The sequence below is a fragment of the Streptomyces sp. NPDC045967 genome (genome assembly GCF_056430495.1).
This window is the reverse complement of the sequence record NZ_JBWKLE010000024.1, coordinates 1-89403: the sequence shown is the minus strand read 5'-3', so window position 1 is coordinate 89403 and position 89403 is coordinate 1. Positions and strand designations below refer to the sequence as shown.

Here is an 89403-nt window from a genome sequence, read left to right as displayed (position 1 = left end):
GGCGCGTACGAGCCCTACCCCTGCCAGCGGCCCGGCGGCTCCCGCTTTCCCCCCCCCCCCCCCCCCTCCCCCCTCCCCCCCCCCCCTCCCCCCCCCCCCCCCCCCCCCCCCCCCCCCACCCCCCCCCCCCCCCCCCCCCCCCCCCCCCCCCCCCCCCCCCCCACCGCCGTACGCGGTTTCAGTGGGCCGGGACCGGTTCCGGGACGGCCGCCCCGCGCCGGGCGCCGAGGTGGTTGAAGCCGAGGTTGAGCAGGATGGCCACCACGCAGCCGGTGCTGATGCCGGAGTCCAGGACGACCAGGAGGTCCTTCGGGAAGGCGTGGTAGAAGCCCGGGGCGGCGATGGGGATGAGGCCGATGCCGACGGAGGCCGCGACGATCAGGGCGTTCTCGCCCTTCTCCATGGCCGCGCCGGCCAGGGTCTGGATGCCGCTGGCCGCGACCGAGCCGAAGAGCACGATCCCGGCGCCGCCGAGGACGGGCAGCGGGACCACGCCGATGACGGAGGCGGCCATGGGGCACAGGCCGAGCAGGATCAGGATGCCGCCGCCGGCGGCGACCACGAACCGGCTGCGCACCTTGGTCATGGCCACCAGCCCGATGTTCTGGGCGAAGGCGCTGCACATGAAGCCGTTGAACAGCGGGCTGATCGCGCTGCCCAGGGTGTCGGCCCGCAGGCCGCCCTCGATGGTCTTCTCGTCCGCCGGACGGCCGACGATCTTGCCCAGGGCGAGGATGTCGGCGGTCGACTCGGTCATGCAGACGAGCATGACGATGCACATCGAGATGATCGCGGCGACCTGGAAGTGCGGGGCGCCGAAGTGGAAGGGGGTCGGGAAGCCGACCACCGAGGCGTCCTTGACGGCGTCGAAACTGGTCATGCCGAGCGGCAGGGCGATCAGTGTGCCGGCGACGAGACCGAGCAGGATGGCGATCTGCTGGAGGAAGCCGCGCAGGAACTTGCGCATCAGCAGCACGATGATCAGGGTGGCGGCGGCCATGCCGATGTTCTTCATCGAGCCGTAGTCGGCGGCGGTGCTGTTCCCGCCCTGCGACCAGTTGAAGGCGACGGGCAGGAGGGAGACGCCGATCAGGGTGATGACCGTGCCCGTCACGACCGGCGGGAAGAAGCGGACGAGCTTGCCGAAGTAGGGGGCGGCGAAGAAGCCGAGGACTCCGGCGACGATGATCGCGCCGAAGATGATCGGTATCGCGTCGTCCCCCTCCCCCTTGCCGATCGCGATCATCGGGGTCACACCGGCGAAGGAGACGCCGTTGACGAAGGGGAGTTTGGCGCCGATCTTCCAGAACCCGAGGGTCTGGAGAAGGGTCGCGAGGCCCGCTGTGAACAGCGAGGCACCCATCAGAAAGGCGGTCTCGGTGGCCGACAGGCCGACAGCCGGGCCGACGATCATGGGCGGGGCCACGACACCCGCGTACATGGCGGCCACGTGCTGGAGACCGCTGGTGAACATCTTCAGGGGCGGCAGGGTCTCGTCGACGGGGTGTTTCTCCCCGGAGGAGACCTGCGGTACTGCGACTGCGTCTTTGCGAAACCTGGGCGACTGGGCCACGGCTTCCTCCGGTCGGGTAACACGTCGGCAGGGACGTGGGTGTCTTGGAGGTGGTGCGAAAGCGGTGCGAGTCGAGCCTGTTTGGAGTTGTGGGTGGTGCGCGTGCTTGTCCCTACAAGGAGTGCGGAACCGATTCGCCCGAAACCGTCCGCGTGCGTGGTGCGTGGTGCGTGGTGAGAACCCAGTGGCGCGGTTCACCGCTCCCGGGGGCGCCGTCGGTGGTCCTCAGGCGCTTCCCGGGAACGGCGGCCGCGGACCCCGCTCGGGTCCGCGGCCGCCGGCCGGGGGCCGTCCCCCCCGGCCGGACTTCTTTTCCGTACCTCCCGGCGGTGGCCGGAGGAGGGGTCAGCCCTGCGCGGAGATCCGCGCCAGGCGCTGGGCCTCTTCCCGCGTGGACACCGCGATGGCGTCCTCGTCGGCGAAGAGCAGTCGGTTGTTCTCCACGATCTGCTTGCCGTTGACGAACGAGGCGGTCACCGGGGCGGCCGCGCCGAAGACCAGCGCGGTGACCGGGTCGGCGATCGAGGAGTGCAGGAGCGTGCTCAGGTTCCACAGGACCAGGTCGGCGCACTTGCCGACCTCGAGGGAGCCGATGTTGTCGGCGCGGCCGAGGACCTGGGCGCCACCGTACGTACCCAGGCGCAGGGCCTGGCGCGCGTTCAGGGCGCGCTCGCGGTGGACCGGGTTCAGCCGGTTGATCAGGAGCGCGTTGCGCAGCTCGGTGTGCAGTTCACCGGACTCGTTGGAGGCGGTGCCGTCCACGCCGAGGCCGACCGGGACGCCTGCGGCGAGCATGTCCGGGACGCGGGCGATGCCGGCGGCCAGCCGGGCGTTGGAGGACGGGCAGTGCGCGACACCGGTCTTGGTGCGGGCGAACGCGGCGATGTCGGAGTCGTTCATGTGGACGCTGTGCGCCATCCACACGTCCTCGCCGAGCCAGCCGGTCGACTCGAAGTAGTCGGTCGGGCCCATGCCGAACAGTTCCTTGCAGAACTGCTCTTCCTCGACGGTCTCGGAGCCGTGCGTGTGCATGCGCACACCCAGGCGGCGCGCCAGTTCGGCGCCCTGCTTCAGCAGCTCGGTGGAGACCGAGAAGGGGGAGCAGGGGGCGACGGCGACCTGCGTCATCGAGTCGAAGGACGCGTCGTGGTGCTTCTTGACGGTCGCCTCGGTGTCGGCGAGCGCACCCTCGAGGGTCTCGACGGCGTGGTCCGGCGGCAGGCCGCCGTCCTTGACGCTGCGGTCCATCGAGCCGCGGGCGAGGGTGAACCGTACGCCCATCTCGGACGCGGCCCGGATGATCGAGCCGGACAGGTCGCCGGAGCCCTTGGGGAACACGTAGTGGTGGTCCATGGCGGTGGTGACGCCGCCCTTGGCCAACGCCGCGAGGGAGCCCTGCGCCGCCGTGTACGTCATCTGCTCGTCGATGCGCGCCCACGTCGGGTACAGCGCGACGAGCCAGTTGAAGAGGTTGTGGTCGGTGGCCAGACCACGCGTGATCCACTGGTAGAAGTGGTGGTGGGTGTTGACCAGGCCGGGGGTGACGAGGTGACCCGTGCCGTCGATGCGGCGGACCACGTTCTCGAGGTTCTCGGGGGCTTTGCCCGCACCGATCGACTCGATCTTGTTGCCGGCGACGACCACGTGGCCCGAGGCGTACTCGGTGTCGTTCGCGTCGACGGTCGCGATCGCACAGTTCTCGATGACAATGCGCTCGACCGCGCTGTCAAGGGCTGCCGATGCTGCCATGGGACTTCCTCGTGCTTTCAGTGGCGGTGCGGGCACGGCAGGGCCCAGGAGATTTGAGTGCCGGAGCCGGGGCCTGGACAGCTGACAGTACTGCTGCCCCGAGTGGTGCGTCCGGGTGCCGATTCGGGAAGCTGAAGGTGTGTCGCCCGTCCCGGGGCCACTGCGGAGCCCCGGGACACGCGTGCCGCGTCAGAGGTTGGTCATGTCCACGGGGATACGGGCGTCGACGCCGTCCCGCAGAACAGTGGCCTCGATCAGCCCGTACGGGCGGTCCGCGGCGAAGTAGACCTCGTTGTCGTTCTTGAGGCCGAAGGGCTCGAGGTCGACGAGGAAGTGGTGCTTGTTCGGGAGCGAGAAGCGGACCTCGTCGATCTCCGAACGGTGGTTGATGATGCGCGAACCCATCTGGTAGAGGGTCTGCTGCAGCGACAGGGAGTAGGTCTCCGCGAAGGCCTGGAGCATGTGCTTCCTGGTCTCGGCGTAGGACCGCTCCCAGTTCGGCATCCGCTGCTCGTCGTCCGACCAGTTGAAGCGCCAGCGAGCCGACACCTGGGTGGCCAGGATCCGGTCGTAGGCCTCCTTCAGCGTCGTGTACTTGTCCTTCACGTAACCCCAGAACTCGGAGTTCGTGGAGTTCATGACGACCAGGTCCTTGAGGCCGGAGATGACCTCCCAGTTGGTGCCGTCGTACGTGATCTGGGTGACGCGGGTCTCCATGCCCTGGCGGACGAAGGAGTGGTTCACCTCGTCGGAGCCGATGAACTTGGAGTTGGCGTCCGAGGTGGCGATCCGGTCCCAGGCGTACTCCTCGATCCGGATGCGCGCGCGCTGGATCGGCTCCTGGCTGTTCACGAACCAGCGGGCCAGGTGGATGCCGAACTGCTCGGCGGACTCGATGCCGTACTCCTTGGCGAACGCGTACACCGTGTTCTTGGTGGTGTCCGTCGGCAGGACGTTGGCGTTCGAGCCGGAGTAGTGGACGTCGTCCATGTCGCCGGAGAGGGCGACCGAGACGTTGAGGTCCTTGATGTGGTGGGTGTCGCCGTCCCGCGTGATCTTGACGACGCGGTTCTCTGCCTTGCCGTACTGGTTCTGGCCCAGAATCGTGGCCATGCTAGCTCCCTCGGTAAACGGAGTAGCCGAACGGGTTGAGCAGCAGCGGTACGTGGTAGTGCTCGCCCGGGTTCACCGCGAACGTGATGGTGACCTCGGGGAAGAACGTAGCGCTGTCCCTTACGCGGGGGGCGTCCTGCTGCGCCTCGGCTTGCTTCTTGGAGAAGTACGTCTCGGTCTCGAAGTCGAGACGCACGTGGGTGGTGCCCTCCGGCAGCGCCGGCAGGTCCTTGCAACGCCCGTCGGCGTCGGTGGCGGAGCCGCCCAGGGCCGCCCACGCGCCGTCCAGCCCGGTGCGGGCCGACAGCGAGATGGCGACGGACTCGGCGGGCTTGCCGATGCTGGTGTCCAGGATGTGCGTGGACACCGACGCGGTGGTCGCGGTGCTCATGGTCACTCTCCTTATGCTGCGTGCTCGGCCAGGCGGGTCAGCCGGATGTTGTTGATCTTGACGAGCTCACCGCGGGCGATCTCCCGCTCCTGCTCCGGCGAGTTGTCGATCCGGACCTTGACCGCGTCCCGCATGAACTCACCGGTCGCACCGGTGGCGCAGATGAGGAAGACGTGGCCGAACTTCTCCTGGTAGGCCAGGTTCAGTTCCAGGAGCTCGTTCTTGAGCTCCTCCGAGGCACCGGCCATGCCGCGCTGCTCGCGGGCGGAGGTCGGGTCTCCCGGCTTCGGCCGGCCGATCGGCGCGTGGCCTCCCATCGCCTCGCCCAGGTCGGCCGCGGTGAGTTCCGCCATGGCGGACTCGTTGGCGGCGAACAGGGACGCGGCGGTGGCGAAGGGGCGCTGGGCGAGCAGTCTGCCCACCCACGCCGAGCTGGCGCACACCTCGTGCAGCTCGGCCGCGGCCGCGCTGTCGTCCAAGGCGTTGAACCGGGTGAGACCCGGGGTCGGACTCGAAGTCACGGTAGGCCTCCGTGGCCTGTTGTTGCTTTGACGGGCTGCGCATAGCTAACGCCCTCGACAACACCGCGTCAACACTTTGTTGAAACTTCCCGTACACAAAAGCCGCCGCCCGGATGAATGGGGCGGCGGCTGGTCACCGTACGTCAGGCAGCGTTCACGCGGGGCGTCACTCTTGGGCGGTTTTGTTGGGATTTTCCCTGTTCAGGTAGTTGTACACCGTGAAGCGGCTTACCCCCAGGGCCGCCGCGACCGTTTCCACGCCGTGGCGCACGGAGAAAGCCCCCCGCGCCTCCAGTATCCGCACGACGTCCTGCTTGGCCTTCCGCTCGAGCCGGGCCAACGGGACGCCGTGCCGCCGCTCCAGCGCGGCCAGGATGTGGTCCAGCGAGTCGGACAGCTGGGGCAGGCGCACGGCCAGCAGGTCCTCCCCCTCCCAGCTGAGCACGACGTCGTCGGGCTGGGCGAGGGCGGGGTCCATCAGCTCGCCGCCCATCGCGTCCACCAGGGGCTTGACGGCGGTCACGAACGGGTGGTCGCGGGGCTCGGTCACGGCGTGTCCTCTCCGAGGACGTTGACCTGGAGCGAGACGCGCGTGGCCCCGGCCTCCAGGGAACCGCGCAGCAGCGCGCTCACCGCCGCGAGCACCCGGCCGGCCTCACCTTCCGCGGTGTTGCCGAACGGGCCGACGTCCACCGCGTCCAGCTGGGCCTTCTGGATCACCTCGCGAGCGGCCACGGCATGGGCAGGGGCCTCTTCGAGGTCGAAGGGCTCGGTCGTGAACTCCACTCTCAATCGCACGCCCGCCAAGCTACCTGGCAGTCGGGACTTTTCGGGAGCCCGTACTTGACAGCCGCGCGAACCTCCATGCAGTCTTCCATCAAGCAGAAACTAACTTCCGCAATACGGAAGGAGCGCACACCCCTCATGGGATACACGGACCAGCGCTTCGATGTAAACCTTTCGATCCTCTTCACGGAACTCCCGCTCCTGGAGCGTCCCGCGGCCGCCGCCGCGGCGGGCTTCACCGCGGTCGAGCTGTGGTGGCCCTGGATCGAGACCCCCACTCCCGCGCAGGAGGAGCTCGACGCCCTCAAGAAGGCTCTTGAGGACGCCGGCACCCAGCTGGTGGGGCTGAACTTCTACGCCGGGCAGCTGCCGGGCCCGGACCGCGGTGCGGTCTCGGTACCCGGCGCGGAGTCGGACCGGTTCAACGCCAACATCGACGTGGCGGCCGACTTCGCCGCCTCGGTCGGCTGCAAGGCGCTCAACGCCCTGTACGGCAACCGCGTCGAAGGCGTGGACCCTGCCGTCCAGGACGAGCTCGCCCTGAAGAACCTGGTCACCGCGGCCCGGGCCGCGGACCGCGTCGGCGCGATCCTCCTGATCGAGACCCTCAACAAGCCCGAGTCGCCGCTCTACCCGCTGGTGAGCGCCCCGGCCGGCATCGAGATCGTGGACAAGGTGAACGAGGCCACCGGTCTCGGGAACGCCAAGTTCCTGCTCGACCTCTACCACCTGGCGATGAACGATGAGGACCTCTCCGAGGTCATCGAAAAGTACGCCGCCAAGACCGGTCACGTCCAGATCGCGGACAAGCCCGGACGCGGTGCCCCCGGCACCGGCGAGCTTCCCCTCGAGGACCTGCTCGACCAGCTGAAGAAGGCCGGATATCAGGGCTACGTGGGCCTGGAGTACAAGGCCGCCGACGCCGCCGCGTCCTTCGAGTGGCTGCCGGCCGGGGCCCGCGCCGTCCAGTAGGCGGACCAAGTCCAGGCGATCAGCCAGGCACCTCACGCACTTTTCGTACAAAGCATTAAGAGAAGGACCCTCATCATGAGCACCCTCCCCAAGATTGCCTGGATCGGTCTCGGAATCATGGGCTCCCCCATGGCCGAGAACCTCCTGAAGGCCGGCTACCCGGTCACCGGCTTCACCCTGGAGCAGGACAAGCTGGACCGCCTGGCCGCCGCCGGCGGCACCGCGGCCGGCTCGATCGCCGAGGCCGTCAAGGACGCCGACGTCGTCATCACGATGGTGCCCGCCTCCCCCCAGGTCGAGGCCATCGCCTACGGCGAGGACGGCATTCTCGAGAACGCCAAGTCCGGTGCGCTGATCATCGACATGTCGTCGATCACCCCGCAAACCTCGGTCGACCTCGCGAAGAACGCCGCCGAGAAGGGCCTGCGCGTCCTCGACGCCCCGGTCTCCGGCGGCGAGGCCGGCGCCATCGAGGCCGTCCTGTCGATCATGGTGGGTGGCGAGCAGGCCGACTTCGACGCGGCGCTGCCGATCCTCGAGGCCCTCGGCAAGGTCATCGTCCTGTGCGGCCCGCACGGCTCCGGCCAGACGGTGAAGGCGGCCAACCAGCTGATCGTCGCGGTCAACATCCAGGCGTGCGCCGAGGCCGTGGTCTTCCTCGAGAAGTCCGGCGTGAACCTCCAGGCCGCCCTGGACGTCCTCAACGGCGGTCTGGCCGGCTCCACGGTCCTGACCCGCAAGAAGGACAACTTCCTGAACCGCGACTTCAAGCCCGGCTTCCGGATCGACCTGCACCACAAGGACATGGGCATCGTCACCGACGCCGCCCGCAACGTCGGTGCCGCCCTTCCGGTCGGCGCGGTCGTCGCCCAGCTGGTCGCCTCGCTGCGCGCCCAGGGCGACGGCGGCCTGGACCACTCCGCCCTGCTCCGCGCCGTCGAGCGTCTCTCCGGCGCCCAGCTCTAACCGGGCCGAGCACCTCCCCCGTCGGCGGGGGACCTGAGTCTCCGGATGGCGCCGGTGCTGACACCTGTCCTGTCGCGCCCAAGTGCCGGCGTCGTCCGGATCACCTCTCCCAACTTCGTTCAACAAACTGTTGACGTTTAGTTCTCGCCGAAATTAGGCTGTTCCGCATGACGGAAGACGCTTTCCGTCAGCAGTTACCCGTACGGAAGGTCACCATGTCGAAGCGCACGCTGACGACCGAGTCCGGCGCCCCGGTCGCCGACAATCAGAACTCCGCCACCGCCGGCGTCGGTGGCCCGCTCCTGGTCCAGGACCAGCAGCTGCTCGAGAAGCTTGCCCGCTTCAACCGGGAGCGCATCCCGGAGCGCGTGGTGCACGCCCGCGGCTCCGCCGCGTACGGCTACTTCGAGGTGACCGACGACGTCACCGCGTACACCAGCGCCGCGTTCCTGAACAAGGTCGGCAAGAAGACCGAGACCTTCCTGCGCTTCTCCACCGTGGCCGACTCGCTGGGCGGCGCGGACGCGGTCCGCGACCCGCGCGGCTTCGCGCTCAAGTTCTACACCGAAGAGGGCAACTACGACCTCGTCGGCAACAACACCCCGGTGTTCTTCATCAAGGACCCGATCAAGTTCCCCGACTTCATCCACTCCCAGAAGCGCGACCCCTTCACGGGCAAGCAGGAGCCGGACAACGTCTGGGACTTCTGGGCGCACGCCCCCGAGGCGACGCACCAGATCACCTGGCTGATGGGTGACCGCGGCATCCCGGCGTCCTACCGCCACATGAACGGCTACGGCTCCCACACCTACCAGTGGACCAACGCCCAGGGCGAGGCCTTCTTCGTCAAGTACCACTTCAAGACGAACCAGGGCATCCGCTGCCTGTCCTCCGAGCAGGCCGCCGAGGTCGTCGGCAGCGACGCCAACTCGCACCAGACCGACCTGCTCCAGGCCATCGAGCGCGGTGTGAACCCGAGCTGGACCCTCTACGTCCAGATCATGCCCGCCGCCGAGGCCGCGGACTACCGCTTCAACCCGTTCGACCTCACCAAGGTGTGGCCGCACGCGGACTACCCGCTGCAGCGCGTGGGCCGCCTGGTCCTCGACCGCAACCCGGACAACGTCTTCGCCGAGGTCGAGCAGTCGGCCTTCTCCCCTAACAACTTCGTCCCGGGCATCACCGCCTCGCCGGACAAGATGCTCCAGGGCCGCCTCTTCGCGTACGCCGACGCCCAGCGCTACCGCCTCGGCGTGAACCACACCCAGCTGCCGGTGAACGCCCCCAAGGCGGCGAAGGCCGACAACTACGGCCGCGACGGTGTCATGGCGCTGCGCAACGGCTCGCGCCACGACAAGAACTACGAGCCCAACTCCTACCAGGGTCCGGCCGAGACCGGTCTGGCGCTCGGCGCCCCGAGGGCCGTGTCCGGCTACACGGGCACCCACGAGGCCCCGGCCCACACCAAGGACGACGACTTCTTCCAGGCCGGTGAGCTCTACCGCCTGATGTCGGAGGCCGAGAAGCAGCGCCTGGTGGCGAACATCGCCGGCGGTCTGTCCCAGGTCACCCTGGAGGACGTCATCGAGAAGAACCTGGCTCACTTCCACGCCGCCGACGCCGACTACGGCAAGCGCGTCGAGGAGGCCGTCCGCGCCCTGCGCGACGCCTGAGCCGACCAGTTGTACCGGGGGCCTGACGGGAGGTCGGGCCCCGGGTGCTGAGCCCGAACCGCGGACCCGGATGAGGGGTGGTACGCGGTGAGGGCAGGACGAGGACCGTGGCGGGCGTGCGAGCCAGTGCGGTGGTAATGGGTTCCGAGGCCCGTCTCTTGACCTGAGGGAGACGATGCCGGAGTTCTCGTCGCCGCCCGCCACGGTCCCAGCCACTCCTCTCCCGTACAGGGGTCACGCACAGAGCCCCCTGCGCGGGAAGAGGAGCCTCCTACTCCGCCCGGCGGTGCGAACGTCCTGTCGCGCCAGCCTCGCTCCGTCGGGCGGTATCAAACCAGAGCGCCGAGTCACGGACGGTCCCGTGACTCGGCGCTTTGTCGTTCCCCGCCGAGGGTGGCCTGCGGCGGCTGGGTGCGGGCCGGGCCTTCCTCGTCCACGGTCTGGGCGGCGGCTCCTGCTGCCCCGGCCCCGCTCGACGCGCGCGACCACTCGCGCGACCACTCGCGCGACCACTCCACCCGGGCCTGCCGTCGCCCGGCGCACGCGCCGCACCCGGCTGTTCGGCGTCGAGCTGCCCGGCCGGGACCGGTCCGGGCCGGGCCGGGCCGGGCCGGGCCGGGCCGGGCCGGTGCGGGAGCCGGACCGTCGTCGGCCGTGCGGAAGGGGGCGCGGCGGGCGCCTGTCCTGCCACGGCTCGTTGGGCCTGCTGGCGCGGGCGCGACGCCTGAGCGGGGGCGACACCGGAGCGGGCCCCTCACGCGGGAGCGACACCGGAGCGGGGCGCCTGGCGCGGGAGCGACGCCGCCGCCGATGCCGGTCACGGGGTGAGGGACCGGCCTCGAAGGAAGCCGGGTACCGTCGACGCGCAGCGGCGGCCGGCGGCGGCCTCGGGCCTTTCCCCCTGACGGTCCAGCGGGCCGGCCTCGGGGCCGGGTTGGGCCGTATGCCCGGCGTCTGCCTCGACGGCCCCCGTCCGGCGCGTCCTGGTCGGCTCGCCCGTCGTGCCCGGTCCGGGTGCCACCGGCGAGGGCGTCCGTGGTGCCGGGACGCCGAAGACCCCCGTTCCCTCCGCGAGGAGGGGCCGGGGGTCTTCGGGTGGTGCGGGGGCGGCGGTCAGACCTTGAGGGGCTTGATCGCGGTCGGGGCGTGGCCCCGCTCCGTCGCGAGCTCCTCGAACTCCGTCACGTCGCTCATGTCGACCGTCTTGCTCATCGAGATGTTGGTGACGCGCTCCAGGATGGCCTCGACGACGACCGGGACCTGGAACTCCTGGGCCAGCTTCTTGGCCTGCTCGAAGGCGGCGCCCAGCCCATCGGGGTCGGTGACGCGGATGGCCTTGACACCCAGGCCCTCGGCGACCTTCACGTGGTCGACGCCGTAGACGCCGAGCTCCGGGGTGTTGATGTTCTCGAATTCGAGGTTGACCTCGAAGTTGATGCCGAGGCCGCCCTGCGCCTGACGGATCAGCCCCAGGTAGGCGTTGTTCACCAGGACGTGGACGTAGGGGACCTTGTGCTGCGCGGCGACCGCGAGCTCCTCGATCATGAACTGGAAGTCGTAGTCGCCGGAGAGCGCGACGATCGGGGTCTCGGGGTCCGCGGTGGCGGCACCGATCGCGGCCGGGATGGTCCAGCCGAGCGGGCCGGCCTGGCCGCAGTTGATCCAGTGGCGCGGCTTGAAGACGTGCAGCATCTGCGCGCCGGCGATCTGGGAGAGGCCGATGGTGGTGACGTAACGCGTCTCCGGGCCGAAGGCCTTGTTCATCTCCTCGTAGACGCGCTGCGGCTTCATCGGGATGTTGTCGAAGTGCGTGCGGCGCTGGAGGGTGGCCTTGCGCTCCTGGCCCGAGGCGGCCCAGGCGGAGAAGTCCGGCAGCCTGCCCTCGGCCTTGAGCTCCTTGGCGACCTCGATGAAGAGCTCCAGGGCGGCCTTGGCGTCGGAGGCGATGCCGAAGTCGGGCGCGAAGATCTTGCCGATCTGGGTGGGCTCGATGTCGACGTGGACGAACTTGCGGTCGCCGAGGTACGCGTCGAGGTTGTAGCCGGTGTGGCGGTTGGCCCAGCGGTTGCCGATGCCGAGGACGAAGTCCGACTCCAAGAACGTCGCGTTACCGTAGCGGTGCGAGGTCTGGACACCGACCATGCCCGCGCTCAGCTCGTGGTCGTCGGGGATGACACCCCAGCCCATGAGGGTGGAGATGACCGGCACACCGGTCAGCTCGGCGAACTCGACCAGCAGGTCGGAGGCGTCGGCGTTGATGATGCCGCCACCGGCGACGATGAGCGGACGCTCGGACTCCAGCAGCAACTGGATGGCCTTGGCGGCCTGCGCGCGGGAGGCCCGCGGCTTGTAGACCGGCAGCGGCTGGTAGGTCTCCGGGTCGAACTCGATCTCGGTCAGCTGGACGTCGATCGGCAGGTCGATCAGGACCGGGCCGGGGCGGCCGGAGCGCATCAGGTGGAAGGCCTCCTGGAACACGCCGGGAACCTGGGCTGCCTCCAGGACGGTCGTGGCCTTCTTGGTGACCGGCTTGGCGATCGAGGCGATGTCGACGGCCTGGAAGTCCTCCTTGTGGAGCTTCGAGACCGGAGCCTGACCGGTGATGCACAGGATCGGGATCGAGTCCGCGATCGCGGAGTACAGGCCGGTGATCATGTCGGTGCCGGCGGGGCCGGACGTACCGATGCAGACACCGATGTTGCCCGCCTTGGCCCGCGTGTACCCCTCGGCCATGTGCGAGGCGCCCTCGACGTGGCGGGCCAGCGTGTGGTTGATGCCGCCCACGTTCTTGAGCTCGCGGTAGAACGGGTTGATCGCTGCGCCGGGCACGCCGAAGGCTTGCGAAACGCCCTCGAGCTTGAGGATCTCCACTGCAGCGGCGGCGGCTGTCATACGGGGCATCGAGTTCTCCTGCGGGTCCGACGGTCAGGCTTTTCCGTAATCCGGAAGTATTGTTCTGCTATACGGAACAAGCTAGGCGGCGACTTCTCCCACGTCAAGGCGGTACGGCACCCCGGATGCCACCAAATGCCGCGTCTCGCTCGGCGACTTGTACAAATGGCGGGTGTTGGCGCACGGACCGTCGCGCGTGGTGGAGCATGGACGTACGCACAGCGACGGAGGGGGTCCAGGTCTCATGGCGGAAGCGGTACCGGTGCGCTGCCCGGCGTGCCTGCGCGAGAACGGCTACACCGTCCCGGTCTATCCCTGCGCGTGCGGGAGCCCGGTGCGCCCGCCGCTGGACCTCGCCGCGCCGCCCGACCCGTTGACCCACCGGACCTGGTCGGAGACCTGGGTGGCGGTGCGCTGCGAGTCCTGCGGGCGGGAGAGCGAGTGGCCCCATCCGGAGGTGGGCTGCGCCTCCTGCGGCACGGTGGTGCGGATTCCGGTGCACCCGTTGGATCCGGAGCCCGCACGGAATCCGGCGGGCGGGCGGCCCGGTGCCGCGGGCGGGAAACCGGAGTCCGGCTCCGGCCCGCGGACCGGTTCCGGCCCTCGCGCCGGCACGCGGCCGAAGGCGGCTACCGGGCCGGGATCGGGTAGGGCCGGTGGTACCCCGGGACCGGCCGCGGCGGCGGGTGCGGCGGCGGCCTCCGGCGCGGAGGCGGCCGCCGGGGACGGTGCGGGGTCCACCGCGGAGCGGGGCGAGCGTTCCGGCGGGGGTGCGGGGCCCGGCGGCCGCCAGGACGCTCCGCGCGGGCAGGCCGCCGCGCAGGAGCCACCGCCGGCTGCCCTGCCGGTGCCGCGCCCCGCGTTCCGGCCGGTGACGATCCGTACGACGCGGGACGCGGTGGCCACCGCCGCGCTCTACCTGCGCTGGCTCGGTTTCCAGGACGTGCGCCAGCCCGACGGGCGCCCGATCCCCTCGGCGGCCGTGGACCTGCGGGCCCCGGGGTTGGTGGCGCAGGTGGACCCGACCACGGCGCCCGCCGGACTGCGGGCCGTGGAGTGCGTCTGGCTGAACGGACTGACCGCTTCCGCGACCAGCGTCTACTTCTCCCTCGCCGGGTACACCGAGGACGCCCGCACCCGGGCCGACGACCTGGGGATACCGCTGTTCGTCATGGACCTCACGGGCATGCCGCAGCCGGTCAACGACCCGGCGGACGAACTGGTCGACATGGGCGCGTAGCCGGGGGGCCGGCGTGGCCGGGGCCCGGGATGATCCGACAGACACCGCCTAAGCTCGGGGGCGTTATCCGCTTCCTGCCAGGAGAGCCCGATGAGCCTGTACGACATCCCGCTGACCACCCTGTCCGACGAGCCGACCAGCCTCGGGGCCCACAAGGGCAAGGCGATCCTGCTCGTGAACACCGCCTCGCAGTGCGGGCTCACCCCGCAGTACTCGGGCCTCGCCCGGCTGCAGTTCGCTTACCAGGACAAGGGTTTCACCGTCATAGGCGTGCCCTGCAACCAGTTCGGCGGGCAGGAGCCCGGCACCGCCGAGGACATCCAGACCTTCTGCGCGGCCGGCTTCGGCGTCACCTTCCCGATCCTGGAGAAGTCCGAGGTCAACGGCGAGAACCGGCACCCCCTCTACCAGGAGCTGGTGAAGACCCCGGACGCCGAGGGCGAGGCGGGGGACATCCAGTGGAACTTCGAGAAGTTCCTGATCTCCCCCGCCGGCGAGGTCGTGGCGCGCTTCCGCCCGCGCACCGAGCCGGAGTCCCCCGAGGTCATCGCCGCGATCGAGGCGCACCTGCCCGGCTGAGGCCCGGCTCCGGGGGCGGTCCTCGCCGCCCTCGGCCCGCCCCGCCCTAGGCCCCGCCCGCCCTCGGTGCGCCCCGCCGCCGGGCGTCAGCCGAGGTCGGCCTCGTCGTACTCCACCGTCCCGCCGGCCGCCGTGAGCTCCCGCAGCTCCACCCGGCGGATCTTGCCGGACACCGTCTTCGGCAGCTCGCCGAACTCGATGCGCCGGATCCGCTTGTAGGGGGACAGCACCGCGCGGGAGTGCTCGAACAGGGCCCGGGCCGTCTCCGGCCCGGGCTCCCAGCCCGCCGCGAGGGTGACGTACGCCTTCGGCACGGCCAGCCGCAGGGCGTCCGGGGCGGGCACCACGGCGGCCTCGGCGACGGCCTCGTGCTCCAGCAGGGCGCTCTCCAGCTCGAACGGGCTGATCTTGTAGTCCGATGCCTTGAAGACGTCGTCGGACCGTCCGACATAGGTCAGGTGGCCGTCGGCGTCGCGCGAGGCGATGTCGCCGGTGCGGTAGAGCCCGTCGGCCATGGCCTCGGCGGTGCGCTCCGGGTCGTCGCGGTAGCCGGTGGTGACGCCGGCGGGCTTGACGCGCAGGTCGACGCAGATCTCGCCCTCGTCGGGGGACTCCTTGCCCGTGACGGGGTCCAGCAGGACGATCTCGTAGCCGGGGGCGGGGCGGCCCATCGAGCCGGGCTTCACGGGCATGCCGGGGAAGTTGCCGATCTGGAGGGTGGTCTCGGTCTGGCCGAAGCCGTCCCGGATGGTGACGCCCCAGGCCCGGCGGACCTTCTCGATGACCTCCGGATTGAGCGGCTCGCCCGCCGCGAGGGCCTCGCGCGGCGGAGTGGCGAGCCTGCTGAGGTCGGACTGGATCAGCATGCGCCACACCGTGGGCGGCGCGCAGAAGGTGGTCACCCCGTGCCGGTCCATCTGGTCCATCAGCCGCTCGGCGTCGAAGCGGGTGTAGTTGTGGACGAAGACGGTGGCCCCGGCGTTCCAGGGGGCGAAGAGGTTGGACCAGGCGTGCTTGGCCCAGCCGGGGGAGGCGATGTTGAGGTGCACGTCCCCGGGGCGCAGCCCGAGCCAGTACATGGTCGACAGGTGCCCGATGGGGTACGAGGCGTGCGTGTGCTCCACGAGCTTGGGGCGGGCCGTGGTACCGGAGGTGAAGTACAGCATCAGCGGGTCGGTGGCGAGGGTCTCGCCGTCGGGGGTGAAGGCGCCCGGGGCGGTGTACGCGGCCTCGTCCATGCCGGCCAGCCGCCGCCAGCCGTCCGGGACCTCCGGGCCGGCGGCGATCCGGGTGTAAGCGCCCGGTACGTCGTCGAACTTGCCGGTGTCCGCGGCCCGCGCGACGACGTGCCGGACGTGGCCGCGCTCGACGCGGTCGCGCAGGTCGGCCGGGCCGAGCAGCGGGGTGGCGGGGATGACGACGGCGCGCAGCTTCATCGCGCCGAGCACGACCTCCCACAGCTCGCGCTGGTTGCCGAGCATGACCAGCATCCGGTCGCCGGCCGCGACGCCCTGCTCGCGCAGCCAGGCGGCGGCCGCGTCCGACCGTGCGGACAGCTCCTGGAAGGACAGGGACTGGCTGCTGCCGTCCTCCTCGACGATGCGCAGGGCGTCGGCGGCGTTCCCGGCGGCGATGTGGTCGAACCAGTCCAGTGCCCAATTGAAGCGGTGGGGGCGGGGCCAGGTGAATCCGGCGCGCGCGCCCTCGTAGTCGCCGCGGCGTTCCAGCAGGAAGTCCCGCGCGGCCAGGAACTGGGCCGCCGCGCTGATCTCGGTGTTCGGGCTGCTCTCGGTCGTCATGCCAGGCATCGTGCCGCCTGGGGCGGGCCGACCACCAGCGCTTGTCAGCCGTGGATTGACGCGAAGCGGACGGAGACCTTGCCGGGGTCTCGGCGTCCGTCGGAACCGCCGGGTCCGCCGGGTTCCCCGAGCGCGGCGACCATCGCTTCGCCCTCGGCGGCGATCTCCTCCCGGCGCGCCGCGGAGGTCTCCTCGAAGAGCTGGACGGTGAGGGTGTTCCCGTCCTGCTTCCAGAGACCGGCGAGGAATCCGTCGACGAGCAGGGTCCGGTGGGCCTGGTTGCCGCTCCAGGTACGGCCCTTGGCCTCGGGTGCGATCACGCGGGTGCGGTCGGCGTGGGAGAGCAGCAGGTTGTCGAACTCGGGCAGGAAGCGGGGCGGGGCCGGGGTGCCGCCGTCCGGGCGGGGCGCGTCGGGCAGGTCGAAGAGCTCGACGCCGCCCGGGTCCTGGAAGACGGCGAGCCCGGGACGCAGCCGTTCGAAGGCCTCCCGCAACCGGGTCAGCCCCGCCCACACCTGCATGTCCTTCACGGAGGCGGGACCGAAGGCCGCGAGGTAGCGCAGCACCACCTCGTCCACGGGCCGCGCCGCCGCGGCGGGCCGCCCGAGCCAGTTCTCCACGGTGGTGAGCCGGACCTGCCCGCTGCGGCCCCAGACGCCCCGGGGCGTGACCTGGACCAGCGGCAGCCGGCACCGGGCGGCGACGGAGAGGGACTGCGGATCGGCTTCGGGCCATTCCTTGAGCAGTTCCTCGCGGAGCTCGGCCATGGTGCGCGGCGCGCTGTCGACGAAGGCCCGCGCGAGCTCGGAGAGCCGGTCCAGATCGACCCCGGCGAGTCCCTTGCGGAACTGGTGCACCTCGCGGTCGCGGGCGGGCTGGACCAGGGGCCGCAGGGACAGGGCGTCTGCGGCGGTGTGCGTGTGGATCGTCGACCGCAGGGTGACCATCCGGACCACCTGCCGCGACTCCATCAGCCCGGCCAGCTCACCGGGACGGAAGCCGGCCAGGCGGGCATGGAGCTGGAAGTAGGGGGGCTTCACGTTCTGCGCCTGCAGCCCGAGGAGGTGCCCGACGGCGTCCAGCGCGGACATCTCGGCACGACTGAGCAGAAGCTGACGGGCGAGCGTGGCACGGTTGAGCTCACGCGCGCCGAGCACGGGGTGCGATGTCCTGAGGGCCATACCGGCAACCTAACCCCCGTTGCGGACACCTACGGTCCTCAACTCCCCTCTTGCGCGGGAAGCGTCAGCACGCGCACTACCCCATCAGGCGTCACAGCGCTCAGGCGGGCAGTGGTGGCAGGGACGGCTCGTGCAGCCACGTGGTGAAGAGGGTGTCCAGGGGGGTGGTCGTGTAGCGGGACGCGTGGGTGGTGAAGGTGGCCGTGGTGGCCACGCCGTGGCGGTGCGCGCCGGTCCATTCGCGCAGCATGCGGAAGAAGGCGGTGTCGCCCAGGGCCCGGCGGACCGCGTGTACGGCCAGGCCGCCGCGCTGGTAGAGGCGGTCGTCGAACATCAGCTTGCGGCCCGGGTCGGACAGCCTCAGGTCCTGCGGCTGCGTGGCCAGCAGCCGGTGCGCGGCGGCGGCCAGTTCGTGCGCGGTGCGGCCGCCGGAGCGTTCCGACCAGAGCCATTCGGCGTACTTCGCGAAGCCCTCGTTCAGCCAGATGTGCCGCCAGTCGGCGATGGTCACGCTGTTGCCGAACCACTGGTGCGCCAGTTCGTGGGCGATGAGCCGCTCCGACCCGCGGGCGCCGTCCACGTGGTTGACGCCGAACAGGGACAGGCCCTGGGCCTCCACGGGGACGTCGAGTTCCTCGTCGGCGACGACCACCGCGTACTCGCCGAAGGGGTAGGGTCCGAACAGTTCCTCGAACAGCCGCATCATGGCGGGCTGGCGGGCGAAGTCGCGGGAGAACTCGGGCAGCAGGTGCGTCGGCACGTGGGCGCTCTGCGGGACGCCGGCGGGGCCCGGGTCGGCCAGCAGCACCGTCTGGTACATGCCGATGGACAGCCCGACCAGGTAGCTGGGGGTCGGCGCGGACTGCTCGTACACCCACGTGGTGGTGCTGGCCTTGGTGGTGCGGGTGAGCAGGCGGCCGCCCGCGGCCACCGTGTACGCGGACGGGGTGTTCACGGAGATCAGGTACGAGGCCTTGTCGGCGGGCCGGTCGTTGCACGGGTACCAGGACGGCGCGCCGACGGGCTGGCTGGCCACCAGCGCGCCGTCGGTCAGCTCCTCCCAGCCGATGCCGCCCCAGGGGCTGCGCACCGGCTTGGGGTTGCCGGCCCAGTGCACCTCGACGGTGAAGGCGGCGCCGGCGGGCAGGGGCTTGGCCGGGCGGATGCGGAGCCGGCCGCCCCGGTGCGTGTAGTGCGGGGCCCGGCCGTCGACCAGGACCCGGCCTATCTTGAACTCGGCCAGGTTCAGGTGGAATTCGCCGAGCGGCGCCCGCCCGGCGATGGCGCTGAGCCGGGCCGTGCCGGCCAGCCGGTTGGGCCCGGGCCGGTAGTCCAGGGCGAGTTCGTACCGGTGCACGCGGTAGCGGGGGTCGCCATTGGCCGGGAAGTACGGGTCCGCTGCCGCTGTGTGCTGGCCGTTCACTGCCGCTTCCGTTCTGGCCCCGTCAGGACCGCCACGCCTCGATCGGATTGCCCAGCCAGCGGGAGTCGGCGGGCACGGATTCCCCGGCCATCACCAGCGAGGCGGGACCCAGGGTGCTGCGTGCCCCGACGGTGCTCCCGGGCAGGACGATTCCGCCCGGGCCCAGGGTGGCGCCCTCACGGAGGACCACAGTATCCGTCCGCAAGATCCGGTCGTGGAAGAGGTGCGTCTGCAACACGCATCCTCGGTTCACGCTGACCGCGTCGCCCAGCTCCACCAGGTCCGTTTCCGGCAGCCAGTAGCTCTCGCACCACACGCCGCGGCCGATCCGGGCACCCAGCGCGCGCAGCCACAGGGCCATCAGCGGTGTCCCGGGCACCGATCCGGCGAGCCACGGCACGGCCAGTACCTCGACGAAGGTGTCGGCCAGTTCGTTGCGCCAGACGAAACCGCTCCACAGCGGGTGCTCGCCGGTCCGGTGACGGCCCACCAGGAGCCACTTCGCGGCGACCGCGATCAGGCACGCGGCCGCGCCGGCCGTGAGCAGGACCGCCCCCGACAGCAGGGCGGCCACCGGGGCCCCCACGCCGTCCGCCGTGGCCGGCGCGCAGAGCGCGGCGGCCGTCAGTACGGCCAGCGCGGCCGAGCAGAAGACGGGGGCGAGCCGGCACAGCTCCACCAGTCCGCGCGCCCACAGCAGCCGGCGCGGCGGGTCGTAGGTCCGGCTCTGGTCGGCGGCGGCCGCGGAGCGCGGCAGCCTGACCGGCGGCAGGCCCAGGTAGGAACGGCCCTTCTTGGCCTTCTTCGGCGTGGCGGACAGCACCCCGACCAGGCCGCCGTCGGGGACGCTGCGGCCCGGCGCGGTCATGCCCGAGTTGCCGAGGAAGGCCCGGCGGCCGATTTCGGAGGGCCCGATCCGCATCCAGCCGCCGCCCAGTTCGTAGGGGGCGGTCAGGGTGTCGTCGGCGAGGAACGCGCCCTCCCCGACGGTGGTGAGGCTCGGCAGGGCCAGCACGGTGGACACCTCCGCGCCCCGGCCGATCTTCATGCCGAGCAGCCGCAGCCACACCGGCGTGATCAAGCCGGCGTACAGCGGGAAGAGCGTCTCGCGGGCCGCGTCCATCAGCCGGGTCACGGTCCATGCCTGCCAGCCGATCCTGCTGTGCGTCGGATGGTCGCCGGTGCGCAGGCCGAGACTGAGCAGGCGTACCGAGGCCAGCAGGAGCAGTGCGTACGCGCAGCCGTACACGAGCGCTCCGGGCACCACGGCCAGCAGTGCTCCGCGCAGGGCGGCGCCGAGCCCGGCGTCGGAGGGGACGAACAGGCCGGCCACGAGCAGGGCGGGCAGGGCGGCGAGTACGGGCAGGGCGGTCAGGCCGAATCCGGTCACCGCGTACATGGCCCGCCAGTGGACGGGGCGCGGCGGGCGCTGCGCGGGCCGGTCGTGCTTGGCCCTGCCGAGCTTGCCGGCGGGCGCTCCGGCCCAGCGCTGGCCGGTCGGGACCTGCCCGGACACGGCGGAGCCGGGGGCCACCTCGGCCCGCTTGCCGACCCGGGCACCGGGGAAGAGCAGGCTGCGGGTGCCGACGACGGCGCCGGCCCCCACCCTGACAGGGCCGATCTCCAGCCGGTCCCCGTCCAGCCAGTGGCCGCAGAGGTCGACCTCGGCCTCCACGGCGCAGCCGCGGCCGAGCTTGAGCATGCCGGTGACCGGCGGCAGGGAGTGCAGGTCGACCTCGGGGCCGATCCGGGCACCCAGCGCGCGCCCGTAGCGCTCCAGCCAGGGGCCCGTGAGCGAGGTCGCGCCGGAGAACTCGGCGAGCCGCTCGGCCGTCCACAGCCGCAGGTGGACGCCGCCGCCGCGCGGGTGGCGTCCCGGCGTCACCCCGCGCAGCAGCAGGCGGGCGCCGCCCGCCGCGATGGCGATGCGGCCGGGCGGGCTGTAGAGCAGTGCCGCGCCCGCGGCGACGAGCCACCAGGAGGCGGTGGGCGCCCACGGGTAGGGCCCGAACCGGTGCAGGACGTTGCCCAGGGCCAGCAGCGCCACCGTCCGGCGCAGGCCGACCAGGGTGAACAGGGGCAGCAGGAGGAGCGACTGGATCACTTGGGCGCGCAGCGGGACGGGCTCGACGGTGCGGGCCGCGCCGTCGTCGCGTACGGACTTCTCCAGCCGCCGGGCCAGCTTGCGCAGGGTGGGCTGCTGGTAGATGTCGAGGACGGCCGCGTGCGGGTAGCGGGCGCGCAGCCGGGTGGTGAGCTGGGCGGCGGCGAGGCTGTTGCCCCCGATGGCGAAGAAGTCGTCGGCGGGGCCGGCGACGGCCACGCCGAGGGTCTCGGTCCACTGCTCGGCGAGCCATGCCTCGGTGCCGTAGAGCTGCTCGGCGGGGCCGGCGGTCTCCAGGTCGGGCAGGGGCCAGGGCAGGGCGTCGCGGTCGACCTTGCCCGAGGTGCGGGTCGGCAGCTCCGCGACCGGCGCCAGGAGCGGTACGAGGGCGGCGGGGAGTTCGGCGCGCAGCCGCCGGGTGGCCTCCGCCCGGTCCCAGCCCTCCTGGGTGACCAGGTAGCCGACGAGGAGCTGGTTGCCGCTGCGCGCGGTGCGTACGGCGGACGCGGCGCCGGCCACATGGGGCAGGGACTGGAGCGCGGCGTCGACCTCGCCGAGCTCGATGCGCCGGCCACCGAGCTTGATCTGCTCGTCGCCCCGGCCGAGGAAGACCAGCCCTTCCGGTTCGGCGCGGACGAGGTCGCCGCTGCGGTAGGCGCGCTGCCAGCCGAGCGCTTCCAGCGGGGCGTACTTCTCGGCGTCCTTCCCGGGGTCGAGGTAGCGGGCGAGGCCGACGCCGCCGATGACCAGCTGGCCGCTGCCGCCCATCGGGACCGGCTCACCGGACTCGTCGACCACCGCGAGGTCCCAGCCGTTCAGCGGGAGGCCGATCCGGACCGGCTCCTCACCGGTCAGCAGCGAGGCGCAGGCGACGACGGTGGCCTCGGTGGGGCCGTACGTGTTCCAGACCTCGCGGCCTTCGGTGACCAGGCGCCCCGCGAGCTCGGGCGGGCACGCCTCACCGCCGAAGATCAGCAGCCGGACCTCGGCCAGGGCCTCGGGCTCCCAGAGCGCGGCCAGGGTCGGCACCGTGGAGACCACGGTGATCTCCTGCTCCACCAGCCAGGGGCCGAGGTCGGCGCCGCCGCGCACCTGGGAGCGGGGCACGGGGACCAGGCAGGCGCCGTGGCGCCAGGCCAGCCACATCTCCTCGCAGGAGGCGTCGAAGGCGACGGAGAGGCCGGCCATGACCCGGTCGCCCGGCCCGATCGGCTCCTCGGCGAGGAAGAGCGCGGCCTCGGCGTCCACGAAGGCGGCGGCGCTGCGGTGGCTGACGGCGACGCCCTTGGGCTTGCCGGTGGAGCCGGAGGTGAAGATGACCCAGGCGTCGTCTCCGGGGCCGGGCCGGACCGCGGGGGCTCCCTGGGCCCCGGGGGCGGGGGCCGCAGCCGGGGCTCCGGTGACGTCGATGCGCCGTCCCGCGCCCAGCACCGCCCGCACCGCGGCCTCGCCGAAGACGAGCGCCGCGCGTTCGTCCGGGTCCTCCGCGTCGACCGGCACGTAGGCGGCGCCCGAGGCGAGCACGGCGAGGACCGCCACGTACAGCTCGTTCGTCCCGGACGGCACGCGGACGCCGACCCGGTCACCGAGCCCCACCCCGGCCGCCGCCAGGGCCCGCCGCCCGCGCTCGACCTCGGCGGCCAGCGCCCGGTACGTCAGCCGGGTGGCGCCGTCGTCCAGGGCCGGCTCGTCGGGGTACGCCCGTACGGACGCCTCGAAGACGTCCAGGAGGGTGCGCGGCGGGGCCGCGGGCCCGGCGGTGAACCGGGCGGATTTGCCGGGCTCCTCGAGTGGTCGCGCATCGGACCCCGACCCGTCGTCGAGCAGGGTGCTGTCGCCGCGCTCCGGTGTGGCTGCCATCGGCCCTCGCGTCTCGTTCCCGGGAGGGTCCCGGGTCGCCGGCGGAGCCCGGGAGGTGCCCGGGTTGTTCCGGTGCGGCGCCGAACAACCCGCCATTGTAGGCGGCGTCGAGAGTTTTCGCGTCGAAGCCTCGGGCGTGGCCGGGCAGGATCACCTGCCCCGACCTCCCTTCCCGCCCGCCCCCGGTTCAGCTCAGCTGCCGCCGCACCAGCTCGTGGAACAGGCCCGTGGGGTCGGCGAGGAGGTCCGCCGGGCGGCCCTCCTGCACGACGCGGCCGTCCGCCAGGGCGATCACCCGGTCCGCGTCCATGATCGTGGAGAGCCGGTGGGCGATCACGACGCGGGTGGCGCGCAGCGCCCGGGTGGACTCGATCACCACGCGCTGCGCCTCGTTGTCGAGGGCGCTGGTGGCCTCGTCGAAGAACAGGATCCGCGGCTTGCGGATCAGGGCCTGCGCGATCATCAGCCGCTGGCGCTGGCCGCCCGAGACGGTGCCGCCGCCGTCGGAGAGCATCGTGTGCATGCCCATGGGCATGGCCTTGATGTCCTCGGCCAGCCCGGCCATCGCGGCGGCCTCCCATGCCTCCTCCGGGGAGAACGTCCCGGCGCCGCGGATGCAGTCCAGGATCGAGCCGGTGAAAGGCTGCGCGTTCTGCAGCACGACGCCGCACTGGCGGCGCACGGCCGCCGGGTCGAGCGCCGCCAGGTCCTGGCCGTCGTACAGGACGCTGCCGGTGGCGGGCTTGTCGAAGCCGATGAGCAGCCGCAGCAGGGTCGACTTGCCGCAGCCGCTGGCCCCGACGACGGCGACGAACTCCCCCGGCCGCACCCGGAAGTCGATGCCGTCGAGGACGAGCGGGCCGTCCTCGGTGTAGCGGAAGGACAGGTTCTTCGCTTCGAGCGCGCCGGTCAGCGCGCCCGGCCGGATGCCCGCGCGGCCCGCTTCGACGGGCGCCTCGAGCAGCGGCTGGACCTGCTCGAACATCGGCAGCACCGCGGCGACCGAGAGGAGCGCTCCGGTCAGCTGGGTGACCGAGGACATCAGCAGGGTCACGGCGGTGCTGAAGGTGAGGAACTCGGCGGCGGTCATGCTGCCGCGGGCCGGCCCGGCCAGCAGCGCGAACATCACCAGCGTGCACAGCGGCAGGTACACGGCGCCCAGCACGGTGGTCACGTTCTGGATCCGGCCGATGCGCTGGTGCAGCTCCCTGGTACGGGCGAACTCCCGGGCCCAGGCGGCGTAGGCGAAGCTCTCGGCCGCGGCGACGCGCAGTTTGGGCAGGCCGCGCAGGGTCTGGAACGCCTGGTTGTCGAGCCGGTTGCCGAGCTCGACCAGCCGCCGCTGGTAGCGCAGCTGCCACAGTCCCAGGCCCAGGAAGACCGCCGCCGCGACGGCGAGCACGGCCAGCGCCGCCATCGCCAGCGGCACGCTGTAGAGGAGCAGCAGGACCAGGTTCGTCGCGGCGACCGCGAGCGCCTGGACGCAGACCGCGCCGGTCCCGGAGACCACGCCGCGGATGGCGCTGATCCCGCCGGCCGCCGCCGCCAGTTCGCCGGTGGAGCGGCCGGTGAAGAACGTGGCCGGCAGCCGCAGCAGCCTGTCCCAGACCGCCGGCTGCACCGTGGCCTCGAGGCGGCCCTCCAGGCGCAGGACGGACAGGTTCTGCAGCAGCATGAACGCGGCCGCGACGACGGCGGCCGCGATCAGGGCGAGCGCCGTCTGCGCGATGAGGCCGGTCTGGGCCTGCGGGACGTACCGGCCGAGCACCCGGCCGGTGGCGACGGGCACCAGGGCGCCCAGGAGTACGGCGACCAGCCCGCCCAGGGCCATGGCGCGCAGTTCCGGTCCCGTGCCGCGCAGGGCGAAGCGGAGGAGGGCGACCGGGCCGACCCGCCCGTCGGGCAGGGGCCGGTAGAACATGACGGCGCGCGGTTCGAGGGCCGCCGCACCGGCTCGGTCGAGGCGTTCGCGCCGGCCGGTGGCCGGGTCGAGCGCCACGTAGCGGCCGCGCCGCCACAGCAGGGCGACCGGGGCGCCGTCCTCCTCCCGGCGGCCCACCAGGGGCCCGGAGTTCTCGCGCCACCAGCGCCCGGCGAGGCGGACCGCGCGGGTGCGCACGCGGGAGGCGAGCGCGATGCGTTCGACGGGGTCGGCGCGCTCGTCGTCCGCGCCCGGCCCGTCCGGTTCGGACAGCACGATGCGGGCCTCGCGGGCCACCAGGCGGCACACGGCGAGGGTCGTGTCGGCGCCCGCGCCCCGGTGGCGGGCGGTGCGGGCGCCGCCGCTGCCGATGGCGGCCAGCAAGGTCCGGTCGGCCTGGGTGCGGGCCGCCCGGCCGGCCTCGACGCCCGCCGCCATCCGGTCCTCCTGGGCGCGTTCGAGCTCCTGGATCGAGCGGTCCAGTGCGTACAGCAGCCGGTACTGCTGGTCGACCATGCCCTGCCACATCGCCGGGTCGAGCAGGAGGGTGCCGGGCGCGCCGTGCTCGTACACGGCCCCGTACCGCACGCCGCCCGGCGTGACCCGCATCCACAGGATGTCCTCGTCGGCCGCGTCCTGCCGGGTGTCGGCGCCGCCGGCCGGCGCCGCCTGGTAGAGCGCGCGCAGGCCGCGGCCGATGCCGCGGGCGAAGGCGTCCTCGAGGGGGCTGGGGTGCGCCGCCGGCGCACCGTACTCCCCGTGGCCGGCCCACCCGTGCGGGGAGGGCGCGCCGTGGTCCGGGGCGGGCAGTTCGCGCAGCTCGACGCGGCGCAGCAGGCACCCGTGCAGGGGTCGGGCGACAAGCGTGTGCTCGGGCCCGCCGACGGGCCCCTGCAGCAGGGTGCCCTCGCCCAGGCGGCCGAGGAAGTGCCAGTGCCCGGCCTGCTCCGCGTCCACGGCGAAGAGGTCCAGCTCGCCGTGGACGACGAGCCACAGCACCAGGGGGCCTTCCAGGGACAGGCTGCGCAGGCCCGTGCAGTCGACGGGCGAGCCCAGGTGGCCCAGGGCCGCGACGACCGGGTCGCAGGGTGCGCCGGAGCCCGGTGCGGCCGGTGGGGTGCCCGGCGTGCCCTGCGGGGTGCCCGGTGCGGCCGGTGGGCCGCCCCAGGGTGCGGCCGGGGTCGACGGCCCGTGCGCGTACGGCATGTCAGTGCTCCTTGATCAGGGCCGCGTACCGGCCCCCCGCGGCGAGCAGGTCCTCGTGCCGGCCGCGCTCGACCACGGTGCCCCGGTCGAGGACGACGATCTCGTCGCTGTCGCGCACGGTGCTCAGCCGGTGGGCGATGACCACGCAGGCGCAGCCGCGGCGCCTCAGGTTGTCGATGACCGTCCGCTCGGTCACCGCGTCCAGCGCGCTGGTCACCTCGTCGAGGACCATGACGGCGGGGCGCCGCACCAGCGCGCGGGCGATCTCCAGCCGCTGGCGCTGGCCGCCGGAGAAGTTGCGGCCGTCCTGTTCGACGCGGCTGTGGATGCCGCCCGGGCGGCGGGCGACCACCTCGTGGACGGCGGCGTCCCGCAGGGCGTCGATGACGGCTTCGTCGGGGATGCTGGGGTCCCACAGCGTGACGTTGTCACGGACGGTCCCCTCGAAGAGGAACACGTCCTGGTCGACGAAGGAGACGGAGGCGGCGAGCGCGCCGCGCGGGATGTCCTCCAGCCGCATCCCGTCGATGCGGATGGCGCCCCGCCAGGGGGTGTGCAGGCCGGACAGCAGCCGTGACACGGTCGACTTGCCGCTGCCGGAGCCGCCCACGAGCGCCACCTGCTGCCCGGGGCCCACCGTGAGCGAGAAGTCCTCGAGCAGCGGGGCGTCCAGCGGGCTGTAGCCGAAGGTGACGCGGTCCAGTTCCACGTGGCCCTTGAGCCGGCGGGTGCCGGCGGCGGGCTCGCGGCGGGAGAAGACCGGGTCGACGGGGAAGTTCTCGACGTCCTTGAGGCGGGCGACGTCGGCCGCGAAGTCCTGGATCCGCCCGGCGACTCCGCCCAGCCGTGAGATCGGTGCGGTGAAACCGGTCACCAGGGCCTGGAAGGCGACGAGCAGGCCGACGGAGAGGTGCCCCTCCACCGCCCGCAGACCTCCGATCAGCAGGATCAGCGCGCTGTTGAGGGCCGCGAGGGTCGGCGCGACGATCGCCAGCCACGCGCCGGGCACGCCGAGCCGCTGCTGGACGTCGAGGGTGAGCGCGTGCTGTCCGGCCCAGCGGCGGAAGAAGCCGTCCTCCCCGCCGGTCGCCTTCATCGTCTCGATGAGCTGGAGCCCGCCGTAGGAGGTGCTGGTCAGCCGGGCGCTCTCGGCGCGCAGCTTGCGGGTGCCGGTGGCCCGGATCCGGATCACCAGGCGCAGGGCCGCCACGTTGAGCAGGGCGATGAGTACGCCGACGAGGGTGAGCTGGGGGTCGTAGGACCAGAGCAGCACGGCGTACAGCAGGACCACCACGGCGTCCACGCCGGCGGCGGCCAGGTCCCGGGCGAGGGTCTCGGCGACCGCGTCGTTGGACCGCAGCCGTTGCACCAGGTCGGCCGGACTGCGCTGGGAGTAGAAGGTGACCGGGAGGCGCAGCAGGTGCCGCAGGAAGCGTGCGCTGCCCAGGGTGGAGGAGATGATCCGGCCGCGCAGCAGGTTGGCCTGCTGCAGCCCGGTGAGCACGGCGGTGAGCACCAGGGTGACCGCCATGGCCGCGAACAGCACGCCGAGCGCCGAGGTCTGCTCGCCGATGAGGAACATGTCGATGTACGTGCGGCTGAGCGCCGGGACCGAGGCTCCGACGGCCACCAGCAGGAGGCTGGAGACGACGGCGGCGGCCATGGTGCCCGAGGTGCCGCGCAGCCGGGCCGGGACGGCGCCCAGCACCCCGGGCCTGCGGCCGCCGCGGCGGAAGCCCTCGCCGGGTTCGAAGGTGAGCACGACCCCGGTGAAGCTGGTGTCGAACTCCTCCATGGGCACGAACCGGCGGCCCTTGGCGGGGTCGTTGACGTAGACGCCCCGGCGGCCGAAGCGGCGGCCCGTGCCGTCGTAGACGACGTAGTGGTTGAACTCCCAGAAGAGCACGGCCGGGGCGCGTACCTCGGCGAGCGCGGCCAGGTCCATCTGCATGCCCTTGGCACTGAGCCCGTAGCCGCGGGCCGCCTTGAGGAGGTTGCTGGCGCGCGAGCCGTCGCGGGAGACGCCGCAGCCGATGCGCAGCTCCTCCAGGGGGACGTGGCGGCCGTGGTGGGCGAGCACCATGGCCAGGGCGGCGGCTCCGCACTCCACGGCCTCCATCTGGAGCACGGTGGGGGTGCGGACCGGCCTCGGCGTCCGCCCGCCGGTGGCCTTGCGCGCCCTGGGCGCCTTGCGGCTCGCCGGCGCCTTGCGGCCCGAGGCGGCCGTGCGGTCCGCGGGCGCGTCGTGGTCCGCGGGTGCGGGGGCGGACCTGCGGCGGGAGGGTTTCGGGGCGGCCCGGTGCGGTGCGGTCACGGCAGCAGCCAGTCGACGGGGCGCTGCGCGGCGAGGTGGACGGCGCCGGTGACGGGGGTGGCGGATTCGACGGCGTACGGGGGCCCGTCCGTGGAGGACCAGCGGTAGCCGGACGCGGTGGCGGTGGAGCGCTCCAGCTCCACCAGGACCGCGACCGGGTTGCCCTGCCGGGCGAACCGTTCGGCCAGGCCCTTGTCCCCGAGGAAGCCGCCGATCTGCGCGGGTGTCTGGGGCGTGCGCCCGACCGCGGTGACGCGACCGCGCAGGACGCCGAACTTCCGCTGGGGGACGGACTGGACGGTGAGGTCGACGGAGGCGCCCACGGCGATCGACGCGCCGCCGGACCCCGGCACGTACAGCACGGCCACCAGGGGCTCGTCCGGGTCCTTCACGTGCTCCAGGGTCGCCACGTCGGCGCCGGTGGTGACGACCGAGCCCACCCGGGCGGCCAGTGCCGTCAGCCGGCCGCCGCTGACCGCGCGCACCGGCCGGTCGCCCTGCTCCGTGCGGACGGTGAGCAGGGGGGCGCCGGCGGGCAGCAGCCGGCCCTCCTCGGCGAGGACCCCGGTCACCTGGCCCGCGACGGGGCTCTGGAGCACGTAGCTGCCCTCGGCGCGGGTGAGGACGCCGGGCGCGCTGAGGTGGGAGGACACGGTGCCGGTCACGGCCCAGAAGGCCGCCGCGGCCATGACGAGGACGGTGACGGCCAGGACGAGCCTGCCCTGCGGGCGGGCGAAGCGTACGGGGAGGTCGAGTTCCTCGGGTGATTGCAGCCTGGAAAGGGCCTTCTGGCGAAACTGCACGACCATTCCTTCAACTGCTCTGGTCCGGTGGCGCCGGATCAGTCGTTATTCGTTCGGCCCGCATTTCGCCCCGGCCGCTATTCGGTCGGCATAGGGGTCCGGTCGCATGCGTGCGGCGGGAGATCGCGCCGCGGACGCGTTCGCCGGGCCGCGCGCGGGCGCCCCCGCAGGAACCCCGGAGCCGTGGGGGACGCTCCGGGGTCCGTGCGGTACCGGCTCAGATACCCGCGCGGCCGAGGTTCACGGAGACACCGGTGACGCCGGAGACCAGCCCGGGGACGCCCGCGACGAGACCCTGCGCGGCCTGGACGGTGTCGAGCGAGCCCACGAGACCCACCACGCTGTTGACGTCACCGGTCACGGCGCCGGCCAGGCCGCCGGAGATGCTGATGACACCGCCGGAGACGGCGTCCAGCTCGGTGTCGTCGATCTCACGGGTCTCGATGTTGTCACGCATGATGCGCACCTTTCGATTGCAGGGGGAACTCGGCCGCATTCCTTCCGGCGGCCGCAGCGGGCTCGATGAAAGCACGCGAACGGGCGGCCGGGCCAATCCCGTTGACGCCCTTTCACCGGCCGGGAAGTTCCCTTTACGGCGGGTGTGACGCTTCGTTCACCGAATGGTCACAGCTTCTTTGCGAGATCGGGTAACGGAAATCGGAGCGATGGAGTCCGCCGAGCCGATATCGGGCGAACCCCCATCAACCGCATGGGACATGTGCGACATCCCGCCCACCGGTGAACGCGGCCGGACCCGCTCGCGCACACCGTGTGCAGATTTTCGTCAGGCGGGACCGGGCAGTACCTGCTCCGCCCAGATCACCTTGCCCTCCGGTGTGTAGCGGGTGCCCCAGTGCTCGCTGAGCTGCGCGACCAGGAACAGTCCGCGCCCGCCCTCGTCGGTGGTCGCGGCGTAGCGCAGGTGCGGTGCCGTGCTGCTGCCGTCCCAGACCTCGCAGGTCAGCGTGTGGTCGTGCAGCAGCCTCACCCGGACCGGCGCGCGGCCGTGGCGCAGGGCGTTGGTGACCAGTTCGCTCAGGATCAGTTCCGTGGCGAAGCCGAGTTCTCCGAGGCCCCACTCCTCGAGCTTGGCCGCGGCGGCGTTCCGTACGGGGCCGACGGCGCTCGGGTCGGGGGGCACGTCCCACTGCGCGACCCGGTCCGGGCCGAGGGTGCGCGTCCGGGCCACCAGCAGCGCCACGTCGTCGCCGGGCCGTTCGGGCAGCAGGCTCTCCAGTACGGCCTGGCAGCTTTCGCGCGGGTCCCGGCCGGGATGGCTCAGCGCCGTGCGCAGCGTCTCCATGCCCTCGGCGATGTCCCGGGACCGCTCCTCGACCAGCCCGTCCGTGTACAGGACGAGCTGACTGCCCTCCTCCAGGTACAGCTCCGCCGTCTCGAAGGGCATGCCGCCCAGGCCCAGCGGGGGTCCCGTCGGCAGTTCCACGATGTGCGCCGTGCCCTCGGGGGTGACCATCAGGGGCGGCAGGTGCCCGGCCCGTGCCATGGTGCAGCGCTGGGACACCGGGTCGTACACCGCGTACAGGCAGGTCGCGCCCAGCACGCCGTTGTCGCCGCCGCCGTCCCCGACGTCGTCGTGGTCGATGCGCTGGACGAGGTCGTCCAGGCGGGCCAGGAGGTCGTCGGGCGGCAGGTCGAGGGAGGAGAAGTTGTGCACGGCCGTGCGCAGCCGCCCCATGGTGGCCGCGGCGTGCAGGCCGTGGCCGACGACGTCGCCGACGACCAGGGCGACCCGGCTGCCGGGCAGCGGGATCACGTCGAACCAGTCGCCGCCCACCCCGGACTGTGCGGGCAGGTAGAAGTGCGCCACGTCCACGGCGCTCTGCTCGGGCAGGGCCCGCGGCAGGAGGCTGCGCTGGAGGGTCTCGGCGAGGGCGTGCTCACGGGTGTAGCGGCGGGCGTTGTCCATGCTGACGGCCGCGCGGGCGACGAGCTCCTCGGCCAGGGACAGGTCGTCCTCGTCGAAGGGCTCCGGCTTCTCCGACCGCCAGAAGTTGACCACGCCCAGGACGACGCCCCGGGCCGTCAGCGGGGCCGCGATGAGCGAGTGGATGCCGTACTCCACGATGGCCCGGGCGCGCGGCGGGTCCTGGGCCTGCCAGCCCGGCGCGTGGGCCAGGTCGGGGACGATTTCGGCCTGCCCGGTGCCGTAGCCGCGGGCCTGGGGGGTGGACGGCAGGAAGTCGATCAGCCGGCCGCGGGGGTAGAGGGGGTGGTCGGACCGGATGCCGCCGACCGCCGTCCGCCGCATGTCGGCGCCCGGGCCGGGCTCGTCGCCGTCGAGCACCCCGTCGGCGAGGTCGACGGTGACGAAGTCCGCGAACCGGGGGACGGTGACGGCGGCGAGTTCCTCGGCGGTCCGCTCCACGTCGAGGGTGGTGCCGATGTCGACCCCGGCGTCGTAGAGCAGCCTGAGGCGTCTGCGGGCGGTCTCGGCCCGGCTGGTCAGCAGCCGCATCTCGGTGGAGTCCCGGATGGTGACCGCGGTGCCCTCCGCCCGGCCGCCCCGGGTGTGGGTGGGCCGCTGGTTGACCACGAGCAGCCGGTCCCCGGTCTCCAGCACCTCGTCGGTGGCCACCCGGCCGGACAGCAGCAGGTCCGCCATCGGGCGGTCCAGGCCCGGGACGTCGCCGATGCGGCGGCCCTCGGCGTCCTCGGGGAGTCCGAGCAGCCGTTTGGCCTCGTCGTTCGCCAGCAGCAGCCGTCCGTCACCGTCGGTGATGAGCACCCCTTCGCGCACGGAGTGGAGCACCGCGTCGTGGTGCTCGTACATGCGGGTCATCTCCTGCGTGCCGAGACCGTGCGTCTGGCGGCGCAGCCGCCGGCTGATCAGCGCGGTGCCGCCGGTGGCCAGGGCCAGGCCGGTGGCGATGGCGAGCAGGATGACGGGGAGCTGGCGGTCGACGACACCGGTGACGTTCTTCACGGTCAGGCCCGCCGAGACCAGGGCGACGACCTTGCCGTCCGGCGCGGTGACCGGCACGACCGCCTGGATCTCCTTGCCGAGCGGTCCCTGCACGCTCTCGGTGTGGACCTGGCCGGCGAGGGAGGGCTCGATGGTGCCGACGAAGCGTTTGCCGATGAGGTCGGGCTGGGGGTGGCTGTAGCGGATGCCCTCGGTGTCCATCACGACGATGAAGTCCACCCCCGCGTCCTTGCGGGTGGCCTCGGCGAGCGGCTGCAGGATCGCCGACGGATCGGACGTCCGCAGCGCGTCCTGCAACCCCAGCGAGTGCGCGAACGTCTGGGCGACGGCCACCGACCGGGAGCGCGCTTCCCGGTCGATGTCGTGTCGCGACTGGAGCAGCAGGGCCAGCAGCGCGCCGGCGGCGAGCAACACCACGATCGCCACCTGGAGGACGAACACCTGTCCGGCGACGCTTCTGGTTCGGCTGCCTAGGGGTGACCGCACCGACGTGCCCGGCACGGGTGGCGAGGAAGGGTCACGATCCCAGTTGTAGCACCTTGCGGCCCCGCGTACCCCCGAAGCGCACCGGACGGACCCGGACGGTCACCCGGCGGGCACCGCCGCGGGGCCGACCGCGGGCACCGCGGAGGGGGCGGGAGCGGCGGCGGACCCCGTGGCGGGGCCGGTCGCGGAGCCCCGGGCCGGGGCGGCGGCGGATCCCGGGCCGGGGGCGGGCGTGGCGGGGGCGGGCGTGGCGGCCGGGCCGGTCGGCTGGGCCTCCGGCGTGCAGGTGACCTCGTCGCGCGGGGTGTAGTGGGTCGCGAACTCCTCGCGCTTGACCTCCCGGCCGCCCTGCACGAAGACGCGCCCGACGGTGACGTCGAAGCCCTCGAGCGGGGTCTGGGCCTCGCAGGCGGGACCGGTGCCCGTCCGTTTGCCGGGCTGCGTGACATGGGTGCGCGGGCCCTTGGTCGCCCGTATCTCGTCGTACTTCTTCGTGCCGAGGAGGGTGATGGTCAGCGAGGTGTCGCTGGAGCGGGCCTGGATGTAGAGCGGGTGCCCGGAGTCGTTGATCCAGCGCAGGTCGAGGGTGCCCCAGGCAACGGTGGCCTCCCGGCCCTCGGGGTAGCGCTCGATGTAGAAGGAGTGGGCGCCGTGCTCGACGGGCTTCAGACCGGCGAAGAAGACGGCGTTGTACATCGTGGTGGCGACCGCCGAGACGCCGCCGCCGGGCGACTTCACGTACTGCCCGTCGTTGATCATGATGCCGTCGACGAAGCCGTTCTCCGGGGTGCGCTCACCGACCGTGCGGTTGAAGCTCCACTCCTGCCCCGGCATGACCACCGAGCCGTTGATGAGCTCCACGGCCCGCCCGATGTTGGTGCTGCGGTAGGGGGCGGCCGGGAAGTCGACGGTGAAGGAGGAGACCTTCTCCTTGATGCCGAGCCGCCGCGCCTCGGCGCTCGTGAGGTCGGGCTGCACCTCGACGGTGGGGACCTCGGCGCTGCGGGCGGCGCCGGAGCGGGTGAGCAGCGGCAGCACCGCCTTGCCGAGGGCCGCCTGGGTGACGCGGCGCCCCGCACTGCCGGGGTCCCCGAGGACCACGCGGCCGTCCGCGCCCACCCCGAGCTCGGCGTCGCGGGGGATCCGGGTGGCCTCCTCGATCGGGCGGGCCACGGCGGGGTCGGCGAGCAGGCCCTTGGCGTCGAGCGAGGGGACGAGACGGCTCGTGCCGTCGGCGGTCATGCTCAGGTGCTCGCCGAGGACGGCGGCGCTGACGGGTATGCGCGTGCCGTCGACGGTGAGCGTGACGGGACCCGACATCGCGGGCCGCGCGAACTGCCGCATGGCCCGGCCGGTCTCCTCTGCCCCGATCCGCGGCTGCGTGCGCTCGGCGGGCAGCTCGACGGGACCGGCGCCCGGACGCAGGTACGCCGCCCGCAGGGTCTCCAGGGCCCGGTCCTCGGCCAGGGCGAGGCCCGGCCGGGGCTCGACGGCCTTCGCCGCACCCTTCTCGAAGGTGACCGCTCCCTCGCGGACCGCCTGCTCGGTGGCCGCGCCGATCCGGTCGAGCGCGGCGCGCCCGGTCCGCTCGTCCAGGCGGACCACGGGTTCCACCTGCCGCTCACCGGGGGACAGCAGCCCGCCGATGACGGCGACCGGTCCGTATCCGGTGTGCGCGGCCTTGTCGAGGGTCGCCTCGGTGTCGAGGGACAGCCCGAGCGCGGCCGGCGCGGCCCGCTCCACGTGGTCGCCGACCTTCACCACCAGCGGCGCCGCGGCGCCCGGCCCGAAGGCACCCGCCAGCGCTTGCCGCGCCTCGGCGCGGTCCATGCCGCCGATGTCCACACCGCGCACGTGCGTGCCCGGGGCGATGTCCCCGCCCGCCACCAGCCCGGTGACGTAGAGGCCGCCCAGGCCGAGTGCGACGGCCCCGCCCGCCACGGGCAGGGCTCTGCGCCAGTTGCCGGTCCAGCTGCCTGTGCGTCCCATGTCTCTCCCGGCCGGTGTACGACGATTCCGGGAAGCAATGATTCATGGAAAACGCCCGCTTTGGGGATGGATGTAACCATTCTCACGAAACGGACATCGCGGGGCGGCGGTCACTCGTAGCGGTACAGCAGCGACTCCCGCTCGCTCGTGCGGATCTGCTCGATGGCCGCCTCCGGCAGACCCAGGTGGGAGCGGGTGACCTCGGCGGAGCTGGGGACGGCGTCCGGCGCGAGCCACTGCTCGGGCTTCCAGGCACCGCCGCGCAGGAATGCCTTCGGGCAGTGCTGGTACACCTCCTGCGTCTCCACCACGATCGCGCTGCGCGGCGGCTTGCCGACGGCGGTCAGCCGCTCCAGCAGGGCGGGGTCGGCCGAGACGCAGGCCCTGCCGTTGACGCGCAGGGTGGTGGCGCGACCGGGGATGACGAAGATCAGGCCCGCCCGGCCCGTCTCCACGATGTTGTGGCTGCTGTCGAGCCGCTTGTTGCCGGTGGCGTCGGGCACGGCGAGGGTGAACTCGTCCAGGACGGACACGAACCCGGCCGGTCCGCCCCGGGGGGTCACGTCGCAGTGGCCGGCGGCGTCCGCGCTGGCTATGAACACCAGCGAAGAGCCCTCGATCACGGCGCGTGCGGCGGCGTGCAGCCGGTCCACGGCCTTGCGGCGGACCAGTTCGCTGGGCTCCTCGTAGAGCGCCCGCAGCTGGGCGGTGTCCCGGAGGGCGCCGGCGTTCAGGTCGTCGAACATGCGGCCGCTGCGCGGCGTGGTGGTCGTCACGGCCAGGCAATCTATCCGACCCTTCCGCCGGCGCGCCCGCCCCGCGATCGGCGGCCGTCGGCGGGTTCGGGCGCCTGAAACCCGATCGGATGTCCGGCGTAAGTAGGGACGACCACCGCGCCCACCCGGCGCGGACCTGCGGTGAAGACGCGGACGAGGAGCACGATGAGAGTCCCGATGCCGGCCCGACGCGGCCCCGTGGAACTGGCGGCCCTGGTGAACTGGCGAGCGGGCACCGGCCCGGCAGCTGGAGGACTCGCACTCGGCCTAGCGGGAGCGCGCCCGTCGCGGGAACGATGCGCCATCGCAGGAACGATGCGCCGTCCGGGAGCCGCTGTGAGGATGGACACCTCCGGACGGGGCAACCCCGCCCCCGGTCTCGCCATCGAAGGAGGAGCCGGAGGCGTCTGCGGGGTGGGGGAAGAGATGTTCAGCACGGTGCACGCACGGGCCGTACGGGTCTGCGTGCTGGTCGGCGTCCTCGGCGCGCTCGTCGTCGTGGGCGCGGGGTACCTGTGGGAGCTGCGCGGCATGGTCGCGAGCCGCACCGGCGGGGACGCCGAACGGGGTGTCTACCAGCAGGACCCCGAGCGGGCCGACCGGACGGCGGCCGCCGTGCTGGACGGGATCGTCCGCGAGGGCCCGCCCGCCCCGATGGGCGGCAGGGCCTCCGCCGGAACCGGCACGGACGCCGGCACCGACGCCGGCAACGCAGGAGGAGGCGGCGGGGACGCGGTGGACTGGCGGGTCGGCGGGTGGCGGCCCTCGGACCCCCTGGAGGCGCGGCCGGTGCCGGCCGAGCCCGCCGTCGGGGCGCTCTTCTCCCCCGGCGCCGACGGAGACCCGGACCACCACTGCTCGGCCGGCGTGGTCCACTCCCCCCGGGGCGACCTGATCGTCACCGCCGCCCACTGCGTGCACTCCGGCGGCTTCCGCACCAACCTGGCCTTCGCCCCCGGCTACCAGGACGGCGTGGCCCCGTACGGCATCTGGGTGCCCACCCGGATCGAGGTGGACCCGCGCTGGACGCAGGACCAGGACCCCGACCACGACGTCGCCTTCATCCGCTTGCGCCGCCCCGGCTACCCGGGCCAGCGGCTGGAGGACTTCACCGGCTCCCTCACGATCGCCTTCCGGCCCGAACTCCCGGCCCCGGCCCGGCTCGTGGGCTACCCCAACGCCGCCGAGCAGCCGCTGGACTGCCGCAGCACCGCCCGCTCCGCCGGCCCGGCGCAGCTGCGGTTCGACTGCGCCGACGTATCCAACGGCACCAGCGGCGGTCCGGTGCTGACCGACGGGCGCACGCTGATCGGGGTGGTCGGCGGGCGCGATGGCGGGGGCGACGAGACGACCTCCTACAGCAGCTACTTCGGTGACGCCGTCCGGGCCCTGTACTAACGCGCCACAGCACTAGACCCTGTCGTCAAAGTCCCGCCCGGCCCGCGCTACTTCGACGACGGGACCTAGCCGGCCGGCACGCCTGAGGCGGCGCCCTCCGGCGGGCCGTGGTGGGCCGGGTAGGCAGGGGTCGGCGGGGAGGCCGGTGTGCGCCACTGGGACAGGACGCGCAGCACCGTGGACGGGCCGAGCAGGGTGTGGGGCGGAGTCGACAGCGACAGGACACCGAAGAACCGGCCGGCGATGGCCGGATCGGTGTTGGCACCCACCATCACCCGTGCCATGTACCGCTGCAGGACCCGCGTGGCCCGGTCCGCCGGCGGGCCCTCCGTCCCCGGGTACCTCAGGTCCTCGCTGGTGGCGATCTGCCAGGCCGCCTGGGCCGCCGCCGACGTACGGCGCTGGATCCGCCCGGCGGCCGCGGGCACGGCCGCGGGGTCCATGCCGCGGATCTCCCGGCGCAGGGCGTCCGCCGCCAGTGCGGCCACCGTCATCCCGTGCCCGTACACGGGGTTGAACCGGCAGGCGGCGTCGCCGAGGACGACGAAACCCGCCGGGCTCCGGTTGAGCCGCTCGTAGTGGCGCCACTCGTTGGCGGTGCCCCGGAAGCCGGTCGGCGACGACAGCGGGACCGCCCCGCGCAGGGCGTCGTACATGGCCGGACTGCGCAGGCTCCGGGCGAACCCGAGGAACTGCTCGTCCCCGGTGGGCGGGGCGTGCTCGCCGTTGCCGATCAACGTGGCCAGCCAGCGTCCCCCGTCCACGGGGACGAGCACGCCCCCGCGCGGGCTGTCCGGCCGGCCCTGCACGTACAGGCCGTGCCAGCGCCGCGCGGGGTCGGGCGGAATCGTGAAGTACCGGCTGGAATAGCCCAGGTGCGAGTCGTACCGGGTGGTTTCGGGCGCGGGATGGCCGAGGGCGGCGAGCCAGGCCGGGGCCTTGGAGGTGCGTCCGGTCGCGTCGACGGTGAACGCCGCCGCCAGCGGTTCGGCGCCGCGCAGCCGAACGCCGGTCACGGAGCGGCCGTCCGGACCGCCGACGAGTCCGGTGACCGGGCAGCCGTCCCGGACGCGTACGCGCCGGTCGCGCAGCACCTCCGCGCGAACCGTCCAGTCGAGCAGCTCCCGGCTCGCGAGCAGGATCCGCGCGCCGCGGATCGGGCGGAACCAGTCGGCGGGGCTCAGCCAGAGGAAGTCCTTCGGCGACTCCAGCAGTGCGGCCCCGCCCGCGAGCAGCTTCTCGGTGATCCCCGGCAGCAGGTCCTCGATCACCTCCACACCGCGCGACCACAGCACGTGCGCGTGCCGGGACTGCGGTACGCCGGGCCGGAACGCCGGCCCGTCGGCGGGCAGTTCGTCCCGCTCCACCACGGTCACGCGCGCGAACCGCTCCGCGAGCACCCGCGCCGCGAGCAGCCCGGCCAGGCCGGCGCCGAGGACCACCGCGTGGTCGCGGGAGGGTTCTGGGTGGTTGTCCGGAGTGTCGTCCATGGCAGCGAGTGTCGGGGGCCGGGCGCGCCGGGGTCAGGTCCCGCCCGGGGCGCCCGGAGGCGTACCGGGGGCGGACGGGGGCGCGCCCGGGCGGCGGGGCGGGTGCGCCCGGGAAGAGGGGGTGTCCGGACCGGCGTCCGCGCAGGCCAGTAGGCTGCGTTCGGCCCGTTCCCGCATTCCTGTTCCCGTACCCGCCCCCTACCGACCCCCGATCCCGCCCACGGTCCCGCTTCCGGTGCCGTCCGCACGCCCGTGCCCGTGCCCCCTGTCAGTTCCCGTCACCGTTCCGAGGTATCGCGCAGTGAGCTCCGCACCGCCCCCCGCCCCCGTCACGGTCGTCGGCCTCGGCGCCGACGGCTGGGCCGGGCTCGCCGCGCCCGCGCGGTCCGCCCTGGCCTCCGCCGAGGTGCTGATCGGCGGGCCGCGCCAGCTGGACCTGCTGCCGGCCGGCCCGTGCCCCGGTGAACGGGTCGCCTGGCCGAGCCCCCTGCGGCCGGCCGTGCCGAAGCTGATGGCCGAGCACGCGGGCCGCCGGATCGCGGTGCTGGCCAGCGGCGACCCGATGTTCTACGGAATCGGCCGCGCCCTCGCCCAGGAGCTCGGCCCGGACGCCCTGGCGGTCCACCCGCACCCCTCGTCCGTCTCCTACGCCTGCGCCCGGCTGGGCTGGCCGGTGGAGGAGACCGAGGTGGTCACCGTCGTCGGCCGCCCGGTGGCCCGGCTGGCGGCCGCCCTGTACGAGGGGCGGCGGGTGCTGGTGCTCAGCGCCGGGGCGGGCTCGCCGGGCGAGATCGCCGCCCTGCTGCGTGAACGGGGCTTCGGTCCGAGCCGGATACGGGTGCTGGAGCAGCTCGGCTCCGAACACGAGGACGCGCACGAGGGCCTCGCCGACGGCTGGGACCGCCCGCCGGGCGACCCGCTGAACGTGGTGGCCGTGGACTGCCGCCGGGACCCGGCCCACCCGGCGCCGCGGCTCGGCGCGACCGCCGGCCTGCCGGACGGCGCGTACGAGCACGACGGGCAGCTGACCAAGCGCCGGGTGCGCGCCGCGACCCTGTGCGCGCTTGCCCCGGCCCCGGGCGAGCTGCTGTGGGACATCGGCGGAGGCTCCGGTTCCATCGGCATCGAGTGGATGCGTACGCACCCCTCCTGCCGGGCGGTCGCCGTGGAGCGCGTCCCGGAACGGGCGGCCCGCATCAGCCGCAACGCTGCGGCGCTCGGCGTGCCCGGCCTGCGTGTGGTGCTGGGCGCCGCCCCCGACGCGCTCGACGGACTGCCCGCTCCCGACGCGGTGTTCATCGGCGGCGGGCTGACCGCGCCGGGACTGCTGGACGCGGCCTGGGCGGCGCTGGCCCCCGGCGGCCGGCTGGTGGTCAACACGGTCACCCTGGAGTCGGAGGCGGTCCTCACCGACCGCTACCGGCGCCACGGAGGCGAACTGGTGAAGCTGTCGGTCGCGCACGCGGTGCCGGTCGGCGGGTTCACGGGCTGGCGGCAGGCCATGCCGGTGACCCAGTGGTCGGTGACCAAGCCGGTGAGCGAACCGGTGACGGAACCGGCGACCGAACCGGTGCCGGAATCGGTGACCCGACCGCCGACGAAGGCGACGAACGAGAAGGATCAAGCATGACCGTGTACTTCATCGGTGCGGGCCCCGGCGCCGCCGACCTGATCACGGTGCGCGGTGCCCGGACCCTGGCCGCCGCCCCCGTCTGCCTCTACGCGGGCAGCCTGGTCCCGCGCGAACTGCTGGCCGAGTGCCCGCCGGACGCGCGGCTGGTCGACACCTCGCGGCTGAACCTCGACGAGATCATCGCCGAGTGCGTACGGGCGCACGCGGCGGGCCAGGACGTCGCACGGCTGCACTCCGGCGACCCGTCGATCTTCAGCGCCGTCGCCGAGCAGATGCGCAGGCTCGACGCGGCCGGCATCGACTACGAGGTCGTCCCGGGCGTCCCGGCCTTCGCCGCCGCGGCCGCCGCGCTGAAGCGGGAGCTGACCGTCCCCACCGTGGGCCAGACGGTGATCCTGACCCGCATCGCCCAGCAGGCCACCCCGATGCCGCCCGGCGAGGACCTGGCCACGCTGGGCCGCAGCGGCGCCCTGCTGGTCCTGCACCTGGCCACCCGCTACGTGGACCGGGTCGTGGAGGAACTGCTGCCGCACTACGGGGCGCAGTGCCCGGTGGCGGTGGTGGCGATGGCCAGCCGGCCCGACGAGCTGATCCTGCGCGGCACGCTGGCCGACATCGCGGCCCGGGTGAAGGAGCACGGGCTGGTCCGCACCGCGGTCATCGTGGTGGGCCGCACCCTGGGCGCCGAGCAGTTCCGCGACAGCCACCTCTACTCGCCCGAGCGCGACCGGCATGTCTGCTGAAGCCGGCCGCGCCGGGGACCGGCACGTCCTGATCCTGGGCGGTACGACGGAGGCCCGCCGCCTCGCGGAGGCCCTGGTGGGGGCGGCCGCCGGGCCGGGGCCGGCGGCCCGGGTGACGACCTCCCTCGCCGGGCGGGTCTCCGCACCGGTGCTGCCGCCGGGCGAGACCCGGATCGGCGGGTTCGGCGGACCCGCCGGGCTGGCCCGGTGGATCACCGAGCACGAGGTCAGCGACCTGGTCGACGCGACCCACCCGTTCGCGGAGCGCATGAGCTTCCACGCGGCCGAGGCGGCGGCCCTCACCGGTGTCCCGCTGCTCGCGCTGCGGCGCCCCGGCTGGAGCCCCGGCCCGGGCGACGCCTGGACCTTCGCCGACTCCCTCGCCGACGCGGCGGCCCTGCTGCCGGGCCTCGGCAGCCGGGCGTTCCTGACCACGGGCCGGATGGGCCTGCACGCCTTCGCGCACCTCACCGGCACCTGGTTCCTGGTGCGTTCGGTCGACCCCCCGGCCGCGCCGGTGCCGCCGCGGCTCGAAGTCCTCCTGGACCGGGGCCCGTTCGGCCTGGACGACGAGCGGGAGCTGATCGCCCGGCACCGGATCGACGTCCTGGTCACCAAGGACAGCGGGGGCTCCGCCACGGCCCCCAAGCTCACCGCCGCCCGCGAGGCCGGCATCCCGGTCCTCGTCGTTCGCCGTCCCCCCGTCCCGGGGGGCGTGGTGGAGGCTGACTCCGTGGCCGGCGCCCTGCGTCTGCTGCGCTACGATCACGCGCGCTGAACCGTTCACCCGTACGAAGCGCGGAGGGGGCCGACATGGGATCCGGCGGCAGAACATCGGAGGCCCGGGCGGCCGTGCTGGTCGGCGGACTGCTGATCGGCGGCCTGCTGGCCGCCGGGTGCTCGGGCGGCGGAAAACCGGCCGCGGTTCCGGCGACGACCGCGCCGGCGTCCCCCACCACCCCGGCCGAGCCGTCCGTGCCGCCGCCGGCCTCCCCCGCGCCGCCCTCGCCCGCCGCGGCGCCGTCGGCCGCGACCCCCGGCCCCGCGAAGGGCCACGAGTCGCGGCGGCCGTCCGCCGCGAGCTCCCGGCCGGCCGCGCCGGGCACCCCGGCGGTGCCGCAGAACCCCAACCGGGGTCCGACCCCGCCGCCGGCGCCGCCCAAGCCCCCGATCGAGCCGTGGACACCGCCGCCGTTCGACCCGAACGATCCGTCGATCCCGAAGGTGACCCTGCCGCCGCTGCGGTAGGGGTGCCCCGCCGTCCGGGCGGGGCGGCGGTCACGGCCGGCGGTCACCGGCAGCCGTCACGGGTAGCGGCGCGGCGTCCACGTGATCCGCGAGCCGTCGGCCCGCTCGGTCACCCGCGTCTGCGAGGAACCGATCAGCAGCAGCGTGCGCATGTCGACCTCGGACGGCTCCAGTTCGGCGAGCGTGACGATCCGCACCGACTGCTCCGGCCCGCCCACGTCCCGTGCGACGACCACCGGCGTCTGCGGCGCACGCAGCTCCAGAAGCAGCTCGCGGGCCTGCGCCACCTGCCAACTGCGGCTGCGAGAGCCGGGGTTGTACAGGGCGAGGACCAGGTCCGCCGAGGCGGCCGCGCGCAGCCGCTCCGCGATGACCTCCCAGGGCTTGAGCCGGTCCGAGAGGGAGATGGTGGCGTAGTCGTGGCCGAGCGGGGCGCCGGCCGCGGCGGCCGCCGCGTTGGCCGCGGTCACCCCCGGCAGCACGCGTACCGGCACGTCCTTGTACGCGGCCTGGCCGGCGACCTCGAGGACCGCCGTCGCCATCGCGAACACCCCGGGATCGCCGCCGGAGACCACGGCCACCCGCTGTCCGCGCCGGGCGAGGTCGAGGGCGAACTCGGCGCGCTCGGATTCCACCTTGTTGTCGGAGCCGTGCCGGATCTGGCCCGGCCGGACGGGGACCCGGTCCAGGTAGGTGGTGTACCCGACCAGCACCTCGGCGTCGGCCAGCGCCCGCCGCGTCTCGGGGGTCAGCCACAGCGGCCCGGCGGGGCCGGTGCCGACCACCGCGACCTCGCCAGGGCCGGCCGGCACGCTGCCCGGGTTGCCGATCCGGCTGGGCACGACGGCGACGGCGAAGTACGGCACGGACTGCGGGTCGACGTCCGCCAGGACGCCGGTCCGCTCCCCGGCCATGGTGGCGCGCTCGACGTAACGGGCCTCCGCCAGCCGGCCGCTGCGCTCCATCGCCCCGCGTACGGCCGGGAAGGTCCGGCCGAGCTTCATCACGACCGCCGAGTCGGTCGCCGCCAGGCGGGCGGCGAGCTCCTCCTCCGGCAGGGTGCCGGGGAGGATGGTGAGCACCTCCTCGCCCTCCACGAGCGGGGTGCCGAGGCGGGCGGCGGCGGCACTGACGGAGGTGACACCCGGGATCACCTCGGTCTCGTACCGGTGCGCGAGCCGCTTGTGCATGTGCATGTACGAGCTGTAGAAGAGCGGGTCGCCCTCCGCGAGCACGGCGACGGTCCGGCCGGCGTCGAGGTGCGCGGCCAGCCGGGCGGCGGCGGACTCGTAGAACTCCTCCATCGCGCCCTGGTAGCCGCCGGGGTGGTCGGTGGTCTCGGTGGTGACCGGGTAGACCAGCGGCTCCTCGATGTGGCTCTCGCGCAGGTGCCGCGCGGCGATCGACCGGGCGATGGACCGCCCGTGCCGGGCGCTGTGATAGGCGACGACGTCCGCCTCGCCGATCACCTCGACGGCCCGCAGCGTCATCAGGTTCGGGTCGCCGGGCCCCAGCCCGACCCCGTACAGCCGCCCCGCGGCCGGCACCCCGCTCATTCGGCCACGCTCGCGATGGCGTTGAGGGCGGCGGCCGCGATGGCGCTGCCGCCGCGGCGGCCGCGCACGATCAGGTGGTCGAGGCCGGAAGGGTGCGCCGCGAGGGCGTCCTTGGACTCGGCGGCGCCGATGAAGCCGACGGGGACACCGATGACCGCGGCCGGGCGCGGGGCGCCCTCCTCGATCATCTCGAGCAGCCGGAAGAGTGCGGTCGGCGCATTGCCGACGGCGATCACCGAACCCTCCAACAGGCCGCGGTCGCGCCAGATTTCGAGGGCGGCGGCGCTGCGCGTGGTCCCCATCCTCGCGGCGAGCTCCGGGACGGCCGGATCGGACAGCGTGCAGATCACGTCGTTGTCGGCGGGCAGCCGCTTGCGGGTGACCCCGCTGGCGACCATCTGCACGTCGCACAGGATCGGCGCGCCCGCGGTGAGGGCGGCGCGCGCCCGGAGCACCACCTCGGGGGTGTACCCGAGGTCCTGGGGCAGATCCGTCATCCCGCAGGCGTGAATCATGCGCACCGCGACCTGCGCGACGGAGGCGGGCAGCCCGGAGAGGTCCGCCTCGGCGCGGATCGTGGCAAAGGACTGGCGGTAGATCGCGGCGCCGTCCTTCTCGTACTCGAACACGGTGTACTCGCTCATTTCTTCACTGCGGCTTCGGACTCTGAGGTGGGTGCGGGGGTGAGGGCGCGGGCGGCGGTGAGGGCCGTCGCGAGGTCTGACCGGTGCGGCAGTTCCTGCCCGTGGACGGACAGGCGGTAGCCGTCGCCCGTCGCGAGCACGTCGACCCAGGCGGTCCCCCGCGGGTGACCGCACCGGCGCTCGCAGCCGGACCAGTGCACGGGCAGCGGACCGCGCGCCCGCTCCACGACGGCGCGCGCGTCGGCGCGTACGTCGGCGAGCGACTTGGCACAACCGGGCCGCCCAGTACAGGCGGTGACGGACCGCCAGGGACTCTCGGGCGACACGGCGAGCCCGGCCGCCGCCAGCCGCGCCGGGCCGTCGACGGGCGGCCGCAGGGGGGCATCGGGGAGGACGACGCTGCGCCAGGGGGTGACGCGCAGCCCGTGGCGGCCGTCGGCGACCGCTGCGAGCACCCGCCACTGCGCGGAGGTCAGCCGGCCCAGCGGCGGCAGGACGCACAGGGTGCCGCGCGGGCCGGTGCCGCCGGACTGCGGCCGGGGAGGCGGCGCGTACGGCCAGTCCACGTCGCGGACCGCTACCGCGTCGATGCCGGCGGCGGTGAGGCGCGCGGTGAACTCGGCGTCGTCAAGAGCGTGTCCGGGGGGCAGCTCACCGACCCGCCAGGCCCAGGTGCCGGCCGCGTCCGCGGCGTCGAGGAAGTACTCGGCGGCCAGCAGCGCCGCCCGCGGGGCGTCCTGCGCGGGCACCGAGACGGCCCCGGCGGCGGGCCCGAGGCGCACCAGCGCCCGGTCCCGCGGCAGGCCGAGCACGGTCACGTCGGGTTCGAGGGCGGCCACGTCCCCGCGCCCGTCGTCGAAGGCGAACAGGAACCGGCCGGACAGGGCGGTGACCCGCGCGTTCGCGCACAGCAGCCGGTCCAGGGCGCGGACCCAGGGCAGTACGTCGGGCCGCTGCGGACGCCCCTCGCCCGACATCGGCGTCGCCACGATGTTGCGTATCCGCTCGTGGCCGGGCGCGGGCAGCAGCCCGGCGTCGTCCAGCAGCTCCGCGAGACCGGCGCCGCACCCCTCGGCGAGGCCGCGCAGTTGCACGTTGCCGCGCGAGGTGAGCTCCAGGTGCCCGTCCCCGAACCGGTCGGCGGCCAGGGCCAGCAGGGACGCCTGGCGCACGGTGAGCTCGCCGCCGGGTATCCGGACCCGGGCCAGGAACCCGTCGTCGGCCGGGTGCAACCGCAGCGCACCGGGGCAGGCGTCACCGCGCTCCCGTATGACGGGCTCGTCCCGCGACGCGGCGGCTGGGGGCTGTGGCATGGCGGCGAGCATACCCACGATTCCCCACCCCCGACCTGTGTCCGTCACCACCCCACCCCCTCCGACCAGCCACTCCCGCCCCCGAAGGCAACCAGCCCACCCAGCCCCACCGACGCTCACGGCACGAAGCCCCGGCCAACCCAGCCCCACCGACGCTCATGGCACGAAGCCGAGGCGCATCCAGCCCCGCCGGCGTTTGAGGCGCGGGGGCCCGGGGGCAGCGCCCCCGCAACTGCGCCGCACCCGCATACCCGCCTCCCACCCCCACCACCGGGGACGGAACGGGCCCGGTAGCAGCGCGAACCCGACCACCCCACCCTCCCGGCAAGGGCACCGGCCCCCTAGGATGACCCCGGCGGCGCCACACGGCCCGCCATCGCCGAGGACGGCGACATGGGAGGAAGCCCGGTGTGATTCCGGCGCGGTCCCGCCACTGTGAACCCCGCGGAGCGACACCCGCGACCGGGGTGAGTCAGGAACTCCCGCTGTCCTCACTGCCCGGGGCGCGGAAACCCCGAGGAAGGCCTGCCGCCGCATGATCCTGCTGCTGTCGACGTCCGACACCGATCTGCTCAGCGCCCGCGCCGCGACCACGGCGGACGGCCCCGTCCCCTACCGGTTCGCGAACCCCTCCCGCCTTCCCCTCGCCGACCTCCCCGGCCTCCTCGACGGCGTCGACCTGGTCGTCGTACGCCTCCTCGGCGGCCTCCGCGCCTGGCAGGAGGGGCTCGACCTGCTCCTCGCCCCCGACCAGACCCGCCCGGTGGTGGTCCTGACCGGCGAACAGGCCCCGGACGCCCAGCTGATGGAGGCCTCGACGGTGCCGATCGGCATCGCGGCCGAGGCCCACGCCTACCTCGCACACGGCGGCCCGGCCAACCTCGACCAGCTGGCCCGGTTCCTCTCCGACACCGTCCTGCTCACGGGTCACGGCTTCGAACCGCCCGCCGCCTCCCCCACCTGGGGCCCCCTGGAGCGCGCCGCGCACGCCACGGCCGGCCCCACCGTCGCCGTGCTCTACTACCGCGCCCACCAGATGAGCGGCAACACCGCCTTCGTGCACGCCTTGTGCGACGCCATAGAGGCCCACGGCGCCCAGCCGCTCCCGCTCTACGTCTCCTCCCTCCGCACGCCGGAGCCGGAGCTCCTCGCCGCCCTGTCCGGCGTCGACGCCGTCATCACGACCGTCCTCGCGGCCGGCGGCACCCGCCCCGCCACCGCTTCCGCCGGCGGTGACGACGAGTCCTGGGACGCCGGCGCGCTCGCCGCCCTCGGCGTGCCGATCCTCCAGGCCCTGTGCCTGACCGGTTCCCGTTCCGCCTGGGAGGAGAACGACGAGGGCCTGTCCCCCCTCGACGCCGCCACCCAGGTCGCCGTACCGGAGTTCGACGGCCGCCTGATCACCGTCCCGTTCTCCTTCAAGGAGCTCGACGAGGACGGCCTGCCCGCCTATGTGGCCGACCCCGAGCGGGCCGCCCGGGTCGCGGGGATCGCCGTGCGCCACGCGCGCCTGCGCCACATCGACCGCCGCGACAAGCGCATCGCCCTCGTCCTGTCCGCGTACCCGACCAAGCACTCCCGCATCGGCAACGCGGTGGGCCTCGACACCCCGGCCAGCGCGGTGGAGCTCCTGCGCACCCTGATCGCCGAGGGGTACGACTTCGGCCCGGTCCCCGAGATCCCGGGCCTGGTGTCCGGCGACGGCGACGAGCTGATCCGCGCCCTGATCGAGGCCGGCGGCCACGACCGGGACTGGCTCACCGAGGAGCAGCTGGCCCGCAACCCGGTCCGGATCCCGGCGGCCGACTACCGGCGCTGGTTCGCCGAACTCCCCGCCGATCTGCGCGCGGACGTCGAGGAGCACTGGGGCGAGGCCCCCGGTTCCATGTTCGTCGACCGGTCCGCGAACCCCGAGGGCGACATCGTCCTGGCCGCCCTGCGCCGCGGCAACCTCCTCATCCTGATCCAGCCCCCGCGCGGCTTCGGCGAGAACCCGATCGCCATCTACCACGACCCGGACCTGCCGCCCTCGCACCACTACCTGGCCGCGTACCGCTGGATCCAGGCGCGCACCGAGGACGGCGGCTTCGGCGCCGACGCGATGATCCACCTGGGCAAGCACGGCAACCTCGAGTGGCTCCCGGGCAAGAACGCCGGCCTCTCCGCCTCCTGCGCCCCCGATGCGGCCCTCGGTGACCTCCCGCTCATCTACCCCTTCCTGGTCAACGACCCGGGCGAGGGCACCCAGGCGAAGCGCCGCGTCCACGCGACACTCATCGACCACCTCGTCCCGCCGATGGCGCGCGCGGAGTCGTACGGCGACATCGCCCGCCTGGAACAGCACTTGGACGAGTACGCGCAGATCTCCGCGATGGACCCGGCCAAGCTGCCGGCCATCCGCGCCCAGATCTGGACCCTGATCCAGGCCGCGAAGCTCGACCACGACCTGGGCCTCGCCGAACGTCCCGACGACGACGGCTTCGACGACTTCCTCCTCCACGTCGACGGCTGGCTGTGCGAGGTCAAGGACGCCCAGATCCGCGACGGCCTGCACGTCCTCGGCGGCGCCCCGACCGGTGCTTCCCGCGTCAACCTCGTCCTCGCCATCCTGCGCGCCCGTCAGATCTGGGGCGGTACGACGGCGCTGCCGGGCCTGCGCGAGGCGCTCGGCCTCGACGAGTCGGCGGCCACCCGTACCTCGGCGGACGCCGTCGAGGAGCAGGCCCGCGCCCTGGTCCAGGCGATGGAGGACGCGCACTGGTCCCTGGACGCGGTCCCCTCGGTGGCGGCCGGCCACTCGGCGGAGGTCGCGGCGGTCCTGTCCTTCGCGGCCCGCGAGGTCGTCCCGCGCCTGGCGGGCACCACGGACGAGATCGCGCACGTCGTCGCCGCCCTGGACGGCTCGTTCATCCCGGCGGGCCCCTCCGGCTCCCCGCTGCGCGGCCTGGTCAACGTGCTGCCGACGGGCCGCAACTTCTACTCGGTGGACCCCAAGGCCGTCCCCTCCCGCCTGGCGTGGGAGACGGGCCAGGCCCTCGCGGAGTCCCTCCTCACCCGCTACCGCACCGACAACGGGGAGTGGCCGGCCTCCGTCGGCCTCTCCCTGTGGGGTACGAGTGCGATGCGCACGGCGGGCGACGACGTGGCGGAAGCCCTCTCCCTCCTCGGCGTCCGCCCCGTGTGGGACGAGGCGTCGCGCCGCGTGACGGGCCTGGAGCCGATCCCGCTCGCCGAACTCGGCCGCCCGCGCATCGACGTGACCTTGCGCATCTCGGGCTTCTTCCGCGACGCGTTCCCGCACGTCATCGGTCTCCTCGACGACGCGGTCCGGCTCGCGGCGTCCCTCGACGAGCCGGCCTCGGACAACTTCGTCCGCGCGCACGCCCAGGCGGACATCGCTCGCCACGGTGACGAACGCCGCGCGACGACCCGCATCTTCGGCTCCCGCCCGGGCACCTACGGCGCGGGCATCCTCCAGCTGATCGACAGCCGCGACTGGCGCACCGACGCCGACCTCGCGGAGGTCTACACGGTGTGGGGCGGCTACGCGTACGGCCGCGGCCTGGAGGGCCGCCCGGCCCGCGACGAGATGGAGACCGCCTACAAGCGCATCACCGTCGCCGCGAAGAACACGGACACCCGCGAACACGACATCGCCGACTCGGACGACTACTTCCAGTACCACGGCGGCATGGTGGCCACGGTCCGCGCCCTGCGCGGCACGGCCCCCGAGGCGTACATCGGCGACTCGACCCGGCCCGAAACGGTCAAGACCCGCACCCTGGTCGAGGAGACCTCGCGCGTCTTCCGCGCCCGCGTCGTGAACCCCAAGTGGATCGAGGCGATGCGCCGCCACGGCTACAAGGGCGCCTTCGAACTCGCGGCCACCGTCGACTACCTCTTCGGCTACGACGCCACGACGGGCGTGGTCGCGGACTGGATGTACGACAAGCTCACCGAGACGTACGTCCTGGACCCGGAGAACCGCGCCTTCCTCGAAGAGGCCAACCCCTGGGCCTTGCACGGCATCGCGGAGCGCCTCCTGGAAGCGGAATCCCGCGGCATGTGGGAGAAGCCGGACCCGCAGATCCTCGAATCCCTCCGCCAGGTCTACCTGGACACGGAAGGCAACCTGGAGGGCGAAGCGGAGTAGCCCAAGGCCCTTGTCACACATGGGCTTAGGGGGTGAGGGCCCGTGGGCCCTCACCCCCTTTCTTGTTGCCCGGGTCGGCGGCCGGCAGCCGCCCGTCAGCGCGTCTCGCCCGTGCCCGGGTGGCGGCGGAGGGAGTCGAGGGCGTCGGTGAGGCCGCGCTTCAACATGGCGGATGTCGGGCGCTCGATGAAGCGGTGGACGAGCCAGGCGGCGAGGAGCATGCCGAGCGTCATCGCTGCGACCAGCGCCCACGGGGAGAGGTGGTGGCGGAGCAGGCGGATGCCGGTCCAGCCGATGTGCTCGTGGAGCAGGTAGAGCGGGTAGGTGGTCGCGCCGGCCACCGTGAGCCACTTCCCCCGGACCCAGGAGAGTCCGCCGAGGGCGAGGACGATCATCACCAGGTAGCCGAGGGTCATCAGCGCGATGGCCGGCTTGGGGTCCAGCGTCCGGCCGAGGCTGACCGCCAGGGCATCGTTGTAGAGGGTGACCTGGCGGACCGAGAACAGCCATGAGATCAGGACGATGCCCCACAGCAGAAGCGTCGGGCGGAAACGGTGCATCAGGTACATCGCGACGCCCGCGATGAAGTACGGCGAGTACTCCGGCATCAGGATGTAGTCGGCGAAGGGCGCCCGCCCCGCGGTCACCAGTACCGAGGCCACGGTCCACAGGACGCAGAAGAGGACCACGCGGCGGTAGGTGACGCCCTTCCACACCACCAGGGCGAACAGCAGGTAGAAACGCAGCTCGACCCAGAGCGTCCAGTAGACGGCGTCCACCGAGCCGACCTTGAAGGGCTCCTGCAGCATGGTGAGGTTGAGGAGTACGTCCTTCATACCGAGTGGTTGCACCACCAGAGGCCATAGCGTGACCACCGCGGTCGTGGCCAGCACGGCGAACCAGTACGCCGGGTAGAGCCGGACCACCCGGGAGGTGAAGAAGTCGCCCAGGCTGCGGCCCCAGCTGCTCATGCAGATGACGAAGCCGCTGATGATGAAGAAGAGTTCGACGCCGGTCCACGTGTAGGACGCCAGCCAGGACGCGGTGGGGAACACCACGTCCACGGGCTTCGTCCAGGCGTTCTTGGACGCGTCGGCATTCCCACCGAAGCCGACATAGTGGTGGAAGACCACCATCAGGGCGGCGATCAGGCGCAGCCCGTCCAAGGCCGCCAGCCTCGGGCGCTTCCGGACCGCCGGGGAAGGCGGCGGAGCGGCCTCGCGGGCCGGGGTGGGTATCAGGTGGTTCAGCACCCGGCAGATCCTACTAAGGCCCTGCTCGGGCGAGGAACGAAGGTCGTCGGCGGCCGTACGCCGACGGGCCACGCGCTGCGCCTCGGAGCAGCCGCCCTTTCCGGGGCGCCGCGCGGCGCCGTGCACGCGATGACCCGCCGGCTGGGCACCCCCTAGTGCCGGGGGTGCCTACCCCCCCGCCGGGGCGGCGCGGTGGGGAACAGGGGGTTCCTCACCTGAAGTGGTGAAATCTGCCTTGGGGTGGGGGCAGCAGGGGTAGGGCAGTGCTGATCTCGTGCGGGGGCGGGGTCAGTGGACGCGCCCCGGCACCCTGGACGAAAGGCCCACCCTGCCGTGACGCAGCCGTTTCAACTGCCGGATTTCTACGTGCCCTACCCGGCGCGACTGAATCCCCATCTGGAGGACGCGCGGGTCCACACGAAGCGATGGGCGCGCGCGTTCGGGATGCTGGAGGGTTCCGGCGTCTGGGAGGAGAGCGACCTCGACTCGCACGACTACGCGCTGCTGTGCGCGTACACCCACCCCGACTGCGACGGCGACGCGTTGTCGCTGGTGACCGACTGGTACGTGTGGGTGTTCTTCTTCGACGACCACTTCCTGGAGACGTTCAAGCGCTCGCAGGACCGCGACGGCGCCAAGGCGTACCTCGACCGGCTCGCCGCCTTCATGCCGATGGACCTCGCCGACGGCTTCCCCGAGCCCACCAACCCGGTCGAGGCGGGTCTCGCGGACCTGTGGCGGCGGACCGTGCCCGCGATGTCGGCGGACTGGCGGGAACGGTTCTCCGAGTCGACGAAGAACCTCCTCGACGAGTCCATGTGGGAACTGGCCAACATCAACATCGGGCGCGTCGCCAACCCGCTCGAGTACATCGAGATGCGCCGCAAGGTGGGCGGCGCCCCCTGGTCGGCCGGTCTGGTCGAGTACGTCTCCGCCGAGGTCCCGGCCCGGGTGGCGCACGCGCGGCCGCTCTGCGTGCTCCGCGACGCCTTCTCCGACGCCGTGCACATCCGCAACGACCTCTTCTCCTATCAGCGCGAGGTGGCCGACGAGGGTGAACTCTCCAACGCCGTGCTGGTGTTGGAGACCTTCCTCGGCTGCTCCACCCAGGAGGCCGCCGAGGCGTCCAACGACCTGCTCACCTCCCGCCTCCTGCAGTTCGAGCAGACCGCGCTCGCCGAACTCCCCCAACTCTTCGCCGACCACGCCCTGGACCCGGCCGAGATCGCCGCCGTCCTCGCCTACACCAAGGGCCTGCAGGACTGGCAGTCGGGCGGGCACGAGTGGCACATGGTCTCCAGCCGCTACATGAACAAGGAGGTCCGGGCCACCGCCCCGCTCACCCTGCCCTTCCTCCCGTCCGGGCTCGGCACCACCGCGCTCGACCTGGGATCCGTCTTCAACCGGCGCTCGATGGACATGCGCCGGCGCTCCTTCACCCACGTGCCGTTCGAGAAGACCGGGCCCTCGGTCATCCCCGACATCTACATGCCGCACCGGTTGACCCTCAGCCCGCACCTGGCGCACGCCCGCGAGGAGTCGGTGGCATGGGCCCGCCGGATGGGCCTGCTCCACCCCCAGCCGGGCGACCCGGGCTCGGCGATCTGGACGGAGGCCAAGCTGCGGGGCTACGACTTCGCGGTCTGCTCGGCCGGAATCGACCCGGACGCCACCGCCGAGGAGCTGGCCCTCAACGCCTGCTGGCTGACCTGGGGCACCTACGGGGACGACTACTACCCGGTGGTCTTCGCCCGGGGCAGGAACCTGCCGGCCGCGAAGGCGGCCACGGCGCGGCTCGTCGCGATGATCCCGGTCGACCACGCGGAGCAGCCGGAGCCGGTGACGGCGATGGAGCGCGCGCTGGGCGACCTCTGGGTGCGCACCAGCGCCAGCATGTCCGCGGAGCAGCGCGCCGAGTTCCGGGCCACGCTGGTGGACATGCTGGAGAGCTGGCTGTGGGAGGTGGACAACCAGATCCAGAACCGCATCCCGGACCCGGTGGACTACGCCGAGATGCGCCGTCGCACCTTCGGCAGCTACCTCACGATGTACCTGTGCCGGCTGGGCCACCAGGGGCGGGGCATCCCGGCGGGGATCTACGCCTCGGGCACCATCCGGTCGCTGGAGAACGCCGTCGCGGACGCCGCCTGCCTGGTCAACGACATCTTCTCCTACCAGAAGGAGGTGGAGGTGGAGGGCGAGGTGCACAACTACATCCTCGTCACACGGAACTTCTTCGACATCGGCTACGCGGAGGCGCTGCACATCTGCCACGCCCTGATGACGCAGCGCACGGAGGAGTTCGAGCACATCGCCGCGCACCAGCTGCCGCTGCTCTACGACGACTGGAAGCTCGGCGAGAAGGCGCGCGGCGCTCTGGACGCCTACGTCGGCGAGTTGAAGGACTGGCATGCCGGAGTCCTCAACTGGCATGAGAAGATCGCTCGTTACCGCCCGCAGGATCTGCACCGGCTGCCCGACGCGCTCTCCACCGGGGTCCTGGACGCCGGATTCGGGATGGCGGCGGCCCGGATCTCGCTGCCCGCCTGATCCCGGAGGCGGGGACGGTCCGCTCGCCCGCCCCCGCCTCCGCTCCCCCGCCCCCCTCCGCTCCTCCCGCCCCCGGCCACGTCCGCCTCAGCCGGCGGCCGGGCCCGTCCAGCCCGCCGGGACGTGCCCGATCCGGATGCGCTGCGGGTGGTCGCCGACGGGGACGGACACCCGCTTCGTGCCGGTCGCGAAGTCGATGGCCGTGACCCGGTCCGAGCCGCTCTCGGAGATCACGCAGGCCGAGCCGTCGCCGTCGACCGTGGCCCAGTACGGCTTGTCCGCGCCCACCAGGGGGCCCTCGGTGAGAGTGGCCCGGTCGACGACCGTCGCGTAGTCGTCCATCGTGCCCGCGATGCAGAGCTTGCTCCCGTCCGGGCTCATGGACATGCCGTGGTGGCGGGAGTCGTTGACCCAGGTGGTGCGGTCGCTGCTGGTGGCCGGGTTCTGCGGGAGGGTCTTGACGCGGGTGATCCGGTCGGTGGCCACGTCGTACTCCAGGAACCCGTTGAAGAACGACACCTGGAAGTACAGCTTCGACTCGTCGGGGCTGAAGGAGACCGGGCGTACGGCGTCGGACAGGTCCCGGCGGCCGAAGGCGTCCAGCCGCTCCCGCATGTCGATCACCTTGACCGTGCGGAAGGTCTGCGTGTCCACCACCGTGATCTTCCGGTCGCCCTTCGTCCAGTCCAGCCACGGCGCGTCCAGGGCGGTGGTCACCTCCCCGATCGAGCTGTTCCACAGGTAGCGGCCGCCGCCGGTGAAGGTGTTCTCGTGGGGCTTGTCGCCGGTGGTGAAGGAGCCGGTCTGCCGGCCGGTGGCGATGTCGAGGACGTGCACGGTGTTGGCGGTGGACGCCGATACCGCGACGCGCGTCCCGTCGGGTGAGACCGCCATGTGATCGGCCCGGTAACCCGCCACCGGAAAACGCCAGTTGACCCGGCCCGTCCGGACGTCGATGGAGACGACATCGGCGAAGCTGGGCCGCGAGGCGACGACGGCCGAGCCGTCGGGGGTGGTGTAGAGGTCGTCCACGAACTGGTCGTGGCCCTCGCCGGCGGTGGCCCGGATGCCGAGGAAGAACCCGAGCTTGACCGGGTTGAGGTAGATCTCCCGCAGGCGCTCCTCCTTGTCCGGGACGATGTCGATCCGGCCGACCTTGGCGAGATCGCCGGTGGAGGTGAGGACGTCGGCGGTCCCCTCCCAGTTGTTCCCGACGAACAGCACCTCGCGCAGGCCGTCGTCGGCGGGCGAGGCCGCCGCGGGCGCGCCGGGCGCCAGGGAGGCCAGCAGAGCGGTCGCGGCGAGCGCGCCCACGGTGCGGAGGGTACGGGGGGTGCGGGGGGTGCGGGGGGTGCGGAGGGTACGTGACATCCGTTCAACTCCGTTGGGGGGAAGGGATGGAGAAGGTTCCTCCTGTTACCGGCGGGTAAAATAGGCGGAACGCCAGAAGGGCGCAACCCTCACGGGTCGCGCCCTTCTGTCACGTACGGGGTTCAGCTCTTCAAGCGACGGAGCCGATCCGCCCGATCACGCCGTTGGTGCGGCCTTGCGGATCGGGGTGGATCGGGATGTGCGCGCCGGTCAGCGCCGCGCCGCTGCCGCCGCGGCGGTTGGCCACGATCTCGGCGGCGATGGACAGCGCGGTCTCCTCCGGGGAGCGGGCGCCGAGGTCCAGGCCGATCGGGGAGCGCAGCCGGGCCAGTTCGAGCTCGGTCACGCCGACCTCGCGCAGCCGCTTGTTGCGGTCCTCGTGGGTGCGGCGGGAGCCCATGGCCCCGACGTAGGCGACGGGGAGCCTGAGGGCCAGTTCGAGGAGCGGGACGTCGAACTTGGCGTCGTGGGTGAGCACGCACAGGACGGTCCGGCCGTCCACGTCGGTGGTCTCCAGGTAGCGGTGCGGCCAGTCGACGACGATCTCGTCCGCCTCGGGGAAGCGGGTCTTCGTCGCGAAGACGGGCCGCGCGTCGCAGACGGTGACCCGGTAGCCGAGGAACTTGCCGATGCGCACGAGGGCGGAGGCGAAGTCGATGGCACCGAAGACGATCATGCGCGGGGGCGGGACGCTGGACTCGACCAGCACCTTCAGCGGCTCCCCGCAGAGCCTTCCGTCGGCGCCCATCTCCAGCACGCCGGTCCGGCCGGCGTCGAGCAGGGCGCGGGCCTCTTCGGCGATGGTGCGGTCCAGCTCGGGGTGGCCGCCGAAGCCGCCTTCCCAGGCGCCTTCGGTACGGACGAACAGGGCGCGGCCCATCAGCTCGGCCGGTCCCTCCGCCACCCGGGCGACCGCCGCCGCCTCCCCACGAGCGGCGGCGGCCAGACCGGCCGCGAGCACCTCCCGGACGGGAGAGCCCGCGGGGACGGGGGTGACCAGGATGTCGATGATGCCGCCGCAGGTCAGACCGACGGCGAAGGCGTCGTCGTCGCTGTAGCCGAAGCGCTCGCGGACGGTTTCGCCGTCCTGGAGCGCCTGCCGGCACAGCTCGTACACCGCGCCCTCCACGCATCCGCCGGATACCGAGCCGATGGCCGTGCCCTCGCTGTCGACGGCGAGGGCGGCCCCGGGCTGCCGGGGCGCGCTCCCGCCGACGGCCACCACGGTGGCGACGGCGAAGTCACGCCCCTGCTCGACCCACCGGTTCAGTTCTTCGGCGATGTCCAGCATGGGGGCCTCCTCGGAGAGGTTCGGTTCCAGTATCGGATACGTGGAGTGCGCGGTCTTTCGTACGGGTGCGCGGTGTCCCGCGCGCGGTGCCGGGCGCGCGGTGCGCCGGTGGAGCGGGCGCGGCCGGGTCAGCCGACGCCGAGCCAGCCCTCGATCGGGTGCAGGGCGAAGAAGACCAGGAAGATTCCGGTCAGCGCCCACATGAAGGCGCCGATCTCACGGGCCTTGCCCTGGGCGACCTTGATGGCGACGTAGGAGATGACGCCGGCGGCGACACCCGCGGTGATCGAGTACGTGAAGGGCATGATCACGACGGTCAGGAAGACCGGGATCGAGGTGGAGCTGTCGGCCCAGTCCACGTGGCGGGCGTTCTGCATCATCATCGCGCCGATGACGACCAGGGCCGCGGAGGCCACCTCGCCGGGGACGATCTGGGTGATCGGGGTGAAGAAGAGGCAGGCGGCGAAGAACAGCCCGGTGACGACGGAGGCGAGGCCTGTGCGGGCTCCCTCACCGACGCCGGTCGCGGACTCGACGAACACGGTCTGGCCGGAGCCGCCCGCGACGCCACCGATGGCGCCACCGGCGCCGTCGATGAACAGGGCCTTGGACAGGCCCGGCATGCGGCCCTTGTCGTCGGCCAGCTTGGCCTCGGTGCCGACGCCGATGATGGTGGCCATCGCGTCGAAGAAGCCGGCGAGCACCAGGGTGAAGACGATCATGCCGACCGTCATGTAGCCGACGTCGCCCCAGCCGCCGAAGGAGACGTCGCCGAAGAGCGCGAAGTTCGGCATCGAGATCGCGGTGCCGTCCAGCACCGGCGGGCCGTTCTTCCATGCCTTGGGGTCGATGTCCACGATCGCGTTGAGGATCGCCGCGAGGACGGTGCCGCCGACGATGCCGATCAGGATCGCTCCGGGCACCCGGCGGGCCTGGAGCATGAAGATGGCGATCAGGGTGACGGCGAAGAGCAGGACCGGCCAGCCGGACAGCTCACCGGTCGCGCCGAGCTGCACGGGGGGCATGAACTCCCCGCCGTTGCCGACGAATCCGGCCTTGACGAAGCCGATCAGGGCGACGAACAGGCCGATGCCCATGGTGATGGCGTGCTTGAGCGCCAGCGGGATGGCGTTCATGATCATCTCGCGGAGGCCGGTGACGACCAGGAGACAGATCACGACACCGTAGACCACGCACATGCCCATGGCCTGCGGCCAGGTCATCTGCGGGGCCACCTGCGAGGCCAGCACACCGGACACGGACAGGCCGGCGGCGAGGGCGAGCGGCACCTTGCCGACGAAGCCCATGAGCAGCGTGGTCACGGCGGCGGCGAAGGCGGTGGCGGTGATGATCGCCGATCCGTCCATCACGGTGCCGGCGACGTCCTTGCCCGAGAGGAGCAGGGGGTTGAGAAGGAGGATGTACGCCATCGCCATGAAGGTCGTGATACCGCCACGAACTTCGTTGCCGACGTTGGATCCTCTGTGTGTTATGTGAAAGTACCGGTCGAGCCAAGAACGCCCGGCGGGGGTGCGAGAGCCGTCGCCGGCCTCTTCCGCGGTGGTCTTGGGCTCCACAGACGACTGGGTCATGGTGCCTAACTCCCAAGGTTCAAAGGGGCACCCGCTTGGAGATTGGAGACGCGGGATTTGGGAAACTGCGTTGGCTGCACGACCCGGGGTGACGGCCCGAGGCGACGCGAAAGTGCACTGCGTGTACTGCGGGTAGCGCGGGGGTGACCGCTGGTACTACGTGGGGGTTCTCGCAGGGGTACTGCCGGGTGAAGCGGACCGCGAGCGGTGCGGTACTTCGGGTACTCCGGGCGGGGCGCTGCGAAGTGTGACGTTCCCATCGCGCACCGCCCGGAGAGTCTGAAGGGGTCCGGGGGCCTGGCGACCCCCGGACCAGCCGTCCTAGAGGGTCCCGGTGAGGGCTTCCGGACGGATCGGCGTCTTGTTGAGCTCCAGACCGGTCGCCTGCCGGATCGCCGCGAGGACGGCCGGGGTGGACGACAGGGTCGGGGCCTCGCCCATACCGCGCAGGCCGTACGGCGCGTTCGGGTCGGCGAGCTCCAGGACGTCGACCGGGATGGTCGGGGTGTCCAGGATGGTCGGGATCAGGTAGTCCGTGAAGGAGGGGTTGCGCACCTTCGCGGTCTTCGGGTCCACGATGATCTCTTCCATGATCGCCACGCCGAGACCCTGGGTGGTGCCACCCTGGATCTGGCCGACCACGGAGAGCATGTTCAGGGCCTTGCCGACGTCCTGCGCGGTCGCCAGCTCCACGACCTTGACCAGGCCGAGCTCGGTGTCCACCTCGACGACCGCGCGGTGCGCGGCGAAGGTGTACTGGACGTGGCCGTCGCCGTGGCCGGTCTTCAGGTCGAAGGCGACGGTCGGCCGGTGCCGGAACTCCAGCTCCAGGTCGATCGCGTCCTCGCCCTCGAGGACGTCCGCCAGGTCCGCGAGGACCTCGCCGCCGTCGGTGACGACCTTGCCGCCCTCCAGGAGCAGCTCGGCGGTCGCCCACGCGGGGTGGTAGGAGCCGTTCTTGCGGCGGCCGATCTCCAGGACCTTCTCGCGGACGGCCTCGCAGGTGTTCTTCACCGCGCCACCGGTCATGTACGTCTGCCGGGAGGCGGACGTGGAACCGGCGGAGCCGACCTGGGTGTCGGCCGGGTGGATGGTCACCTGCGTGACGCCCAGCTCGGTACGGGCGATCTGCGCGTGGACGGTCACACCGCCCTGGCCGACCTCCGCCATGGCCGTGTGGACCATCGCGACGGGCTCGCCGTTGATGACCTCGAGCCGCACGCGGGCGGTCGAGTAGTCGTCGAAGCCCTCGGAGAAGCCGACGTTCTTGATGCCGACTGCGTAGCCGACGCCGCGGACGACGCCCTCGCCGTGGGTGGTGTTGGACAGGCCGCCCGGCAGCGCGCGGACGTCCGCGCCCTCCCCGGCGCTCTCCCACTGGCGCTCCGGCGGCAGCGGGCGGGCCTTGACCCGGCGCAGCAGCTCGGCGACCGGGGCCGGGGAGTCCACGACCTGGCCGGTGGGCATGATCGTGCCCATCTCCATGGCGTTCAGCTGGCGGAACTCGACCGGGTCCATGCCCAGCTTCGCCGCGAGCTTGTCCATCTGGGCCTCGTAGGCGAAGCAGGCCTGGACGGCGCCGAAGCCGCGCATCGCGCCGCAGGGCGGGTTGTTCGTGTAGAGCGCGATCGCCTCGATGTCGACGTCCTCGATGACGTACGGGCCCACCGAGAGGGAGGACGCGTTGCCGACGACGGCCGGGGAGGCGGACGCGTAGGCGCCGCCGTCCAGGACGATCTTGCACTTCATGTGCGTGAGCTTGCCGTCCTTGGTGGCGCCGTGCTCGTAGTAGAGCTTCGCTGGGTGGCGGTGCACGTGTCCGAAGAAGGACTCGAAGCGGTTGTAGACGATCTTGACCGGCTTGTTCGTGGCCAGGGCCAGGAGGCAGGCGTGGATCTGCATGGAGATGTCCTCGCGACCGCCGAAGGCACCGCCGACGCCGGAGAGCGTCATGCGCACCTTCTCCTCGGGGAGACCGAGGACGGGGGCGATCTGCTTGAGGTCCGAGTGCAGCCACTGGGTGGCGACGTAGAGGTCGACGCCGCCGTCCTCGCAGGGCACGGCGAGACCGGACTCCGGGCCGAGGAACGCCTGGTCCTGCATGCCGAAGGTGTACTCGCCCTCGACGATCACGTCGGCGCGCTTGCGCGCCTCCTCCACGTTGCCGCGGATGATCGGCTGGCGGTGCACGATGTTCGGGTGCGGGACGTGACCGCTGTGGTGGTCGTCGCGGCCCTCGTGGATCAGGGGCGCGTCCGCGGCGAGCGCGGAGGCCTCGTCCGTGACGAGCGGCAGCTCGCGGTAGTCGATCTTGATTTTGGCGGCCGCGCGGCGGGCGGTCTCCGGGTGGTCGGCGGCCACGAGGGCGACCGGCTCACCGTGGTGGCGCACCCGGCCGTTGGCGAGCACCGGGGTGTCCTGGATCTCCAGGCCGTAGTTCTTCATCTCGGCCGGCAGGTCGTCGTACGTCAGCACCGAGTAGACGCCGGGCATGGCGAGCGCCTCGGAGATGTCGATGGACGCGATCTCGGCGTGCGCGACGGTGCTGCGCAGGGTCTGGCCCCACAGCATGTCCTCGTGCCACATGTCCGAGGAGTACGCGAACTCACCGGTGACCTTGAGGGTGCCGTCCGGGCGGAGCGTGGACTCCCCGATGCCGCCCTTGTTGTGCTTCTGGCTGACGTTCGTCGGCGCACCGGAAGGTACGGTGCGGGTGTTCTGAGCCATGGTCAGACCGCCTCTGCCTGACGGGCGGCCGCGAGGCGGACCGCGTCGAGGATCTTCTCGTAGCCCGTGCAGCGGCACAGGTTGCCGGACAGGGCCTCACGGATGTCCTGGTCGGACGGGGAGGAGTTCTCCTCGAGCAGCGCGTCGGCCTGGACCAGGAGGCCCGGGGTGCAGAAACCGCACTGGACGGCGCCGGCGTCGATGAACGCCTGCTGGATGTTGGAGAGCTCCACGCCCTCGCCGGTCTGGGAGTCGCCGGGCTTGGCCTGCCACTGCTTGGCCGCGTCCAGGGACACGCCCTTGCTGCCGCAGCCGCCGCCGGTGCCGCAGGCACCGCCGTGGCCGTGCTCCTCGCGCTGCTTGGCGAACTCCGCCAGGCCCTCGACGGTCACGACGTCGCGGCCCTCGACCTGACCGGCCGCGACCAGGCAGGAACAGACCGGCACGCCGTCGAGGCGGACGGTGCAGGAACCGCACTCGCCCTGCTCGCAGGCGTTCTTCGAACCCGGCAGGCCCAGGCGCTCGCGCAGGACGTACAGGAGGGACTCGCCCTCCCAGACGTCGTCGGCTTCCTGCTGACGGCCGTTGACAGTGAAATTGACGCGCATGATTACGCAGCCCCTTCAAGCGAGCGGCCGTTGCCGGTACCGCGGTACTGCTCCCAGGTCCAGACGAGCTGGCGGCGAGCCATGATGCCGACCGCGTGACGGCGGTACTTCGCCGTGCCGCGGACGTCGTCGATCGGGTTGGCCGCGCCGGAGGCGAGGTCACCGAACTGCTTGGCGATCGACGGGGTGATGACCTTGCCCGACTCCCAGAAGCCGCCCTCTTCGAGCGCGGCGTTCAGGAACTCCTCGGCGGCCTTGGCGCGGATCGGGGTCGGCGCGGCAGACCCGATGCCGGTGCGGACCGTGCGGGTCTGCGGGTGCAGTGCCAGGCCGAAGGCGCAGACCGCGATGACCATCGCGTTGCGGGAGCCGACCTTGGAGTACTGCTGCGGACCGTCCGCCTTCTTGATGTGGACGGTCTTGATGAGCTCGTCGGCGGCGAGCGCGTTGCGCTTGACGCCGGTGTAGAACTCGTCGATCGGGATCAGGCGAGAGCCGCGTACGGACTCCACCTCGACCTCGGCGCCCGCGGCGAGCAGCGCCGGGTGCGAGTCACCGGCCGGCGAGGCGCAACCGAGGTTGCCGCCGACGCCGCCGCGGTTGCGGATCTGCGGGGAGGCGACCGTGTGCGAGGCGAGCGCGAGACCCGGGAGCTCCGCGCGGAGGTTCTCCATGATCTGCGTGTACGGGACGGAGGCGCCCAGACGAACCACGTCCTCGCCGACCTCCCACTCCCGCAGGAGACCGATGCGGTTCAGGTCCAGGAGGTACTCCGGCCGACGGTGGTCGAAGTTGATCTCGACCATCACATCGGTGCCACCCGCAATCGGCACAGCTGTGGGGAACTCGGCCTTAGCGGCGAGCGCCTCCTCCCAGCTGGCGGGGCGAAGGAAGTCCATGTGCGGCTCTCTTCTTCTTCATCGTGTCGTTCACTTCAAGCCAGGAGGCCCCATGGCCCTCGACTGGTCGTTCACGTGCTGTTAACGCGGTGTGGACTCAGTACACCGGCCGCCTGTCCCCGGGGTGCAGTCACCGAAACCATGAAGGAGTTGGCTGACGCCCTCCCCCGTCTTGTAGATTCGTATGAAAGGCAGGATGCGACGACCTGCCCGATTTCCAACGGCAACATTCGAGACAGATCGGCGGCGACATCATGCGGCTGCGCGCACTGCTGGAAACCGAGGCGCTGGGGCTGCGGCTGCTGGGCGGCGAGGACGAACTCGACCGGACGGTCCGCGGGGTCATGACGACCGACCTGCGTGATCCCAGCCGATACCTCACCGGAGGCGAACTGGTCCTCACCGGCCTGGCCTGGCGTAGGAATTCAGCCGACTCCGAGCCGTTCGTACGAATCCTGGCGAGCGCGGGCGTGGCCGGGCTCGCGGCCGGCGAGGCGGAACTGGGGGACATCCCCGACGACCTGGTCTCAGCCTGTCGGCGCAACCGGCTGCCGTTGTTCGCCGTGAACGAAGACGTTGCATTCGCCACCATCACCGAGTACGTGGTGCGCCAGGTCTCCGGGGAGCGCGCGGGGGACCTCGCGGCCGTCGTGGACCGCCACCGCCGCCTGATGACCTCGGGTCCGGCGGGCGGTGGACCGGATGTGGTGCTGGATCTGCTCACCACCGACCTCGATCTCCGGGCCTGGGTGCTCTCCCCCACCGGCCGGCAGATCGCCGGGGCGGGAGAGCCGCTGGCACCGGGCGTGTGCGCGGCCCTGGCGAGCGAGCACCTCGCGGCGGTCCGGACGGGCCGCAGGGGACCGCACCGGATCTCCCTTCAGGGTATTACCTACTCGCTCTTCCCGATCAGGGGACACGGCCGGGGCGCCGCAGGACCGGGCTCGCGGGACGTGCGCGAGAGCGTGCTGTCGGACTGGCTGCTGGCCGTGGAGGCGGACGCGGGCGACTGGCCCGCCGAGCGCCTGGACCTGCTGCAGGGCGTCACCCAGCTGATCGCCGTCGAGCGGGACCGGCGCGACGCCGCCCGCACCGTGCGGCGCCGCCTCGCACAAGAGGTGCTCGAACTGGTCCAGACGGGTGCTCCGCCCGCCGAGATCGCCGCCCGCCTGCGAGTGGCGGCGCCGGTGCTGCTGCCCGGCCTCGGCGCGGCCCCGCACTGGCAGGTGGTCGTAGCCCGGGTGGACTGGGACGGCGGTGACATCCCCGGCGGCCCGGTGGCGCAGTCGCTGCTCGAGGAGATCCTCGTCGACCCGTCCGTCTCGGGGCCGGAGCCCTCGGACCGGATCGCCGTCGCCCACGCCGGGGACGAGGCCATCGCCCTGGTGCCGCTGCCCACGCTGACCGGTGAGGGCGGGGAGGACAAGGGCCCCGACTCGGCCCTGCACGCCGACGAGCTGCTCTCGTCGGTGCGCGACCCCCTCCAGGCGGGTCTCGCCGACGACGGGCGTCTCACGCTCGGCGTCAGCGCGGCCGTGCACTCCGCCGAGGGGCTGCGCGGTGCGCTGGAGGAGGCGCGGCACGCCCGCCGGGTCGCCGCGGCCCGCCCGGGCCGGGTCTGCGCGGCGGGGCACCACGAGCTGGCCTCCCATGTGCTGCTGCTGCCGTTCGTGCCGGACGACGTGCGGCGCGCCTTCACCGCCCGGCTGCTGGATCCGCTGCGGGACTACGACCGGCGCCACCGCGCGGAGCTCATCCCGACGCTCGAGGCGTTCCTGGACTGCGACGGCTCCTGGACCCGCTGTGCGACGCGCCTGCACCTGCACGTCAACACGCTGCGCTACCGGGTGGGGCGGATCGAGCAGTTGACGGGGCGTGACCTGTCGAGGCTGGAGGACAAGCTCGATTTCTTCCTGGCACTGCGGATGAGCTGAGAAGATCGCCCCGCCCCGCGCAGGGGGCCGGCCGGGGGGACGCTGATGATCCGTCCGGACTTTGTGAAAGAGTTCACCCGACCCCTTGGCCGGAGCCGCCGATCCGTGCTCTCATTTCGCCCCAGGGCTCAACGATGTGCTGCTTGGTTGCTTTGGGGAGGGCAATGTGGCGGAGACCGCCATGTCGGGTGCCGGAACAACCGGGGGAGACGACCCCCTCCAGCGGGCGATATGGCGGCTGCGCTCGCGCGGCTGTTGGACCGACGCGGCGGCTCTCCTGACGCCACACGTCGGGAAGACCGCGAACGCGGGGGCCGCCGTGCAGCGGACCGCGCTGCTGGTCGAACGCTGCCTGTTCACCGGCCAGGGCTGGGCCGAGGCCGAGGACGCGCTGCGGGTCGCCGAGGCGCTCGCCCAGGACGACGACGACCGCGGGTCGGCCGCGTGCGAGCGCGGCCACCTGGCGTACGCGGCGACCGTGCTCGGGGTGCGGGACCGGGCCGACGAGGCCCGCTCCGCACTGGGCCGCGCGGCGGCGCTGCTGTCGCCCGGGTCCCGGACGCGCCCGCTGCTGGACTTCCGGCGGGGGCTGGTCGCCGAGCACCTCGCGGACGCCCCGCAGTCGGCCCGTCCGGCGTACCACCGGGCGCACGCCGGAGCGGTCGCCCACGGGGACACCCTGCTGCTGTCCTTCACCTGGCGGCACCTGGCCGCGCTGGCCCTGCGGGACGGCGAGGTGGCCGAGGCCCGGCACGGCTTCCTGGAGTCCCTGCGGATCCGCGAGGAGCTGGGGTTCCTGGTCGGCACGGCTCCCGCGCTCGCCGCGCTGGCCGAGGCCGAGCCGGAACCGGAGGCCACCCGCCTGCGCGCCGAGGCGCGCCGGCTGTTCCACCTGCTGGGCGGCATCCCCACCTGGCTGGCGGACCAGCTGCACGTCACCCCGTCGCCGGCGGCGTAGCCCCTGTCGTCAGGGGGTGGCCGTGAAGTGTTCGCGGACCAGGGACTCCACCACCGGCAGGTCGCCGGCGGCGAGGGCCTCCAGCAGGGCCGCGTGCTCCGCCGCGTCCGCGACGAGATCCGCCCGGCGGATCCGGGCGGCCCCGGGCAGGGGCCACTGCGCCCGGCGGTGGAGCTCGTCCGCCACCTGGACCAGCTGGTCGTTGCCGGCCAGCGCGAGGACCTCCCGGTGGAAGGCCCGGTCCGCCTCCGCGTACCCGGGGACGTCGCCGGCCGCCGCCGCCTCGGCGGTGGCGGCCGCGGCCGGGCGCAGGGCCTCCCAGGCCGGGGCGGGCACGGAACGGGCCAGCCGGAGCATGACCGGGACCTCGAGCAGGGCGCGTACCTCCGCCAGCTCCGCCCGCTCGCGCGGCGTGCGCGACAGGACGCGGAAACCGCGGTTGGGGAGGCATTCCACCGCCCCCTCCAGGGCCAGCTGCTGCATCGCCTCGCGCACGGGGGTGGCGGAGACCCCGAAGCGGTCCCCCAGGGCCGGGCCCGAGTAGATCTCGCCCGGCACCAGCTCGCCGTCGACGAGTGCGGCGCGCAGCGCGTCGAGGACCTGTCCGCGCACGGAATGGCGCAGCACCTTCCTCGTCTGCGCCGGTACCCGGGGTCGGGCCGTGTCGTGCACTCGGTCCTCCTCGGTGTCTCGGCCTGCGCCGAGGATACTGCGTGGTAGAAGTCGGGTAAGGTAAGGCTTACCTGTCAACAATCGTGCGATTCGGTGGTCCGCCATGACCGTCACGGCCGTTGTACCCGTCACCGCCTCCCCCGTGGCGGCCTCGTACGCCCGGCTGGCCGCGGCCTACGCCGGGCTGTCCGTCGTCGAGCGTGCCGCGCACGAGCCCGCCCCCCGCGGCGAGGGGTGGGTCGGCGCGGACGAACTCGCGGCGGGCGGTCAGGCGCTGGACGCCTTCCTCGCCTGGGACGACGCCCAGGTCCTGCGGGACTACGGGAAGCAGGGCCGCCCCGATGTGGTCGCGGGCTTCGGGCTGCACCGGTACGCGTGGCCGGCCTGCCTGCTGATCACCCTGCCGTGGTTCCTCCAGCGGCGGGTCCCCCGGCTCCCGGCCGCGGCGGTGGCCTTCCACCGGACCCGGGGCCGGATGGCCGTGCACGTCGCGGAATTCGCCTGCCTGCCGGACGACCCGGCGGCCGCCCTCCCCGGGGCGCGGATCGTGCCCGACGAGGAGGCGCTGCGCGCCGAGGTCCGGGCCGCGGTAGCCGAGCACCTCGAACCGGTCCTGGCGGGCTTCGGGCCGCGCATGCGGCGCGGGCGCCGCGCCCTGTGGGGCATGGTGACCGACGAGGTCGTCGAGAGCCTGTGGTACGTGGGCGGGCTGCTCGGCGAGGAGCGGCGGGCCATGGCCGAACTGGAGGCGCTGCTGCCCGGCTCGACCGCCCCGTACACCGCAGGGGCGGGTTTCCGCACGCTCCGCGCGCCGGACGGCCGGGAGCTGTCCACGCGGGACCGGGCCGGCTGCTGCCTCTTCTACACGATCCGGCCGGACGACACCTGCGTCACCTGCCCCCGGACCTGCGACGCGGACCGCGTCGCGGCCCTCACCGCGGCGGCCGGACCGATCACGGGCTGAACCCACCCCCACGGGTGACCCGATTCGAACTCAACTGCCGCCGTACGGCAGTCTGTTCGAGTCACAACACCCTATCCGGCGGGCCCCGACCCCCGATGGCGTCCACTTGCCCGGAAACCGGCGTGCCGGGCCGATCCGCTGCGCCACTATGGCGCCGGAAAGGCCGCACACGCGAGGCAGAGGCAAGGGACACCCGCATGAGACTGACCGACATATCGCTGGACTGGCTGCTGCCCGGCAGCCTGCTGATCCTGGGCGTACTTGCGGCAGTTGCGGTACTGGCCCGGGGCCGGCGCGAGAGCGAGAAGGCCGCCGCCGAGGACAGCTGGGAGCGCAGCGAGGAGCGCCGCAGGCGCAAGGAGGCCGTCTACGGCACCGCTTCCTACGTCCTGCTCTTCTGCTGCGCCGCCGTCGCCGCCGCGCTCTCCTTCCACGGGCTGGTCGGCTTCGGGCGGCAGAACCTCAGCCTGTCCGGGGGCTGGGAGTACCTGGTGCCCTTCGGCCTCGACGGCGCCGCCATGTTCTGCTCGGTGCTCGCCGTCCGCGAGGCCAGCCACGGTGACGCCGCGCTCGGCTCGCGCATGCTGGTCTGGTTGTTCGCGGGCGCGGCCGCCTGGTTCAACTGGGTGCACGCGCCGCGCGGGCTCGGCCACGACGGAGCACCGCAGTTCTTCGCCGGCATGTCGCTGTCGGCGGCCGTCCTCTTCGACCGGGCCCTGAAGCAGACCCGCAGGGCGGCGCTGCGCGAACAGGGCCTGATCCCGCGGCCCTTGCCGCAGATCCGGATGGTCCGCTGGCTGCGGGCACCCCGGGAGACCTTCGGCGCCTGGTCGCTCATGCTGCTGGAGGGGGTGCGCACCCTCGACGAGGCCGTGGACGAGGTGCGCGAGGACAAGAAGGAGAGGGAGAACGACCGGCACCGCCGACGGGAGCAGCACCGTCTGGACCGGGCGCGCATCAGGGCGCTGGGCCGGCAGCACCGGGCCTTCGGGCGGGCCCGCGGCCGCCAGGTCGACCTCCCGGAACTGACGCAGGGAGCGGGCTCCGCGCCGGTCGGCGCGGAGCCAGCCATACCGGAGTCGGGACAGCTGCCTCCGCTCCGAAGGCCCTCGCTGCAGGCCGTCAGCCGGACCGAGTCCCCTGAGGTGACCGGCCCCCGGACGGTGGACCTCACCGCCGAGGACGACACCCAGACGATTCCCCGGCTCGACTCCCTGGAGCGCAAACTGAAGGACCTGGAGCAGCAGTTCGGCTGACCGGTCCCCCACCGGGGCGCGGACGCCGTAGCCGGAGGGCCCGCCCGTTCAGGCGAGCCCTCCGTCCAGTTCGAACCAGACCACCTTGCCGCGGCCCGGTTCCAGCGCGTCCACGCCCCAGGCGTCGGCGAGTGCCTGCACCAGGGCGAGGCCCCGGCCGTGCGTACCGTCGTCGGCGGCCGGTACGTACGGCACGGGCCGCCGCGCGGCGTAGTCCCGGACCTCCACCCGAAGCCGGGCGGCCGCCAGGCTCGCCGAGACCTCGGCACCCTGCTCGGTGTGGACGAGGGCGTTGGTGACGAGCTCGGTCACCAGGAGTTCGGCCACCTCCGCGGCGTCGGAGCGGCACCGGTGGCGGAGCAGGTCCCGTAAGCACCGCCGGATGTCACCGACGGCTTTCAGGTCCGCCCGGCGGACGCTCCGGCTGATCTCCAGCTCCTCCACCGCCGCCCCGCCCTCGGCCGAGGGTTCGCGAGGTACCGGCCGCCCTCTCTTCTGCTTGCCCGTGTTCGCCCCCACCCGCACGGCGGTGTACCTCCCGCGTCCATCCCTCTCGAACAGGTCTACGGGATGCATGCCCCCCGGGCCGGTCCGCACTCCTGCGGGCTCAGGGACGCGGCACGTTGCGCAGGTTGGATCGAGCCATCTGGATCATCCTGCCGACCCCGCCGTCCAGCACCATCTTGCCGGCGGAAAGGGCGAATCCGGTCACCATGTCGGCACTGATCCTCGGCGGGATCGACAGGGCGTTGGGGTCGGTCACCACATCCACCAGGGCGGGTCCGGGGTGCTTGAACGCGTCCTTGAGGGCTCCTGTGAGCTGCTTGGGCTTCTCCACGCGCACTCCGTACGCACCCGCCGCGCGGGCGACGGCGGCGAAATCGGGATTCGTGTTCGCCGTCCCGTAGGAAGGCAGGCCGGAAACCAGCATCTCCAACTCGACCATTCCCAGAGATGAGTTGTTGAACAGGACCACTTTGACGGGAAGGTCGTACTGCACCAGGGTGAGGAAATCTCCCATCAGCATCGAGAAGCCGCCGTCACCCGACATCGACACCACTTGACGGTTCCGGTCGGTGAACTGTGCGCCGATCGCCTGCGGAAGAGCGTTGGCCATGGATCCGTGGCTGAACGATCCGATGATGCGCCGCTTGCCGTTCGGGGAAAGATAGCGCGCCGCCCACACGTTGCACATGCCGGTGTCGACGGTGAACACGGCGTCATCGTCGGCGAGTTCGTCCAGGACCGACGCCACGTACTCCGGGTGGACGGGCGTGTGCTTCTCCACCTTGCGGGTGTACGCCTTGACCACGCCCTCCAAGGCGTCCGCGTGCTTCTTCAGCATCCGGTCCAGGAAGCGGCGGTCGCTCTTGGCGCGCACCCGCGCGTTCAGGGCGCGCAGGGTCTCCCGCACGTCCCCCCAGACGGCGAGGTCCAGCTGGGACCGGCGGCCGAGGTGCTCGGGCCGGATGTCCACCTGGACGATCTTGACGTCGTCGGGGAGGAAGGCGTTGTACGGGAAGTCCGTGCCGAGCAGGATCAGCAGGTCGCACTCGTGGGTCGCCTCGTAGGCGGCGCCGTAGCCGAGGAGACCGCTCATACCGACGTCGTACGGGTTGTCGTACTGGATCCACTCCTTGCCGCGCAGGGCGTGCGCGATGGGGGCCTTGACCCGGCCCGCGAACTCCATCACCTCGGCGTGCGCCCCGGCGGTGCCACTGCCGCAGAAGAGGGTGACCCTGTCCGCCTCGTCGACGAGCCGGACCAGCTTCTCGATCTCGCCGTCGCCGGGCCGGACCGAGGGCCGGGAGGTGACCATGGCGTGCTCCACCGCCTTCTCCGGCGCGGGCTGCGCGGCGACGTCCCCCGGCAGCGCGACGACGCCGACGCCGCTGCGGCCGACGGCGTGCTGGATGGCGGTCTGCAGGACCCGCGGCATCTGCCGGGGGTTGGAGATCAGCTCGCTGTAGTGGCTGCACTCGGTGAACAGCCGGTCGGGGTGGGTCTCCTGGAAGTAGCCGAGGCCGATCTCCGCGGAGGGGATGTGGGAGGCCAGCGCGAGCACGGGGGCCATGGAGCGGTGGGCGTCGTACAGGCCGTTGATCAGGTGCAGGTTTCCCGGGCCGCAGGAGCCCGCGCAGGCGGCGAGGCGGCCGGTGATCTGGGCCTCGGCGCCGGCCGCGAAGGCCGCCGTCTCCTCGTGCCGGACCTGGATCCAGTCGATGCCGTCCGTCCGGCGGATGGCGTCCACCACCGGGTTGAGGCTGTCGCCCACGACGCCGTACAGCCTGCGCACGCCCGCGCGCACCAGGATGTCGACGAACTGCTCTGCCACGTTCTGCTTGGCCATGCCTCCCATCCAGCCACGGGTGCGTCGCTTACGCCTCCCAGACTGCGGCAGCCGTGCGGTCGTCGGCGTAACCCTTCAGGCGGAGCTGGGTGTCCGCGAGGAAGGCGGCGAGGCCGGGTGGTTCCGGCTCGGCCCAGCGCGCGGCGAGCGCGTGCGGCAGGAGCGGCTCCTCGCGCATCGGCTCCGCCAGGCCGCCGGAGCACAGCAGCAGGGTGTCGCCGGGGCGGGCCACGGACGCGCGGAACCGGAAGCCGGTGCCGGTCCCGGGGTGCCCGTCGGAAGCGGGTGGCGCCGGGGGCGGGGGCGGCTCGGAGGCGGTGCGGGCGGGCGGGGCGGCGGAGGGCGCGGTGGGCTCCAGGTCCTGCCAGGCGCCGTCCCGCAGCCGGAACAGCCCGCCCGCCCCGGCTCCGAAGCACACCCGGGTGCGGCAGGCGGGGTCCACCGGGAGCAGCAGCCCGCGCAGGCCGGCCGTGTACGCCCCCTCCTCGAGCCCCAGCTCGGCGGCGCGGGCCCGCAGCCGGCCGTAGCCGCGGTCGGTGAGGCGCTGGAGACCCGAGCGCAGGGCGTCGCGGCGACCGGTCCGGATGTCTTCGGCCAGCCGCTCCTGGCTGCGCCCGACGGCCGCGGCGACACTCCGGCAGAGCTCGGCGGCGGCCTCGGCGGCCCCCGGCGCCGCCCGGTCGCCTCCGGCGAGGACCACCAGGACCAGGGCGTCGTCCCCGCCGCCGAAGCGAGCGGTGAGCAGGACGTCGCGGCGGGCCTCGCCGCGGAACCGGGCGGAGTCCCCGCGGAGGGAGGCGGCCCGCAGGGTGTACGTGCCGTAGCGGGCGCCCTCCAGGACCGTGTCGGGGATCAGCCCGTCCACTGCGGCCGGGTCGGCGGGCGGGAGCGCACCGGGTTCGGCGGCGTACGTGGGCGCCCGGTCCCCGAGGTGCCGCACCTCGGGCCGCCGGGCCGCCGCCGCGGGCCGGGCGACCGGGGGCCCCGGCGGCGGCGCGTCGGGCCGGGCGGGCGGCACGTCCACGCCCCCGAGCGCGTACGAGGTGACCCCGCCCTCCCGCGGATCGCGCGGGGCGGTCCCGCCGGGGGCCGGGGGTCCGGCGGGGGGCGGGGGAACCGGTAGCTTCGGGGCGGCGGGAGGGGCGGCGGGTGGAGGCGGCACCGCGACCGCGCGCGGGGCGGGTACCGCGCCCGTCTGCGGGGTGGCGACCGGATGCGGCGGGACGGCCGGACCCGAACCGGCACCTGGCGCCGGTGGAACGGCCGGACCCGAACCGGCACCTGGCGCCGGTGGGACGGCCGGGTCCGAACCGGCTGCGGGCGGCGGCGGAACGGCCGGGTCCGAACCGGCTGCGGGCGGCGGCGGAACGGCCGGGTCTGGCACCGGCACCGCCGTGCGGGGCTGGGCCGGGGGCCATCCGGGCGGGGGCGGGGGCGGCGACCGCCGAGGCCCCGGAAGCAGCGGTTCCGCCGCGGGCGGATCACCAGGAGCCGGCGAAGGACCCGCCGCCCGCCCCGGCCCCGAGACCGGCCCCTGCACCGCAGCCGGCCCGGGAACCTGAGCCGAGGCGGGGGCGGGGACGGAGCCCGGGGCGGCCGGCGGGGTCGGGGGCCGGGTGGCCGCTGGGGGCGGTGGGGTCGGCGGTGGCGGAGTCGTCAGGTGGGCCGCCGTGTGGAAGCGGTGGTCCAGGGTGTCGCCCGGCTCGGGGGACGGCCCCGGGTCCGGGTCCTCGTACAGCTTCTGCCACCAGTCGTCCGCGCCCGCGCCCTGCTGACTCATGCCCTCATTCTGGGCCTCCCGCACGGGCGGAAAACGCCGAACGCACGAAAAGGGTCCACCGGGCCGCCGCCCGGTGGACCCCTCCACCCCCACCCGCGCGGACTGGCGGACGTCGAACGCCCGCACGGCCACCTGGGTGACGGCAGCTTCCCTCGCCCCGTACCCGGCTTGCGGTCGGCGGATGTCGGTGCTGCGGTGACACCACCTTGGCAGAGTGGCAGGGGGTGCGGCGATGATGTCGGCGGCGGGTTCGCGCCGTGGCCGCTTCCCGCCAGGGTGCGGCGGAGAGGGGGGTGTTCGGATTGCTGGGTGCGATAGGCCTCGACGAGGGCCAGGAGGCGGCGTACCGCGCGCTGGTGGCGCTGGGGGCGGCGGAGGTGCCCGATCTCGCGCACCGGCTGACCCTGCCGGTGCCGCAGACCGAGCGGACGCTGCGGCACCTGGAGCGCCACGGGTTGGCCGCGCAGTCCTCCGCGCGGCCGGGGCGCTGGGTGGCGGCTCCGCCCGGTGTCGCCCTGGGGGCGCTGCTCACCCGGCAGCGGCAGGAGCTGGAGCAGGCGGAGCTGGCGGCGGCGCTGCTGGCGCGGGAGTACCGGGCGGAGGCGGCCGAGCCGGCGGTGCACGACCTGGTGGAGGTGGTGCAGGGCGCGAGCGCGGTGGCGCACCGCTTCCTGCAACTCCAGTGGGGCGCGGAGCGGGAGGTGTGTGCGCTCGTCACCGGCCGGCCGCAGGTGGTGACGGGTGCGGAGAACGAGGCGGAGGAACGGTCCTCCGTGCGCGGCGTCCACTACCGGGTGGTGATCGAGCGGGAGGTGCTGACCCTGCCGGGCGGGATCCGCGAGGTGTCGGCGGCGCTGGGGCGCGGCGAACAGGTCAGGGTGACGGACGCGGTACCGACGAAGCTGGTGATCGCGGACCGGGCCCTGGCGATGGTCCCGCTGACCACGCGCGGCGCGGAGCCGGCGGCGCTGGTGGTGCACGCGTCGGGGCTGCTGGAGTCCCTGACCGGCCTGTTCGAGGCGGTGTGGCGGGAGTCGCTGCCGCTGCGGCTGGGCACGTCGGGCGGGCCCGAGGAGGCGGACGGCGGCCCGGACACCACCGATCTGGAGGTCCTGAGCCTGCTGCTGGCCGGGATGACGGACGCGAGCGTGGCCAAGCACTTGGACCTGGGGCTGCGGACGGTGCAGCGGCGGGTCAAGGGCCTGATGGAGCTGGCGGGGGTCACGACGCGGCTCCAGCTGGGCTGGCACGCCTGTGAGCGGGGCTGGGTGGTCCGATAGGTCCGGTTCGGTCAGGCTGGGCAGATGGATCTGCCGCAGCTGCTCCTGGTGGGGCTGGTGCTGCTCCTCGGGGTGGCCGGGGTGATGGTGCCGGGCGTGCCGGGGACCTGGCTGGTGTGGGCGGGTCTGTCGTGGTGGGCGCTGCACGAGCGGTCCGGGCCGGCGTGGACCCTGCTGGTCGCGGCGACGGTCCTGCTCCTGGTGGTCCAGGTGGTGAAGTGGCTGCTCCCGCCACGTCGGCTGCACGGGGCGGGGGTGACCCCCCGGATGGCGGCGTACGCGGGGGCCGGGGCGGTACTGGGCTTCGTGCTCATCCCGGTGCTGGGGGCGGCCCCGGGCTTCGTGGGCGGCATCTACCTGTGCGAGCGGCTCCGCCTCGGGGCGCACGGCGAGGCGTGGGCGTCGGCGCGGGCGGTGATGCGGACGGTGGGGACGAGCGTGCTGGTGGAGTTGTGGGCGTGCCTGGCGGTGGTGGCCGCGTGGGTGGCCGTGGCGGCGGCCACCTGAACCGCGGCGTGGGGCGCGGGGCTCAGGGGCGGGGCTCCACCCCCAACCCGGCGCATCCCTCGCCGGCAAGGCTGAGTACGACCTGCCCGGGCCGGTCGCCGGCGCGGCGGCGACCGGCCCGGCCCGGCTCCCCCGCCCGCCCGCCGGATGCGACCCGGTGGGCGGGGGGTGGTCCCGGGCCGGCGGAGGCGGGGCTGCCGGAGCAGTGGGCCCGGCTCCGCCGGCGGGTCAGGCGCGGCCGGAGCGCTTGGCGGCGTAGTTGGCCCGGCCCACGGCGGACTTCAGCCGCCAGTCGCGGCGGATCTCCGCACGGAGCCTCGCGTCCGTCTTCGCCACGATCCGCTGGTTCTCCCGCAGCAGCTTGCGGTAGCTCTCCAGGCGGCGTTCGGGCAGCGACCCGCAGTCCACGGCGGCCAGCACCGCGCACCCCGGCTCCGCCTCGTGCGCGCAGTCGTGGAAGCGGCAGTCCTCCGCCAACTCCTCGATCTCCGCGAACACCTGGCCGACGCCGGCCCCGGCGTCCCACAGCCCGACCCCGCGCAGTCCGGGCGTGTCGATCAGGACGCCGCCGCCGGGCAGGACGAGCAGGTTGCGCGTCGTGGTCGTGTGGCGGCCCTTGCCGTCGACCTCGCGGGCCTCCCGGACCGTCATGACGTCGGCTCCGAGCAGGGTGTTGGCCAGGGTGGACTTGCCGGCGCCCGAGATGCCGAGGAGCACGCTCGTCCCTCCGCCGACGACGGCGGTGAGGACGTCCGTGCCCTCCCCGGTCACGGAGGACACCGTCAGCACCTGGACCCCCGGTGCGCTGGTCTCCACGTCCTGGACCAGGTGGGCGAGCACCACCGGATCGGGGACCAGGTCGGCCTTGGTGAGCACGACCAGCGGCTGCGCCCCCGATTCCCACGCCAGGGCCAGGAAGCGCTCGATGCGTCCGAGGTCCAGTTCCACGGCGAGGGAGACGGCGATGATCGCGTGGTCGACGTTGGCGGCGAGGATCTGGCCCTCGGACCGCTGGGAGGAGGTGGAGCGTACGAAGGCGGTGCGCCGCGGCAGGTACGCCTTCACGTAGCGCGGAGTGCCGTCCGGCTCGACGGCCGCCCAGTCGCCGGTGCAGATGACCCGCAGCGGGTCGTGCGGGGTGACGAAGGCGGTGTCGGCACGGACGAGCCCGTGCTCGGTCATGACGTCGCACTGCCCGCGGTCGACGCGTACGACGCGGCCCGGCACCAGGCCCTGTTCGGCGTACGGGGTGAACTCGGCCGCCCACGCGTCGTCCCACCCGTAGGAGGTCAGGGCGTCGATGAGCGGCGCGGAGGAGGAAGAAGAAGAGGAAGGAGAGGAGAGCGGGAGAGACAAGGGGAACCCTTCACAGGGTGGCCCCGGCGCCGCGCGTGCGCCCGATGGCGGTGCGCGCGGAAGTGTGAGGTCAGCCGGAGACCACGGAAGTGACATCGACGGTCTTCTGAGTGCGGGCGGCGGCGCCCTGCCTGACGACAGTCGTCAATGAACTCACCTCCGGGTCGTGCGCGTACGGCGTGCTGCGCACCGGTCGGCGGCAACGGTCGCACCGTAACAAGCCGTTTCCCGCCGGGGCCAGTTCTTTTTCCGCACCCCGCGTACCGGCTGCGCGGGCGTGTCCGTTTCCTTCAAGACGGCCGTGCCGGGCCCGGCCTAGCCTGCGTTCATGACTCCACGACTCGACATGATCGGCCTGGTCGTCTCGGACATGGCCGCCTCGCTCGCCTTCTACCGCCGCCTGGGGCTGGACGTACCGGCCGCTGCCGATGACCAGCCGCACGTCGAGGCCGTGCTGCCGGGTGGTCTGCGGATCGGCTGGGACACGGAGGAGACGGTCCGCTCCTTCGACCCGTCCTGGACCCCGCCCTCCGGCGGCGGCCGCCGGGAGCTGGCCTTCCTGTGCGACTCCCCCGCCGAGGTGGACGCCCTGTACGCCGAACTGACCGCGGCCGGGCACCCGGGCCATCTGAAGCCCTGGGACGCGTTCTGGGGACAGCGCTATGCCGTGGTCCTCGACCCGGACGGCTGCGGCGTCTCGCTCTTCGCGCCGTCGGAGCCCGCCACGTAGGCGCTCAGCGTGGTGCCGGCCAACGCGCGCACCTCGCGGGCCAGATGGGCCTGGTCGGCGTATCCGGCGACGCACGCCACCTCGGCGTAGGGCGTGCCGGCCCGGGCCAGTGCGAGGGCGCGGCGCAGCCGCAGGATCCGGCCCAGCGTCCGGGGGCCGTAGCCGAAGGCGTCGAGGGAGCGCCTGCGCAGCTGCCGTTCCCCGAGGCCCGCGGCGGCGGCGAGCTGGGCGACGGCCTGGCCCGCCCGGAGCCGGGCCACGACCTCGGCGACCAGCGGGTCCGGCGGCCCGGCCTCCGCCGCGCGGCGGGCGGCCAGCGCCTCGAGCCCGGCGCGCGGATCCGCGTACGCGGCCACCTGCCCGGCGAGGCGGCGCACCCGCGCGGGGGGCCACAGGTCGGCCAGATCGACGCGGCGGTCCCGCAGCTCATGGGCCGGTACGCCGAGCAGCGCGGGCGCGGTACCGGGCGCGAACCTGATCCCGGCGAAGGCGCCGCCCGGGACCTCCCCGGCCGGATGGGGACCGGTGTCGGCCCCGGCAACCAGCAGCCGGCCCTCCACCCACAGCAGGTCCATGCACCCGTCGGGCAGCACCACCTGCCCGGGCCCGCCGGCCCGCCACAGCACGGCTCCCGCGACGAGCGCGGACCGCGTCTCCTCGTACACCCCCACCCCTCCGGGCCGGGCCTCAGTGCTTGCGCAGCCGGGAGGTGTAGTCCTCCGGCGGCAGGAACTTCGACCAGCGTTCGGGGAACTCGGAGGGCATCGCGTCGTCCTCGTCGTCCTCCGATTCGCCCTCGGCCATCGCCCGCCAGGCCGCGGCCCGGGCGATCAGCTGGGCGGCCTCCGCTTCGCGGGCCCGCTCGTTGGCCTCACGGGCCGCCGCGGTGGCCACCGAGGGCCAGACGCGGTCGATGGCCGCGTTCACGGCGGCCCCCACGAGGACCGCGAAGGCCGAGATGCCGATCCACAGCAGGACGGCCACCGGCGCCGCCAGCGAGCCGTAGATCGTCAGCCCCTCGACGGTGTTGGTGAGGTAGATCCGCAGCAGGAAGGAGCCGAGCACCCACATCGCGAGGGCCACCAGGGCTCCGGGCACGTCCTCGATCCACGGCGAGCGCACCGGTACGGACACGTGGTAGAGCGTGGTGAGGAAGACGATGGACAGCAGGGTGACGGTCGGCCAGTACAGCACCGCGATGACGCTGGTGCCGTAGGGCACCAGCTGGACGACCGCGTCGGGTCCCACCACCATCAGGGGCAGCACGACCGCGCCGATGACCAGCGCGATGATGTACAGCAGGAACGCCAGCAGCCGGGTCTTGACGATGCCGCGGTGCCCGTCGAGCCCGTACATCACGGTGATGGTGTCGATGAAGACGTTCACGGCGCGCGACCCCGACCACAGGGCGAAGGCGAAGCCGAGCGAGATCAGGTCGGGGCGGCCGCGGCCCGTCACGTCGTCCAGCATCGGTTTGGCGATGTCGTTGACGCCCCGGTCGGACAGGACCGTGCCGGCCGCCCCGAGGATGTTCTCCTCGATGCTGGCCACCGTGGTCGTGCCCGTCCAGCCGTCCACGTAGCCGAGGAGGCCCAGCAGGCCGAGGAAGAGCGGGGGCAGCGAGAGCAGGGTGAAGAAGGCGGCCTCAGCGGCGAGGCCGAGGATCCGGTACTCGATGCACGAGTTCACGGTGTCCTTCAGGAGCAGCCAGCCCATCTTCCGCTTCGAGACGTTGCGGTACAGGGCGCGTGCCCGGTGGAGCCGTCCGTGGCGTACCAGGATCCGCTCTGGTGTTTCTTTTGCTGGCTGCACGTCCTTACGGTATCCGCATGGCGACCACCACCCACACAGTCAGCAACCAGGCCCCGCCGCTCGTGGGCCACGACGTCTACGGGGGCGACCGGGCCCTCAGCGAGGGGGTGGAGCGCCATCTCGCGGACGCGGCCCCGGACCTCCTCGGTGAGGTCCGCGAGGAGCTGACGGCGCTCGGGCGCACGGCCGGTTCCGCGCAGGCCCAGGAGTGGGGCCGGCTGGCGAACGAGAATCCCCCGGTGCTGCGGACGCACGACCGGTACGGGAACCGGATCGACGAGGTGGAGTTCCACCCGGCGTGGCACCGGCTGCTGGGCAAGGCCGTGTCCAGCGGGCTCACGGACGCCTGGGGCCGGCCGGCCGGGCACCTGCGGCGTGCCGCCGGGTTCTTCGTGTGGTCCCAGGCCGAGGCCGGGCACGGCTGCCCGGTGTCGATGACGCACGCGGCGGTGCCGGCGCTGCAGGCCGATCCGGAGCTGGCGGCCGAGTGGGAGCCGCGGCTGACCTCGCACGTGTACGAGGAGGGGCTGGCGCCGGCCGCGGGCAAGGGCGGTGTGCTCTTCGGCATGGGGATGACGGAGAAGCAGGGCGGCAGCGACGTCCGGGCGAACACGACGGCCGCGACGCCGCTGGACGCCTCGGGCGAGTACGTGCTGACCGGCCACAAGTGGTTCTGTTCGGCGCCGATGTCCGACGGGTTCCTGGTGCTGGCGCAGGCTCCGGGTGGGCTGACCTGCTTCCTGGTGCCGCGGGTGCTGCCGGACGGCACGCGCAACGCCTTCGCGATCCAGCGGCTGAAGGACAAGCTGGGGAACCGGTCGAACGCGTCGAGCGAGGTGGAGTTCGACGGGACGTGGGCGCGGCGGGTGGGCGAGGAGGGCCGCGGGGTGCGGACCATCATCGAGATGGTCGCGGCGACCCGGCTGGACTGCGTGATCGGTTCGGCCTCGCTGATGCGGCAGGCACTGACGCAGGCCGTTCACCATGCGGAGCACCGCTCCGCTTTCGGAGCACCGCTCATCGACCAGCCGCTGATGCGCAACGTCCTGGCGGACCTCGCCCTGGAGTCGGAGGCCGCCACCACCCTGACGCTGCGGCTCGCGGCCGCCTACGACGCCGGGACCGACCAGGAGAGGGCCTTCCTGCGCCTGGCCGTGCCGGCCGCCAAGTACTGGGTGACCAAGCGCTGTACGCCGATGGTGGCGGAGGCGCTGGAATGCCTGGGGGGCAACGGCTACGTCGAGGAGTCCGGCATGCCGCGGCTGCTGCGCGAATCGCCGCTGAACTCCATCTGGGAGGGATCGGGCAACGTCCAGGCGCTGGACGTCCTGCGCGCGCTGCAGCGCGAACCGCAGGCCCTGAACGCCTTCCTCCAGGAGGTCGGCCTGGCCCGGGGCGCCGACCACCGGCTGGACGCGGCCGTCAAGGACCTGCTGACGGAGCTCGCCGACCTGGAGGGCATCGAGGCCCGGGCCCGCCGGGTCGTCGAGCGGATGGCCCTGGTGCTCCAGGGCTCGCTGCTGGTGCGGTGGGCGCCGCCGGAGGTGGCCGACGCGTTCTGCGCCTCCCGGCTCGGCGGCGACTGGGGAGCGGCCTTCGGCACGCTGCCGCACAGCCTCGGCCTGGGCGCTCTCGTGGAACGGGCGCGGATCACGGGCGGGGAGTAGTCCCCAAACCGCTCCGAGCCGGGATCCGGCCCGTCGACCGGAGCAGGGGTGGCGCCGCGCCGACTCGGCACCACCCCTGACCCGAGAAGCCCCGAGGAGGAGCTGTCACGCCGCTCGGCGGCGTGCGGACAGTTTCGGCCGGGTGACCGGGGCTTGGCGAGAGTTGCATACCGTTGCACCGTTCGAGTCGTCCTGTTCGCACGGGGGAGGTTCCGGTGGCCGACACCACAGGCAGCACGGTCGATGTGGCCCGCATCTCGGCCATGGACGCACGGGACGCCGCGCGTCTGCTGAAGGGCGTACGGGCGGCCGCGCTGGCCGGGAACCCGCCGCCGGCCGCGCCGCGCCCGGAGATCGCCGAGTCCTGGCGCCGGATGCTGGCCGGCGGGGTGCACCCGGACCGGGACGCCCGCTCGCGGATGCTGTCGGCCGCCGAGACCGAGGAGCGCCGGCACGTCTCGCCGCTGCGGGAGGTCCTGCCCGTGCTGCGCGAGGGGCTGCTGCCGGCCCTGGACGAGGTCCTGCACATCATGGTGGTGGCCGACGCGGAGGGCCGGCTGCTGTGGCGGGAGGGCCACTCCTCCATCCTGCGGAAGGCGGACCGGCTCGGGTTCGCGGTGGGAGCGGACTGGGACGAGGCCGTGGTCGGCACGAACGGGGTGGGTACCGCCCTGGTGACCCGGCGGCCGGTCCAGGTGTTCTCGGCGGAGCACTTCGTCTCCAGCCACCACGACTGGACGTGCGCGGGTGCGCCCGTGCGCGACCCGCGCGACGGGCGGTTGCTGGGGGTGGTCGACGTCAGCGGTCCGCTGGCCACGATGCACCCGGCGACCCTGGCGTGGGTGACCTCGGTGGCCCGGCTCGCGGAGCGGGAGCTGCGCGTCCGGCACCTGGAGTCGCTGGAGCGGCTGCGGGCGGTGGCGGCTCCGCTGCTGGCGCGGCTGCCGGGGCGGGCGCTGGCGGTCGATGCGAGCGGCTGGACGGCGGCCGTGGCGGGCATGGCCCCGGTGGACCGCGTCCCGCTGCCGCGGGCCTTCGGGCCGGGGCGGGTGTGGGTGCCCCAGCTCGGGGACTGCGCGGTGGAGCCGCTGCCGGGGGGCTGGCTGCTGCGGGTGGTGCAGGACCGTACGGGCACGGCCGTGACCCGGGTCGTGCTCGACCTCAGCCGGGCGGGGGCCTGGTCGGCGACGGTGTACGGGGCCGCCGGGAGCTGGTCGCAGGAGCTGAGCCCGCGCCACGCGGAGCTGCTGTTCCTGCTGGCGGACAGTCCGCGCGGGCGGTCGGCGGCGGAGCTCTCCGGGGAGCTGTTCGGGGATCCGACCCGCACGGTGACGGTGCGGGCGGAGATGTCCCGGGTCCGCCGCAACCTGGCGGGCGTGCTGACCCACCGCCCGTACCGCTTCGCGGACGACGTGGAGGTGGAGCTGATCCGCCCCGAGGACCCGGCGGGGCTCCTCCCGCATTCCACCGCGCCCGCGGTGATCAGGGCCCGCCTGGGCCATCGGGGGCGCGGCATGGTTCCCTGACCTGCATGAGCACCATCACCCTCACCACCTGGTCCCTGGAGATGACCTCCCCGGAGGCTCTCGTTCCGGCGGCCGTACCGGGCCCTGAGATCACGATCTCGCGGGCGGAGGTCCCCTCGCCCGAGTTCAGCCGGTTCCTGTACGCCTCGGTCGGCGGGGACATCCACTGGACGGACCGGCTGGCCCTCACACGCGAGCAGTGGGTGGCGCAGCTGGGGCGGCCGGGGGTGGAGACGTGGGTGGCGTACGACCGCGGCACGCCGGCCGGGTACGTGGAGTTCGACCCGCAGGAGGACGGTGTGGTGGAGATCGTCTACTTCGGGCTGCTGCCGGACTTCCGGGGCAGGCGGATCGGGGGGCACCTGCTGTCGGTGGGCGTGGCCCGGGCGTGGGACCTGGCCTCCCGCTGGCCGGACCGCGAGCCGACGCGGCGGGTGTGGCTGCACACGTGCAGCCTGGACGGACCGACGGCGATGGACAACTACCTGCGGCGCGGGTTCCGGCTCTTCAGGACGGAGACGGAGCTGAAGGAGGAGACTCCCACTCCGGGCCCCTGGCCGGGCGCGTAGGACCGGCCCGGCGGAGTGACGGCGATCACGCTGTACCACGATGCGAGACGACATCGTCCGCATTTTGGACAGTAGTGGACTCCTCCAATCGCCCCATGACACGCTTCCGCCATGAATGGAGCTGGAATTGCCTTGGTGAGTCGGCGGCACGTCGACCTCGGCCGCATGTCCAGCGCCATCTGTCCGGCCTGCTGACGGAACCAGCAATCGCCGCACACCGCCACCAACCCGGCATCGCCGCCGTGGACGTGACGATCATCTCTGCCCCCTGACGGCCGAATACCGCCCTGCCCGCCGGCCACCCCGGCAAAGGCGGCACTCAGCCACACCCGCTCAGCGACGCCGACGTGACGGGGGCGCGCAACCACTCTCCTGTGCCCCGCCCCTGCCCTGAGCCGCCGAAGAAGGACGTACCCGCCATGGCCGCCACTCCCGAAACGCCCGCAGCCGCCGCCGCGCGCCGCAAGACAGGCCGTCACCGCGGTGAGGGTCAGTGGGCTGTCGGACACCACACGCCCCTCAACGGCAACGAGCAGTTCAAGAAGGACGACGACGGTCTCAACGTGCGGACACGCATTGAGACGATCTACTCCAAGGCCGGCTTCGACTCGATCGACCCCAACGACCTGCGCGGGCGCATGCGGTGGTGGGGCCTCTACACCCAGCGCAAGCCCGGGATCGACGGCGGCAAGACCGCGATCCTGGAGCCGGAGGAGCTGGACGACAAGTACTTCATGCTGCGCGTCCGCATCGACGGCGGCCGGCTGAGCACCGAGCAGCTGCGCGTGATCGGCGAGATCTCCGAGGAGTTCGCCCGCGGCACCGCCGACCTCACCGACCGGCAGAACGTGCAGTACCACTGGATCCGGATCGAGGACGTCCCGGAGATCTGGCGCCGCCTGGAGGCCGTCGGGCTGTCCACCACCGAGGCCTGCGGTGACACCCCCCGCGTCATCCTCGGCTCGCCCGTCGCCGGCATCGCCCGGGACGAGATCATCGACGGCACCCCCGCGATCGACGAGATCTACCGCCGCATCGTGGGCAACAAGGACTTCTCCAACCTGCCGCGCAAGTTCAAGTCCGCGGTCTCCGGTTCGCCGCTGCTCGACGTGGCGCACGAGATCAACGACATCGCCTTCGTCGGCGTGAACCACCCCGAGCACGGGCCCGGCTTCGACGTCTGGGTCGGTGGCGGCCTGTCCACCAACCCGAAGCTGGGCGTGCGGCTGGGCACCTGGGTCTCGCTCGACGAGGTCCCCGACGTCTACGAGGGCGTCATCTCGATCTTCCGCGACTACGGCTACCGCCGGCTGCGCACCCGCGCCCGCCTGAAGTTCCTCGTCGCCGACTGGGGCCCGGCCAAGTTCCGCCAGGTCCTGGAGGACGAGTACCTGCAGCGGAAGCTGACCGACGGCCCCGCGCCCGAGCAGCCGTCGGGCCAGTGGCGCGACCACGTCGGCGTCCACCAGCAGAAGGACGGCCGGTTCTACGTCGGCTTCGCGCCCCGCGTGGGCCGCGTCGACGGCGCCACCCTGACCAAGATCGCGGACATCGCCGAGCAGCACGGCTCCGGACGGCTGCGCACCACCGCCGAGCAGAAGATGATCGTCCTCGACATCGAGGCCGACCGGGTCGACTCGCTGGTCGCGGCCCTGGAGTCGCTCGACCTGCGGGTCAAGCCGTCCCCGTTCCGCCGCGGCACGATGGCCTGCACCGGCATCGAGTTCTGCAAGCTGGCCATCGTCGAGACGAAGGCGCGCGGCGCCTCGCTGATCGACGAACTGGAGCGCCGCCTGCCGGACTTCGCCGAGCCCATCACGATCAACATCAACGGCTGCCCGAACGCCTGCGCCCGTATCCAGGTGGCGGACATCGGTCTCAAGGGCCAGCTGGTCCTGGACGACGACGGCAACCAGGTGGAGGGCTACCAGGTCCACCTGGGCGGCGCCCTCGGCCTGGAGGCCGGCTTCGGCCGGAAGGTCCGCGGCCTGAAGGTCACCTCGGCCGGTCTGCCCGACTACGTCGAGCGGGTCGTCAAGAGCTACGAGGAGCAGCGCGAGGACGGCGAGCGCTTCGCGGCGTGGGTCGCCCGCGCGGACGAGAAGAGCCTGTCGTGAGCGAGCGCGCCGCACCGTTCTACTGCCCGTACTGCGGCGACGAGGACCTGTTTCCCCACGAGACGGGCCACGGCGCCTGGGAGTGCAGGGCCTGCAACCGTGCCTTCCAGCTGAAGTACCTCGGGCTGCTGGCCCGGGGCGTCCGGTCCGACGCGGCTGCGGGGGAAGAGATATGACCACGACTCGGGACGCCGGTCCCACGGACGCCGAAGCCGGTACGGCCGCGCTCAGGGACCTGGCCGAGCGGGCGGGCCGGGAGCTGGAGGACGCCTCCGCGCTGGAGATCCTCACCTGGGCGGCCGAGACCTTCGGCAGGAGGTTCGCCGTGACCTCCTCCATGGAGGACGCGGTCGTCGCCCACCTGGCCTCCCGCGCCTTCCCCGGCGTGGACGTGGTCTTCCTCGACACGGGCTACCACTTCGAGGAGACCATCGGCACCCGCGACGCCGTGGAGGCGGTGATGGACGTCAACGTCATCACCCTCACCCCGCGCCAGACGGTCGCCGAGCAGGACGCGCAGTACGGCCCGAAGCTGCACGACCGCGACCCCGACCTGTGCTGCGCCCTGCGCAAGGTCAAGCCCCTCGAAGAGGGCCTGACCGCGTACGACGCGTGGGCGACGGGCCTGCGCCGCGACGAGTCCCCGACCCGGGCGAACACCCCGGTGGTCGGCTGGGACGAGAAGCGGCGGAAGGTCAAGGTCTCGCCCATCGCGCGCTGGACCCAGGACGACGTGGACGCGTACGTCGCCGAACACGGGGTGCTCACCAACCCGCTGCTGACGGACGGCTACGCCTCCGTCGGCTGCGCCCCCTGCACCCGCCGCGTGGCGGAGGGCGAGGACGCCCGGGCCGGCCGGTGGGCCGGACGGGGCAAGACCGAGTGCGGACTGCACGGCTGATGACGACGACCAGCGAAGAACCTACGGAGACAGAGCAGATGAGCGTGAGCGACCAGGGCGCCACGGTGTGGCTGACCGGGCTGCCCAGCGCCGGCAAGACCACCATCGCCTACGCGCTGGCCGAGCGGCTGCGGGCCGAGGGCCACCGCGTGGAGGTGCTCGACGGGGACGAGATCCGCGAGTTCCTCTCCGCCGGCCTCGGCTTCAGCCGCGAGGACCGGCACACCAACGTGCAGCGCATCGGCTTCGTCGCCGAACTCCTCGCGAGCAACGGCGTCAAGGCGCTGGTGCCGGTGATCGCGCCGTTCGCGGACAGCCGCGAGGCCGTCCGCAAGCGGCACGCCGCCGCGGACACCGCCTACCTGGAGGTGCACGTGGCCACCCCGGTGGAGGTGTGCTCCGAGCGTGACGTGAAGGGCCTGTACGCGAAGCAGGCGGCGGGCGAGATCTCCGGTCTGACCGGGGTCGACGACCCCTACGAGGCTCCGGAGACCCCGGACCTGCGTATCGAGTCGCACACGCAGACCGTCCAGGAGTCGGCATCGGCCCTGCACGCGCTGCTCACCGAGAGGGGTCTGGCATGACCACGGTCGCCCACCTGCACGGAGCCGCCGACAACCAGGAGGGCGCCGCGCCCTACGCGCTGTCGCACCTCGACGCCCTCGAATCCGAGGCCGTGCACATCTTCCGCGAGGTGGCGGGCGAGTTCGAGAAGCCGGTGATCCTCTTCTCCGGCGGCAAGGACTCCATCGTCATGCTGCACCTGGCGCTGAAGGCGTTCGCGCCCGCGCCGGTGCCCTTCGCCCTCCTGCACGTCGACACCGGGCACAACTTCCCCGAGGTCCTCGCATACCGCGACCGCACGGTCGAGAAGCACGGCCTGCGCCTGCACGTGGCGTCCGTCCAGGACTACATCGACGCGGGCACGCTGCGCGAGCGCCCCGACGGCACCCGCAACCCGCTGCAGACCGTCCCGCTGACCGAGGCGATCCAGAGCCGCAAGTTCGACGCGGTCTTCGGCGGCGGTCGCCGTGACGAGGAGAAGGCCCGCGCCAAGGAGCGGGTGTTCTCGCTGCGCGACGAGTTCTCCCAGTGGGACCCGCGCCGCCAGCGCCCCGAGCTGTGGCAGCTCTACAACGGCCGCCACGCGCCGGGTGAGCACGTGCGGGTCTTCCCGCTCTCCAACTGGACCGAGCTGGACGTCTGGCAGTACATCGCCCGCGAGGGCATCGAGCTGCCGGAGATCTACTTCGCGCACGAGCGCGAGGTGTTCCAGCGGGCCGGCATGTGGCTGACGGCCGGCGAGTGGGGCGGTCCCAGGGAGGACGAGACGCCCGAGACGCGGCTGATCCGCTACCGCACCGTCGGCGACATGTCCTGCACCGGCGCCGTCGACTCCGACGCCGCCACGCTGGACGCCGTGATCGCCGAGATCGCCGTCTCCCGGCTCACCGAGCGCGGTGCGACCCGCGCCGACGACAAGATGTCCGAGGCCGCGATGGAAGACCGCAAGCGCGAAGGGTACTTCTAAGATGACCAGCACCACCGATCAGGCCGGCACCCTGGCCGACCTCGCGGCGACCACCCTGCTGCGCTTCGCGACCGCCGGTTCCGTCGACGACGGCAAGTCCACCCTGGTGGGCCGGCTGCTGCACGACTCCAAGTCGGTCCTGACCGACCAGATGGAAGCCGTCGAGGCCGTCTCCGCCCAGCGCGGCCAGGACGCCCCCGACCTCGCGCTGCTCACCGACGGCCTGCGGGCCGAGCGGGAGCAGGGCATCACCATCGACGTCGCCTACCGCTACTTCGCGACGACCCGGCGGCGGTTCATCCTCGCCGACACCCCCGGGCACGTGCAGTACACCCGGAACATGGTCACCGGCGCCTCCACCGCCGACCTGGCCGTGGTCCTGGTCGACGCCCGCAACGGCGTGATCGAGCAGACCCGCCGGCACGCCGCCGTCGCGGCCCTGCTGCGCGTCCCGCACGTGGTCCTGGCCGTCAACAAGATGGACCTGGTGGGCTACCAGGAGTCCGTCTTCGCGAAAATCGCCGAGGAGTTCACCGCCTACGCCTCGGACCTCGGCGTCCCGGAGATCACCGCCATCCCGATCTCGGCGCTGGCCGGGGACAACGTGGTGGACCCCTCGGCGAACATGGACTGGTACGGCGGTCCGACCGTGCTGGAGCACCTGGAGACCGTCCCGGTCAGCCACGACCTCACCGCCTGCCCGGCGCGCTTCCCGGTGCAGTACGTGATCCGTCCGCAGACCGCCGAGCACCCGGACTACCGCGGCTACGCGGGCCAGATCGCCTCCGGTGTGCTGCGGGTCGGCGAGGCCGTGACCGTCCTGCCGTCCGGCCGCACGTCGGTCATCGAGGGCATCGACGCGCTCGGCGAGAGCGTCGACATCGCCTGGGCCCCGCAGTCGGTGACCGTGCGGCTCAAGGACGACATCGACATCTCGCGCGGCGACCTGATCGCGCCGTCCGCGAGCGCCCCGGCCACCACGCAGGACGTCGAGGCGACGGTCTGCCACGTGGCGGACCAGCCGCTGGCCGTCGGCGCCCGGGTGCTGATCAAGCACACGACGCGCACGGTCAAGGCGATCGTCAAGGAGATCCCCTCGCGGCTGACCCTCGACGACCTGTCCCAGCACCCGAACCCCGGTCAGCTGGTGGCCAACGACATCGGCCGCGTGGTCGTCCGTACGGCCGAGCCGCTCGCGCTCGACGCGTACGCCGACTCCCGCCGCACCGGCTCCTTCCTCCTGATCGACCCGGCCGACGGAACCACCCTGGCGGCGGGCATGGCCGGCGAGTCCTTCGCCTCCACGGCCGAGACGACCGTGCAGGCCGACGAGGAAGGCTGGGACTTCTAGCCCATGCCGTGTCGCGTCCGCGCCGCCCACGAGTCGTACCCGCCCCCGCTCCACAGACGAAGACGTGCGTCATGAGATGACCGCGTCACGAGAGGAAGTCCTCCCGTGCCTGCCACCGCCCCCACCCGTATGACGCGTGCCGCCCGGCCGGCGGTGCGCCGCTGCCTCGCCGCCGCTGCCGCGCTGCCGCTGCTGGCCGGCGCGCTGGCCTCGTGCGGCTACGGCTCCCAGGCCGTGGAGGACGACCTCGGGACGGCGGGCGGGGCCGTCGCGGGCAGGAAGCTCTCCGCCTCCGAGGTCCGCATCGGGTACTTCCCGAACCTGACGCACGCCACGGCGCTGGTGGGCCTGCAGGAGGGGCTGATCCAAAAGGAACTGGGCGGCACCAGGATCAGGCCGCAGTCCTTCAACGCGGGGCCTTCCGAGATCGAGGCGCTCAACGGCGGTTCGCTCGACATCGGCTTCATCGGTCCCTCGCCCGCGATCAACGGCTATGTGAAGTCCAAGGGCGCCAACCTGCGGATCGTCTCCGGCTCGGCGTCGGGCGGCGTGAAGCTGGTCGTCAACCCCGACAGGATCAAGACCCTGGACGACCTCAAGGGCAAGAAGATCGCTACCCCCCAGAAGGGGAACACCCAGGACGTCGCGTTCCTCAACTGGATCTCCGGGAAGGGCTGGAGCGTCGACCCCGAGTCCGGCAAGGGCGACGTCTCCGTCGTCCGCACCGACAACAAGATCGCCCCCGACGCCTTCAAGCAGGGCTCGATCGACGGCGCCTGGGTGCCCGAGCCCACCGCCTCCAAGCTCGTCTCCGACGGCGGCTCGGTCCTGCTGGACGAGACCTCGCTGTGGCCCGACAAGAAGTTCGTGATCACCAACATCGTCGTGTCGCAGAAGTTCCTCAAGGAGCACCCCGACGTCGTCGAGGCGGTCCTGGCGGGCACCGTGAAGACCAACGAGTGGATCAACGCCCATCCGGAGCAGGCCAAGGCGTCCGCCAACGCCAGGCTCGCGGCCGAGAGCGGCAAGCCCCTCGACGCGAAGATCATCGACCCGGCCTGGCCGAGCATCGGGTTCACCGACGACCCGCTGGCGGCCACGCTGAAGGCGCAGGCCGACCACGCGGTCGAGGCCGAGCTCATCGAACAGCCCGACCTGTCCGGGATCTTCGACCTCACGCTGCTGAACAAGGTCCTCAAGGCCGCGGGCAAGCCCGAGGTCTCCGACGCCGGTCTCGGCGCCGAGTAATCCCGCACACCAAGCGACCCCAGGAGGTGACGACCATGGCCACCACGCTCGCCAAGGCTGCCGAGGGCACCGTAGCGGAGCTGACGCACGGTACCCGCATCGAGCACGTCTCGAAGTCCTTCTCCGGCCCGGCCGGATCACAACTCGTCCTGGACGACATCAGCCTCGATGTCGCTCCCGGAGAGTTCGTCACCATCCTGGGGGCCTCGGGATGCGGCAAGTCCACCCTGCTCAACCTCGTCGCCGGACTCGACCGGCCCACCACCGGCACCATCGAGACCCCCGACCGCCCCGCCCTGATGTTCCAGGAACACGCCCTCTTCCCCTGGCTCACCGCCGGAAAGAACATCGAACTCGCCCTGCGCCTGCGCGGCGTACCCAAGACCGACCGCCGCACCGAAGCCGAACGGCTCCTGGAACTGGTCCGCCTCGGCGGCGCCCACGGCAAACGCGTCCACGAACTCTCCGGCGGCATGCGCCAACGCGTCGCCCTGGCCCGCGCCCTCGCCCAGGACAGCCAACTCCTCCTCATGGACGAACCGTTCGCCGCACTCGACGCCATCACCCGCGACGTCCTGCACGGCGAACTCGCCCGCATCTGGGCCGAGACCAACCTCTCCGTCCTCTTCGTCACCCACAACGTCCGCGAAGCCGTCCGCCTCGCCCAGCGCGTGGTCCTGCTCTCCTCACGCCCCGGACGCATCGCGCGGCAATGGACCGTCGACATCCCCCAGCCGCGCCGCATCGAAGACGCCGACGTCGCCGAACTGTCCCTCGAGATCACCGAACACCTCCGTGGGGAGATCCGCCGCCATGGCCAGCACTGACACCACCCCCAAGGCCACGGCCACGGGCGGCCCCGACGACCTGGCACGCTTGGAGGCCGGCCTCGACGCCCTCGACGCCGTCCAGACCCACCGCACCCCCCTCCGCGAGATCCTCACCAAGAAGGCCCTGCCGCCCCTGCTGGCCGTCGGCCTGGTCCTCGTGCTGTGGCAGACGCTGGTGACCTTGCGGATCACCGAGGAGACCAAACTCCCCGCCCCCTCGGCGGTCTGGGACAGCCTGACCGACATGTGGCTCAAGGGCACCCTGCTCGACGTCATCTGGACCAGCGTCTCGCGCGGCCTGGCCGGCTTCCTCCTCGCCCTGGCCATCGGCACC

Annotated in this window: 68 protein-coding genes, 1 pseudogene and 1 riboswitch; of the genes and pseudogenes, 32 read left to right on the top strand and 37 right to left on the bottom strand. The window is 72.9% G+C overall.

The genetic code is table 11. The features are described 5' to 3' along the window. Positions 1–178: 178 nt before the first annotated feature. The 7 genes from AC07FY_RS30290 to AC07FY_RS30260 form a co-directional block, all read right to left on the bottom strand. A complete protein-coding gene (locus AC07FY_RS30290) occupies positions 179–1573 on the bottom strand; it encodes a nucleobase:cation symporter-2 family protein (RefSeq protein WP_479012712.1) in 1395 nt (464 codons plus the stop codon). A gap of 345 nt (positions 1574–1918) precedes the next feature. After that, positions 1919–3322 carry an 8-oxoguanine deaminase gene (locus tag AC07FY_RS30285; RefSeq protein WP_479012709.1) on the bottom strand — a complete coding sequence of 468 codons (1404 nt, stop codon included), beginning with the start codon at positions 3320–3322 and terminating at the stop codon, positions 1919–1921. A gap of 189 nt (positions 3323–3511) precedes the next feature. Further along, complete coding sequence (gene pucL / locus AC07FY_RS30280; RefSeq protein WP_479012706.1) at positions 3512–4435, bottom strand: factor-independent urate hydroxylase; 924 nt, start codon at positions 4433–4435, stop codon at positions 3512–3514. Between the two features lies 1 nt (position 4436). Beyond that, positions 4437–4826 (bottom strand): hydroxyisourate hydrolase, encoded by a 390-nt coding sequence (gene uraH / locus AC07FY_RS30275; RefSeq protein WP_479012703.1) that lies wholly within the window; start codon positions 4824–4826, stop codon positions 4437–4439. Between the two features lie 11 nt (positions 4827–4837). Continuing rightward, positions 4838–5347 carry a 2-oxo-4-hydroxy-4-carboxy-5-ureidoimidazoline decarboxylase gene (gene uraD, locus AC07FY_RS30270; RefSeq protein ID WP_479012700.1) on the bottom strand — a complete coding sequence of 170 codons (510 nt, stop codon included), beginning with the start codon at positions 5345–5347 and terminating at the stop codon, positions 4838–4840. A 166-nt stretch (positions 5348–5513) separates the two neighbouring features. Continuing rightward, complete coding sequence (locus AC07FY_RS30265) at positions 5514–5897, bottom strand: helix-turn-helix domain-containing protein (protein ID WP_479012698.1); 384 nt, start codon at positions 5895–5897, stop codon at positions 5514–5516. Next, positions 5894–6145 carry a hypothetical protein gene (locus AC07FY_RS30260; RefSeq protein WP_479012695.1) on the bottom strand — a complete coding sequence of 84 codons (252 nt, stop codon included), beginning with the start codon at positions 6143–6145 and terminating at the stop codon, positions 5894–5896. Before AC07FY_RS30260 ends, AC07FY_RS30265 begins: the two co-directional genes overlap by 4 nt. Positions 6146–6271: 126 nt before the next feature. Here AC07FY_RS30260 and AC07FY_RS30255 point away from each other — a divergent pair, with 126 nt between their 5' ends. From AC07FY_RS30255 to AC07FY_RS30245, 3 genes are all read left to right on the top strand, one after another. After that, positions 6272–7105 (top strand): TIM barrel protein, encoded by an 834-nt coding sequence (locus tag AC07FY_RS30255; protein WP_479012693.1) that lies wholly within the window; start codon positions 6272–6274, stop codon positions 7103–7105. 75 nt (positions 7106–7180) lie between these two features. Beyond that, positions 7181–8071 (top strand): 2-hydroxy-3-oxopropionate reductase, encoded by an 891-nt coding sequence (locus AC07FY_RS30250; protein WP_479012690.1) that lies wholly within the window; start codon positions 7181–7183, stop codon positions 8069–8071. A 215-nt stretch (positions 8072–8286) separates the two neighbouring features. Beyond that, the gene (locus AC07FY_RS30245) at positions 8287–9744 is read left to right on the top strand and encodes a catalase (RefSeq protein WP_479012727.1); all 1458 of its coding nucleotides are present in this window, start codon (positions 8287–8289) and stop codon (positions 9742–9744) included. A 1113-nt stretch (positions 9745–10857) separates the two neighbouring features. On the opposite strand, the gene gcl is transcribed toward AC07FY_RS30245, so the two are convergent. Next, on the bottom strand, positions 10858–12645 hold the full coding sequence (gene gcl, locus AC07FY_RS30240) for a glyoxylate carboligase (protein ID WP_479012687.1): 1788 nt from the start codon (positions 12643–12645) through the stop codon (positions 10858–10860). A 235-nt stretch (positions 12646–12880) separates the two neighbouring features. On the opposite strand from gcl, the gene AC07FY_RS30235 reads away from it, so the two are divergent. Both AC07FY_RS30235 and AC07FY_RS30230 read left to right on the top strand, forming a co-directional pair. Beyond that, positions 12881–13876: a hypothetical protein gene (locus tag AC07FY_RS30235; RefSeq protein ID WP_479012684.1), complete on the top strand. Its 996-nt coding sequence runs from the start codon at positions 12881–12883 to the stop codon at positions 13874–13876. 90 nt (positions 13877–13966) lie between these two features. Continuing rightward, complete coding sequence (locus AC07FY_RS30230) at positions 13967–14455, top strand: glutathione peroxidase (RefSeq protein ID WP_479012681.1); 489 nt, start codon at positions 13967–13969, stop codon at positions 14453–14455. Positions 14456–14541: 86 nt separating this feature from the next. On the opposite strand, the gene AC07FY_RS30225 is transcribed toward AC07FY_RS30230, so the two are convergent. From AC07FY_RS30225 to AC07FY_RS30175, 11 genes are all read right to left on the bottom strand, one after another. Then, positions 14542–16254, bottom strand: coding sequence for an AMP-binding protein (locus tag AC07FY_RS30225; RefSeq protein ID WP_479012678.1), 1713 nt, complete (start codon positions 16252–16254; stop codon positions 14542–14544). Between the two features lie 44 nt (positions 16255–16298). Next, the gene (locus AC07FY_RS30220) at positions 16299–17435 is read right to left on the bottom strand and encodes a winged helix DNA-binding domain-containing protein (RefSeq protein WP_479012675.1); all 1137 of its coding nucleotides are present in this window, start codon (positions 17433–17435) and stop codon (positions 16299–16301) included. Positions 17436–17535: 100 nt separating this feature from the next. Next, positions 17536–18858, bottom strand: a complete 1323-nt coding sequence (locus tag AC07FY_RS30215; RefSeq protein WP_479012672.1) for a M1 family metallopeptidase — start codon at positions 18856–18858, stop codon at positions 17536–17538. A 22-nt stretch (positions 18859–18880) separates the two neighbouring features. Then, entirely contained in the window at positions 18881–22822 is a 3942-nt protein-coding gene (locus AC07FY_RS30210; protein WP_479012669.1) for a Pls/PosA family non-ribosomal peptide synthetase, read from the bottom strand. A 187-nt stretch (positions 22823–23009) separates the two neighbouring features. After that, complete coding sequence (locus AC07FY_RS30205) at positions 23010–25949, bottom strand: NHLP bacteriocin export ABC transporter permease/ATPase subunit (RefSeq protein ID WP_479012666.1); 2940 nt, start codon at positions 25947–25949, stop codon at positions 23010–23012. A 1-nt stretch (position 25950) separates the two neighbouring features. After that, positions 25951–28263, bottom strand: coding sequence for an NHLP family bacteriocin export ABC transporter peptidase/permease/ATPase subunit (locus tag AC07FY_RS30200; RefSeq protein WP_479012663.1), 2313 nt, complete (start codon positions 28261–28263; stop codon positions 25951–25953). Further along, positions 28260–29066 (bottom strand): hypothetical protein, encoded by an 807-nt coding sequence (locus AC07FY_RS30195; RefSeq protein ID WP_479012660.1) that lies wholly within the window; start codon positions 29064–29066, stop codon positions 28260–28262. The genes AC07FY_RS30200 and AC07FY_RS30195 overlap by 4 nt, the downstream gene beginning before the upstream one ends. A 217-nt stretch (positions 29067–29283) precedes the next feature. Further along, positions 29284–29523, bottom strand: coding sequence for a hypothetical protein (locus tag AC07FY_RS30190; RefSeq protein WP_479012657.1), 240 nt, complete (start codon positions 29521–29523; stop codon positions 29284–29286). A gap of 327 nt (positions 29524–29850) precedes the next feature. Beyond that, positions 29851–32451 carry a SpoIIE family protein phosphatase gene (locus tag AC07FY_RS30185; protein ID WP_479012654.1) on the bottom strand — a complete coding sequence of 867 codons (2601 nt, stop codon included), beginning with the start codon at positions 32449–32451 and terminating at the stop codon, positions 29851–29853. A 144-nt stretch (positions 32452–32595) separates the two neighbouring features. Continuing rightward, on the bottom strand, positions 32596–34485 hold the full coding sequence (locus tag AC07FY_RS30180; protein ID WP_479012651.1) for a VanW family protein: 1890 nt from the start codon (positions 34483–34485) through the stop codon (positions 32596–32598). Positions 34486–34595: 110 nt separating this feature from the next. After that, positions 34596–35231 carry an MSMEG_1061 family FMN-dependent PPOX-type flavoprotein gene (locus AC07FY_RS30175; protein ID WP_479012725.1) on the bottom strand — a complete coding sequence of 212 codons (636 nt, stop codon included), beginning with the start codon at positions 35229–35231 and terminating at the stop codon, positions 34596–34598. 372 nt (positions 35232–35603) lie between these two features. Between AC07FY_RS30175 and AC07FY_RS30170 the strand changes: the two genes are divergently transcribed. Then, positions 35604–36659 carry a trypsin-like serine peptidase gene (locus tag AC07FY_RS30170; protein ID WP_479012649.1) on the top strand — a complete coding sequence of 352 codons (1056 nt, stop codon included), beginning with the start codon at positions 35604–35606 and terminating at the stop codon, positions 36657–36659. Between the two features lie 65 nt (positions 36660–36724). Here the strand turns inward: AC07FY_RS30170 and AC07FY_RS30165 are convergent, their stop codons facing one another. Then, entirely contained in the window at positions 36725–38149 is a 1425-nt protein-coding gene (locus AC07FY_RS30165; RefSeq protein ID WP_479012646.1) for an NAD(P)/FAD-dependent oxidoreductase, read from the bottom strand. A 301-nt stretch (positions 38150–38450) separates the two neighbouring features. Between AC07FY_RS30165 and cbiE the strand changes: the two genes are divergently transcribed. From cbiE to AC07FY_RS30145, 4 genes are read left to right on the top strand one after another with little or no spacing between them, the layout of a single operon-like run. Continuing rightward, on the top strand, positions 38451–39779 hold the full coding sequence (gene cbiE, locus AC07FY_RS30160) for a precorrin-6y C5,15-methyltransferase (decarboxylating) subunit CbiE (protein ID WP_479012644.1): 1329 nt from the start codon (positions 38451–38453) through the stop codon (positions 39777–39779). Next, complete coding sequence (gene cobM, locus AC07FY_RS30155; RefSeq protein ID WP_479012641.1) at positions 39776–40525, top strand: precorrin-4 C(11)-methyltransferase; 750 nt, start codon at positions 39776–39778, stop codon at positions 40523–40525. Before cbiE ends, cobM begins: the two co-directional genes overlap by 4 nt. Then, positions 40515–41303: a cobalt-precorrin-6A reductase gene (locus tag AC07FY_RS30150; protein ID WP_479012638.1), complete on the top strand. Its 789-nt coding sequence runs from the start codon at positions 40515–40517 to the stop codon at positions 41301–41303. The genes cobM and AC07FY_RS30150 overlap by 11 nt, the downstream gene beginning before the upstream one ends. A gap of 35 nt (positions 41304–41338) precedes the next feature. Then, positions 41339–41773, top strand: a complete 435-nt coding sequence (locus tag AC07FY_RS30145; RefSeq protein WP_479012636.1) for a hypothetical protein — start codon at positions 41339–41341, stop codon at positions 41771–41773. Between the two features lie 56 nt (positions 41774–41829). Here the strand turns inward: AC07FY_RS30145 and AC07FY_RS30140 are convergent, their stop codons facing one another. The 3 genes from AC07FY_RS30140 to cobG are packed head-to-tail and all read right to left on the bottom strand — an operon-like array spanning position 41830 to position 45286. After that, positions 41830–43329, bottom strand: a complete 1500-nt coding sequence (locus AC07FY_RS30140) for a precorrin-2 C(20)-methyltransferase (RefSeq protein ID WP_479012634.1) — start codon at positions 43327–43329, stop codon at positions 41830–41832. Continuing rightward, positions 43326–43973 (bottom strand): precorrin-8X methylmutase, encoded by a 648-nt coding sequence (locus AC07FY_RS30135; protein WP_479012631.1) that lies wholly within the window; start codon positions 43971–43973, stop codon positions 43326–43328. Before AC07FY_RS30135 ends, AC07FY_RS30140 begins: the two co-directional genes overlap by 4 nt. After that, a complete protein-coding gene (cobG, locus tag AC07FY_RS30130; protein WP_479012628.1) occupies positions 43970–45286 on the bottom strand; it encodes a precorrin-3B synthase in 1317 nt (438 codons plus the stop codon). Before cobG ends, AC07FY_RS30135 begins: the two co-directional genes overlap by 4 nt. 376 nt (positions 45287–45662) lie before the next feature. After that, positions 45663–45768: riboswitch (cobalamin riboswitch) on the top strand. A 53-nt stretch (positions 45769–45821) separates the two neighbouring features. Here cobG and cobN point away from each other — a divergent pair. After that, complete coding sequence (gene cobN, locus AC07FY_RS30125) at positions 45822–49439, top strand: cobaltochelatase subunit CobN (RefSeq protein ID WP_479012625.1); 3618 nt, start codon at positions 45822–45824, stop codon at positions 49437–49439. A gap of 95 nt (positions 49440–49534) precedes the next feature. Here cobN and AC07FY_RS30120 read toward each other — a convergent pair whose 3' ends face one another. Further along, positions 49535–50692 (bottom strand): acyltransferase family protein, encoded by a 1158-nt coding sequence (locus AC07FY_RS30120; RefSeq protein WP_479012622.1) that lies wholly within the window; start codon positions 50690–50692, stop codon positions 49535–49537. A gap of 333 nt (positions 50693–51025) precedes the next feature. Between AC07FY_RS30120 and AC07FY_RS30115 the strand changes: the two genes are divergently transcribed. After that, positions 51026–53242, top strand: coding sequence for a terpene synthase family protein (locus AC07FY_RS30115; protein WP_479012619.1), 2217 nt, complete (start codon positions 51026–51028; stop codon positions 53240–53242). Positions 53243–53329: 87 nt separating this feature from the next. Here AC07FY_RS30115 and AC07FY_RS30110 read toward each other — a convergent pair whose 3' ends face one another. The 6 genes from AC07FY_RS30110 to AC07FY_RS30085 all read right to left on the bottom strand — a co-directional run bounded on the left by AC07FY_RS30110 (position 53330) and on the right by AC07FY_RS30085 (position 61730). Beyond that, positions 53330–54613 carry a YncE family protein gene (locus tag AC07FY_RS30110; RefSeq protein ID WP_479012616.1) on the bottom strand — a complete coding sequence of 428 codons (1284 nt, stop codon included), beginning with the start codon at positions 54611–54613 and terminating at the stop codon, positions 53330–53332. Positions 54614–54743: 130 nt separating this feature from the next. After that, the gene (locus AC07FY_RS30105; RefSeq protein WP_479012614.1) at positions 54744–55904 is read right to left on the bottom strand and encodes an XdhC family protein; all 1161 of its coding nucleotides are present in this window, start codon (positions 55902–55904) and stop codon (positions 54744–54746) included. Positions 55905–56032: 128 nt separating this feature from the next. Continuing rightward, positions 56033–57496, bottom strand: a complete 1464-nt coding sequence (locus tag AC07FY_RS30100; RefSeq protein WP_479012611.1) for an NCS2 family permease — start codon at positions 57494–57496, stop codon at positions 56033–56035. A 321-nt stretch (positions 57497–57817) separates the two neighbouring features. Then, positions 57818–60223 (bottom strand): xanthine dehydrogenase family protein molybdopterin-binding subunit, encoded by a 2406-nt coding sequence (locus AC07FY_RS30095; protein ID WP_479012608.1) that lies wholly within the window; start codon positions 60221–60223, stop codon positions 57818–57820. A 2-nt stretch (positions 60224–60225) separates the two neighbouring features. Beyond that, positions 60226–60831, bottom strand: a complete 606-nt coding sequence (locus AC07FY_RS30090) for a (2Fe-2S)-binding protein (protein WP_257553638.1) — start codon at positions 60829–60831, stop codon at positions 60226–60228. A gap of 2 nt (positions 60832–60833) precedes the next feature. Next, positions 60834–61730 (bottom strand): FAD binding domain-containing protein, encoded by an 897-nt coding sequence (locus tag AC07FY_RS30085; RefSeq protein ID WP_479012605.1) that lies wholly within the window; start codon positions 61728–61730, stop codon positions 60834–60836. Positions 61731–61984: 254 nt separating this feature from the next. On the opposite strand from AC07FY_RS30085, the gene AC07FY_RS30080 reads away from it, so the two are divergent. Both AC07FY_RS30080 and AC07FY_RS30075 read left to right on the top strand, forming a co-directional pair. Then, positions 61985–63664 (top strand): PucR family transcriptional regulator, encoded by a 1680-nt coding sequence (locus tag AC07FY_RS30080; RefSeq protein WP_479012602.1) that lies wholly within the window; start codon positions 61985–61987, stop codon positions 63662–63664. 166 nt (positions 63665–63830) lie between these two features. Beyond that, positions 63831–64622 (top strand): hypothetical protein, encoded by a 792-nt coding sequence (locus tag AC07FY_RS30075; protein ID WP_479012599.1) that lies wholly within the window; start codon positions 63831–63833, stop codon positions 64620–64622. Between the two features lie 9 nt (positions 64623–64631). Here AC07FY_RS30075 and AC07FY_RS30070 read toward each other — a convergent pair whose 3' ends face one another. After that, the gene (locus AC07FY_RS30070) at positions 64632–65399 is read right to left on the bottom strand and encodes a GntR family transcriptional regulator (protein ID WP_479012596.1); all 768 of its coding nucleotides are present in this window, start codon (positions 65397–65399) and stop codon (positions 64632–64634) included. Here AC07FY_RS30070 and AC07FY_RS30065 point away from each other — a divergent pair. Together AC07FY_RS30065 and AC07FY_RS30060 are read left to right on the top strand one after the other, a co-directional pair. Then, a complete protein-coding gene (locus AC07FY_RS30065; RefSeq protein WP_479012593.1) occupies positions 65398–66258 on the top strand; it encodes a (2Fe-2S)-binding protein in 861 nt (286 codons plus the stop codon). The genes AC07FY_RS30070 and AC07FY_RS30065 overlap by 2 nt on opposite strands. 197 nt (positions 66259–66455) lie before the next feature. Continuing rightward, entirely contained in the window at positions 66456–67514 is a 1059-nt protein-coding gene (locus AC07FY_RS30060) for a DUF2637 domain-containing protein (RefSeq protein WP_479012590.1), read from the top strand. Positions 67515–67562: 48 nt separating this feature from the next. On the opposite strand, the gene AC07FY_RS30055 is transcribed toward AC07FY_RS30060, so the two are convergent. The 3 genes from AC07FY_RS30055 to AC07FY_RS30045 all read right to left on the bottom strand — a co-directional run bounded on the left by AC07FY_RS30055 (position 67563) and on the right by AC07FY_RS30045 (position 70888). After that, positions 67563–68039: an ATP-binding protein gene (locus AC07FY_RS30055; RefSeq protein ID WP_479012588.1), complete on the bottom strand. Its 477-nt coding sequence runs from the start codon at positions 68037–68039 to the stop codon at positions 67563–67565. An 82-nt stretch (positions 68040–68121) separates the two neighbouring features. Continuing rightward, the gene (locus AC07FY_RS30050; protein ID WP_479012585.1) at positions 68122–69864 is read right to left on the bottom strand and encodes a pyruvate dehydrogenase; all 1743 of its coding nucleotides are present in this window, start codon (positions 69862–69864) and stop codon (positions 68122–68124) included. A gap of 28 nt (positions 69865–69892) precedes the next feature. Then, the gene (locus AC07FY_RS30045) at positions 69893–70888 is read right to left on the bottom strand and encodes a protein phosphatase 2C domain-containing protein (protein WP_479012582.1); all 996 of its coding nucleotides are present in this window, start codon (positions 70886–70888) and stop codon (positions 69893–69895) included. A 1058-nt stretch (positions 70889–71946) separates the two neighbouring features. Here AC07FY_RS30045 and AC07FY_RS30040 point away from each other — a divergent pair. After that, positions 71947–72924 carry a helix-turn-helix domain-containing protein gene (locus AC07FY_RS30040; RefSeq protein ID WP_479012722.1) on the top strand — a complete coding sequence of 326 codons (978 nt, stop codon included), beginning with the start codon at positions 71947–71949 and terminating at the stop codon, positions 72922–72924. A gap of 24 nt (positions 72925–72948) precedes the next feature. Further along, positions 72949–73431: a DUF456 domain-containing protein gene (locus AC07FY_RS30035; protein WP_479012579.1), complete on the top strand. Its 483-nt coding sequence runs from the start codon at positions 72949–72951 to the stop codon at positions 73429–73431. Positions 73432–73659: 228 nt separating this feature from the next. Here AC07FY_RS30035 and rsgA read toward each other — a convergent pair whose 3' ends face one another. Next, a complete protein-coding gene (gene rsgA, locus AC07FY_RS30030; protein WP_479012577.1) occupies positions 73660–74787 on the bottom strand; it encodes a ribosome small subunit-dependent GTPase A in 1128 nt (375 codons plus the stop codon). A gap of 328 nt (positions 74788–75115) precedes the next feature. Here rsgA and AC07FY_RS30025 point away from each other — a divergent pair, with 328 nt between their 5' ends. Continuing rightward, positions 75116–75517: a VOC family protein gene (locus tag AC07FY_RS30025; protein WP_479012574.1), complete on the top strand. Its 402-nt coding sequence runs from the start codon at positions 75116–75118 to the stop codon at positions 75515–75517. Here the strand turns inward: AC07FY_RS30025 and AC07FY_RS30020 are convergent. Together AC07FY_RS30020 and AC07FY_RS30015 are read right to left on the bottom strand one after the other, a co-directional pair. Continuing rightward, entirely contained in the window at positions 75448–76182 is a 735-nt protein-coding gene (locus tag AC07FY_RS30020) for a helix-turn-helix domain-containing protein (RefSeq protein ID WP_479012571.1), read from the bottom strand. The two genes, AC07FY_RS30025 and AC07FY_RS30020, sit on opposite strands and share 70 nt — an antisense overlap. A gap of 22 nt (positions 76183–76204) precedes the next feature. Continuing rightward, the gene (locus AC07FY_RS30015) at positions 76205–77329 is read right to left on the bottom strand and encodes a YihY/virulence factor BrkB family protein (protein WP_479012569.1); all 1125 of its coding nucleotides are present in this window, start codon (positions 77327–77329) and stop codon (positions 76205–76207) included. A 17-nt stretch (positions 77330–77346) separates the two neighbouring features. Here AC07FY_RS30015 and AC07FY_RS30010 point away from each other — a divergent pair, with 17 nt between their 5' ends. The 13 genes and pseudogenes from AC07FY_RS30010 to AC07FY_RS29950 all read left to right on the top strand — a co-directional run. Beyond that, positions 77347–78996, top strand: a complete 1650-nt coding sequence (locus AC07FY_RS30010; RefSeq protein ID WP_479012566.1) for an acyl-CoA dehydrogenase family protein — start codon at positions 77347–77349, stop codon at positions 78994–78996. A 263-nt stretch (positions 78997–79259) separates the two neighbouring features. After that, complete coding sequence (locus AC07FY_RS30005) at positions 79260–80522, top strand: GAF domain-containing protein (RefSeq protein WP_479012719.1); 1263 nt, start codon at positions 79260–79262, stop codon at positions 80520–80522. A gap of 5 nt (positions 80523–80527) precedes the next feature. Then, positions 80528–81091: a GNAT family N-acetyltransferase gene (locus tag AC07FY_RS30000; protein ID WP_479012563.1), complete on the top strand. Its 564-nt coding sequence runs from the start codon at positions 80528–80530 to the stop codon at positions 81089–81091. Between the two features lie 111 nt (positions 81092–81202). Then, the gene (locus AC07FY_RS29995) at positions 81203–81286 is read left to right on the top strand and encodes a putative leader peptide (RefSeq protein ID WP_310942095.1); all 84 of its coding nucleotides are present in this window, start codon (positions 81203–81205) and stop codon (positions 81284–81286) included. 224 nt (positions 81287–81510) lie between these two features. Beyond that, a complete protein-coding gene (locus AC07FY_RS29990) occupies positions 81511–83208 on the top strand; it encodes a nitrite/sulfite reductase (protein WP_479012561.1) in 1698 nt (565 codons plus the stop codon). Continuing rightward, on the top strand, positions 83205–83384 hold the full coding sequence (locus AC07FY_RS29985) for a hypothetical protein (RefSeq protein ID WP_479012558.1): 180 nt from the start codon (positions 83205–83207) through the stop codon (positions 83382–83384). Before AC07FY_RS29990 ends, AC07FY_RS29985 begins: the two co-directional genes overlap by 4 nt. Further along, a complete protein-coding gene (locus AC07FY_RS29980; protein ID WP_479012555.1) occupies positions 83381–84109 on the top strand; it encodes a phosphoadenylyl-sulfate reductase in 729 nt (242 codons plus the stop codon). Before AC07FY_RS29985 ends, AC07FY_RS29980 begins: the two co-directional genes overlap by 4 nt. Positions 84110–84147: 38 nt before the next feature. Beyond that, positions 84148–84693, top strand: a complete 546-nt coding sequence (gene cysC, locus AC07FY_RS29975) for an adenylyl-sulfate kinase (protein ID WP_479012552.1) — start codon at positions 84148–84150, stop codon at positions 84691–84693. Then, complete coding sequence (gene cysD / locus AC07FY_RS29970) at positions 84690–85640, top strand: sulfate adenylyltransferase subunit CysD (protein WP_479012549.1); 951 nt, start codon at positions 84690–84692, stop codon at positions 85638–85640. The genes cysC and cysD overlap by 4 nt, the downstream gene beginning before the upstream one ends. A gap of 1 nt (position 85641) precedes the next feature. Beyond that, positions 85642–86991, top strand: a complete 1350-nt coding sequence (locus AC07FY_RS29965; RefSeq protein WP_479012546.1) for a sulfate adenylyltransferase subunit 1 — start codon at positions 85642–85644, stop codon at positions 86989–86991. A 129-nt stretch (positions 86992–87120) separates the two neighbouring features. Continuing rightward, on the top strand, positions 87121–88239 hold the full coding sequence (locus AC07FY_RS29960) for an aliphatic sulfonate ABC transporter substrate-binding protein (RefSeq protein WP_479012715.1): 1119 nt from the start codon (positions 87121–87123) through the stop codon (positions 88237–88239). 35 nt (positions 88240–88274) lie between these two features. Continuing rightward, positions 88275–89066, top strand: a complete 792-nt coding sequence (locus AC07FY_RS29955; protein ID WP_479012543.1) for an ABC transporter ATP-binding protein — start codon at positions 88275–88277, stop codon at positions 89064–89066. Continuing rightward, positions 89053–89403 (top strand): annotated as a pseudogene (locus AC07FY_RS29950) (ABC transporter permease); the annotation flags it as partial. The gene AC07FY_RS29955 and the pseudogene AC07FY_RS29950, both read left to right, overlap by 14 nt.

What these genes read in the sequence shown, in the direction of transcription:
- gcl (WP_479012687.1), bottom strand. Translation starts at nt 12,645, where the DNA reads ATGCCCCGTATGACAGCCGCCGCCGCTGCAGTGGAGATCCTCAAGCTC.
- AC07FY_RS29995 (WP_310942095.1), top strand. Translation starts at nt 81,203, where the DNA reads ATGAATGGAGCTGGAATTGCCTTGGTGAGTCGGCGGCACGTCGACCTC.
- AC07FY_RS30175 (WP_479012725.1), bottom strand. Translation starts at nt 35,231, where the DNA reads ATGTTCGACGACCTGAACGCCGGCGCCCTCCGGGACACCGCCCAGCTG.
- AC07FY_RS30220 (WP_479012675.1), bottom strand. Translation starts at nt 17,435, where the DNA reads ATGGCCCTCAGGACATCGCACCCCGTGCTCGGCGCGCGTGAGCTCAAC.
- pucL (WP_479012706.1), bottom strand. Translation starts at nt 4,435, where the DNA reads ATGGCCACGATTCTGGGCCAGAACCAGTACGGCAAGGCAGAGAACCGC.
- AC07FY_RS30005 (WP_479012719.1), top strand. Translation starts at nt 79,260, where the DNA reads ATGGACGCACGGGACGCCGCGCGTCTGCTGAAGGGCGTACGGGCGGCC.
- AC07FY_RS30095 (WP_479012608.1), bottom strand. Translation starts at nt 60,223, where the DNA reads ATGGCTCAGAACACCCGCACCGTACCTTCCGGTGCGCCGACGAACGTC.
- AC07FY_RS30065 (WP_479012593.1), top strand. Translation starts at nt 65,398, where the DNA reads ATGACCGTCACGGCCGTTGTACCCGTCACCGCCTCCCCCGTGGCGGCC.
- AC07FY_RS30010 (WP_479012566.1), top strand. Translation starts at nt 77,347, where the DNA reads ATGGCGACCACCACCCACACAGTCAGCAACCAGGCCCCGCCGCTCGTG.
- AC07FY_RS30000 (WP_479012563.1), top strand. Translation starts at nt 80,528, where the DNA reads ATGAGCACCATCACCCTCACCACCTGGTCCCTGGAGATGACCTCCCCG.
- AC07FY_RS30050 (WP_479012585.1), bottom strand. Translation starts at nt 69,864, where the DNA reads ATGGCCAAGCAGAACGTGGCAGAGCAGTTCGTCGACATCCTGGTGCGC.
- AC07FY_RS30210 (WP_479012669.1), bottom strand. Translation starts at nt 22,822, where the DNA reads ATGGCAGCCACACCGGAGCGCGGCGACAGCACCCTGCTCGACGACGGG.
- AC07FY_RS30100 (WP_479012611.1), bottom strand. Translation starts at nt 57,496, where the DNA reads ATGACCCAGTCGTCTGTGGAGCCCAAGACCACCGCGGAAGAGGCCGGC.
- uraH (WP_479012703.1), bottom strand. Translation starts at nt 4,826, where the DNA reads ATGAGCACCGCGACCACCGCGTCGGTGTCCACGCACATCCTGGACACC.
- AC07FY_RS30230 (WP_479012681.1), top strand. Translation starts at nt 13,967, where the DNA reads ATGAGCCTGTACGACATCCCGCTGACCACCCTGTCCGACGAGCCGACC.
- cysC (WP_479012552.1), top strand. Translation starts at nt 84,148, where the DNA reads ATGAGCGTGAGCGACCAGGGCGCCACGGTGTGGCTGACCGGGCTGCCC.
- AC07FY_RS30255 (WP_479012693.1), top strand. Translation starts at nt 6,272, where the DNA reads ATGGGATACACGGACCAGCGCTTCGATGTAAACCTTTCGATCCTCTTC.
- AC07FY_RS30205 (WP_479012666.1), bottom strand. Translation starts at nt 25,949, where the DNA reads ATGCCGTACGCGCACGGGCCGTCGACCCCGGCCGCACCCTGGGGCGGC.
- AC07FY_RS30165 (WP_479012646.1), bottom strand. Translation starts at nt 38,149, where the DNA reads ATGGACGACACTCCGGACAACCACCCAGAACCCTCCCGCGACCACGCG.
- AC07FY_RS30080 (WP_479012602.1), top strand. Translation starts at nt 61,985, where the DNA reads ATGCGGCTGCGCGCACTGCTGGAAACCGAGGCGCTGGGGCTGCGGCTG.
- AC07FY_RS30105 (WP_479012614.1), bottom strand. Translation starts at nt 55,904, where the DNA reads ATGCTGGACATCGCCGAAGAACTGAACCGGTGGGTCGAGCAGGGGCGT.
- AC07FY_RS30225 (WP_479012678.1), bottom strand. Translation starts at nt 16,254, where the DNA reads ATGACGACCGAGAGCAGCCCGAACACCGAGATCAGCGCGGCGGCCCAG.
- AC07FY_RS30135 (WP_479012631.1), bottom strand. Translation starts at nt 43,973, where the DNA reads ATGAGCGAGTACACCGTGTTCGAGTACGAGAAGGACGGCGCCGCGATC.
- AC07FY_RS29965 (WP_479012546.1), top strand. Translation starts at nt 85,642, where the DNA reads ATGACCAGCACCACCGATCAGGCCGGCACCCTGGCCGACCTCGCGGCG.
- AC07FY_RS30060 (WP_479012590.1), top strand. Translation starts at nt 66,456, where the DNA reads ATGAGACTGACCGACATATCGCTGGACTGGCTGCTGCCCGGCAGCCTG.
- AC07FY_RS29960 (WP_479012715.1), top strand. Translation starts at nt 87,121, where the DNA reads ATGACGCGTGCCGCCCGGCCGGCGGTGCGCCGCTGCCTCGCCGCCGCT.
- AC07FY_RS30140 (WP_479012634.1), bottom strand. Translation starts at nt 43,329, where the DNA reads ATGAGCGGGGTGCCGGCCGCGGGGCGGCTGTACGGGGTCGGGCTGGGG.
- cobN (WP_479012625.1), top strand. Translation starts at nt 45,822, where the DNA reads ATGATCCTGCTGCTGTCGACGTCCGACACCGATCTGCTCAGCGCCCGC.
- AC07FY_RS29955 (WP_479012543.1), top strand. Translation starts at nt 88,275, where the DNA reads ATGGCCACCACGCTCGCCAAGGCTGCCGAGGGCACCGTAGCGGAGCTG.
- AC07FY_RS30250 (WP_479012690.1), top strand. Translation starts at nt 7,181, where the DNA reads ATGAGCACCCTCCCCAAGATTGCCTGGATCGGTCTCGGAATCATGGGC.
- AC07FY_RS30170 (WP_479012649.1), top strand. Translation starts at nt 35,604, where the DNA reads ATGGACACCTCCGGACGGGGCAACCCCGCCCCCGGTCTCGCCATCGAA.
- AC07FY_RS30180 (WP_479012651.1), bottom strand. Translation starts at nt 34,485, where the DNA reads ATGGGACGCACAGGCAGCTGGACCGGCAACTGGCGCAGAGCCCTGCCC.
- AC07FY_RS29990 (WP_479012561.1), top strand. Translation starts at nt 81,511, where the DNA reads ATGGCCGCCACTCCCGAAACGCCCGCAGCCGCCGCCGCGCGCCGCAAG.
- AC07FY_RS30110 (WP_479012616.1), bottom strand. Translation starts at nt 54,613, where the DNA reads ATGTCACGTACCCTCCGCACCCCCCGCACCCCCCGCACCCCCCGTACC.
- AC07FY_RS30145 (WP_479012636.1), top strand. Translation starts at nt 41,339, where the DNA reads ATGGGATCCGGCGGCAGAACATCGGAGGCCCGGGCGGCCGTGCTGGTC.
- AC07FY_RS30235 (WP_479012684.1), top strand. Translation starts at nt 12,881, where the DNA reads ATGGCGGAAGCGGTACCGGTGCGCTGCCCGGCGTGCCTGCGCGAGAAC.
- AC07FY_RS29980 (WP_479012555.1), top strand. Translation starts at nt 83,381, where the DNA reads ATGACCACGACTCGGGACGCCGGTCCCACGGACGCCGAAGCCGGTACG.
- AC07FY_RS30190 (WP_479012657.1), bottom strand. Translation starts at nt 29,523, where the DNA reads ATGCGTGACAACATCGAGACCCGTGAGATCGACGACACCGAGCTGGAC.
- AC07FY_RS30245 (WP_479012727.1), top strand. Translation starts at nt 8,287, where the DNA reads ATGTCGAAGCGCACGCTGACGACCGAGTCCGGCGCCCCGGTCGCCGAC.
- AC07FY_RS30085 (WP_479012605.1), bottom strand. Translation starts at nt 61,730, where the DNA reads ATGGACTTCCTTCGCCCCGCCAGCTGGGAGGAGGCGCTCGCCGCTAAG.
- AC07FY_RS30070 (WP_479012596.1), bottom strand. Translation starts at nt 65,399, where the DNA reads ATGGCGGACCACCGAATCGCACGATTGTTGACAGGTAAGCCTTACCTT.
- AC07FY_RS30025 (WP_479012574.1), top strand. Translation starts at nt 75,116, where the DNA reads ATGACTCCACGACTCGACATGATCGGCCTGGTCGTCTCGGACATGGCC.
- cobM (WP_479012641.1), top strand. Translation starts at nt 39,776, where the DNA reads ATGACCGTGTACTTCATCGGTGCGGGCCCCGGCGCCGCCGACCTGATC.
- cobG (WP_479012628.1), bottom strand. Translation starts at nt 45,286, where the DNA reads ATGCCACAGCCCCCAGCCGCCGCGTCGCGGGACGAGCCCGTCATACGG.
- cysD (WP_479012549.1), top strand. Translation starts at nt 84,690, where the DNA reads ATGACCACGGTCGCCCACCTGCACGGAGCCGCCGACAACCAGGAGGGC.
- AC07FY_RS30090 (WP_257553638.1), bottom strand. Translation starts at nt 60,831, where the DNA reads ATGCGCGTCAATTTCACTGTCAACGGCCGTCAGCAGGAAGCCGACGAC.
- AC07FY_RS30285 (WP_479012709.1), bottom strand. Translation starts at nt 3,322, where the DNA reads ATGGCAGCATCGGCAGCCCTTGACAGCGCGGTCGAGCGCATTGTCATC.
- AC07FY_RS30035 (WP_479012579.1), top strand. Translation starts at nt 72,949, where the DNA reads ATGGATCTGCCGCAGCTGCTCCTGGTGGGGCTGGTGCTGCTCCTCGGG.
- AC07FY_RS30150 (WP_479012638.1), top strand. Translation starts at nt 40,515, where the DNA reads ATGTCTGCTGAAGCCGGCCGCGCCGGGGACCGGCACGTCCTGATCCTG.